General features: G+C 60.6%; 94 protein-coding genes and 2 pseudogenes (1 of these 96 running past the window's edge). 36 read left to right on the top strand and 60 right to left on the bottom strand.

The genetic code is table 11. The features are described from left to right. Positions 1 to 1611, top strand: the 3' portion of a protein-coding gene (locus tag ACYVGU_RS10860) for a TonB-dependent receptor (RefSeq protein ID WP_460622099.1). 1248 nt of this gene lie to the left of the window's left edge; only the last 1611 of its 2859 coding nucleotides appear in the window; the start codon falls outside the window, past its left edge; the stop codon is at positions 1609 to 1611. A 558-nt stretch (positions 1612 to 2169) separates the two neighbouring features. Next, the gene (locus tag ACYVGU_RS10855) at positions 2170 to 3603 is read left to right on the top strand and encodes an NAD-dependent epimerase/dehydratase family protein (RefSeq protein ID WP_460622098.1); all 1434 of its coding nucleotides are present in this window, start codon (positions 2170 to 2172) and stop codon (positions 3601 to 3603) included. A 59-nt stretch (positions 3604 to 3662) separates the two neighbouring features. Here the strand turns inward: ACYVGU_RS10855 and ACYVGU_RS10850 are convergent, their stop codons facing one another. From ACYVGU_RS10850 to ACYVGU_RS10825, 6 genes are all read right to left on the bottom strand, one after another. Beyond that, positions 3663 to 4229 (bottom strand): LutC/YkgG family protein, encoded by a 567-nt coding sequence (locus tag ACYVGU_RS10850; protein ID WP_460622097.1) that lies wholly within the window; start codon positions 4227 to 4229, stop codon positions 3663 to 3665. Then, complete coding sequence (locus ACYVGU_RS10845; protein ID WP_460622096.1) at positions 4226 to 5608, bottom strand: lactate utilization protein B; 1383 nt, start codon at positions 5606 to 5608, stop codon at positions 4226 to 4228. The genes ACYVGU_RS10850 and ACYVGU_RS10845 overlap by 4 nt, the downstream gene beginning before the upstream one ends. A 2-nt stretch (positions 5609 to 5610) precedes the next feature. Further along, positions 5611 to 6351 (bottom strand): (Fe-S)-binding protein, encoded by a 741-nt coding sequence (locus ACYVGU_RS10840; protein ID WP_460622095.1) that lies wholly within the window; start codon positions 6349 to 6351, stop codon positions 5611 to 5613. Positions 6352 to 6412: 61 nt separating this feature from the next. Next, the gene (locus ACYVGU_RS10835) at positions 6413 to 7756 is read right to left on the bottom strand and encodes an FGGY-family carbohydrate kinase (RefSeq protein ID WP_460622094.1); all 1344 of its coding nucleotides are present in this window, start codon (positions 7754 to 7756) and stop codon (positions 6413 to 6415) included. Next, positions 7753 to 9033 (bottom strand): TIM barrel protein, encoded by a 1281-nt coding sequence (locus ACYVGU_RS10830; protein ID WP_460622093.1) that lies wholly within the window; start codon positions 9031 to 9033, stop codon positions 7753 to 7755. The genes ACYVGU_RS10835 and ACYVGU_RS10830 overlap by 4 nt, the downstream gene beginning before the upstream one ends. A gap of 136 nt (positions 9034 to 9169) precedes the next feature. After that, positions 9170 to 10180, bottom strand: a complete 1011-nt coding sequence (locus ACYVGU_RS10825; RefSeq protein ID WP_460622092.1) for a GntR family transcriptional regulator — start codon at positions 10178 to 10180, stop codon at positions 9170 to 9172. 221 nt (positions 10181 to 10401) lie between these two features. On the opposite strand from ACYVGU_RS10825, the gene ACYVGU_RS10820 reads away from it, so the two are divergent. Further along, positions 10402 to 10899, top strand: coding sequence for a hypothetical protein (locus ACYVGU_RS10820; protein ID WP_460622091.1), 498 nt, complete (start codon positions 10402 to 10404; stop codon positions 10897 to 10899). Positions 10900 to 11940: 1041 nt separating this feature from the next. Here the strand turns inward: ACYVGU_RS10820 and ACYVGU_RS10815 are convergent. The 23 genes from ACYVGU_RS10815 to ACYVGU_RS10705 all read right to left on the bottom strand — a co-directional run bounded on the left by ACYVGU_RS10815 (position 11941) and on the right by ACYVGU_RS10705 (position 46187). After that, positions 11941 to 12255: a cyclic-phosphate processing receiver domain-containing protein gene (locus ACYVGU_RS10815; RefSeq protein ID WP_460622090.1), complete on the bottom strand. Its 315-nt coding sequence runs from the start codon at positions 12253 to 12255 to the stop codon at positions 11941 to 11943. A gap of 635 nt (positions 12256 to 12890) precedes the next feature. Further along, on the bottom strand, positions 12891 to 15530 hold the full coding sequence (locus ACYVGU_RS10810; RefSeq protein WP_460622089.1) for a GDSL-type esterase/lipase family protein: 2640 nt from the start codon (positions 15528 to 15530) through the stop codon (positions 12891 to 12893). 88 nt (positions 15531 to 15618) lie between these two features. Then, positions 15619 to 16836: a glycoside hydrolase family 76 protein gene (locus ACYVGU_RS10805; RefSeq protein ID WP_460622088.1), complete on the bottom strand. Its 1218-nt coding sequence runs from the start codon at positions 16834 to 16836 to the stop codon at positions 15619 to 15621. Between the two features lie 24 nt (positions 16837 to 16860). Then, a complete protein-coding gene (locus ACYVGU_RS10800; protein WP_460622087.1) occupies positions 16861 to 19290 on the bottom strand; it encodes a GH92 family glycosyl hydrolase in 2430 nt (809 codons plus the stop codon). A 19-nt stretch (positions 19291 to 19309) separates the two neighbouring features. Then, on the bottom strand, positions 19310 to 20467 hold the full coding sequence (locus ACYVGU_RS10795) for a glycoside hydrolase family 76 protein (RefSeq protein WP_460622086.1): 1158 nt from the start codon (positions 20465 to 20467) through the stop codon (positions 19310 to 19312). A 302-nt stretch (positions 20468 to 20769) separates the two neighbouring features. Next, positions 20770 to 22170, bottom strand: coding sequence for an MFS transporter (locus ACYVGU_RS10790; RefSeq protein ID WP_460622085.1), 1401 nt, complete (start codon positions 22168 to 22170; stop codon positions 20770 to 20772). A gap of 134 nt (positions 22171 to 22304) precedes the next feature. Continuing rightward, positions 22305 to 23105, bottom strand: a complete 801-nt coding sequence (locus ACYVGU_RS10785) for a DeoR/GlpR family DNA-binding transcription regulator (RefSeq protein WP_460622084.1) — start codon at positions 23103 to 23105, stop codon at positions 22305 to 22307. Between the two features lie 45 nt (positions 23106 to 23150). Next, positions 23151 to 24929 carry a class I mannose-6-phosphate isomerase gene (locus tag ACYVGU_RS10780; protein WP_460622083.1) on the bottom strand — a complete coding sequence of 593 codons (1779 nt, stop codon included), beginning with the start codon at positions 24927 to 24929 and terminating at the stop codon, positions 23151 to 23153. 391 nt (positions 24930 to 25320) lie between these two features. Continuing rightward, a complete protein-coding gene (locus ACYVGU_RS10775; RefSeq protein ID WP_460622082.1) occupies positions 25321 to 25827 on the bottom strand; it encodes a cupin domain-containing protein in 507 nt (168 codons plus the stop codon). A 74-nt stretch (positions 25828 to 25901) separates the two neighbouring features. Continuing rightward, entirely contained in the window at positions 25902 to 28415 is a 2514-nt protein-coding gene (locus tag ACYVGU_RS10770; protein ID WP_460622081.1) for a glutaminase family protein, read from the bottom strand. A 22-nt stretch (positions 28416 to 28437) separates the two neighbouring features. After that, positions 28438 to 29307: an N-acetylglucosamine kinase gene (locus ACYVGU_RS10765; protein WP_460622080.1), complete on the bottom strand. Its 870-nt coding sequence runs from the start codon at positions 29305 to 29307 to the stop codon at positions 28438 to 28440. Positions 29308 to 29413: 106 nt separating this feature from the next. Continuing rightward, entirely contained in the window at positions 29414 to 30670 is a 1257-nt protein-coding gene (gene fucP, locus ACYVGU_RS10760; RefSeq protein WP_460622079.1) for an L-fucose:H+ symporter permease, read from the bottom strand. Positions 30671 to 30746: 76 nt separating this feature from the next. Next, positions 30747 to 31958 (bottom strand): glycoside hydrolase family 76 protein, encoded by a 1212-nt coding sequence (locus tag ACYVGU_RS10755; RefSeq protein ID WP_460622078.1) that lies wholly within the window; start codon positions 31956 to 31958, stop codon positions 30747 to 30749. Between the two features lie 147 nt (positions 31959 to 32105). Then, positions 32106 to 33524 carry a glycoside hydrolase family 125 protein gene (locus ACYVGU_RS10750; RefSeq protein WP_460622077.1) on the bottom strand — a complete coding sequence of 473 codons (1419 nt, stop codon included), beginning with the start codon at positions 33522 to 33524 and terminating at the stop codon, positions 32106 to 32108. A 224-nt stretch (positions 33525 to 33748) separates the two neighbouring features. After that, complete coding sequence (locus ACYVGU_RS10745) at positions 33749 to 34909, bottom strand: glycoside hydrolase family 76 protein (protein WP_460622076.1); 1161 nt, start codon at positions 34907 to 34909, stop codon at positions 33749 to 33751. A 117-nt stretch (positions 34910 to 35026) separates the two neighbouring features. After that, entirely contained in the window at positions 35027 to 36172 is a 1146-nt protein-coding gene (locus ACYVGU_RS10740) for a SusE domain-containing protein (protein WP_460622075.1), read from the bottom strand. Positions 36173 to 36217: 45 nt separating this feature from the next. Continuing rightward, the gene (locus ACYVGU_RS10735) at positions 36218 to 37828 is read right to left on the bottom strand and encodes a RagB/SusD family nutrient uptake outer membrane protein (protein ID WP_460622074.1); all 1611 of its coding nucleotides are present in this window, start codon (positions 37826 to 37828) and stop codon (positions 36218 to 36220) included. A gap of 24 nt (positions 37829 to 37852) precedes the next feature. Then, the gene (locus ACYVGU_RS10730; protein ID WP_460622073.1) at positions 37853 to 41284 is read right to left on the bottom strand and encodes a SusC/RagA family TonB-linked outer membrane protein; all 3432 of its coding nucleotides are present in this window, start codon (positions 41282 to 41284) and stop codon (positions 37853 to 37855) included. A 49-nt stretch (positions 41285 to 41333) separates the two neighbouring features. After that, complete coding sequence (locus ACYVGU_RS10725; protein WP_460622072.1) at positions 41334 to 42392, bottom strand: FecR family protein; 1059 nt, start codon at positions 42390 to 42392, stop codon at positions 41334 to 41336. 102 nt (positions 42393 to 42494) lie between these two features. Continuing rightward, on the bottom strand, positions 42495 to 43112 hold the full coding sequence (locus ACYVGU_RS10720) for an RNA polymerase sigma factor (RefSeq protein ID WP_460622071.1): 618 nt from the start codon (positions 43110 to 43112) through the stop codon (positions 42495 to 42497). Between the two features lie 64 nt (positions 43113 to 43176). Then, entirely contained in the window at positions 43177 to 44253 is a 1077-nt protein-coding gene (locus tag ACYVGU_RS10715) for a LacI family DNA-binding transcriptional regulator (RefSeq protein WP_460622070.1), read from the bottom strand. 466 nt (positions 44254 to 44719) lie between these two features. Further along, positions 44720 to 45112: a RidA family protein gene (locus tag ACYVGU_RS10710; RefSeq protein WP_460622069.1), complete on the bottom strand. Its 393-nt coding sequence runs from the start codon at positions 45110 to 45112 to the stop codon at positions 44720 to 44722. Between the two features lie 115 nt (positions 45113 to 45227). Next, entirely contained in the window at positions 45228 to 46187 is a 960-nt protein-coding gene (locus tag ACYVGU_RS10705) for a helix-turn-helix transcriptional regulator (protein ID WP_460622068.1), read from the bottom strand. A 502-nt stretch (positions 46188 to 46689) separates the two neighbouring features. Here ACYVGU_RS10705 and ACYVGU_RS10700 point away from each other — a divergent pair. From ACYVGU_RS10700 to ACYVGU_RS10680, 5 genes are all read left to right on the top strand, one after another. Continuing rightward, on the top strand, positions 46690 to 47364 hold the full coding sequence (locus tag ACYVGU_RS10700; protein ID WP_460622067.1) for a CatB-related O-acetyltransferase: 675 nt from the start codon (positions 46690 to 46692) through the stop codon (positions 47362 to 47364). Between the two features lie 175 nt (positions 47365 to 47539). Next, complete coding sequence (locus tag ACYVGU_RS10695) at positions 47540 to 47683, top strand: hypothetical protein (RefSeq protein WP_460622066.1); 144 nt, start codon at positions 47540 to 47542, stop codon at positions 47681 to 47683. Between the two features lie 55 nt (positions 47684 to 47738). Then, positions 47739 to 48497 (top strand): DUF72 domain-containing protein, encoded by a 759-nt coding sequence (locus ACYVGU_RS10690; RefSeq protein ID WP_460622065.1) that lies wholly within the window; start codon positions 47739 to 47741, stop codon positions 48495 to 48497. 423 nt (positions 48498 to 48920) lie between these two features. After that, positions 48921 to 49199, top strand: a complete 279-nt coding sequence (locus tag ACYVGU_RS10685; protein ID WP_460622064.1) for a DUF1294 domain-containing protein — start codon at positions 48921 to 48923, stop codon at positions 49197 to 49199. Positions 49200 to 49755: 556 nt separating this feature from the next. Beyond that, entirely contained in the window at positions 49756 to 50895 is a 1140-nt protein-coding gene (locus ACYVGU_RS10680; RefSeq protein ID WP_460622063.1) for a ligand-binding sensor domain-containing protein, read from the top strand. Positions 50896 to 51323: 428 nt separating this feature from the next. On the opposite strand, the gene ACYVGU_RS10675 is transcribed toward ACYVGU_RS10680, so the two are convergent. The 7 genes from ACYVGU_RS10675 to ACYVGU_RS10645 form a co-directional block, all read right to left on the bottom strand. Continuing rightward, on the bottom strand, positions 51324 to 51623 hold the full coding sequence (locus ACYVGU_RS10675) for a hypothetical protein (RefSeq protein WP_460622062.1): 300 nt from the start codon (positions 51621 to 51623) through the stop codon (positions 51324 to 51326). A gap of 660 nt (positions 51624 to 52283) precedes the next feature. Further along, complete coding sequence (locus ACYVGU_RS10670) at positions 52284 to 52706, bottom strand: ester cyclase (protein ID WP_460622061.1); 423 nt, start codon at positions 52704 to 52706, stop codon at positions 52284 to 52286. 31 nt (positions 52707 to 52737) lie between these two features. Next, on the bottom strand, positions 52738 to 53505 hold the full coding sequence (locus tag ACYVGU_RS10665; RefSeq protein ID WP_460622060.1) for an MBL fold metallo-hydrolase: 768 nt from the start codon (positions 53503 to 53505) through the stop codon (positions 52738 to 52740). A 78-nt stretch (positions 53506 to 53583) separates the two neighbouring features. Then, positions 53584 to 54165, bottom strand: coding sequence for a TetR/AcrR family transcriptional regulator (locus ACYVGU_RS10660; RefSeq protein WP_460622059.1), 582 nt, complete (start codon positions 54163 to 54165; stop codon positions 53584 to 53586). Between the two features lie 657 nt (positions 54166 to 54822). Further along, complete coding sequence (locus tag ACYVGU_RS10655; RefSeq protein ID WP_460622058.1) at positions 54823 to 55269, bottom strand: hypothetical protein; 447 nt, start codon at positions 55267 to 55269, stop codon at positions 54823 to 54825. 39 nt (positions 55270 to 55308) lie between these two features. Beyond that, a complete protein-coding gene (locus tag ACYVGU_RS10650) occupies positions 55309 to 55728 on the bottom strand; it encodes a hypothetical protein (protein WP_460622057.1) in 420 nt (139 codons plus the stop codon). 378 nt (positions 55729 to 56106) lie between these two features. After that, positions 56107 to 56988 (bottom strand): DUF2911 domain-containing protein, encoded by an 882-nt coding sequence (locus tag ACYVGU_RS10645; RefSeq protein ID WP_460622056.1) that lies wholly within the window; start codon positions 56986 to 56988, stop codon positions 56107 to 56109. Positions 56989 to 57223: 235 nt separating this feature from the next. Here ACYVGU_RS10645 and ACYVGU_RS10640 point away from each other — a divergent pair, with 235 nt between their 5' ends. The 9 genes from ACYVGU_RS10640 to ACYVGU_RS10600 all read left to right on the top strand — a co-directional run bounded on the left by ACYVGU_RS10640 (position 57224) and on the right by ACYVGU_RS10600 (position 66179). Further along, positions 57224 to 57574 (top strand): hypothetical protein, encoded by a 351-nt coding sequence (locus tag ACYVGU_RS10640; protein WP_460622055.1) that lies wholly within the window; start codon positions 57224 to 57226, stop codon positions 57572 to 57574. A 314-nt stretch (positions 57575 to 57888) separates the two neighbouring features. Beyond that, complete coding sequence (locus tag ACYVGU_RS10635) at positions 57889 to 60318, top strand: TonB-dependent siderophore receptor (RefSeq protein ID WP_460622054.1); 2430 nt, start codon at positions 57889 to 57891, stop codon at positions 60316 to 60318. Positions 60319 to 60351: 33 nt separating this feature from the next. Then, the gene (locus ACYVGU_RS10630) at positions 60352 to 61059 is read left to right on the top strand and encodes an ABC transporter ATP-binding protein (RefSeq protein WP_460622053.1); all 708 of its coding nucleotides are present in this window, start codon (positions 60352 to 60354) and stop codon (positions 61057 to 61059) included. A 4-nt stretch (positions 61060 to 61063) separates the two neighbouring features. Beyond that, the gene (locus ACYVGU_RS10625) at positions 61064 to 62482 is read left to right on the top strand and encodes an ABC transporter permease (RefSeq protein WP_460622052.1); all 1419 of its coding nucleotides are present in this window, start codon (positions 61064 to 61066) and stop codon (positions 62480 to 62482) included. A gap of 4 nt (positions 62483 to 62486) precedes the next feature. Next, the gene (locus tag ACYVGU_RS10620; RefSeq protein WP_460622051.1) at positions 62487 to 63869 is read left to right on the top strand and encodes an ABC transporter permease; all 1383 of its coding nucleotides are present in this window, start codon (positions 62487 to 62489) and stop codon (positions 63867 to 63869) included. Between the two features lie 32 nt (positions 63870 to 63901). Beyond that, positions 63902 to 64957 carry a M14 family metallopeptidase gene (locus ACYVGU_RS10615; protein WP_460622050.1) on the top strand — a complete coding sequence of 352 codons (1056 nt, stop codon included), beginning with the start codon at positions 63902 to 63904 and terminating at the stop codon, positions 64955 to 64957. 194 nt (positions 64958 to 65151) lie between these two features. Continuing rightward, the gene (locus tag ACYVGU_RS10610) at positions 65152 to 65475 is read left to right on the top strand and encodes a hypothetical protein (protein WP_460622049.1); all 324 of its coding nucleotides are present in this window, start codon (positions 65152 to 65154) and stop codon (positions 65473 to 65475) included. A gap of 6 nt (positions 65476 to 65481) precedes the next feature. Continuing rightward, positions 65482 to 65799, top strand: coding sequence for a hypothetical protein (locus ACYVGU_RS10605; RefSeq protein ID WP_460622048.1), 318 nt, complete (start codon positions 65482 to 65484; stop codon positions 65797 to 65799). A gap of 5 nt (positions 65800 to 65804) precedes the next feature. After that, complete coding sequence (locus ACYVGU_RS10600; RefSeq protein WP_460622047.1) at positions 65805 to 66179, top strand: hypothetical protein; 375 nt, start codon at positions 65805 to 65807, stop codon at positions 66177 to 66179. 205 nt (positions 66180 to 66384) lie between these two features. On the opposite strand, the gene ACYVGU_RS10595 is transcribed toward ACYVGU_RS10600, so the two are convergent. The 4 genes from ACYVGU_RS10595 to ACYVGU_RS10580 all read right to left on the bottom strand — a co-directional run bounded on the left by ACYVGU_RS10595 (position 66385) and on the right by ACYVGU_RS10580 (position 69285). Further along, positions 66385 to 67032, bottom strand: a complete 648-nt coding sequence (locus ACYVGU_RS10595) for a hypothetical protein (RefSeq protein WP_460622046.1) — start codon at positions 67030 to 67032, stop codon at positions 66385 to 66387. Positions 67033 to 67073: 41 nt separating this feature from the next. Continuing rightward, positions 67074 to 67847, bottom strand: coding sequence for an LVIVD repeat-containing protein (locus ACYVGU_RS10590; RefSeq protein ID WP_460622045.1), 774 nt, complete (start codon positions 67845 to 67847; stop codon positions 67074 to 67076). Between the two features lie 19 nt (positions 67848 to 67866). Then, complete coding sequence (locus tag ACYVGU_RS10585) at positions 67867 to 68382, bottom strand: LVIVD repeat-containing protein (protein WP_460622044.1); 516 nt, start codon at positions 68380 to 68382, stop codon at positions 67867 to 67869. A 297-nt stretch (positions 68383 to 68679) separates the two neighbouring features. Next, entirely contained in the window at positions 68680 to 69285 is a 606-nt protein-coding gene (locus ACYVGU_RS10580; RefSeq protein WP_460622043.1) for a GrpB family protein, read from the bottom strand. A 197-nt stretch (positions 69286 to 69482) separates the two neighbouring features. Here ACYVGU_RS10580 and ACYVGU_RS10575 point away from each other — a divergent pair, with 197 nt between their 5' ends. The 6 genes from ACYVGU_RS10575 (at position 69483) to ACYVGU_RS10550 (ending at position 76892) form a co-directional block, all read left to right on the top strand. After that, on the top strand, positions 69483 to 70607 hold the full coding sequence (locus tag ACYVGU_RS10575) for a M50 family metallopeptidase (RefSeq protein ID WP_460622042.1): 1125 nt from the start codon (positions 69483 to 69485) through the stop codon (positions 70605 to 70607). Positions 70608 to 71131: 524 nt separating this feature from the next. Beyond that, the gene (locus tag ACYVGU_RS10570; RefSeq protein ID WP_460622041.1) at positions 71132 to 71770 is read left to right on the top strand and encodes a vWA domain-containing protein; all 639 of its coding nucleotides are present in this window, start codon (positions 71132 to 71134) and stop codon (positions 71768 to 71770) included. 220 nt (positions 71771 to 71990) lie between these two features. Further along, positions 71991 to 73376: a PP2C family serine/threonine-protein phosphatase gene (locus ACYVGU_RS10565; protein ID WP_460622040.1), complete on the top strand. Its 1386-nt coding sequence runs from the start codon at positions 71991 to 71993 to the stop codon at positions 73374 to 73376. Between the two features lie 126 nt (positions 73377 to 73502). Beyond that, on the top strand, positions 73503 to 74999 hold the full coding sequence (locus tag ACYVGU_RS10560) for a helix-hairpin-helix domain-containing protein (RefSeq protein ID WP_460622039.1): 1497 nt from the start codon (positions 73503 to 73505) through the stop codon (positions 74997 to 74999). Between the two features lie 82 nt (positions 75000 to 75081). Next, positions 75082 to 76116: a hypothetical protein gene (locus ACYVGU_RS10555; RefSeq protein WP_460622038.1), complete on the top strand. Its 1035-nt coding sequence runs from the start codon at positions 75082 to 75084 to the stop codon at positions 76114 to 76116. 11 nt (positions 76117 to 76127) lie between these two features. Beyond that, positions 76128 to 76892 carry a hypothetical protein gene (locus tag ACYVGU_RS10550; protein ID WP_460622037.1) on the top strand — a complete coding sequence of 255 codons (765 nt, stop codon included), beginning with the start codon at positions 76128 to 76130 and terminating at the stop codon, positions 76890 to 76892. Positions 76893 to 77200: 308 nt separating this feature from the next. Here the strand turns inward: ACYVGU_RS10550 and ACYVGU_RS10545 are convergent, their stop codons facing one another. Next, a complete protein-coding gene (locus ACYVGU_RS10545; protein ID WP_460622036.1) occupies positions 77201 to 77671 on the bottom strand; it encodes a DinB family protein in 471 nt (156 codons plus the stop codon). A gap of 1283 nt (positions 77672 to 78954) precedes the next feature. On the opposite strand from ACYVGU_RS10545, the gene ACYVGU_RS10540 reads away from it, so the two are divergent. Then, a complete protein-coding gene (locus tag ACYVGU_RS10540; protein WP_460622035.1) occupies positions 78955 to 79530 on the top strand; it encodes a hypothetical protein in 576 nt (191 codons plus the stop codon). A 178-nt stretch (positions 79531 to 79708) separates the two neighbouring features. Here ACYVGU_RS10540 and ACYVGU_RS10535 read toward each other — a convergent pair. Together ACYVGU_RS10535 and ACYVGU_RS10530 are read right to left on the bottom strand one after the other, a co-directional pair. After that, a pseudogene (locus ACYVGU_RS10535) lies at positions 79709 to 80112 on the bottom strand (glycoside hydrolase family 125 protein). Further along, a pseudogene (locus ACYVGU_RS10530) lies at positions 80112 to 80939 on the bottom strand (glycoside hydrolase family 125 protein). Before ACYVGU_RS10530 ends, ACYVGU_RS10535 begins: the two co-directional pseudogenes overlap by 1 nt. 419 nt (positions 80940 to 81358) lie before the next feature. Between ACYVGU_RS10530 and ACYVGU_RS10525 the strand changes: the two are divergent. From ACYVGU_RS10525 to ACYVGU_RS10515, 3 genes are all read left to right on the top strand, one after another. Further along, positions 81359 to 82387: a N(4)-(beta-N-acetylglucosaminyl)-L-asparaginase gene (locus tag ACYVGU_RS10525; protein ID WP_460622034.1), complete on the top strand. Its 1029-nt coding sequence runs from the start codon at positions 81359 to 81361 to the stop codon at positions 82385 to 82387. Continuing rightward, the gene (locus tag ACYVGU_RS10520) at positions 82384 to 83109 is read left to right on the top strand and encodes a copper homeostasis protein CutC (protein WP_460622033.1); all 726 of its coding nucleotides are present in this window, start codon (positions 82384 to 82386) and stop codon (positions 83107 to 83109) included. The genes ACYVGU_RS10525 and ACYVGU_RS10520 overlap by 4 nt, the downstream gene beginning before the upstream one ends. 172 nt (positions 83110 to 83281) lie before the next feature. Continuing rightward, entirely contained in the window at positions 83282 to 85627 is a 2346-nt protein-coding gene (locus ACYVGU_RS10515; RefSeq protein ID WP_460622032.1) for a glycoside hydrolase family 20 protein, read from the top strand. A 299-nt stretch (positions 85628 to 85926) separates the two neighbouring features. Here ACYVGU_RS10515 and ACYVGU_RS10510 read toward each other — a convergent pair whose 3' ends face one another. Next, positions 85927 to 86742 (bottom strand): hypothetical protein, encoded by an 816-nt coding sequence (locus ACYVGU_RS10510; protein WP_460622031.1) that lies wholly within the window; start codon positions 86740 to 86742, stop codon positions 85927 to 85929. 418 nt (positions 86743 to 87160) lie between these two features. Here ACYVGU_RS10510 and ACYVGU_RS10505 point away from each other — a divergent pair, with 418 nt between their 5' ends. From ACYVGU_RS10505 to ACYVGU_RS10490, 4 genes are all read left to right on the top strand, one after another. Further along, complete coding sequence (locus tag ACYVGU_RS10505; RefSeq protein ID WP_460622030.1) at positions 87161 to 88660, top strand: S41 family peptidase; 1500 nt, start codon at positions 87161 to 87163, stop codon at positions 88658 to 88660. A gap of 269 nt (positions 88661 to 88929) precedes the next feature. Continuing rightward, positions 88930 to 89127: a hypothetical protein gene (locus ACYVGU_RS10500; RefSeq protein WP_460622029.1), complete on the top strand. Its 198-nt coding sequence runs from the start codon at positions 88930 to 88932 to the stop codon at positions 89125 to 89127. Then, positions 89118 to 89936: an alpha/beta hydrolase family protein gene (locus tag ACYVGU_RS10495; RefSeq protein WP_460622028.1), complete on the top strand. Its 819-nt coding sequence runs from the start codon at positions 89118 to 89120 to the stop codon at positions 89934 to 89936. Before ACYVGU_RS10500 ends, ACYVGU_RS10495 begins: the two co-directional genes overlap by 10 nt. Before the next feature lie 84 nt (positions 89937 to 90020). Further along, a complete protein-coding gene (locus ACYVGU_RS10490) occupies positions 90021 to 91109 on the top strand; it encodes a ligand-binding sensor domain-containing protein (RefSeq protein WP_460622027.1) in 1089 nt (362 codons plus the stop codon). A gap of 622 nt (positions 91110 to 91731) precedes the next feature. Here ACYVGU_RS10490 and ACYVGU_RS10485 read toward each other — a convergent pair. From ACYVGU_RS10485 to ACYVGU_RS10430, 12 genes are all read right to left on the bottom strand, one after another. Further along, positions 91732 to 92850 carry an ABC transporter permease gene (locus ACYVGU_RS10485; protein ID WP_460622026.1) on the bottom strand — a complete coding sequence of 373 codons (1119 nt, stop codon included), beginning with the start codon at positions 92848 to 92850 and terminating at the stop codon, positions 91732 to 91734. Positions 92851 to 92925: 75 nt separating this feature from the next. Further along, complete coding sequence (locus ACYVGU_RS10480) at positions 92926 to 94035, bottom strand: ABC transporter permease (RefSeq protein WP_460622025.1); 1110 nt, start codon at positions 94033 to 94035, stop codon at positions 92926 to 92928. 6 nt (positions 94036 to 94041) lie between these two features. Next, on the bottom strand, positions 94042 to 94803 hold the full coding sequence (locus ACYVGU_RS10475) for an ABC transporter ATP-binding protein (RefSeq protein ID WP_460622024.1): 762 nt from the start codon (positions 94801 to 94803) through the stop codon (positions 94042 to 94044). Further along, positions 94800 to 95735 carry an ABC transporter ATP-binding protein gene (locus ACYVGU_RS10470; RefSeq protein WP_460622023.1) on the bottom strand — a complete coding sequence of 312 codons (936 nt, stop codon included), beginning with the start codon at positions 95733 to 95735 and terminating at the stop codon, positions 94800 to 94802. The genes ACYVGU_RS10475 and ACYVGU_RS10470 overlap by 4 nt, the downstream gene beginning before the upstream one ends. Before the next feature lie 22 nt (positions 95736 to 95757). Beyond that, complete coding sequence (locus ACYVGU_RS10465; RefSeq protein ID WP_460622022.1) at positions 95758 to 96672, bottom strand: HlyD family secretion protein; 915 nt, start codon at positions 96670 to 96672, stop codon at positions 95758 to 95760. Then, positions 96669 to 96884 carry a hypothetical protein gene (locus ACYVGU_RS10460; RefSeq protein ID WP_460622021.1) on the bottom strand — a complete coding sequence of 72 codons (216 nt, stop codon included), beginning with the start codon at positions 96882 to 96884 and terminating at the stop codon, positions 96669 to 96671. The genes ACYVGU_RS10465 and ACYVGU_RS10460 overlap by 4 nt, the downstream gene beginning before the upstream one ends. A 10-nt stretch (positions 96885 to 96894) precedes the next feature. Then, positions 96895 to 98190, bottom strand: coding sequence for a TolC family protein (locus tag ACYVGU_RS10455; protein ID WP_460622020.1), 1296 nt, complete (start codon positions 98188 to 98190; stop codon positions 96895 to 96897). Between the two features lie 39 nt (positions 98191 to 98229). Continuing rightward, entirely contained in the window at positions 98230 to 98838 is a 609-nt protein-coding gene (locus ACYVGU_RS10450; protein WP_460622019.1) for a TetR/AcrR family transcriptional regulator, read from the bottom strand. A gap of 480 nt (positions 98839 to 99318) precedes the next feature. After that, positions 99319 to 100287 carry a site-specific integrase gene (locus ACYVGU_RS10445; RefSeq protein WP_460622018.1) on the bottom strand — a complete coding sequence of 323 codons (969 nt, stop codon included), beginning with the start codon at positions 100285 to 100287 and terminating at the stop codon, positions 99319 to 99321. 234 nt (positions 100288 to 100521) lie between these two features. Continuing rightward, the gene (locus ACYVGU_RS10440) at positions 100522 to 101604 is read right to left on the bottom strand and encodes a PAS domain-containing sensor histidine kinase (RefSeq protein WP_460622017.1); all 1083 of its coding nucleotides are present in this window, start codon (positions 101602 to 101604) and stop codon (positions 100522 to 100524) included. 383 nt (positions 101605 to 101987) lie between these two features. Then, entirely contained in the window at positions 101988 to 102419 is a 432-nt protein-coding gene (locus ACYVGU_RS10435) for a hypothetical protein (protein WP_460622016.1), read from the bottom strand. A gap of 36 nt (positions 102420 to 102455) precedes the next feature. Further along, positions 102456 to 102869, bottom strand: a complete 414-nt coding sequence (locus ACYVGU_RS10430) for a lipocalin-like domain-containing protein (protein ID WP_460622015.1) — start codon at positions 102867 to 102869, stop codon at positions 102456 to 102458. 266 nt (positions 102870 to 103135) lie between these two features. On the opposite strand from ACYVGU_RS10430, the gene ACYVGU_RS10425 reads away from it, so the two are divergent. From ACYVGU_RS10425 to ACYVGU_RS10415, 3 genes are all read left to right on the top strand, one after another. Then, on the top strand, positions 103136 to 104710 hold the full coding sequence (locus ACYVGU_RS10425) for a DUF6377 domain-containing protein (RefSeq protein WP_460622014.1): 1575 nt from the start codon (positions 103136 to 103138) through the stop codon (positions 104708 to 104710). Between the two features lie 526 nt (positions 104711 to 105236). After that, a complete protein-coding gene (locus ACYVGU_RS10420; protein ID WP_460622013.1) occupies positions 105237 to 107348 on the top strand; it encodes a glycoside hydrolase family 97 protein in 2112 nt (703 codons plus the stop codon). A 90-nt stretch (positions 107349 to 107438) separates the two neighbouring features. Continuing rightward, positions 107439 to 108836 (top strand): alpha-amylase family protein, encoded by a 1398-nt coding sequence (locus ACYVGU_RS10415; RefSeq protein WP_460622012.1) that lies wholly within the window; start codon positions 107439 to 107441, stop codon positions 108834 to 108836. A 365-nt stretch (positions 108837 to 109201) separates the two neighbouring features. Here ACYVGU_RS10415 and ACYVGU_RS10410 read toward each other — a convergent pair whose 3' ends face one another. The 3 genes from ACYVGU_RS10410 to ACYVGU_RS10400 all read right to left on the bottom strand — a co-directional run bounded on the left by ACYVGU_RS10410 (position 109202) and on the right by ACYVGU_RS10400 (position 110218). Further along, the gene (locus tag ACYVGU_RS10410) at positions 109202 to 109366 is read right to left on the bottom strand and encodes a hypothetical protein (RefSeq protein ID WP_460622011.1); all 165 of its coding nucleotides are present in this window, start codon (positions 109364 to 109366) and stop codon (positions 109202 to 109204) included. Positions 109367 to 109417: 51 nt separating this feature from the next. After that, positions 109418 to 109639: a hypothetical protein gene (locus tag ACYVGU_RS10405; protein WP_460622010.1), complete on the bottom strand. Its 222-nt coding sequence runs from the start codon at positions 109637 to 109639 to the stop codon at positions 109418 to 109420. Between the two features lie 318 nt (positions 109640 to 109957). Beyond that, on the bottom strand, positions 109958 to 110218 hold the full coding sequence (locus tag ACYVGU_RS10400) for a hypothetical protein (RefSeq protein WP_460622009.1): 261 nt from the start codon (positions 110216 to 110218) through the stop codon (positions 109958 to 109960). A gap of 797 nt (positions 110219 to 111015) precedes the next feature. Here ACYVGU_RS10400 and ACYVGU_RS10395 point away from each other — a divergent pair. Together ACYVGU_RS10395 and ACYVGU_RS10390 are read left to right on the top strand one after the other, a co-directional pair. Continuing rightward, complete coding sequence (locus ACYVGU_RS10395) at positions 111016 to 111372, top strand: hypothetical protein (RefSeq protein WP_460622008.1); 357 nt, start codon at positions 111016 to 111018, stop codon at positions 111370 to 111372. A 514-nt stretch (positions 111373 to 111886) separates the two neighbouring features. Next, positions 111887 to 114202, top strand: a complete 2316-nt coding sequence (locus ACYVGU_RS10390) for a PAS domain-containing sensor histidine kinase (RefSeq protein WP_460622007.1) — start codon at positions 111887 to 111889, stop codon at positions 114200 to 114202. Between the two features lie 82 nt (positions 114203 to 114284). Here ACYVGU_RS10390 and ACYVGU_RS10385 read toward each other — a convergent pair whose 3' ends face one another. Next, entirely contained in the window at positions 114285 to 115280 is a 996-nt protein-coding gene (locus ACYVGU_RS10385) for a S41 family peptidase (RefSeq protein WP_460622006.1), read from the bottom strand. Positions 115281 to 115343: the final 63 nt, after the last annotated feature.

Genomic DNA, 115343 nt, shown 5'->3' with positions numbered 1-115343 from the left:
GGCGGCTTGATTTCAGCCGTGGCCCTGGATAACTTTTACCCCTATTTCTTCGTGGGCGGGATAAGCACGTTTGGCACCTTTACCTTCACGGACCTTACGACTGGGCGGAAGGTGGCAACCTATAGCCAAGTTCCTAATATCGACCCAAATACTGGTCAGTTTCTGGGCTTCAACTATATTCCTGGCAGCGATAACAACATTCCCGGGCAGGGAGTGCAAGCCAACTCGGTGCTGTTTACTGACCTACTGGTGAACACCACCAAAGTGCAGGAGGTGATGGACCAGGGTTCAGTATCCAAGAAATTCGGCGAAAATGTGACTGTTACAGCCGGCGCCTACATCGGCGTATCGCACCTTTCCTACGAGAGCGGCTCGGCCGGGATAGGCTTGTCGACCATCGAAAACAACCCACACCCCTTGGGCGTGTCGGCCACTGATTTCAATGGCGATACCTATCAGTTCACCAACCCGCAGGGAGCGGCCTCGCTGGGCACGTTCTTGGCGGGCTTTACCCTCAACGATTACCGCCAGACGCAGATTGCGGGCTTCAGCGGGCTGACGTGGAAGATTACGCCTATGCTCACCTTTGATGGCGGCCTGCGCGTCGACAACGTGCGCGTGAAAGGCTTCAACCGCTTGGCTTCGCCTTCCACTAACACCGACCCCAACTTTGGAGGCGTGGATGGGAATCGATTCACCGTGTATGACAACCTCTACGGAGCACCGTCGACGACCTATAACATTGATAAAACGCTGCAAACGGTGGCTTACTCGGCCGCGCTTAACTACCGCTTGTCGCCGAGCATGGCTTTCTACGGGCGTTATTCCGACGGACGCAAAGCTCCCGATCTGGCTTTCTATTTCGGCATCAACAGCCCCATCACGTTTGAGCAGTTCGACCCACAGGCCCAGCGCGTGCAACAAGCGGAACTTGGCCTGAAATATCAGGGCGAAAAGTATAGTGTGTTTGCCACTCCCTTCTACAGCCTGCTCAGCAACGTGATCAACAAAACGGTGGGCCAGAATGTGGATGGCACCCTCTACGGCACTCCCTCCACGTTCAACTCCATTCGGACGCTGGGCTTGGAGCTGGAAAGCACCTATAATTTCACCGACCATTTCTCGGTCCGTGGTGTCGCGACCTTGCAGCGGGCTACCGCGAACGTGTGGAACAACTGGAACCTGGGCGCCAACGGCCAAGATGATGACAAGCTGGTGTCCTACTCCGGCAACCGGGCCGATAACGTGCCCAACGTGATGCTGAATGTTGCGCCCACGTACTCGGGGGAGAAATTCACCCTTTTTGGCAACTACCGCTACCTGGGCAGCCGGGCCGCCAACGTAGCGCAGACCTTCGACTTGCCCGGCTTCAGCCAAGTGGACTTGGGTGCCGGCTATAATGTGACCAAGGCGCTGAGCCTGCAGGCCAACGTCAACAACGTGCTGGGCGGCGAAGGCGTGATGGGCTTTCAAGCGCCGGGCGGCTTCCCAGCTTCACTTGACCGTCAGGGCTTTACTCCGGACAAGCTGGCGGCGAATCCTGACGCCGTGTTCTCTATCCTAACCATTCAGCCTCGCTCGTACTACCTGTCGCTGTCTTATAAATTCTAGCAGGGCTCGTTTACCCTATACGTGAGTCCCCGCCCCGGGGCCGTGGTCGCCAATTAGGCGTGCTGCGGCCCCGGTTGCTGTTTCCCCTTATCAGCTGCCTGTCGAAATCAGCTTTTCGTTTTGGTGCCGCAGATGAGCTGGCTAACGAATACATTCTGGCCATGGGCAGGAAGGTTCAGGATGCACCGCTCATGATGGCGGGCCATTTTTGCAGCAGTGGGATATTCTTGACGGACGTGTGCCAGGACGGATGACGGGGATGGTGGGAACTCCTGGTCAACCAACTCTTGGTGCACGTCTCGTCATTATAACAGCCACCTGTGCCGGCTAGGTGCATAACGATATTGGATAGAAAGAAACGCTAACCAATTCAATCCACTATCTGACTTGCGAAACCAGCCTGAATCCATGATAAAGCAGCTGCTGTTCCTGTCGCGGCTTATACGTTCTATCCCACAGCGAACGCTGTTTCTGTTCAATTAAAAGCGGTGTCGCTCGCGCCCCGGAACCACTCCGGTGGCAGGGGCGGACCAGACCGCTTTGCGAAAGGCCAATACGATGAAAACCAAGAAAACCATTTTTCTCACCGGAGCCTCCGGTAACATGGGACACGAGGGTTTGAAGCAGTTGCTGGAACGACGGGATCGGTTTGACATCGTGGCCCTAGCGCTACCGACCAAAAAGGACCGGAAAATCATGTCGCCCTACGAACGCCTGCCCGGGGTTAAAATCGTGTGGGGTGACCTCACCGTTTACGAAGATGTCCTGCGGTGCGTGGCCGGATCCGACTTCGTGCTGCACGTCGGCGGGATGGTGTCGCCGGCCGCGGACTACCTGCCCGCGCTCACTACCAAAGTCAATATTGGAGCGGCCCGCAACATTGTGAAAGCAATACAGGCGCAGCCGAACAGGGAGGAAATCAAGCTGGTATACATTGGCACGGTGGCCCAAACGGGCGACCGGAATCCCCCTCTGCATTGGGGGCGCACCGGTGACCCCATAAAAATCAGTGCCTATGATAATTACGCCCTGACCAAAACCATTGCGGAGCGGGAAGTAATCGAATCCGGCTTGAAATACTGGGTTTCGTTGCGGCAAACCGGTATGCTGTATCACGGCATCAACAAAGGATTGGACCCCATTATGTTTCACGTACCAGTCAATGGCGTGTTTGAGTGGGCTACGGCTCAGGATTCGGGGCGTATGCTGGCCAATGCGTGCGAAGAAACCGTGCCGGAGGAATTCTGGCGGCGCATCTACAACATTGGCGGTGGAGAGAAATACCGGACCCACAATTACGACTTTCTGCAGCGCAGTGGCAGTGCCGCCGGCATAGACGTCAAGCAGGTGTTTGATTTAAACTGGTTTGCCACGCAGAACTTTCACGGACAATGGTACGAGGACAGTGATGTGCTGGAGAATTACCTGCACTACCGCAGTGGCTCAATAGATGATTACCTGGCAGAAGTAAGGCAGAAATCATCCTTATCAGGGTTTATGGCCAAACTGATTCCGGCTTCCATCCTCCGAAAATATGTCATGAAGCCCGTTGCCTATAAGAAGGAGTATGGCACGATGTATTGGCTGGAAAACAACGAGACGGAGAAAGTAAAGGCCTACTTTGGCTCGCAGGAGCAGTGGGAAAGCATTCCGTCCTGGGAGAATTTTACGCCGAAAAAGCCTTCATACATTCCACGAAGGCTTCAGCACGGCTACGATGAGACCAAGCCTAAGCAGGAGCTGGACCTGCCAGACATGGTTGCTGCGGCCACCTTCCGGGGCGGGGCCTGCCTTTCCACCACCATGCAAAGAGGTGAGTTAAACCGCAAGCTGCAGTGGAAGTGCGCCGTGGGCCACGAATTTGAAGCCAGCCCCACGCTGGTATTACTGGCCGGACATTGGTGCCCCACCTGCCTTGCTGCCCCGATTGATGAGCAAGCGGAAGCGGCGCGCAACCCCTTCTTTGCGCAAGTCGTGAGCCCTGGTATTTAGCGCAGTTCCCAAGGTGCTGTAGGGGCTAGGGTGCAGCACCCTGGGAACCGGCTAAAATGTTAATGCAGCATGACCGTGAGACTGCGCGCACCGTGCGCTCCAATCACCAGGGACTGCTCGATGTCAGCCGTTTTAGAGGGCCCCGCTAAAAATACGCCGTAGCCACCCACATCCGTTATTTGCGCGTAGGCCTGATGCATGGTGGCTACGATGTGGCGCTGGTCCAGCACCAGTACCAGATGCTGCGTGATAGTGGGCAGCGCCCGGTGCAGCATGTTGGCTTCGGGCAGCCACACCGTCCCGTTTTCTGCTACCCCCAGCTCTCCGCGCAATATGGCCAGGTCAATAGGAGCCAGGCAGTCTATCGACGTCTCGCCCACCACGTCCACCGTGGCCGGCAGAATGGTTGAGGCCACGTGGCGTTCCGCAGGGTAAAGCTGACCTATCACCTCAGAGAGCTGGTGCAGTCCATCGAGCATGATTACCCGGCCACCGATGGCGGTGAGCAGCGCCGAGAATTTTTCTATGGTTGCGTCGCCCTTGAATTGGGGAACCGCCGGCAAGGGCCGGGCATCAGGCTGGCTGGCGCGCACCGCCGTCAAAATCTTATCGCGGGAACTGCTCATACGTGGTTGGGCTGCTGGGCGTGCCATTCTCGAAAACTTTGTTTAGGCGGCTCCGGCAGCTCCCGGGCAATGGCCCACGGGTTATAGCCGGGCGCGTGCGTCAGGGAGTGGGGCACCAAGCGCAGGCCGAGGCGCGCAAAGGAGCCCCCCGCCTTGAACAATGCCGGCCGAGCCAAAACTTGGCTCAGCAGCTTCATGCTCCACTTCTTGCTGACCGGAATGTGGCCTTCCGCCGCCAATACCTGCCGCCATTTATAGAGCTGAGTGTGGATGTCAATTTTCACCGGGCACACGTCCGTGCAGGAGCCGCAGAGCGTGCTGGCGAAGGGCAGCGAGGCATGCTGCTTCATGTCGATGTTAGGGGAGAGAATCGCCCCAATTGGGCCTGGGATGGTGAAGTCATAGCTGTGGCCCCCGCTGCGCCGGTACACCGGGCAGGTGTTCATGCAGGCCCCGCACCGAATACACTTGAGCGAAGCCCGGAAGTCGGGGCGCCCCAGCTGCTGGCTGCGCCCGTTGTCAACGATAACAATGTGCAGCTCGCGACCGGGCAGGGGTCGGGTGAAGTGGGAGGTGTAGGTGGTGATGGGCTGGCCGGTGGCGCTGCGCGTAAGCAGGCGCGTGAACACGGCCAGATCCGACAGCCGTGGAATCAGTTTTTCCATGCCCATGCAGGCAATATGCACCCGCGCCAGGCCGATGGCCAGATCGGCGTTGCCTTCGTTGGTGCACACGACTACGGAACCGGTCTCGGCCACGGCGAAGTTGACGCCGGAGATAGCAACCTCCGCGGCCAGAAACTTCTCGCGCAAATGCTGGCGGGCGGCCTCCGTCAGCTGCTGCGGGTCGGTGAGCCCCTTTTCGGTGCCTAAGTGCTGCCAGAACGTTTCGCCCACGTCCTCCTTTTTGAGGTGGATGGCGGGCAGCACGACATGGCTCGGGGCCTCGTCGCGCAGCTGAATGATGCGCTCGCCCAGGTCGCTGTCAATCACCTCCACACCGTGTTGCAGCAGGTGGGGATTGAGGTGGCACTCCTCGGTGAGCATGGACTTGCTCTTGACTACGCGGGTAGCGCCGGCCCGGCGCACGATGTCCAGTACAATCCGGTTGTGCTCGGCTGCATCAGCTGCCCAGTGCACCTGCACCCCGTTGATTTGGGCGGCCGCTTCAAACTGCACCAGGTACTGCGAGAGCTGACTGAGCGTGTGGTCCTTGATGTCGGAGGCCAGCTGGCGCAGCTGCTGAAACTCGGGCGTGGCATACACGGCCTTATCGCGCTTCTCTCGCACAAACCACAGGGTTTCGTCGTGCCAGGTGGTGCGCTCGGCATCGAGCAGAAACAGTTCGGAGCGGTCAGCGTGGTTTGAGGATTGGCTCATGTTCAGGCGAGGGCTCCGTTAAAGATTTCGGCGGCATGCAGTACCTGAATCGGCAGCTGCCGTCGGCGCACAATGCCTTCTAGATGCATCAGGCACGACATATCACCACCAGTCAACACCTGAGTGCCGTTGCGCACGTGGTCAGCTAAGCGGTCCTGGCCCATGCGGGCGGAGATGGCCGCTTCGGACACGCAAAACGTGCCCCCAAAGCCGCAGCACTCATCGTTGCGGTCCAGCTCCGTCAGCTCCAGATCAGCAAGCCCCGCTAGCAAACGCCGGAGCTGACCATCCCGCACCGGCGTCATTTCCGACTCGTTGGCTTGGTGCAAGCCCCGCTGGCCGTGGCAGCTTAAGTGTAATCCCACTTTGTGCGGGTACGTACCCGGCAGTTCGGTTACCCCGAGCACCTGGGTAATGAAATCAAACAACTCAACTGTCGCTTTGCGCACGTGCTGCACGGCGGGCGTCTGCTCGATAATATCGAAATGCTTACGCACGTGATACACGCAGCTGCCGGCGGGGCCCACCACGTAGTCGTAGCCCTGGAAGGTATCCACGAAATGCGAATAGACGGGCTTGGCCTCCTGCTCGCAGCCGCTGTTGGCCATGGGCTGGCCGCAGCACGTTTGCTGGGTGGGAAACTCTGCGTTTACCCCCAGCTTGGCCAGCAGCTGCAGGGAGGCAATACCTACCTGCGGGTAAAACTGGTCGACGTAACAGGGAATGAATAAGGCAACTTTCATGAGCAGTATCTAACTAGTTCCGGCTTGCAAGGGGCGACGGAAGCGATGGGGCTGGTAGGCATCACACCGGTAACCTACTGGCTGCCGTAGATTTTGCCAGCCCCTGCTTTAAATGCATCAGCGCACCCAGCGCCGTCGCCTGGGGTACTTCCAGGGTCCGAATAGTTGCCTCCGGAAATGCCTCGCCTAACAACTGCATAAAGAGGTTGTTACGGGCAAACCCCCCGTCCACAAACAGTAGTCGCTCCTCTTGCTTTATCAAGCGAATAGATACTGCCAGAATAGCAACGAGCCCCCGTACCAGATGCTGATACGCATCGCCTGCGGTGCGGAAACTCGACAGGTCCCACAACTCCGCGGGGTTTTCAGGAAAGGGTCCGGTGCCATGCATACACCACGGCCGGAAGGGCGCGGCCGCAGGGTTCGCGGGTTGCAACCGAACCTGCGATTTATAGTAATCGTGGCGGAACTGCTCTCGTATGTGAAAGTGATTAGCAATCCGTGTGACTTGATAATCATGCTCCCGACCCATGAATACGCGAGCTGCTGGCAAGGGCTGACCGGAGGGAGCGAGGTAACTCAGGCAATCGCGTCGCAGCAGTTCGGGGGAAAGGGCCTGCTGGCTGAATGGGTTAAACGTTACGGCCCACGTCCCGGTAGAAATCAGCAGAAATGGCTGTTGTTCCTGGTTCAGATAGGGCAGCACCGCCGCTGATGAATCGTGCAAGCCCGCCCCTATGAGCACTCCGTCAACCACCGCCGCAATCGGGTCCCGCAACAGTGGGGCCAGCTTTTTGTCGAGGCCTTCGCGATACACCCAGGCGTGATACTCCTGGCGGGTGAAATTCCAGAGGGCCGTGTGACAGCCTACGGAAGTAAAGTCACTGTATTTCTCGCCTGTAATCAGGTAGGATAGGTACTGGGGTAAGTGCAGGGACGTGTGGACGCGGGCGTAGATCTCCGGCTTGGCATATTTCAGCCAATACAGCTGCAGGCCCGAGTTGAGCATGCCCAATCGGGGAGAGCAGGTAGTGGCCGCAAACTCTGCTTCCGTAGTCTCTAAACTGGCGTAAAACCGCTCGGCAATACTTTCAGGCAGGGGCTTGAGGTAGTTGTAGAGAGGTGCCACTGGTTGCCCATCCTGGCCAAGGTGCACGAAACTGGCCCCGTATGCGGTGAAGTTCAGGCCAAGCAGTTGGTAGCGGGAACTGCTACGCAGCGCTTGCCAGTTGCTGAGCACCCAATGGCTCAGGCGTTCCAGCGTTTCGCACGGAAACCCATCATCGTCAATGGTTTCAGTGCAGATGTGTTGCTGTTCTTCCAGCAACTGCCGGTTCTGGTCGAAAATAAGAACCTTCTTGTTGGTCTTGCCAACGTCGAAAATAGCGTAGATGGGCTGTTTCATAGTCCGGTCGAAAGGCTACGGTGGCCACGCTGCTGCACTAGTTGCTGACGCATACCAAGCGCGCGGTAAGCAGCGACTGGACGAAGAGCCCCTCCACTCTGCTGATAGGCCTGGGCCACGAGTGGGCGCACATCCGTCAGAAAGGCGTCGCGCAGAATCTCTTCGGCTTGCACTACATCATTGGTTTCCTGGGCTGCCTGCAAGGCAACCCGGTCCACGAGCAGCGCTTTGGCATAGGCCCCCATGATGTTGTCGACCGACTGCAGCAGGTCTTCCAGCGGATCCTTGGTGTTGTGACTGGCGTCAATCATGTAGGCAACCGAGGCCGCGGTCAGGCTGGCATCCTGGTTGGCATCTACTAGCTCATTGAAAATGAGGAATAGTTGAAAGGGCTTCGTGCTGCCGGTAGTCAGGTCATCATCGCCGTACATCGAGCCATTGAAGTGGAATCCGCCCAGCCGGCCTAAGTGCCGGAGGCGACCCACGATCTGCTCGATGTTGGTGTTGGGTAAGTGGTGGCCCAAGTCAACCAGCACCTGCGCCTGCCGGCCCAGGCTCTGACTTAAGGTATAGGAGGTGCCCCAGTCGGGGATGACCATGGAATAGAAGTTGGGTTCGTAGGGTTTGTACTCAATGAGCATGGTCCAATCGGAGGGCAATGCTTCATAGATGGTCGTCAGACTTTCCTGCACGCGCTGGTAGGCCCGCCGAAAATGCTGCTGGCCAGGAAAGTTGGAGCCATCGGCCAGCCAGACCGTGTGCACTTTTGCTCCCAGTTGCTTTCCGTACGCGATGCATTCAATGTTGTGCTGCACCGCCTGCTCGCGCACCGCCTGATCAGTAGCGCTCAGCGAGCCAAACTTATAGGTGTTCGCCTGGCCGGGCTGATCCTGAAACGTGTTGGAATTAACCGAGTCGATCGTCAGCCCCTTCTCCTGCAACAAGTGCTGCAGACCGGTTACATCCGTAGGGATATCCCAGGGGATATGCAGCGAAATAGCATTCGAAGAACCATTGAGCTGATGAAGCAGCCCCACATCCGCAATTTTCTCTTCCAAGGAGCGGGGCTCACCGCCGGCGGGGAAACGGCCGAACCGAGTCCCTCCTGTGCCCAGAGCCCAACTCGGAATAGCCACCTGAAAGTCAATCAGCTGCTGAATAAGGTGGGAAGCATCGTGTCCCCGGCGCGCTAACAGGTCAGCTAAGTAGTCAAATTGGCGCTGGTGCGTGGCCAGCTCAGGCTGGTTTAAGTCGCGGAGTTGGTCGGCGGTAAGCATGGTGGATGGGGATGAGACAGGAACTACGAACTGGTAGCAAATTACCTGATCCCTAAAATCGCAAGTGACCTGAACCTACCTGCACGGCGAAAAATAGCTGAAGGTGTTCATGGCCGCATCCGCCCACTCGTAAACCTTACAGCGAGCCGCGTTGGATGGTATAGAAAGGGTTACTTACCGTGGTTATTTGCTGCTGAAGCAGCAAGGTAGCTGCCGTGCGGCCCATAGCAGCAAAGTCAGTGGATATCACCGTTATGCCTAATAGCTCTTTAAGCGAGGTGTCATTGAAGGAGAGAATTCCAACATCATGGCCCAGCTGCAGACCAGTCAGGCGAGTTTTTTTCACTAGTTCCACCAAGTCCGTTTCCCGGATGACTACATAGGCCCGACCCTTTACCGGCTCCTCCTGAGTGGCGCTGTCAATAATAGAAAACTCTAGGTGGTGAAGCTCACAATACCGGCGAAAGCCCCATGATAACTCTTCGGGCTGGTTGGCGTCCGAGGGCAGCAAGAGCACCAGTTGGGAGTAGTTGGCCAGCTTCTCACGTAGCTTCTCCAAGGCTTGAAAAATGTCTTCGTTGAAGTCCTGAAAGACGCGCAGGCACTTGTGCGGCAGGTCGGGCAAATCTTTGTCGAGCAGAACCAGTTGTTGTGCCGGTATTTTATGAAGCACACTGTAGTAAGCCTCTTGGCTGGTGCCTAAGGCAAAATGCGGCATCACGACGTAGTACTGGTACTTGCCCAAGTTCTGGTCAATGATTTCCTGAAATACCTGCGCATCGTAATGATGGATTTGCAGATCCACGGCCGCAGCATCCCCTACGGCCTCAAGGAAGGCATAATATATGGCTTTCTTATAGGAGCTTAACTTGTTGAAAATCAACAGTATTTTAATTTTCTGCGGGCCATTAGGTTGCGCGTAGTACCCTTTCCCCTGCACTGAAGTGATGAACCCACGTTCGCGCAGTTCACGGTAGGCCTTTTCCACGGTATCGCGAGCTACGTCGAGACCCATGGATACTTCGCTGATGGAGGGTAGTTGCTCGCCGCTTTTTAGGACGCCTTGCTCAATATCCAGAATGACGGCTTGGACTAACTGCTTGTATTTAGGAGTCTTGTCTTGTGGCTGGAGTCGGATTTTGTACATGCAAGCTACTCAGAGTTCTAGTGTAACAACTGACTGGGCGCTATCTAATGCCTGTATTGGAGAAGAAAAGCGTGACATAAGACGACCAGCTAGCAGGGATACGTATTCCGTTTGCTCTTTTACTACTAAGAAAGTACTCCCGCTCTAGTTAACCTAATTCCACTTATCAGGCACTTCAAACTATGTTTAGACGATCTTCTTTCGCTATTGTACTGAGCAGCATGGTCGTACTTTCTTGCGAGACGAAGCACACGCCAACCCAGCCCGCTCCTAGCTTTTCTACTCCCTCGAAGGAGGTGTACCACGTGGTGCAGCAGTTTCTGGCCGCCGACACGCTACCAGATGGGCCGAAGTTTTACGTGGCCTACCTTCAGCAAGATTCTCTGGCGGGCGATCTGTCACTGTACTTAATGAGCGAGTACAACTCGAATGGCGAGGTGAAGCCATTGCCGCTGACCACCTGGCGGGTAGACCAAAAAATCGTTTTCGTCTTTACCGGGCTAGAGGCCGTCACTTCTGGAGGGGATACCACCTACCGGCATGTTATCCGGGAAACTCAAGCGGCGAATTCGGGCAAAATCTGGTCTCCACCTTTTCGGTGTTGGCGGGTGAAGATAGAAGACCAGAAAGTGACCCGTATTGACAAGCATGTCTCCTACTTTGATTTCTATCCATTCCTCCGTTTGGCCGCTCCACCCCCTCCGCCAAAACGTAACTAGCCGGCTCTGCGAGGGACGAGGAGTAGACACCTACGTTTGCATGATTCGTATTTACCGCTTCGCTTATTAGGTAATAGACCTCTGGTTTTAGTCCCATAACGTAATGTATGTTATAAGCGCCGCCTCGGAATCAGTGCGGTTTTGGTCTTGCTGAACGGCACTCAGCCACGTGGTACTTTGGCGGGGGATCGGGCTACTACGGTCGCGTTTACGAAACCCATCCCCTCGGCGCGTTTCGTAAACTCCCTGAGCACTGCAGCATCTGGTGAGGCACCTGGCTTCGGGCCGCTAAGAGTAGTTTAGCAAAGGCAGCGTTAATGGCTAGGTTTGATTTCAGGAAAAATGGTTCATCAACCGTTTTGCTCCGCTCTCGGCCTCGCATACCCCAGCCCCTTCCAAGCCATCGCAGTGCGCGGGAGGCCGTTTAAGAAATGCCCCCAGCCATGCCCCTTATGAACCGGTCCGGCAAGAACACAAAAAAAGCCCCAACCGTGAAGGGCCGGGGCTGACACAGGGGGAACCCAAAGAGTGCGCGCTTACGGTAAGCTCTACGCTTAATTTACCACTCCCAAGTACTTAATCATGTCTGAAAAGGCCCTCTTTGCACTTGCCTCGTCAGGGTAAGTAACTGTTGTTGCCCCTGAGTAGGTGTGTGCGATGACCACGACATGCTCGTACCCATCACGCGTCTGTTGGTGTACTTCTCGCTTGATGCTCACCACATTGTCAAGATTAATGATGTGTTGGTTTTGGGGGTTTTGCGGGTCTTCGATGGAAATAAAAGCCATTGGATAAGGGGGGTATGTGGAATAAGTCAGCAAAGAAAGGATGGTCCAAACAAGGTAGGGCTTTACTTGCTGACCCCACCAGTGCGGCTATGCTGCTGCCCGGCCTGACGCACGCCCTGCTGGGCCACTAGGCGCTGGGCCTCCTGCTCCAGCGGCGGGTTGAACTCCTTCACCAGCCCATAGAAGCGCTTTACCTTCTGGTGCTGGGCCTGGCTGCCTTCTACTCCGCGGTGCAGTTACTGGCTACTGGTAGTCAGCTATTGCGGAACCGCGCATAATTCTCCAGCAGGGCCCGAATATTGGCCGCCCCTACCGGATTGGCCGAATGCACGTTGATGCGGGGTACCAGCAGCTGCTGCTCTACCAGCCACTTCGCACAGTCGTAACCGTTTTTCCGCTCGCAGTTGGGTGCCTCGTCCCACCCCAGGTCATGGTCAAAGGATATCTCCTCGGGTGCTCCCAGCTGCTCAATAGTAGCCACAAACTCGTCGTAGCTGCGCACCACGATCCAGCCACTGCTCCGAGGCGTGCGCAGGTCGTCGAGGTAGAGCTTGTAGAAAGCAGTCATACAAGTAGCAAGGGTAAGATGTTAAATGCTCTCATGGTGAACCTAAGTGTTCATAAGGACTGATAAGCCAGTTCTAAAAAGCCTAATCGTTTTTCCTTCCAATTCATGCTAAGGCCTTGGCCTTCGATGCTTATAACAGCCTGCTACCGCCGCTGCTACGGTGCTAAGGCGTACGAGGGCGAGTAGAAGCGGCAGGCTCGTGCTGACGGCTCGTAGGGACTGGAGGTAGAGCACGCCACTGAAGGTAGCGAGCCATGCCAGGCAAGCAAATAGTAGTGGCCCCACCAGCCCAATATGGTAGGAAGGATACCCAGCTGTCATAAACCACCGCGTGAAAAGTTCAATGCCAAGCGGTAGGTGCAGTCCTATGCCGGCCAGCCACGTACCCATGCTCTCGCAGCCGGCCCAAGTAGCCGCTTTCATCAGCGGAGCTGCCAGCAAGACACCCGCTAAATAAACACAAACATACTGCCCGGAGGGCAACCCTTTTATCCCCGTATCTGGTGCTACCCCTGTCGCATTGCACCGCTGGCGCTAGAGCCGCCTGTGCGTTAAGCCGTATGCTGACCGAGTCTGCCTGCTGCGATTTGTGCACGAAAGGTCCGCCTAACGCCCCCCTCAGACCCTAACAGGAGTTACTGCACAACCAGGCGTTTGGTAAGTATGCCCTCCGCTGAGGGTAACTGCAGGAAATAGACTCCGGACGGCAGCTGGCCTACCTGGATAATGCCCCGCACCAGACGGGTAGCCAGCACCCGCGTGCCCAGTACGTTAAAGAGCTGAACCTCCACATTCTCCAGGTTCCAAGGTGCTGCCAGGCGCACGAGCCCGGTGGTAGGGTTGGGGTACAGGATTACCTGGGCGGTCTGGGTGTTGGAGCGAGCATTCAGGGCTACCGGTCCGGAGGCTTTAACCAGCGTGTTCAGGCTTTGGGCCAAGTTTTGCAGGGAATCGGTTGCCGTGCCGCCATCCAGCGGAGCGTACAACTCCAGGCTGGACTTGAGCAGCGAGTCGGCGGCCATGGCCCGGACCTCGTCCTGGTTCATGCCCGCCCGGTAGAAGAGCCAGTCCCGCAGCTGTACCCGGGCGGGGGCGGCACCGCCGCCCAGCTCGAAGCGGGTCGGGCGCAAGCGCTCGGCGGCGCTGCCTTCCAACACGCTATCCACGTACAGGTGGGTCCGGCCGCGGGCGTAGAAGTGGGTCAGCACCAGCTTGTGCCAGCGGTTGTTGTCGACCTTAACGGTGCCCGCGATGCTGCGGCCCTTGGCGGAGGTGTAAAGCAGCTTGCCATTGCTGGCGATGCTGATGGTGCCGGCCGCTATGCCGGCGCTGTCGCGGATTTCGATCAGCCGCCCCGGGCTACTGGTTTTAAAGCGGATGGCCTGCGTGAATGGGTGCACTGCTTCCTCCGGCTCCAACCGCAGCAGCGTGGTGGGCTGTCCGGTAGTTTTGGCCAGGGTTATTCCTTTGTTGGTGGCAGTAGGGCGGCGGCTCGGCAGGGGCTTGCCCGCTTTCAGGGCATCGAACAAGGAGGGCACCAGCGTGTAGGCCAGTTCCTGGTGGCCGCGGTCGTTGGGGTGGAGGGCATCCGACCAGTAGCCCGGGGCCCAGTGCCCCAGCCCGCTTACATCATCAACGGCCCCGAGCAGGTTTACGCTAGGCACGTTCCAGCCGTGAATCAGCAGGTTTATGTGCTTGACGAAGGCGTACTCGGTGGCCGTATAGTCGTTGCGGGTGTACGTGTTGGTAACTACCGGCACCATGCCATCGGCCCTAGCCCGCCGGATAAGGGCTGTCATGTTGGTGCGGAACTGGTCGAAGATAGGCTGGCCGCCGCCCAAAATGCCTTCGTTGCCGAGGGCCAGCGCAAACACCACGTACTTGGCCTGCTGGGGCAGCAAGTCACGCTCGTAGCGGTCCAGCACGTTCAGCGTATTGTTGCCCGGCACACTGATGTTGGCAGTTACCCAGGGCTGGCCCGTCCCGGCCGCCGCGCGCTGCGCGAGCAGGCTGGAGTAGATAGAGGTGTAACCGTTGTTGTTGGTAGCGCCCGTGCCCGTGGGCACTGACGAGCCCATATACACCAGCTTCAGCGGGTTCAGGACCAGCGGCGGCTGGTAGGGCGCCAGCATCAGGTCATCGAACAGTACGCTGCCGGCCGGGCCGGCGGGGTTGCGCCACACCGCGGCGGCCTGCACGAAGGCCGTGCCGGCCGGAATGGTGGCCGTAGCCTCCACTTTCAGCCAGGTGCCCGGGGGTGAGCTGGCCGTTAGGGAGTCGGAGCGGAAGGTGCCCAGCAGGGCGTTGGTGCTGCTGAGGTAGCGCAGTTCCAGGTGGGCGCTCTGCCCACTCTGCAGGGCCGCCGGGGCGTAGAAATAGCCGCTGAGCTGGTGGGCCAGGGTCCCGATGATATTGACGTAGGAAACCTGCTGGGATAGCTGCAGCGGGCCGCCGGAGAGTTGGGCGGCGTAGGTGCCCGTATGTGGGGTAGTGGTGCTGATGGTTGCCGCGTTAACGGGCGTCATCATCCAACTGGTGAAGTTGCCTTGCTCAAAGCCCAGGTTCTGAAAGGCCGTGTTGAGTGGCGCTCCCCGGCCGGGCACTTCGTCAATGCGCATCAGGTTAAGGTAGCCAAACGAGCCCGTCGTCTTGCTCAGCTCGAGCACAATAACCCCCTTGCCATCCGCCATCAGGGTGTCGGAGGTGGTGATGGTGTTGTTGTTGCCCGGATAGGAGTTGGCGCCGACATTGGCTCCGGAGGTAGTCTGGGTGATGCTGCTTTCGTTGGCGCCGGTGAATTTATAGCGCGACACCCGGGTTTCGGCCGCGGTCTGGCGACTGCCGAACACGTGAAAGACGTAGCGCTTGCCCCGGTCGAAGCCGTTCATGGTCAGGGTGGCCACGGCGCTGGCCCCCGTGCCTTCCACGTAAAAATAGTCCTGAGTAGCCGTGGCCACGGCGTACTGGCCCAGCAGCTCCGGGCTGGGCGAAAGCAGGCCGCCGTTCAGAATGCCGTTGGTCCGGAAGTTAGCTCCCACCTTCACCTTGATGCCCGTCGCGGCGTTGGCCTTGTCCACCAGCCGGAAGGTGTCCGTCACACCAGTCTGGTTGAGCACGTTGTTCCAGTGGTTGCCATTGGCATCGGGGCTGGCGGTGATCACGCCATTGGTGCGGTCGTTCGGGCCGAAATCGACCAGGAGGGAGCGCCCGGTTTGGGCTTGGGTAGTCCCTAGTGGGAGGGTGCTCAGGGCCAGAAAGAGTAAGGATTTTTTCATAGGATGGGATAGAGATAAGCGGGCTGGGGTAGCGACAGTTCAGCTATGGCAGCGGGCTACGAGCCGGAGCTAAGCCGGGGGGGTAGCGTTATCTGGATGATAGTTTTTTCTTGTGCTGCTGCAGCACACTTAGCCGGGCGTACAGCTCGGCAACGCATCCTTCATCCAGCAGTCGTTTGGGCTTGCTTAGCTCGGCGGGGTTGCCGGTCCAGCTGGCAGTAAGCAGCCCCTGGGAGTCACGGGCGTGCTCCCAGGCGTAGTTCAGGTCCTGCTCAATCGCGCCCACGTACTGGTAGTTTCCATCCTGCCGGTACAGCGCCTCGTAGCCGCGGAACAGCACGGTCACAAACCAGGGCAAGTCAATGTGCAGGGCCAGTGGCGCGGGGTGGGGTGCCCGGCTGAAGTGACGATAGGCCGCCCGGGCCAGCTCCTGCGCCTCCGTGAGGTAGTGCTGTTCCCCCGTGAGCTGATAAAGCAGGACGCCTGCTTCCAGCATGGAGCCCGAGTTGTAGGTCCAGAACGTGCGGTTGAGCGTGCCGTCAAGCTTTTTATCGTTGCAGTACACCCCGGTGGAGTCCCGCAGGTTTTGGTACATCCAGCCGTAGAGTTTGCGGCCCCAGTCGAGGTAGTACCGGTCGGCGCTGCCCTGGTAGATTTTCAGGGCCGCCAGCGTCGCCATGCCGTTGGTGCAGGCCGGTTTCTGGTCGTTGTGGCCCTCCAGCCACGGCACGCCCCCGCCCGCGTCCTCGTTCCAGCCGCTGGCAATAAATGTAAACACGCCCTGGGCCCGGCGCAGGTAGGTCGGGTTCCGGGTGTTGAAGTAGGCCTCCATGTAGTCAATAGCTACCAGGCCATTGTCATCGTAATAGCGGTCCGATTTCTCCAGCTGCACCGGATAGGCCTGGTAGCCCGCCGGCGTGCGCAAGGTGTCACGGTACTGCTCCACGCCCTTGACCAGCGTAGCCAGATAGGGCCGGTATTTGCGCTTGCCCTGAGGAGTACTACCTAGGGCGTTGGTGGCTGAAAACACGCCCGAAAAGGGCCACAGGTAGCTTACCGCTTTCTGCGGGGCGCCCCCGCCCTGCAGGTAGGTGAGCGTATCAGCTGGCCGGGCGGGATAGGTTTCCGTAAACAGCCCCGGGTAGGCGGGCGCCTGGTAGTGCTGCCAGATGAGGGCATACATGGTTTCGGCGCGTCGCCGGTACTCCGCGGCCCGGTCCTGCCCCGAGGCCCGGGACCAGAGGCCAGGCAACAGCAAAAGGCAGCTTAGCACGGCTAGCCGGAAATGACGCGGGTGGAAGGGCATGGCGGGAAAAGAAACGGGAAGCGCTTACTGGGCCGAGGGTGGCGGCACCTGCGTGCCCCAGGCTTTATTGGGCTGGCTGCCCATCACATACACCAGCTTACCGCCCTGCATCAACTCGTCGCGGTACAGCCAGCAGTTGGCCAGGGGCTTGCCGTTAAACTGGGCCGACTGGATGTAGCAGTTGGTTTTGGACGCCGCGGGCGCTTCAATCACCAGCTGCTTGCGGTTGCCCAAGGAGATGGTAGCGCGCCGGAAGATGGGGCTGCTCAGCTGCACAATGGGCCGGGCATCAGTAAAGCCTTTCACGTCAAACAAACCCAGCGCCGTGATAACGTACCAGGAGCCAAGCTGGCCCTGGTCTTCGTCCTGGCCGTAGCCGTAGCCGTGAATGGGCTCGGTGCCGTAGAACTCATCACAAATCCGCCGGGTCCACTTCTGCGTCAGCCAGGGCTGGCCCGAGAAGTTGAACAGCCAGCTGATGTGCAGGTTGGGCTGGTTGCCGTGGTTGTAAATCGACTTAATGCCGGCAAAAGCGTCGATTTCCTTGCCCCCCCCGAACCCGTTTTTCTCGGAGACGGTGAAGATGCTGTCCAGGCGGCTGTTGAACCGGTCCCGGCCCAGCGCCGCCACCAACCCCGCGGGGTTTTGCGGCACAAAAAACGTGTACTGCACGGCGTTGCCCTCCTGAAAGCCGCGCCAGGGCTCGTAGGGGTCAAACTTGGGGGCAAAGGAGCCGTCCGCCAGCTTGGGCTGCATAAGCTTGGTCTGGGGGTTGTAAATCAGCTTCCAGCCGTTGGAAAGCTTGAGCAGTTGGGCGTAGTCGGCGGGTTTATTCAGCGCTTTGGCCATTTGGGCGGCGGCAAAGGCACTGAAGCTGTATTCCAGGGTGTGGGAATTAGCAAAGTAAGCGGCGGTGGAGTCGGTTTTAAACCACTCGCCCTGGTATTGCTTGTACTCGTCGCGGAAGGGCACGTAGCCCCGCTCCACAAACGCCTTGGTGTCCATTTTGCCGGAACCAAAGGCGCGGTTGCGCCAGCCCAGCTCATTGGCGCGCACCGCCTCGTAGGCCAAATTCACGTCGTAGTTGCGGATGCCGGTCTGGTAGGCCGCGGCCACGGCCAAACCCACGAAGTTGGTACCGACCCCGGACACGTACTCGCTGTTGGCCAGCCCGTCGCCAAACCAGCCCTTGTCCTTATAGACTTGGAGCTGGGTGTTCACGAAGTTGCCGTACCACTCGGGGTAGGACAAGGCCCAAAGCTGGGTCAGGTTCCAGTACCCGCCCCAGATGGCGTCGGTGTTGATGAATTCCGCGCGGGGCTGGCCGGGGGCGGGGGTGGGCAGCTGGCCCACGTTGCCGCCGTGGCGGGGGTAGGCGCCGCTTACGTCGCTGGCAATGCCGCGGCCGAGCAAGGCGTGAAACAGACCGGTATAGAACTTGGTTTTGCTGGCTTCATCGGGGCTTTCTACGGTTAGTTTGCTTAGCTCCCGGCGCCAGGTGGCCTGGGCCTGGGCCCGGGCCTTGTCGAAGGTAAGAGTGGCCGCCTCGGCCTGCAGGTTGGCGCGGGCATTGGCTGTAGAGGTGTAGGATAGGCCGACCTTGAGCTCAATCTTTTCGCCCGCGGCAGTCTTATAGTTTAGTACCAGGCCCGCGCCCTTGCCCTGGGCCGTGCGGGAGTCCGCCTGCACGCCGGCGGCCGTGAAGGCGCTGACACCGACCGGGGCGCGGCTGATTTCCCCCGCGAAGTACATGTTGACCTTGCCGGTGGGGTCGTAGTTCTGCACGTACTTGGGATAGGTGCTCACGAAACCCTCGAAGTGGGTGGCGTCCACCATCCGGACGCTGGCGTCCGTCACGTCGCTGCTCTCGCCCTGCTTGTTGCCGATGTCAAGCAGAATATGGGCCTGCTCACTCTGGGGAAAGGTGTAGCGGTGAAACCCAACCCGCTTGGTAGCCGTGAGCTCGGCCGTGATGCGGTAGTCGTCCAGCAGCACCTTGTAGTAGCCGGCCTCGGCCACCTGGTTTTGGCGCTCGAAGCGGGAGCGGTAGCCCTTGGTGGACCCGTCGAGGTCGCCGGGCTTTACCCGCAGCTCCCCGGTGGTGGGCATAAAGCTCACGCCCCCCACCTGCCACTCGTGAAAATGCACAAAGCCCTCAATGGAATTCTGGCGGGTGTCGTAGCCCACGGCCTCCCAGCCCGAGGGGTTGCCGTAGTGCCCGTTGGTTGAAGGCGCCAGCTTGGCCATGCCGTAGGGCACCGCCGCGGGCGTATAGAAAAACCAGCGGCTGTGGGCCGTGCCAATGTTGGGATTAACGTAGCGGAGCACATCGGCGGCCGGGGCTGCCGCGGCGGTTTTGGTGGGCGCGGCTTGCCGCTGGCCCTGGGCTTGCCCAGGAGTGCCGGCTAGCAGCGCCGCCAGCGCGACCAGGCTCGCCGTGAAGGTTGGGGTCATAGGTCTGTCTATGGATTGATTACAAAAGCTTGCGGGCCTGTAAGTCGGCCAGTACCTCCAGCATCATCACGCCACTCATCTGGGTGGAGCCGTCCACGGTCGGGCCGGGCGGGCTAGTCCAGCTCGTGTTGAACAGGTACTGGGAGCGGTTGGTCCCCCGCCGATACAGGCTCTCGCCGTTAAACTTCAGAAAGGCGACGTAGCTGGCGCGGGTAGCGGCACTTACCGCGGGCTCGGTGGCAAGTAAGCTGAGGTAGCGCACCAGAATGCCCTTGAACAGTCCGCCGTCGCCCCCGCCCTCGTTGCCAACCACCCCGCCCGGGGAAAGCTGGCTGTCGTTGAGCACGTAGCTGGCCGTGCGGTTGGCGTCGTCGAGGTAGCTGGTCTGCCCGGTGGCGCGGTACAGCTCCAGGCCGGCCCCGATGAATACGCCCTGGGAGTAGCTGAAATGATACTTCTTGTTGTTGGTGCCTTCGTCGTTGATGCCGTCCCAGACCATGCCATTGGCTTCCACCAGCGTCTTCTTCTGCCACTCGTACATTTTGCGCGCCCAGGCTAAATCGTCGGGATTCTGGTCGAGCAGGTAGAGGCGGGCGGCCAGAATAATGGAGGGAGCCGTGGAGGGCGTGGTTTTATAGTCCAGCTGATCTTTCTTCCAGGCAATGCCGCCCCCCTGCTGCTCGTTCCAGCCGGTCTTGATATCTTCCCAGAGCAGCAAGGCAATTTCCTTGTAGGCCGGGTCGCGCGTGAGCTGGAAGGCACGCAGGTTGGCTACGGCGTGCCAGGCCATGTCGTCGTACCAGTTGTTGAGCCAGGTGTTGCCGTTCTTGGCCTTGGTGCCCTGCTGCAGCTCCTTGATGCGGGTCAGAAAGTCGCTTCGCTGGGTGCGCTGGTAGCCGTCCAGCAGAATATCCAGGCCGTGGGCCTGCCACCAGTAGTTGAAGTCGGGCTTGCCCAGGTTGTTCTGCCAGTAGTATTGGCCCGTCGGGGCCCAGTAGAACTGCTGCAGGGCGGCCTGCGCCGAGTCGGCCCGAGCTGCCCAGTTGGCTACCGCTACCACGGGTGGGGTCGGCTTGGGAGGTATTATCGCGTCGTCACTAGGCTCCTGGCAGGCGGAAAGCAGCACGCTGCTCAGCAAGGCCGAGGCGGCAATCCGGGAAATGAGAACGGAGAACATAGCAGCTTGAAGTTAGAACCAGGAGGAAGTGGCGTAGCCGACTGTCAGCTAATGGGCTAGGCCATCGGCTAGGGTATCATCTTTACCATGGCTGATCGGCAAAATTGTACTTGCCTTATTCAGTTCTTCTTTTCCCAGTAGGTTGTAATTGATTGACAGTCAGGGGTAATAATTTATCTCCCTAGGCCTCGCTTCTGGGCAAACCGTAACGGAGCCTGTTCCTGCTTGGAGCATGCAAAAGCTACCCCTGAGGCTTTGCGTCCGGAGTAAGGGTAGTAAACCTGCTTGGTTAGCGGGGGCGGCTACTGCCAGGCTCGCTCAATCTCCTCCAGGGTGCGCTCTTTGGTTTCGGGCACTAACCGCCACACAAACACGAAGGTGAGGGCCGATAAAAAGGAGTAGAGCCCAAAGGCCCCCGCCAAACCGGCTGCCTTCACCAGCGACAGAAACGTAAACGAGATAAGCGTGCACGCCACCCACAAAGCCACCGTGGCCAGGGAAGCGGCCCGGCCCCGCACGGCATTGGGAAATATCTCGGTGATGACCACCCACACGCCCGGGCCCAGCCCCACGGCAAAGCAGGCCACGTACAGCATAATCAGGGCCAGCAGCCAGGGGCCGGGGGCCTGCAGCTGCAGGGCCACCACCAGCGCGGCCAAGGACAGGGCCATCCCGCCCGAAGCCAGCAGCAGCAGGGGTTTGCGGCCTATCCTATCAATTACAAACAAGGCCACCACCGTGCCGGCGAAGTTTATGCCCCCAATCAGGGCATTGGCCCCAATAGCGGACGACGCGCTCTGCCCGCTGTGCTCGGTAAAGATGATGGACCCGTAGTAGAGAATGGTGTTGATGCCCGTTATCTGCTGTAAGACCGCCAGTACCACCGCAATCCGTAAGGGCCGGCGCAGGCGCGGCTGACGCAGGCTGGCTTCCTCCCCGCGCTCCGCTTCCAGGGCACTCTGTATTTCCCGGGCCTCAGTGGCCGCCGCCAGGGGGCCGTTGAGGAGAGTAAGGGTGTGGAAGGCTTCGGTCTCTTGCCCCCGGCCTAACTGCCAGCGCGGGCTTTCCGGCACCAGCAGCAGGGCCAGCATAAACAGCAGGGAGGGTAGGGCGGCCGAGGCAAACATCCAGCGCCAGGAGTCCAGCCCCTGGCCCGCCAGGTAGTAGCTGGCCACGTACGCCAGCAGAATGCCCGTTACAATGGCGAGCTGATTTAGCGTTACCAGGCGGCCGCGAATACGAGCGGGGGCAATTTCAGCGATGTAGAGCGGCACCAGGAGCGAGGCCAGGCCAATGGCCAGGCCCCCGGCCAGCCGGGCCAGCACAAACTCCGTGAGCGTGCGCGGCACGGCGGCCGCCAGGGCCGAGAGCGTAAACAGGGCCGCCGCCGCAAACAGCAGACGCCGCCGGCCGTAGCGGTCGGTCAGCCCGCCGGCCAGGGCCGCTCCAATCACGGCCCCAAACAAAATGCTGCTGGCCGCCCACTCGGTTTCGGCGTCCGTGAGATTAAAGTCTTGCTTAAGGAAGATCAGGGCCCCGTTGATAATGGCCGTATCAAAACCAAACAGCAGTCCTCCCAGCGCCGCCACCGTGGCAATCAGGTACACGTAACTCGGGTTGCCGGCCGGGGCAGACACCGTAGCGGCGGCCGGCGAGCCGGCGGATTCGCGAAACAGCGGACCAGGGGCACGGAAGAAAGTCATGGCGGGGGCGGGTTTAAAGTGGGAAAGGCGACGGTACTTGCAGAAAGCTCGAGGCGAAGCCCCCTGTTGGTTGGTTTATCGGCCCCTTCTGCCTGGGGCAATCGGGGGCTACAAGAAGTTCAGAATCAGATGCCCTACACCACCACCACGTCCAGGCCGAGCTGGCGGAAAGGAGCCAGCTGCGCCTCCGTAGCGCCCGTGTCGGTGATGAGCTGGTGCACCTCCGTGGCCGGGCAGATAAGCGAAGTGGCCACCACCCCCAGCTTGCTGTGGTCGGCTACCACGATGCGCCGCTTGGCCTGGCGCAGCATCACCTGAATCACGGCGGCCTCCTCAGGATGCAGGGAAGTCAATCCCCGCTGGGCATCCAGGCCGTTGACGCCGATAAACACCTTGTCCACAAAAAACTGGCTCAGGGCCTGGGCCGCGGCCGGGCCTACCAGCGAAAACCAGCCGCCAGTGAGCAGCCCGCCCGTTACAAACACGCGCACATCCTGACGATGGCTGAGCTCCATGGCCACGTTCACCGTGTTGGTGACGACGGTCACGTTGGCCCCCGGCCGCAAGCTGCGCGTGACCTGCGTGGTGGTGGTGCCCGCGGTCAGCGAAATGGTTTCCCCGGGCTGAATGAGGGCGGCGGCGGCCAGGCCGATGCGGCGCTTTTCGGCCAGGTGACGGTCTATCTGCTCGTGAAAGCTGGAATCGTAGCGGAAGGGCTCGTAGAGCAGGGGTTCCACGGGCACGGCCCCGCCGTGGGTGCGGCGTAGCCGTCCGCGCTGTTCCAGCTCTATGAGGTCGCGCCGCACCGTGGCGGCCGTGACGCTAAACTGGGTGGCCAACTCATCCACGCTCACGCTTCCGGCGTGCAGGAGTTTCTCCAGGATGGTGTGGGCGCGAAGGGTTGCCGCGTTGTCGGGGGGGAGTAGATCAGTCATGGGGGCGGGTGCTAAGTGAAGTGGAAGCCACCGATAAAGGTACTGCTAGGCCTGCGTGCGCACGAAAGCCTTCAGGGTGGCGCACTCCGTGCCCACGGCCGCGCCGTGCGGGCGGATAGTGTAGGGCCCCACCGCGGCGGGCACAATAAAGGTTTCGGCGTAGTGCACCACAAAGGGCTCGAAGGCTCCTGTGGGGCTTTCCACCACGGCCTCGGTGCCCTGCACCAAGTTCAGCACCTGCACGCCGCCCTGGGTGTGGTGGGGCACCAGCTCGGTAAACCAGTGGCGGCGCGTTTCAATAAACTCCCGCTCGTGCAGGCCGGTGCGCTCCTCCCGCCAGCCGGGGCCGCTGGTCACGGGCGTAACTTGGTTGATGAGGTGCTGGGTTACCCAGGAGGTGGTGCGCTCCGGCTGGATGTTGGCCGCCCCGTGCGCCAAGTGGATGGGGCGCGGCAACCCGTCGAGGCCCAGGCGGTTCCAGTCCCAGAGCTTGAAGGTGAAAATGTAGGGCGTAGCCGAGATTTCCAGCACCATGCTGCCCGCCCCGGAGCAGTGGATTGTGCCCGCCGGAATCAGGAAGTGGTCGTGGGCCCGGGCCGGAAAGGCATTGACGTACTCGTTAGCCGGAAAGGGGGTAGCGGGGTCGTCCTGCGCCCGCTGCAGATCGGCTAGCATCGCGGGCAGCTCCACCCCCTCTTTCAGGCCCAGGTACACCACCGCCTCCGGCTCGGCGGCCAGCAGGTAATAGCTTTCGTCCTGGGTGTAAGCCAGGCCAAATTTGTCCTGGGCGTACTCCGTGAGCGGGTGCACCTGCAGGGAAAGGTTGCCCCCGCCCATGGTGTCCAGAAAGTCGAACCGGATGGGAAACTCCGTGCCAAAGCGCCCGTGCACGGCGTCGCCGAGCAGCTCCCGGGGGTGCGAAAACACGAGGTTTAGGCTCGGTATTTCCACCCGCGCGCTGCCGAAGCCCAGCAGCAGGCTGTTTTCTTCCGGCACGCAGTCAAAGCACCAGGCGTAGTTGGGCGGGCTAGCGGGCAGGTCACATACTTCTCGCATCCACTGCCCGCCCCAGGGCCCGGGGTCGAAGAAGGGAACCACCCGAAACGGCCTGCGTACGGCCGCCGCCAGCCCCGCCCGCAGATCTGCGCCGCTGATGAGCTTGGGCGCGCTGGGGTCGTTGGTATCAAGCAAAAAGTCGGCTTGGGGCAGCATCTGCTTTTTGAGCCGGTCGGCCGCGCGCCAATCCACAAAAAACGCGCGCTTGTACTTCAGGCTGGCTTTTTCGCTGAAGTTCTGGCTACCCAAATTGGCCAGGTCGCCGCGCCGCTGCCGCCCCTGAATTTCCCAGCGCGCGAGGTCAGCATAGAGGATGAGGGAGGGAGTAGGGCAGACGAGCGTGGCGCCGGTGCCGATAATCACAGTTACCTGCCCCGCCGGTGCCGCCGCCAGGGTTTGCTGGGCTGGGCGCAATAATTCGGGGTTGAAAAAATCAGCTACGGTCAGCCCGTTAAGCCGGCCAAAGACGGGGTCATCGGTAAGCGGACCCGCTACCAGCTGGTCGATTTCAGCGGGTGAATAATACAGCGAGTCAGCTACGAGGCACTGGGCTGCCGCCAAGGCGGGTACCAACTCGCCTTGCAGCTGTGCCAAATCAATTCCCGGATAACACTCTATTGCCAGCACGATGGGTTGACCGGCGGCCGGCGGCCGGTCGGTAAGGGCCGCGCGAACTGCGTCGGCAATGGCGGCCCACCCCAGGTGGCAAGCATCAGCCTCCGGCGCAACCGGCACGAAGGGAAACTTGTCATAGTTGGCGTGTCGCATATAGGCAGTTGCTGATGGGATAAAATGCGTTTATGAGGCTAGGTCTGCTACTAAGTAGTCACTAAGGGACAAGGCCATACCCTTGTCTTCGGGTTATGCTTTTACCACCAGGATGCCTCTATCAGCATTGTACAGCCAGGTTTGCAGCATGCGAGGTATGGCTGAATACCTAGCTGATACAAATATGCGCAATAAAAATGTTCATTTGATATACAAATGAACATTTTTATTGCGCTTTATAGAGTATATCAACGTTTATCGTTCTTGTTGCTAGGTTTCTGTTCTATAGCGGATAGCGTAAAATTGAGTAGTGGCTTGATGTAGCATGGGACCTAGGAACGAGAGTTTATGTGCTCTGCATCAAGCCTTTGGGTAGCTGTCGCGACGATTTCTACCGGCCGAAATCGTCTTCTACTCGCACAATGTCCTCTTCATCGGAAGCCCGGACCGGGTCGGTGTGCTGCCAGATTTCGGCCACAATGCCCCACTCGTTCAGGCCCACCAGCCGGTGCCGCTCGCCCTGGCGCAGTACGATTTGCTTTCCCACTTCATAGGTTTTCACTTCCCCTTGGGCGTCAGTGTCGCTGGTGGCTACCCCCACCGGGCCCTGCACCACCTGCCAGATTTCCGCCCGGCGGTGGTGGTACTGCCACGACAGGCGGGCCTGCGGGGCCACTACCAGCACTTTGGGGCTGAGCTTACCGGCAATGCGCAACTCCTCCACGGGGAGCCCATTGAAATACCGGTCGGCAAAAAGCTGGGCCTGATGTTCGGCAATAACGAAAAACCCGCCCCAGGGCCGCGTCTGGTCCTGCTGGTCTATCTGAAAGCCTTGTTGCTGCAGCTCAGTGGCCACCTGCTCAAATACAGCTTGCTTGGAAGAATCACTTGAAATCATAGGAAAGCAAAAACGTTAGGGGGTGAGGGCACGGAAAGGGGGTAGCTGCTCAAGCCGGCCCTGGTGGCCGGCATTTATTTGGAAGCCTGCTTGGGTTGAGGCGGGGTAGTGAATTGCTGCTGCAGCATTTTAATGAAGTAGCCCCCCACCACGGAGCGGGCCTGAAAGCCTACTTGCCGGGCGTCGGTGGTTTCGTGCCAGTCGCCGAGCGGCACGCGGCTAGGGGTCTCATGGGCGTACAGCCAGATCGGATGCACCAGGGCTTGAAAATCGGCGTCGCGCTCGGCCAGCGTCGCCGTCCAGATAATCCAGTCTGACTTGGTGTAAGTCTTGCGGCTGTCCAGGGGCAGGCCGTAGCGCTGCTGGCGCGTGAGGTAATAGGCAAGCTCTTTTTGGGCGACCTCCGCCGGGAAGATGTTTAAGTCCAGCAGCTTGTCCCACACCAAGTTGTACTTCTGGCTCCAGGAGCCGGGCGCTTTGTCAAACGTCAGGGCGTAGTGATTGCCATCCTGGGCCGTCTGCATCCAGCGGCGGGCGTAGTCGCGGGCCAGGGTGGTGTAGGTCGTGGCCGTAGCCTCGTCCCCCAGCTGCCGCGCCAGGTAGCCGTAGCAGGCTATGCCCATGATGGCCTTTACCGAAAGGTTGGCGTTGCGGGCCAGGTGGCCGGCGAAATCATCGGTGCACAGCTGGTTGGCAGGGTCGAAGCCGTCTCGCTTCAGGAACTCCACCCACTTGGTGAGCGTGGACCAGTGGGCGCGGGCAAAATCAGCTTTGCCATCCCGCTTCACCACCGCGGCCGTGAGAATCAGCATGTTGCCGGCTTCCTCTACCGGCATGTCCTCCCCGTACTTTTGGCCGTTGGCCAGCGGGTACACGCCGAGGTCATGCGCGGGAAAATCCTTCTGCCACTTCCCGGATTCGCTGTAGTCGAAAATAAAGCGCAGCAGTCCCTTGGCCAGCTCGTTGTTGTAGAGCAAAAACAGCGGGGCGGAGGGATAGGTCACGTCCACGGTGCCGATAAAGCCCCCCGAAAAGTTTTCCTTGGACAGAAACAGCAACTCGCCCTTGGGGCTGACAACAATGGAATGCGCCGCCACGGCCTGGCGATAGGCCAGCTGACACAGGTCGGCGTACTCCCGGCCCCCGGCAGCCTGGGCATCGGCGTACAGCTTTTTATCGAAGGCCGCGCACTGCTCTCGCACGCGGGTATACTCGGCTTCGGCGGCCTGCAGGGCCTTGGGCATGGTCATGGCCGGGTCGCGGCGCCACCAGGGGCGCAGGTTCTGGCCGAAATACTGCACGGCGTACGGCGCGTCGTAGCCCAGCAGCAGGTGCCGCTCCGTGGGCTGGCGCACGGCTCCCAGGTCCAGCACCGCCGCCAAGGCCGTCCGCTGCGCCGCCGCCTCAGAGGTGGAAGTACTGGACTTGGCCGCGGGCAGGGCTCCGGTTTTGGTGAAAGCCGACGTAAGCGCCTGGGGCGTTCCGGCTCCCACCTGGGCCTCCGAGCCGGGCACCGCCAGGTACGCCTGCCCCCAGTCGATGCGCACGTTGTCACCAGCCTGGCCGAGCACGTTCTGCGTGGTAGTGCCCACGGCCCGCCACCCGAGCCGGCCCGCCTGACCGGCGCTGGTAAGCACGCGCTGATAGGGGGTATTGGTGGCTAGCGCGCCGCTGGCGGTCAGCAGCACCTGCACGCTATGCGGTTGGCCGTCGGTGCTCTCGGCCCGGAAGGTAACGTAGCTGACGGGCCGCGCCAGGGTTTCCAGCTTGTCCAGCAGCAAGGGCGAGAGAAACTGGGCCGTCAGCTTAACCGGACCAGCCGCAAAGGAATAGGTGGTTTGGGTGGCGCTGAGCGCAACATCCGTCTGCCGGGCCCGGGGCAGGGGTGCCGGCGCCGCCTCCTCGGCGTAAATTCCGGCATCGAGGTGAGCCCCGCCCTGGGGGTTGGCGCAGTGCATAGCCAGCACGTTGTCGCCGGTACGAAAAGTTGAGCGGGCAGCAGCGGGCAGCTCAAATCGCTCATAGCTGCCGTTAGCCCCATCTTTCTTGAGCAGGAGCACGCCGTTGAGATACACTTCCGCGTCGTCGTCGTGCAGCAGTAGCAGCACGAGCTTACCAGCGGGCAGAGGTCCGCTGAGCTTCAGGCTCCGGCGCACCCACACGTCGCGGCTTATCCACTGGGTGCCGGCCTGAGTGCTGTTGTTGGTGAAGGGAGCCGGACCCGTCTGCCAGGCAGTTGACGGGCCGAATTCTGGCCTCTCCCAGCCGGCGGCCGGGGCCTGAAACGTGTAGCGGGCCGAGTACGGCGCTTCCGCCGCAATGGGAATGATGGCCTGCAGCGGCGCGGCGGTCTGCCCCAGGAGCTGGTAGGAGCGGCCATCCACGCGCACTACGCCTTCCAGCGGCTGGGCTTCCCCGGTCCAGTGCCGGGTGGGGCCCGCGCTGAGCGTATCCTGAAACGACCAGAGGCTAAAATAGGGGTCGTGGGTAAGGAGGGGGTAGGCCGGGGGGCGCAGGGTCTGGGCCCAGCCCGTCCCCAGGCTTAACCACCCCAAACTCAGGGAAAACAGGATAGGTAGTAACTTCATGAAGCGGCAGGAAAAGGTTAGGCTAGCGCGCCGGCTCAGCCGTGGCCGGAACGGGCGTCAGGTGGTAGCTCACTAAATCATCAATGGGCGAGCGGATAATCCGGCCTACCGGCATGCCGCGGGTGGAGGCCACCTGAGCCAGGAGGTCGCGGAAGTTGTAGCCCACCGAGCCCACGCAGTTCAGGGGATACCGCTGGAAGTCAGGATAGCCCGCCACAATGTGGTCGAAAAAGTCCTCGAAGGCCTCCACCACAATCTCGCGGCAGTAGTCGGCGTGGCGGTGGTCAAAGGCAAACCTGGCGAACGAGGCCAGGAAGCGGTTGGGCAGGGGCTGGTGGTAGAGGTGGTCCAGGATCTGCTCGCGGCCCAGGCCGTAGGTGGCGGTAAAGGCCGACCGGAGCGGCTCGGGCATCCGCTGGCGCAACAGGTCGCGCAGCAGCCGGCGGCCTAGGTAGGCCCCGCTGCCCTCGTCGCCCAGAAAATAGCCCAGCGAGTCCACGTTAGCCGTAATCTGGTTCCCGTCATAGAGGCAGGAGTTGGTGCCGGTGCCCAGGATAGCGGCAAAGCCGGCCCCGTGGCCCAGCAGGGCCCGGGCCGCGGCCAGCAGATCGTGCTCCACCCACAGGGTGGCCTGCGGAAAAACGGAGCCCAGGGCATCGGCCACAATAGCCACTTTGGCGGGCGAAGAAATGCTGGCCCCGTAGAAATGCAGCTCCGTTACCTGCTCCCGGGCCAGTGTATCGGGCAGGCTGCGTAGCAGGGAGGCAATGATCCCCGGTGTATCAATAAACTCGGGGTTGTAGCCCTCGGTAGTAAAATAGTGGCGGGTTTGCTCGGCATCCACCAGGCACCAGCTGGCTTTCGTAGAGCCGCCATCAGCAATGAGAAGCATACGCGTTACATCAACAGGAAAGGATTAGGACAGGTAATTCAAGGCTGGTTGCGCTGTAAAGGCACCCTAGCCCACGCGTAGGCGGCCGCGCCCGCGGGAAGCGGGGTTAGCGCGGCTGCACCCGGTAATACTTGGCGCCGAAGAGCAGAATCACGACGTAGCAGATGATGGGCAGGTAGTAAGCCGCGGCAATGTTGTAGTTGGCCACCTGGCCCATCAGATACGGGAACACGGCGGCCCCCACTACCCCCGTAATGATGAAAGAGGAACCCTGCTGGGTGCGCGGCCCCAGATCCTTCAGCCCGAGGCTGAAAATGGTGGGGAACATGATGCTGAAAAAGAAGTTGAGCAGCAGCAGGGCCCCGAAGGAGACTAGGCCCCAGCCCTGGGCGATAATCAGGCAGAGGACGATGTTGGCCGCCGCCGCCAGGGCCAGCAGCCGGGCCGGAGCAATCACGCGCATCAGGGCGGTGCCAATAAAGCGGCCCACCATCATCAGCACCATGCTGAAGGCAAAGAAGTAGGCGGCCCGCTCGGCGCTAAAACTCATTTTCTCCACGCCGTAGTTGATAAAGAAGGCCCACGTTCCCCCCTGCGCCGCCGCGTTGAAAAACTGCGCCGCCACGGCCCAGCGAAAGTGGCGCCGGCTAAAGAGGGAAGGAGTGTCGGCGGCTTTCTCCGGCTGTTCTGCGGAAGCTACTTCGGCGTGCGGATCCGTGGACAAGGCGGGTACTCGAACGAGGGCAAAGCCCACGGCCACCGCCAGAATAACGGCCCCGATAACCAGGTAAAGCATTTTCACGGCTTGCAGCCCTTCCGTGGTGCTGGCCTGGCCGGCCCGCAAAATAAAATAGCCGCCAAGTACCGGCCCGATCACCGCGCCCAGGCCGTTAAACGACTGGGCAAAGTTGATGCGCTGGTCGCTGCTGCGCTGGTCGCCGAGGGCCGCAATAAAGGGGTGCGCCACCGTTTCCAGGGTTGCCAGGCCGCAGGCCAAAACAAAGAGCGCTCCCCGGAAAAACAGAAAGGAGCCCGCATTGGCCGCCGGAATAAAGAGAAAGGCCCCGGCCGCGTACAACGCCAGCCCCAGCAGCACCCCGTTCTTGTACCCAAACCGCTGCATAAACAGCCCCGCCGGAATCCCCATCAGCGCATACGCCCCGAAAATGGAAAACTGCACCAGCCCGGAATCGGCCTTGCTCACGTGCAGCACGCTCTGAAAGTGACGGTTGAGCACGTCGCCCATGGTAATGGCCACTCCCCAGAGCAGAAACAGGGAGGTTACAAATACAAACGTGAGCAGATAACGCCGCTCGGTAAAGGCAGCGCGGGGCGCGGAGACGGTAGGAGCAGTAGCTGGCATGCCAATCAAATGAAGCGAAACGTGGAAAGAAGGTACCTGAGGCTAGCTCAGCAGAGGGTTTGAGGCCGCCGCTCCCCTAGCGGAAGCGGTACAGGTTGAGCATCATTGAAACGCCCCCGTTCGTGCGCCAGGAGTTGAGGTTTTCAGTGTCTGAGGTCCGGGTGCCCCACAGATTCCACATGATGCCGTTGGAGTTGCGGATGGACCAGGCCTGGGCGGCATTGGCATCCAGCCAGGGGCCATAGTTGGCGGCCGTACCCGTGTCCTTGACAAACATGCAGGCCCACCGGGCGAAGATGGACTTGCCGCCCTGGGTATCCAGGGTGCCGTCTTCATCCTGCAGAATGCCCCCCGGAGTTTTAGACAGGGTGTTGCGGGCGTAGTCCAAGGCTTTCAGCCCCATTCCCAGGTAGTCGGTGGTAGGGTAGTAGGGGCGCAGCTCATTGGCTGCCCCGATAAACGTACCCTGGGTGTAGAGCAGGGCGCCCTCGTAAATCTGGCCGGACGTATTCATGGCGCCCTTTACTTCCCCGGTGGAGGCCACGTAAAACCGGGGCACCAGCCAGTCCATAATCATCTTGGCCTTATTGCGGTAGTTGACATCGCCGGTAGCCTTGTAGAGCCGCATGGCGCAAATCACGGCCGGGGCATTGACGCAGGTGTTTTTGGATAGCTTATCCGTTTTCCACCACAGGCCGCCGCCCAGAGTCGTGTCCCAGCCCCGGGCCCACACCAGGTCAAAGTTTTGCCGGGCCATGGTCAGCATGCCGCCGTCGTTCCAGATTTCGTAGGCGCGCAGGCACATCAAGGAGCCCCAGATGACGTCGTCGTTAAACTCGTTATTGCTCCAGGTCAGGCCGTAGGCGTCGCGCATGCCGTGGTAGAGGTACTGGATTTTGTTTTTGTAGTCAACGGACGGATTCACGTTGTAGGCGTCGATAACCGTTTCGATGGCTTCAGCCTGGGTCCAGAAATCCATCCGCTTGGTTTTCGCCAGGTCAAACCAGTAGTTGGCCTTGTAGGAAGGCCCGTAGGTACCGTACTGGTTGTAGTACTTGTTGTCGTAGCTGGTCAGGGCGAGCAGGGCCTCGCTTTTACTAGCCACTGCCAGGCTGCTAACCTGCGCGGTGGGCAGTGCAGCGGAATTTTTCGGCATGGCCTCTTTCTGGCAGCCGCTTAGCAAGCTCAGCAGCAAGGCCGGCACCACCAGCCGGCCTACTGGTCGGGTTAGCCAGCCCGGAGTAGTACGGGTAAAGAAGGAAGGACACGCGTGGTAAGTCTGGTTCATAGCTAGGGTAGTTAAAGAGGGCATGTTAAATTCTTAGCCTCGAAGGCTGCTGCGGTATGGACACAGGAAGCCCACACCACTAAAGGCAATACTTGCGTGGCCTGGCTTAGCCAGGTGCTAATACATTAAGAGCCAGATGTCAGCGGCCTAGGCCAGCAGCTGCGGAGTTTCCTGGTAGGTCTTCCACAGAAACTCGCCGAACAGCGTGTTGGCCCAGGCAAACCAGGGGCGGCTGAACTTGCTGAAATCGTCTTTGTGGAAGGCCTCGTGCATGTAGCCGGTGCCGGCGTGGCTGCGGCGCAGGGTCTGCACGCACTCGCGGATTTCTTCGGGATTCTGGCTGGTCAGTCCCCGAATCGTGATGCCTAGGGGCCAGATCATGTTTAACCCGGCGTGGGGGCCCCCAATGCCCTCGGCGGCGGAACCCTTAAAGAAAAATGGGTTGTCGAGCGAAAGCAAAAACTTGCGCGTGTTCTGGTACACCGGGTCCGTAAGGGGTACGCCGCCCAGGTAGGGTAGGGATAGCAAGCTGGGCACGTTCGCGTCATCCATGAGGTTGACCGAACCCATTCCATTGACCTCAAAGGCGTAGATGCGGCCGTAGGTGGGGTGCTCCACGGTGGCGTGAGCTTTCAGTGCGCCCTCCACCTCGGTGGCCAAGGCCTGCATGTCGGCGGCCATTTCGCGCTGCTGCGGCTGCAGGGCCGCCAGCATTTCGGCGGCCTGCCGCAGGCTCGTAACGGCAAAGAAGTTGCTTGGAATCAGAAACGAGAATACCGTGGCGTCGTCGCTAGGCCGGAAGCTGGAGCAAATCAACCCCACGGGCTTCACGGGGTAGCCGTAGCCATTCAGGGGCACACCATCCGTGGCAAAGGCGGTAGTGCGCTGGAAGTGGTAGGGGCCGGGGCCGGTCTTGCGCTGCTGCTCCCGCAGCGTGCGCAGCGTGGCTTGCAGGGCCTGCACCCAGGTAGCATCAAAGGGCGAGGTGTCGCCGGTAGCCCTCCAGTAGCCATGAGCCAGCCGAATGGGGTAGCAGAGCGAGTCAATCTCCCATTTGCGCTCGTGCAGGCCCGGCTTCATATCGGTCAGGTCGTCTTTCCACTCCCCGGTTTTCGTGTCGTCGCCGTAAAACGCGTTGGCGTACGGGTCCTTGTTAATGCAGCGGGCCTGGCGCCGGATCACGCCGGCCACCAGCTTGCGCAGCGGCGCATCCTGCTTGCAGAAGGGCAAGTACGGCCACACCTGGGCCGAGGAGTCGCGCAGCCACATGGCGTCGATGTCGCCGGTAATCACGTAGGTGTCGGGCTGGCCGCCGGCCTCGGAGTAGGTAACGGTGGTGTCGAGCGTATTCGGAAAGCAGTTCTCGAACAGCCAGCCCAGCTCCGGGTCTTTTACCTTTTTCTTGAACTCCGTAATGGCCTTTTCTACGGAGGCGGAGCTGAAGCGGCGGGTGGCCCGGGCGGGGCGCACCGTTTTAAAAGACGGCGGGGCGAAGGCCTCCGCCCCCGTAGCGAAAAGAGTCGCGCCCAAAAAGGCTGAGTGGTGGATAAACGTGCGACGATTCATGCGGTAGATCAGAGAGAAGTAAAGCACCGACGCGGGTGGGGCCGCGGGGGCGCGTAAGGGAGGTGGGGGTAGGGCAGCTTTGGGAAAGCTAGCGCCCCAGGAAACTGGCGGGTTAGGAAATGGTGCCCCGGCCCCTAATCCGGGGCACCATAAACGGACTAGTCCCACCCTGTCCGCTCCCTACCGGTAGGCCTAGGCCCGTCGGTCCTTGCCTTGCTGCCGGCTTACAGCAGCTTACGAGCCTGTAAATCGGCCAGCACTTCCAGCAGCATTACCCCACTCATTTGGGTAGAGCTTTCCACCGGACCCTGGGGCTGGCTGGTCCAGTTGGTGTTAAACAACCCCGGGGGGCGGCGGGCACCTCGTTTCCAGGCGGTTTCGCCATTAAACTTCAGGAAGTTGAGGTAGCTGGCGCGGTTGGTCGCACTCACGCCGGGCTCCACGGCCAGCAAAGCCAGGTAGCGCACCAGGATGCCCTTAAACAGACCGCCGTCGCCGGCATTCTCGTTTTTAAGAATGCCCCCGGGCGCCATATCCGCGTCCCCGAGCACGAAGTTGGCCGTGCGCGTGGCATCGGCCAGGTATTCCGGCCGGTTGGTGGCCTGGTATAGGGCCAAACCCGCCCCAATGTACACCCCCTGGCAGTAGGTGAAACGCCAGTTTTTGTCAATCTGCCCGTCGCCCAGACGGTTGAGGCCGTCCCACACCAGGCCGGTGCTCGGATCCACCAGCTTGGCTTTCTGCCACTGGTAGATCTTTTCGGCCCAGGCCAGATCATCGGGGTTTTTGTCGAGCAGGTAGAGGCGGGCGGCCAGGATAGCGGCCGGAGCATTCGCGGGCGTGTTCTTGTAGTCGCGCTGCGTTTTCTTCCAGGCAATGCCGCCCCCCTGCTGCTCGTTCCAGCCGGTTTTGATGTCGGTCCAGAGCTCCAGCGCCGTGGCTTTGAACGCCGGGTCGCGGGTCAGCTCGAAGGCCCGCAAACAAGCCAGCGCCTGCCACTCCATGTCGTCGTAAAACTCGTTGAGGTAAGTGTTGCCGTTTTTGGCTTTGGCGCCCACCTGGAGTTGCTGGGCCTGGGTTAGGTAGTCGGCATTCTTCGTGCGCTGGTAGCCATCCATCAGCACATCCAGGCCGTGGGCCTGCCACCAGTAGTTGAAACCGGTGTCGCCGGCGTTGTTTTTCGCGTAGTACTGACCGGCCGTGAAGAATCCCTGGCGCAGGGCTGCTTGCGCGGAGTCGGCGCGGGCCGCCCAGTTAGCGGGCGCCACCACCACGGGCGGGGTCGGCGGCTTGGTGATCAGATCGTCCACGGGCTCCTTGCAGGAGCACAGCAGCAGCAGGCTCAGCAGAGCCCCCGCGCAGCGCGAAGCGGTGTGGTTATTCATATTGGAAACTAAAGGGAGCCGAAAACGGCCAGTAGTACATTGTTTGACGGCCAAGCAGGCGTTGGTCCCCCTGGCCGGCCGGGTACGGGTAGCCAGCAACCCAGGGGGGCCAGATCCTTAGCGGATCGTTACCTGATGGGTGTAGGGGCCGTCGGGCTGGAGCTTGACGGTGATGTCCGCATTCTTGCCATCGGCTTCCGACTGAAACTTGAAGGTGTAGTCGTACTGATTGTCGGGACCGGGGGCCAGGAAGAAATACTCGGCCGGGCTGGTGGCCGTGGCGCGCTGGTTGTCGCGGTTGGTGCTGCCCAGGTAGCGCTTGCTGCTAACGCCCGCGGCGTTTTTCTCCTGCAGCAAAAACTTGTAGCGCTCATCCCGGCCCCAGCTTTCCTGGAAAAACTCGATGGGCGTGTTCTCGATTTTCCAGACTCCCTTCCCAACGTAAGGCAGCTCTACCTTCACCTTGTTTTCGGCCGAGACCCACAAGCCCACCGACACAATCTCGGTTAGGGTAGCGGCGGAGTTGTTGAAGTCGAGCAGCAGGTGGTACACCGTGGGCGCCGTGGCCGGGCTGGTAGCCTGGGCCCCTTCCCGCAGCTTGTTGCCGTCCATAAAGTAGGCGGTGGGCGTGCCGGTGGTCTGGTCCACTAGCTTTACCTCGCCGGGAGCAAGGCGGGTATAGAGCTCAAATACGCCCGCGGAAATGCGCTTGAAGGGCAGGGCCTGGCCGAGGTCGGCGCCGGCCTCCGTGCCCGAACCGGTCAGGTAGAGGTTGGCGGGAATGGTAGCAAAGCCGGCGGGGCGCTCGAGCTCAATGATGCGCGAAGACGTGGCAGGTAGCACGTTCACGCCCTTGGAGGCATTTACGGTCCACTTCAGCTTGCCTTTTTCCTGGGACTTGATGCCCGCCAGGTTGGCAATGCGGTTTAAGTCGCCGTGGGTGAGCACCAGCTTGGTGTCCTGGCCGTTGGTGCCCGACACGCTGGTGTAGACGGGCTTGGAAAAGTCGCCGCCTTCCTTATCGAATACCACTTCGTAGAGAACCAGCGTGCCATCGGCGGCGCGTGCCTGGCTCCATTCAAACGTAACGGCCGCGTTGGAAGCGGGGTCCAGGCGCACAAAGTTGTTGTCGCCGGGCGAGATAAAGTTTGATACGGGCGTGATGGTGCCGTCGAGGGCATCGTCGTTATCGTCCTTACAGCTGGAAAGCAGGCTGCTGGCCAGCAGCAAGAGGAGCAGCAAAGGGTGGGAAAGCCTTTTCATCGTCTAGAAAGCAGAGTAAAAAAAGAGAAAAGAAGTAGGGGCGGGCTACCAGCCCGGATTCTGAGTTAGGTTGGGGTTGATGTCCCGCTCGCGCTGGGGCACGGGCCACAGGTAGTGCCGGGCCGGGTCGAAGGTGCGCTGATCCACCCGCAGGTAGCCGTTGTCCACCCCCGGGTTGCCCGCCTTGATGCCGTGCACAAAGCCGTTGAGCACGGTCTCGGCCAGGCGCCAGCGGCGGATGTCGAAGATGCGCAGGCCTTCCATCGCCAGCTCAGTGCGCCGCTCCCGACGAAGGATGGCCCGCAGGCTTTCCGGGGTGCCCCCGGGAAACGCGAGGGCCTGGGCGTTGGTAAAGCCCGCCCGCCGCCGCAGCGCGCCAATGGTGCGGTCCCAGTCGGCCGCGGTAAACTGGTTTTGCTCGTTTTTAGCCTCGGCGTGCATGAGCAGCACATCGGCGTAGCGAATCAAAATCAGGTTTAAGCCCGAGTTGAGGTTGGCGTCGGCGGTAGGGTCAAAGTACTTGGCCGAGTAGTAGCCGGTGGGGCTGGCATCGGCGCGGTCCACGGAGTTGTCGCCGGTGCCGGGCACCGTACGAATCGTAATCGTGGAGCCATCGGGCCGCCGCCACACGGAGCCATCGTGCACGATGGTGGCTTCGAAGCGGGGGTCCCGACCGGTGTAGGGGGTGTCCTCGCTGTAGCCGGAACCGGCTTCGTTGATGGGCTGACCCGTCGTGGTCACGTAGTCGTTGACCAGCTCCTGAGTGGGGGCAATGGCGGTTATGAGCTTGCCCTCGGTGCGCGGAATAAACAAGCGCTGCTCGCTGTGGGTGCGGGTCGGCACCAGGTACTGCAGGTCCAGCAACACTTCGCTGTTGCCCTCGTTGGCCGGCGCAAACACGCCCGCGTAGCTCGGGAACAGGCTGTAGGAGCCCACGGTGCCCCCCATGATCTGCTCGGTTACGGCCGTCACCTCGGCCCAGCGGCCTTCGTAGAGCAGCACCCGGGCCTTCAGGGCTAGGGCAGCGCCCTTGGTAAACCGACCCCGGTCCGCGACGTCGTAGGCCGTGTTCACGGGCAGGGCCGCGGCGGCCTCGTCCAGCTCCTTAAGCACGAAGTCCAGCACCTGGGCGCGGGGCGCGCGGCTTACCTGCTGGGCCTCGTTTACCCCGATTTCGGTGGTTACCAGCGGCACGTCGCCGTACCAGGTCAACAGCTGAAAGTAGTGGAAGGCGCGCAGGGCGCGGGCCTCCCCGATGTAGCGGGACTTTAGCCCGGCGTCGAGGCTGGCAATCTGGTCGATGTGGGCCAGCAGCACGTTGGACTTGCGGATGCCGGTGTAGTGGTAGCCCCACTCGTTGGTTACGCGCTGTTGGTTGGTGCCGTAGGCGCCCTGGGCGATGTTGCGGGAGTTAGAGCCGTTCACGTCACTGACGTTAAAGGCGTTGTCAGACAGTACTTCGTTAAAGAAGAAGTACTCACTGTTGTAGAGGTTCTCGTAGGCCGTGGCCAGCACGTTGGCCGCGTCGGCCGGCTGGGTCCAGAAAGTGGCATCGGTGGGCCGGTCCGTAGGAGCTATATCCAGCTCCTGGCAGGACGCAAAGCCTAGGCTCAGCCCCAATCCCAGCAGCAGCGAGAGACGGAAATTGCGGTTCATATCGGGAAGTGGTGGGAGTGGGAATTAGAAGGAAACGTCGAGGCCCAGGGAAACTACCCGCACGGCCGGATACACCCGGCCGCTGCTGCTGCCGCCGCCGCCGCCGAAGCCAATGCTCTCACTGAACTCCGAGACTTCGGGGTCAAACCCGATTTTCTTCAGCTTGGTGATGGTGAACAGGTCCTGGCCCGAGGCAAAAATCCGCAGCCGCTTGATACCAACTTTCCCCGTCAGGTCAGCGGGCAGGGAGTAGCCCAGCTGCACGTTTTTAAGGCGGGCATAGGCCGCGTCGCGCAGCCAGTAGTCGGAGCCCTGAATGTTGTTGGTCGAGGCCGTGCCGATGGTCAGCCGGGGGTAGGAAGCGTCGGCGTTGGTGGGGGTCCAGCGGTCCAGGTGCTGGGTGTACACGTTTTCCCAGTTGTTGTGGAAGGCTTCTACCCCCTCGCCGCGGATGTAGAGGCTGCGCTTGCCCACCCCCTGCACAAACACCAGCAAGTCAAATCCTTTGTAATCGGCCGTGTACGTGGCCCCAAAGGTGTAGCGGGGGAACGGGTTGCCTAAAATGAAGCGGTCATCCTGGTTGATGCGGCCATCCCCGTTGCGGTCCACGTAGCGGATGTCGCCGGGCCGCACCGAGCCGGGAGCCACGAAGTCGGGCTGGGGGCCGGCCGCTACTTCCTCGGGAGTCTGGTAGAGGCCATCCGAGCGCAATCCAAAGTAGGAGTTAATCGGGAAGCCCTCGCGGATGATGTTGGTGGCGTCCCCGCCGCGGATGGTTTCCACGCCCCGGGTGTTGGTAACGGTATTACGGCTGTCAGCCGCGTTTACGCTCAGGCTGTGGTTGTAGCCCCGGTCCGTACGCTGCCGGTAGGTCAGGGAAACTTCCCAGCCCTGGTTGCGCACGCTGGCGGCGTTCTGGGTGGGTGCCCCGGCGCCGAACACACCCGCTACGGGCAGATCGATGAGGATGTCGCTGGTGCGCTTGTCGAAAACATCCACGCTAGCCGTCAACGCGTTCTGCAGAAAGCTGGCGTCTACGCCGACGTTGCCCATCGTGGAGGTTTCCCAGGTGATGTCGCGGTTGGCCGTATTGAAGAAGTTGCCGGGCACCGGCCGGCCGCCGAAGGAGTAAATCCCCGGGGCGAGGCTGATGGTGCTCAGGTAGCGGTAGAGCCCGATGTTCTGGTTGCCCAGCTGCCCGAGGGAGGCGCGCACCTTTAAGTCCGACATGGCGGGCTGGAGGAAGGCCATAAAGTCTTCCTCCAGGGGACGCCAGCCCACCGATACGGAGGGGAAAAAGCCCCAGCGGCTTTCGCTGGCAAAGCGGGAGGAGCCGTCGTAGCGGAAGCTGCCTTCCAGCAGGTATTTGTTGGCAAAGGAGTAGTTCAGGCGTCCGAAAACCGAGTTCAGGGCCCACTCCTCGTTGTTGCCGTACACCCCGTTGCCAGCGAAGGCCGTGCCGTTGCTCACCACGCCAAAGTTGTTGCCGGGCACGTTCAGCACGCTAATGCCCGACCGGGCCACGGTAAAGTCCTCGGTGGAGTAGCCCACCAGGGCCTGGGCCGAGTGCTTTTCGCCCACGTTCAGCTCGTAGTTAAGCGTAGCCTGGTAGTTGGTGAGCAGGGTGCGCTCGTGGTTGTTGCGCACGGCATTGTTGCCGTCGCCACCCGCCGTGGGTGAGCCGTCCAGGGTAACGTACTCCAGGCTGCGGCGGAACTCGTCCATCTGATAGTTCCACAGATCCCCGCCTACCAAACCGCGCAGCTTCAAGCCTTTCACTATCTCCAGCTCGGCGTTCAGGTTGGCGTAGCCGTTGTCGTTGGAGTTGGTGCGCAAGCCACCATTAATCAAGCGGTTAGCCGAGTTGCTGGTGGAGGTGGCGGGCGTTACGTAGTTGCCGTTTTCATCCTGGACGGGGTAGATGCGCGGGATACGAGCCGCATCACTGATAATCCACTGCGAGTCAAACGCGTGCTCCCGGGTTCCTACGTGGGCGTAGGTGAAGATGCCGCCCACCTTGAGGCGGTCCGATACCTGGGTGGTGAGATTTAAGCGGGTATTGATTCGCTTAAAGCCGTAGTCGTCACCGTAGAACAGGCTGTTCTGATCCACGTAGCCGAGCGAAAGCAGGTAACGGGTCTGGCCCGCGCTGCCGCTCAAGCTCAGGTTGTGATTTTGCTGCAGGGCCTGATCGCGGATTACGCGGTCCAGGTGCCACTCGTAGTCCCCGCGGGTGGCGAAATCGCGCATGGTCTGGGGGGAGAACTGCGGGGCCTGTCCGGAGTTGACCAGGGCCTCATTCTTGAGCTGCATAAACTCCAGGCCACTAACCGGCTGGCGCTGGAAGTTCGGGGTTTGAAGGCCTATTAGCGTATTATAGCTAACGATGGGCTTGGTATTCAGCGCACCCTGCTTGGTGGTTACCAGCAGCACCCCATTGGCCCCGCGGGAGCCGTAGATGGCCGCCGAGGCGGCATCCTTCAGCACCGTGACGCTCTCAATGTCGTTGGGGTTAAGCGAGTTGAGGGAGCCAGCAATGCCATCCACGATAACCAGCGGAGAGGCATTGCCCAGCGTACCTACGCCCCGGATGTTAATGTTCAGCCCGGCACCCGGCTCGGCACTGCTCTGCTGAATGGTCAGGTTCGGCGCCGAGCCCTGGAGGGCCTGCGCTACGGTGGTTACCGGCCGGTTTTCCAGGGTGGCTTTCGACACGGTGTTTAAGGCACCCGTTACGTTGGCTTTCTGCTGCGTGCCGTACGCTACCACTACTACCTCGCCCAGGGCTTTGCTGTTGGACTCCAGGCGGATAAGTAAGTCGGCTACCGGCCCGGTAACGGTTACCTCCCGGCTGATCATGCCCACGGAGGAGAATACCAGGACGCTGCCCTCCGCTACGGTCAGCGAAAAGCTGCCGTCGACATTAGAAGCTTGGCCCTGGGTGGTGCCTTTCACGACAATGGTTACCCCCGGTAGTCCTTCGCCCGCACTGTTGGTGACCTTCCCGGCGACGGTGACGTCGGCTCGGGCTGCGGAATCGTTTGCGCGCATCCGCGGCGAAAGCGGCCCCCCCGTAATGGCTGGCAAGGCGGGCGTTGCGTGGGCCGCACTACTCGGCACGATAACGTAAATGGCCTCATTAAGCGGCTCAAACCGCAATCCGCTGTACTGGGCGGCGTGCCGCAACGCCTGGGGCAGCGTAGTGCCGGTCAGGTCGTAGCGGGGCAGGGACTTGCCCGCAGTAAGCTGGCTGCGGTAGAAGAAGGTCACCTTGTAGGTGGCTTTCAGTTCCTGCAGAAAGCCCTCCAGGGTTTCCAGGTTGTCACGCCCGTCGGCCTGAGCAGGACGTACCGGGCCGGGCGAAGCTAAGGCCAGGACCCCTTGGGCCCGGCTAGCACCGCTGGTTACGATGCCCAGCAGCAGCGCCTGGCATACATAACGAGTAAAGTTTGCCATAAAGGAAGTGGTGGGAATTGGTAGGAGAAGGCCGGCAAACGGCCTGGGACTAGTGTACTGTGGGATAAAAGCGCACCTTGTTTCCGGTCCGCGTTACTTGGATATCCAAGGCTTTGGCCAGGGCGGGCAAAAGCACGTCGAGCGAATTAGCGGGCACGTCGCCCGTGATTTCCTGATTCAGTATGGCGTCGTCGCTGACCTCTACCTGCAGGTTGTAGGAGCTGCGCAGCAACTGCACGATTTCACGAACCGGGGTAGCCCGGAATCGCAGCCAGTCCTGGGTCCAGGCCGAGTACAGCTCCGGCTGCACCCGGCGCCGGGACAGGCGTGGCCGCGCCGCAGAAGTTTCAACCAGGTCGCCGGGTTGCATCGCCAGTTTTTCGCGGAGCAACCCGGCTTGCCGGTCGACCAGTACTTTGCCCGACCGTAGTACTACTTTGGTCTCGCCGCCTCGACTTTTCACGTCAAACTCGGTGCCCACCACCGAAATCGCGAGCTTGCCGGCGTGCACCACAAATTTGACGTTGGCTGGGGCGGCCTGAATGTTCGGGACGGGCTGCGAGGTGCGGTGGGTTACCTGAAAAAACCCTTCGCCGGTCAGCCACACCTCCCGGGGGGAGCTTGCAGTCCACTGGCGGGCCGTAGTCAGCGTGGAGTTGGCGTTGAGCGTCACAACCGAGCCATCGGGTAGGGTTATCGTGCGGCGCTGCTGGGAAGCCGTGGCGTACCGAATCCGGGAGCTGGAACCGGGTCGGGACCACTGCCACCATCCTGCCGCCACTAGCACCAAAAGCGCCAAGGAGCTTACCCAAAGCACCCTGGCCCGCCGCTGGCTGCGCAGTCGGGGCGGCGGCACCAGCGGTGCCTGCAGCCGCTGGCGCAAGCGAAGCAGCTCCTGGTGTTTCAGGCCGGCCGGAACCGGAAAGGGTTGGGCGGGGCTTAGACCGCGCACCAGGTTATAGGCTTCCTGGGCCGCCGCCTGCTGCTGGGGGTGCTCGCTTAGCCAGGATTGCCAGAAAAGTCCTGCCTCGGAATGGGGGTTGGCCACGAATTCCTGAAACGACTCATCGAGCACGAAATCTTCGACTGAGTAGCGTGTAAAATCCATAGCGGGAAAGAAAATTGACGTATTTACTTAACCCACGGGCGCCCGCCTTTTTTGTACTTGCTTTAGGTTACAGATTTTTTCATAAAATTTATAAAATGTTGATTATGAGATGAATAAATTTAAAATTTCATACGAATTGGGTAGTGGTATCGGCTGGGTAAGCCCTAACAGGCATAGACCAGGCAGCGCTTGACGCAACCGGGTAATAGCCTGGTGCACCAGGTTTCTTACGGACTGCTGGTTGAGAATCATAATGTCCGCAATCCGCTCGTAGGCAAAGCCATCGAAGAACTTGAGGTAGATGGCCTCGCGCTGGCGGTTGTTGAGCTGGCTGATGGCCACTGCCAGTTGCGCGTGCTGCTCAGCTGTGAGCTGCTGCGCAATCAGAAAGTCCTCGGGCGAATACTCAACCTTAGCTTCGGGCTCGTAGCTTCCCGCCAACTGCCGTTGACGCTGCGCGATTCCCTTCTCGTCGGCCAACTGATGGCGCATAGCCTTAAATAAATACGGCTTGACGACGGCTACGGGCCCGAGCTGCGCCCGCCGTTGCCACAAGCGTTGAAACAGGTTCTGAATCGCATCCTTCACCAGCTCTTCGTCTTGGCTTAGGCGGAGGCCGTAGCGGTAAAGATCATCATACTGGGCCAGGAAAATACGCTCAAACGCTTGCTCGCTGCCGGCTCGGAAATCATCCCATAACGAAGCATCAAGCGAAGACATAGAGCAGGTTAAGCTGAAAGGATACGCGCGAAAAACAGAAACTATACTATCCCCGAATAGGACGCTATTCCGGTAAACGGCCCCTACGCCCGGCGCCGGATTTTTTCACTGGCTCTGGCCGTGGCGGCCCCTGGGATGAGGCGCGCACCAGCAGATGAGGGGTTAGTTGTACCTGGGTCGGAAGAGCCGGCTGGCCGGAGTGAATCAAATCGGCCAGCAGCGTGCGAATGACGCTTTCCGTCAAATCTTCCAGGGGCTGCTCGATTACCGTGATCGGCGGCGAATACAAGCGAAACAGGTCATTGTCATCAAAGCACACCACGGCCATCTCTTGCGGAATCCGACGGTTCAGGTCGCGCAGGACTTCGAGGCCGTGGACGCCCAGGTAGTTGGTGGTGAATAGCACGGCGTCGGCGCCGGATGCTTCCTGGAAAAAGCTTCGTAGCGCGGCCTTGATCACCGTCGCTGACTGCGCATAGTCTATTTCCAGCACCCGCTGCGGCAGGTCCTGTTCGCTTAGGGCCCGCGCGTATCCTTGCCGCCGGGCCACCATATGCTCCTGGCTGGTATCAAGCGTGACCAGGGCCACCCGCCGGAATCCCTGGGCCAGCAGGTGCTGGGTGGCAGCATACGTGCCCGCTGCCCCGTCAACGGTTACCGTGTGGGCCTGAACTCCGGGCAGGGAGCGGTCAAACAGCACCAAGGGTTTGCCGCGCCGAACCAGATCTTGAATTTCCGTTTCCACTCCTGCTGGTAAGGCCAGGATGTAGCCGTCGACATGCTGCTCCTCGAATAAGGCTAGTTGATCGCGGGTTTTGGCCGGATCGTTGTTGGTGCTACAGTATAGAATCCGGTACCCCTTGGCTTGAATTTTACGCTCGATCAGCCCCGCCACGGCCGCGAAGAAAGGGTTAGTAATGTCCTCAACCACTAAGCCTACGGTATGGGTCTTGCCCGTGCGCAGACTTTTAGCGAGCTGGTTGGGCTTGTACCCTACCTCTTCCACGTAACTCAGCACCCGTTGGGTTAGGGCCGCACTGATGCGGCTTTCCTTGGCTTTGCCATTAAGAACCAGGGACACAGTCGCGATGGACACGTCCAGGTGCCGGGCTATGTCGTGAATTAAAACTCTTTTTTTCAAGGTCACCGACGGGTACGTACTAGCCGCTATCAAGTGCGATTGAAACCGGCAATTGAACTAGGTAGGCAGCTGCAGCAAAGCCGCCGCTGGGCCCGTAAAAGGCCTTTTACAAATATGGCTAAAATGTTTAAGCTTTGTGCTAAAATGTTTAAGCTAAAAAAAGGTGCTAACAAATCAGAAAGAATTCCCGGGTCATCTTACAAGCGCGCCAGCTGTGGCTAGGGGATCCGGCGGAGCATTGTTATTTCAACAGCAAGTGAAAACGATAGTAGCGGACGGCCCCAACCACTTCTTGATCCTTGCGCACGGGTAATGGGCCAGGGACCCACCTAGATTCATCGCGTGCGGGGCGTAACAGAATACGACCGTTTCCACGCGACGCCAACTCCCAGTAGGAAGGCCGGATAAATGGCCGAGAAAAATGTCTCATGCACGGGTCTCCGGAACCTAGGGGGCCGTCTGGGGACTATTTCACCACGGTAGCTTCCAGCTCCACCGTCAAGGTGGCAAACAGGCCCTTCACTTCCAGCAGGGTTGTCGCTTGCTTGATGCCGTGCTGGGCCAGCCAGGGGGCATATAGGTCCATGCAGGTGGTAAAGAACTCCTGCACCGAGGTCGTGTACACGTTCAGGCGCACGATGCCCGAACACGCATAGCCGGCCTCGCTAATGAGCTGTTCTAGATTCTGGATGGTCTGTTGCAGCTGGCTACGCATGTCGGCGGTGCTGGGCTGACCGTCGGCATCTAAGGCTACCTGCCCGGAGCAGTAGAGAGTGCCGGCTGGCTGTTTTACTTCAACGGCTTGTACCGAATGGGTATACTGACCCCATTTCCAGGGGTCTACAGTGCGCTTTTCCATATTATGGAGCTTGAAAGTTAGTTATGCGCATGTGTTTCTCACTTGCACACTACAAAGGTTCAGCCCCGTACTGACAGCCGTATGTCAGGATGTTTTTAGCCTGTTAAAAGAATTACTAGCAACCCCCAAAAAAGTGCTGTGCCCGTTGCGCGAGCTCGCGCAACGGGTCCGCCAGCGCGGCTGGCTGCACAATGGTCAGCGAGCCGGCATAGGGCAGCAGCCAGGTAGCCAGGTAAGATAGCTCCCCAATAAAGAGGGTCATTTCAACCTGCCCATCGGGTAGGCGCTGCTCGTGGGCCCAGCCGTACTGGTGCTTGGTGTCATGCAAATGCTGCACTAAGGCGGGCAGCATGGCTGCTGGCTGAAACCGAAGCACCACTTGCTCACGCTGCCGCCGGCGGGCTTCAGCGGCCCAATGCTCCTGCAACAAGTCGGGGCGGGCTTTGAATACCTCTGTCCGCAGGTCCAGGTCCTGGATGCGGTCCAAGCGGAAGTTGCGGATGGTCTGGCGCAGCCGGCAGTAGGCTACCAGGTGCCATTGCCGGCTCAGAAACAAGCTGATGGGCTCCACGTCGCGGGTGGTCGGAGCTTCGTTCTCGGCGGTTTGGTAGCGCAAGTGCACGACGCGGTGCAGGGAAATAGCCGCCACCAACTGCTGATAGGCGGGCGGGCGGCTGGACTGATCGCGGGGGCCGAGCACCTGAATGTGCGGGGCTAAAAGGTCGAGGTGGTCCCGGTCGGCACGGCGCAGCACCGCGCGTACCTTGTCCATGGCCGCCGTGCTGAGTTGGGCCGTGGGCGCATCCGTCAGGCGGGCCGCTAGCTTTTCGGCCGTGAGCAAAGCGGTAGCCTCCTCGCGGGAAAACATGACAGGCGGCAGCCGGTAGCCCTCCGCTAGCGAATAGCCAATACCCGGCTCCCCGAGCAGCGGGACGCCGGCTTCTTCCAACGTTCGCAGGTCGCGGTAGATGGTGCGCACACTCACGCCAAACTGCTCGGCCAGCGCAGCTCCGCTTACTTTACGCTTGGCTTGCAGCTGAATAAGAATGGCCGTGACGCGGTCAAATCGGTTCATGGGGGACAGTAGCAAAGGTCGGTACAAGGCACAGACGCAGAGTAAGCGCCCACGTCGTGGGTTTTATGAGGATAATGGCTCCAGCAAAGCGCAAGATTTTATTGGGCGCATAGTACACTAGCTGCCGGCCGGCTCGTGAGCAAACACCAGCTGAGCAACAGAGCCGGTAGTAGAAGCGTGTTACGACGATACACGAGGCATCACCAACATAGGATGATATGAGGCTGGAGTTGGCGAAGGGAACAGTCGGATTTAGCTGCAAGATAAGGCCTGATAAGCCCCCGCTTATCAGGTCTTATACTGTAGGTGCAAGAAGGAAGTGTAGCGCCAGGTGGCCTAACAGCGCATCCACCAGGTCGGGAAGCAACACTGCCGGGATGGGAGAAGAGGGAGCGGGCCTTTAGCGTGTAAAAGGCCCGTCTCTGTACTCAAAATTTCGTTCTGGCAGGTAATTTTAGCCCAGCATCTAAACTTCCTTCCCCTCGCTACTCCTCTACCTGCTATGGCCGTTGTTGCCCCTTCCACTGTTTTTCCGCTCCTTAACTATGACCGGCTATGCTTCCTGAAAAATGTGGTCACGCATCCCCAAATAACCGTCGGCGAGTACACCTACTACGATGATTTTGAGAACGTGGAGAATTTCCAGAAAAACGTTCGGTATCTGTTCGACTTCACGGGCGACCGCTTGACCATTGGGAAGTTTTGCATGATTGCCTCGGGTGTGGAGTTTCTGATGAATGGGGCCAATCACCTAACGGATGCCGTTAGCGCGTACCCGTTCGCCATCTTCGGCGGGGAGTGGGGCGGGGCGATGGAAGGCAAAGCGTACCCCACCAAGGGCGATACCACGGTGGGCAACGACGTCTGGATTGGCTACCGGGCGACCATTTTGCCCGGCGTTACCATTGGCCATGGGGCCGTGATTGGCGCCTACGCGGTCGTGACCCGCGACGTGGCGCCCTACACCATTGTCGGCGGCAATCCAGCCCACTGTATCCGGCCGCGATTCGATGCGACTACCACCGCGCAGTTACTAGCCGTGGCGTGGTGGGATTGGCCCATCGACAAGATTACGCGGTATGCGTCCTTGCTCACCGGAGAACCTGCCAACTTCTTAGCGCAAGTAGCCCGAGAGCCCGCAGGGGAAGGAGGAGAAACAGTTGGCCCAACCAGGTAAAATGCCACTAACCCTGCCTTCCCAAGCAAACCCAAAGTAAGATGACTTTTTCAGGTCGGTCCGAGAGCCGCCATTATATCAAGGGACGAAAACAAGAAGAGGAAGGGGAATTTGTGAAAGCGCTCAGCACAGGAAAAGTCTACTTTACTTCCGTAGAAGTTACTAGTCATTCTGGATGTATTCCCGCGTAGAAGCGCAACTCGTTGGCTTCGGCAGCAGGCAGGTAATTCGGCCGGCAGCCCGCTGTCTGGCCTGCCAAGAGCGCTACGATGACCAGCAGATGATACTTGGGGACCCCGTGACGATGCGCCGGGGGTAAAACGCCGGGGCCGCGTGGCCCGTTATACCCCGAAACTCCCGTATACCTCCTTCCTATGCCGGCCCTCCTTGGCACCCTGCGCACTGGCACCAGCGGCATCGTCGTGCCCGGCCCGAAGGCCACCTTTCCGGCAGCCTACCAGGCCACGAGCCGCCTCACCTACTATGCCACCCTGTTTAACTCGGTGGAGATTAACAGCACCTTCTACCGCATCCCCCAGCCCAAAACGTTTGCGGCCTGGGCCGCGGAAACCGGCCCGGCGTTTGACTTTACCCTCAAGCTGTGGCGTGATATAACCCACACCAGCGCGCTGGCCGAGGACCTCTCCGGCCTGGCCCGCTTTCTAGAGGCCGCCCGGGAGCTGGGCCCCAAAAAGGGCTGCCTGCTCCTGCAGTTTCCCCCCAGCAACACCATTCGTCAGCTACCCGCGGTCAGGGCCCTATTGGATGCTATTGCCGCGGCAGACCCCGCCCACGAGTGGCGCCAAGCGGTGGAGTTTCGCCACCCCAGCTGGTATGCCGAGGCTACGTTTGAGCTGCTGGACCACCACGGCGCCAGCCTGGTGCTGCACGACAAAGGCCCCGGCCGAAACGCTCAACTCAACGAGGGGGCCGACTTTGTGTATCTGCGCTTCCACGGCCCGCAGGGTAACTACCGAGAGTCCTACGAGCGCGACTTTCTGCACGACCAGGCCGAGCAGATCCACGACTACCTCCACGAGGGGAAAGACGTGTATGCGTACTTCAACAATACCATGGGCGCCGCTTTTGACAATGCCCAAGACCTGCAGCGGCTGGTAGCGGAGCGGGCGTGAGCCGTAGGAATCGCGTCCGGGGGCAGGGTGGCGCTGGTTTCCCGGGTCAGCTCGTGGTAAACCACGGCGGGGGTCTGTGTGGGTAAACCCTGCCTTTTTGAATACAACTCAGGTCCAAAAACGGTGCTATTCTTGTCCCCGCCGAACTAACTTTGGGAGTCATGCTCTTCTTGGTGATAGGGCCGACCGCACGGTTCCACTCAAGGAACAGGCGTTTCCGCGGGCGTGTCAGGCCCGGAAGTAAGACTATCTCTTTGAACGCAGTTGCCTACCTTGTGGCCCCGCTGCTGCATTTTTCGGTTGTCACCACACTGGTATCGCGTCGGGCTGACCTCTGAAAACCGCCTAACGTGTTCAGCTCCGTGCCGCGACCACCCAGGCTGAAACCCCGCTCAGACGAATCAACCTCCTGCCTCCCGCCTCATGACCATCCTTTTGGCTTGCCTGCTGTTTTTCAATGGGCTGTGTTTTCTGCTCTTCGCCTGGGATAAACACAAAGCCCAACGCAAGCAGCGGCGCATAACCGAAAAAACGCTACACCTCGCCACGCTGCCCGGCGCGGCGCCCGGCGCGTGGGCGGCGATGTGGCTGCTCCATCATAAAAACCGCAAAGCCAGTTTCTGGGGCGTTACCCTGGGGCTGACGCTGCTGCAAGGGACGGTGCTCTATTTCGCGTGGCCTTACCTGCAAGCACCGTTTTAACCGGGTTAAACGGAAGTAGAAGGCAAGCTAGGGGTGTTGCTGAGCTGAAGCGCAGATGCGGTGATTCTGTATGGTGCACCTAGAGAACTGTTTCGCTGACTTGAAGTCGGTGAACAGTTAACACTAGAATTAAACAGCACATCATACAGGGCCAAGCAAACTGGAGGTCGGCGTAGTTAAACACCTCGCTGACGAGAGTGACTTTTGCCCCGTTCCAGCCGCGTCGTGCTGAGAGCAGCACTGGCCTGCTACGCTATTTGCCTTCATTACCAAGTGTTTAGAAAGAACGAACAGGGGCCCGGGCATACCCGGTAGGGCTTGGCTGCGCCGAGTTCTGGTTGCCCCCGCCGTTAAGCGAGCTTGTGCTGACGATGAACTCAATCCGCCCCTCCAGTGGCCACTGGTCTAGTTGCCCAAACAAGTCTGCTTATTTTTTATGCACCTATATTGTTGCTTAGGGCAGTGCCATGGAGGCGCGACATTTCAGAAGTCGCCGGTCAGTGCTGCGCGACAACAGGCCGACCAATGGATATCAGCCGCCGTGACAATTTGCACCATGAAAAAATATTGCTCGCCAACTCGGGTGCTTACTTTTCTGGCAATCCTGTCTTGGGGTTCTGCCTGCAACGGGCCAGCTGAAAAAGAGGTACCGAAAGAAAAAGGTAGTGCCTCACATACACTAGCTGACGGGCACCCCAAGCTGATAAAAACCATCGGCTCGCCTCGGTATGGCAATGTCCAATGCAGTCTGCAGGATAAAGCCGGTAATATTTGGTTCGGAACCACAGAGAATGGGCTTTATAAATATGACGGAAAATCGTTTCGCCGGTTTTTAGTGGCCGATGGGCTGAACAGCAATAATATCTATTCCCTTTTGGAAGATAAAGACGGGAACATCTGGATAGGCACTAAAGCTGGTCTTTGCCTTTACGATGGTAAAACCTTGAGCAAAATCCAGATTCCTTTACCAAAAAACCTGCCGCCCAACCAGAATCCCTACTATAGCAACTCGCACGGGGTATCCAGCATGCTGCAGGCAAAAAGCGGAAAGCTCTGGTTTGTAACTATAGATGGGGTGTATGTCTACGATGGCAAGTTTTTTACGCCGTTTATAATTGATGAGGCCGCCAGTGGGATGTTGACCAGTAACGATAAAGTGGAACGGATTTTTGAAGATAAAGCCGGTAACGTGTGGTTTGGAGGACGAACCAACCAAGGGGTGTATCGGTACGATGGTACAGCTGTCACTAACCTTACGTTAAAGGAATTGTATCAAAATGGGCCACAGCCAAAAGCCCATAGTTGGGGCTGGCCTCAAGTGCAAGACCAGAAGGGGAATATCTGGTTCAGCAATTGGGGAGGAGCCTACCGGTTCGATGGCAAATCAATTACTAGTTTTACCAAAAAAGATGGCCTGCCCGGCGAAGTTACCCGGATTATAGAGGACAAAAAGGGGAACCTCTGGTTTGGTGGTGCTGATGGACTTAGCCGTTACGATGGTAAAACGTTTACCCGTTTTGCAACCAAAGATGGACTAGCCAATCCTTGGGTGTGGTCAATTTTGGAGGATATAAGGGGTAATCTTTGGGTGGGTACAAGAGAAACCGGCCTTTACCTTTTCGATGGAAAAGCATTTAGTACCTATTCGGAATATAAACAGCAGCCGGTAGCAGACCAACAAACAAAATTGCATTAACAGGCCATAATGGTCTAACCCAACCCGCCGCTAACCTGGAGCTTGCACCAGACGAGTAGCCATGACCTTGAGGAGGTGTTGCAGGTTTTTTAGGTGTCAGTTCACCGGCTAGCGTGGTCACCTGCGCGTCTGGTCGCCTTTGGTACGAACGCAAAGCACCACGAAATCCGGCCCCCGGGACAACGCACCTTCCTGGTCCTACTCGTCTTGAGCTTGACGTGGCTGGTCGTAGTAGTTAAGTAGACCTTTAGGGGCGTTGTAATTAGTTACCGCAGCATCCATTAAAGCGTCTTTTTACGATAAAAAGAGGGGCCATCTGGCCCCAGACGGTCAGCTTAATGGCCCTACTCGGCGGCTGATAACAGGCTGCCAAGGGCGGATTCTACTGGGCAAAACTACTAACTGTATCAGGCCCGTGCCGGCTCCTTTCAAGCGAGTGCCTGGAGGCGGGCCAGGTGCTGGGCTGTCTGCCGCCGAATGAGAGCAGCGTACAACACAAAGGCCACGTGGCAGGGGAGCAGGGCGGGCGAATGCGGCGGTAAAAGGGTGATGCCCAGCAGGAGGGCGAACAGGCCAAGTGCCCAGCGCCTAGTGGCATAGCGCAAGGTATTCCGCCAGACGGTCGCCGTAAACGGCGTTGCGGTAACGGGCAAGCTGGCCCACCACGCCAGGCGCGGATGCGGACGCTGCGCAAAAAAGACATTCAGTACCCCTAGCCAGAGGAGCATACCCAGAACTAACAGAAGGGAAAACGATAGGGCCATAGGGGAAGCAGGGATAAGGGATAGCGATGGCCTCCGCTAAGTGCTAAGAGGTGGTAGGCCAAATATAGAATAAAAAAGAGGTGCCGTATAGACTTATTCATCACGGCACAGGGCGTGCTAGACGGCACCCAGAAAAGCCTCCTACCGGGCGCGGGTTGGGGCGATGCTACAACCTGTTGATATTGCAGAAGGGGCCCGGAACCACAGAGTACGTTCCGCAGTCAAAGGGAAAGGATGCCCGGCCAGGAAGCCCGGTATCTTTTCCCTTTAAGTTACTGGTTACTTTCCCTGTCCCAAGTCTATTTCCGCAGCTTAGGCCGCGTGGCCATTCGCCGTGTCTTCCTTAGCTCTAAGCTAAACGCGATCAAGAAAATGGTTATGTAAGTCAGATTACGTTAACTGGGCTTGCATTTCAAGTTGAAATCTTACTACTGAAGACTACGTCGTTTTAGTACTAGGCCTTTTGATAGCAGCCAGGGGACAAGGTTACACTAAGGGACCAATTCAAGAAACGGAGCACCGCTCCTAAAACGGCAATGACCGATGCCTTGCCCCTGGATGAAAGGGCAGGCACCGGTCATGGTGGTGATAGCCGGCTCCTGCTGCGGCAGGAAAGCCGCGGCGCTAGGACCGTTCGTTTTCGTTGCCGAGTTGCTGGAAGATATCAAGGCGATCAAAGTGGGCCCGCTTCTCGCTGATTTTGCCGTCGGCAATGGTCAGCAGCATCATCAGGGAAAAGCGCACCCGTTTACCCGCGGGGGCCCCGTGAGGCCGCCCGTTGAACAGCAGGTAGGCCGCAACCTGATTGCCTTCAGCCAGCAGGTGCTGAATGCGAAACGTGAACTCCTCGAACTGGTCAAAGTTCTTCTTCTCGGAGTTGATAAACCCCTGGGCCCCTGCAATGGGGCTGTCTACTTGAAAGTAAAATACGAAATCGGGGTGGCAGAGCTGGGTAACCGTGGCATAGTCTCCCCGTTCAATGGCGGCGTAAAACTGCCGTACGAGCGCTTTGTTGGCTTCCCGCGCGGCTTGGGTTTCCTCAAACATACAAGGCAGTGGGTGGGTTGAGAATGATCGATTACAGGGTGTACGATTCGCCATCCTGCGGCACGAGCAACTGGCTAGCCATGCCTTGCTCCTGCGCGAACGCTAGTAGTTGCTGCCGGGTTAACACGGCGTGGTTAACGGCTTCCAGGTGCGTGGCGATGAGTGTGGCCCGCGGAACAGCCTGATGCACGGCGTACACATCTTCCTGGTTCATGATGATCGAGCCCAAGCCCGTAATTTGGGCATCGCCGGCATTCAAAACCACGACGTCCGGCTGGTACTGGTGCAGCGACTCCTGCACGTAGTGGTTCCACACGGTGTCACCCGCGATATAGAGCGTTTTCTCCGTCGCGTGCTGGAACACCACGCCGCACACTTGCCCCATGAGCTCACCCACCGCCGCCATCACCGTATCGCTGCCGTGCTGGCCCGGCGTCTGGGCCAGGGCAACGCCGTGGAAGGTAGCTCCCTGCAGCAGGCGCACGTCGGTAAAGCCCTGCGACTGAATGAGGGCCTGGTCCTGGGCATGCTGGGTGAAAATGGGGAGGTGTTTGGGGAGCGCCGCCTGCGCCGCGTCGTCCCAGTGGTCGAAGTGGGTGTGGGTAACCACCACGGCGTCCACCTGCGTGAGTTCCGCTACGGGAAAAGGTAAGCCCACGGTGGGGTTGCGCAGGTGCTGGTTGGGGGTGCCTGGCAAAGCCGGCGCGATGCCCTGCTCGGCCAAAAACGGGTCAATTAAAAACGTAACACCGGCATAGTCGAGCCGAAGCGTGGCATTGCGAACGAGTTGAAGGTTCATGCGTGAGGTAGTAAAGGGTGAAGGTGAATAAAGGACTAAACGGTCCAGAATGAAACAAAAAAAGGGCGCCGTCCGGCGCTACGCATCCAAGTGGGAGAGCAGCAGGTGCAGGGCAGCATCAAGGTGCGGCCGGGAATAGCCCGCGCGGGCCATCATTTGCAAGCCGGGAAATGCCAGCACGAGCAGTTGGGCCAGCTCCCGGGCCGGACGCGGGCTGGTGACCGTGCCATCCTGCTGGCCGCGTTCAACGGCGCGGGTCAGCGCTTCCTCGATGAACTGCAAATCCTGCACCACGCGCTGGCGCACCTCGGCATCGTGCGGGGCCAGCTCCACGGCTTGGTTGATGCTCATGCAGCCCAACGCGGGCTCCTCCGTATTTACGTCGGCAAAGAGCGAGTGGAAAAAGGCCTTGATCGCCGGGCGGGCCGGTTGCTGCAGCAGCAGCCGGTGTCCGTCACGGGCTCGGGCCTGGCGATAGGCATCGAATGCGGCCAGGAATAAGTCCCGCTTACTTCCAAATGTGGCGTAGAGGCTGCTCTTGCTCAGGCCCGTCGCAGCCAGCAAATCGGTTAAGGAAGTGGCTTCGTAGCCCTTGCGCCAGAATACTCCCATCGCCTGCTGGAGGGCTTCCGACGTATCAAACTCCTGGGGACGGGACATAAGGGTAAGGAAAGAAATCAGCTACCTATGCTAGGTGTGGGAGCAATCCGGCAGCAAATATACAATTAAAAACCGATCGGTCCAAAACGTGGTTCTTTAAACCTAATGCGTTTAGGCCGATAAAGAGTACTACTACTCCGGCGGTGACCCATGCCGCTAGCCGCCCCCTTGACGGTGAAATCAGCCCCGCGGAGCCCAGGGGGCGATCAAGCCGGGGAGGCCAGCAGGGGTGAAAGCGGGAGCAAAGCAAAGATGGCCTTTCCACAATAGCGGTGATAAGACTATCTTTATCACCGCTCCGGCTTGCAGCAGGTATTCTAGCAACCCCGATACGGGCACATGCGCCTGTAAGTAATACGTAAAGGCCTAACGGATTGACGGCCTACTTAGGGCCGGTGGGCGCAACCGCGGGCTGGGTAAAGCAAGTTCCATTACTGGGCAGTACGCGCCCACGACCCGGTTCCACCGAGTATATTTTGCGGCTGCACCCTTATCATCTCCTTTCGGGTTGCTTCTACCGGCCGAGCTGAATGGGGCTCAGGCTATTCCCGGGAGCCGAAGGGGGGCAGGAGCGTCAGGCCCCGCAGGGCCTGGGGTAGGCTAATAAGCAGCAGAAGGCAGCAGCAGTTAAGGGGAGATAGGTAACCCTGACCGATATTACCGCGAGTAATAATACACGACATCATAGCGCGTGACGGGATCCGTGATCGGGCCATTGCTGGCCACAAATGTAGGCGTGCGAACCCGCAGGGTGTGCGCCGTCAGTTCCTCTACCCGGCTGATGATGCCATCCTGGGCGAGAAGCGTGTTCTGCGCGGGGTCGTAGGTGTAGAAGGGTGCAACGATCGAGGAGCTGGCCCAGGAGTGCCGACTGACTTTGGTGCCCTGGGCCACCAGGTAGTGGGATTCGGGCCTGATCCCGGGAACCGGCTGAGGCAGCAGCGTGCCCTGGGCGCTGTAGGTCTCGCTGCGTTCATAGTCCCAGCGACCTTCCAGGGTGGGCGCGGCCGCTTCTTTATCACAGGCGGTGGCCAGCAGCGCCAGGCTCAGCGTCAGGAGGGATAAGCTTTTGGTCATGGGTGGAAAGTTAAAGTGATGCGGCAAGTGGAAATAGGAATAGGGCCTGGGCCTTGCCAGGCCGGACTACCGGGTATAGTAAATAGTGTACTCCTCGCGCTGGCGCGCGGTGGAGCCCACGATAAAGCGGTAGTCCGTGCGCTGGTGTAAGGTGAGGCGGGAGGACGTCAGCTGCTGAATTGTCCAGCGCTCGGGTCCGGCCCAGAGCGTATCCGCCCGGCGGCGGTAGGGCATCCAGCTGCGCAGACCCGAAAACTTATGGTAGAGGGTATCGGCGGTAAAGGTCAAGGATTGCCCACTGAAGGGACCGGGGCTTCGAAGAAGGGTCAGGCGCTCGAGCAGGTGATTCTGTTCGTCGTAGGTAGCCCGTTCCTTGTGCTCATATTCCCAGCGGCCCAGCAGCGAGCTTTCCGGTTCAGGAGTCTGGGCATCCTTGCCACAAGCGGTGGTGAGCAACAGAAGTAGCAGGGGGTAAAGGCGGGGCATAATCTAATGGCAAACGGTAGTATCACTTCTTCACTGAGCTCGCTGTCAACGAAATGAGTTGCGCAGCAAGAGTCGCGCAAGCTACCACAATACAGGTTGCCTCCATATGCCTTAGCCCGGCCAGCAACCTTGTTTATTGCCCACCCTAGGCCCGCCCGTATGCCCGGTGGCGTTGACCCGTCGGGGCAGAAAGTAGCGACTAAATCATGCCGCAGGTAGAAGCTACCTACGCTTCAAGAACTCGGCGCCACGGAGGGTGCCTAGCTTAACGGCGAAGAAGGGCTTCTGGTCCCGGTACCCCTTCTTTATGAAGGCGCCCGCTTTGCGGCAGCGCGCCTCGGCAGACGCCTTCTTCCAGGGCCCGGCAAGAAAGCACCCTTATTTCATAGCTTCCAGCTCGGTTAGCAACTGCTGGTTAAGCAGGGTATACTCGGCTTTGACTACTTCGTCCTTATCGGCTTTAATCCATTTCAGGGATTGCCGGACCGCCGCGGTTGCTTCTTTCTTTTTACCCTGTTTCTGCAGCAGCCGGGCTTTCCAATAATAGCCTTCGTACTGGTCGCTGGGGCTGGCCAGGTGCGCTTTCAGGAACTCATCCAGCCAGCCGACGGCGGGGGCCAGGTCAGGCTGGTTGGAATTGTAGTAGTAGAGCGCCGCCGTGAAATAGGGTTTTTGCTTACCCTGCATCGCTTCCTGAATCTGGCGTAAAATCAGTTGCTCCGAGGTTGCGCGCAAGGGAATGCGGACCTGCGTTCGCTCCCAGCTCAGGGTGAGGTCTGCGGTAGCAAGGCCCAGGTTTTCCAGCATAAGCAGCAGGCTTTCCTGGGATTCGGCCAGCGGGGTGGCGGGGGCAGTAAAGCGCACGACGTCCAGCTGCGGTTGGTATTCATACGCCCCCCACTGGGCCGTGTCGCGGTTGAGAATAATGGTCCAGTCGGCCTTGTTGGGGATGGTGAACAGCGAGTAGGTGCCGGCGGGCACGGCCTGACCACCCAGCAGCACTGCTTCCCCGAAGCGAATTTTGGTGGCTCGGTTGGCGCCCGTGCGCCAGACCTGGCCGTAGGGAACCAGTCCCCCAAAAGCGGTGCGCCCCTTAAGCGAGGGCCGGCCGTAGCTTAACTCCACAAAGGAGGTGGAAAAAGCGTGGCGCATCGTAACTGCCGGGCTCGCCGGCGGCACCGTAAGCTTGGTTTGGGCGGGGGCGCTCCCGGCAGCCAAGAGGAACAGGGCGGCCAGCAGCCCGGGCAAGAGTTGTCTCATGGCCCTAAATATAGGCGGCAGGGGCGGGCCCCTGCTGCCCCTGCGCCCAACGGATGATGGGGGCGGGGCAGGCTCCCGGCAAAGCCGCGGGCGTATTGCTGTATTTTGGATACGCCCGGGAAAGGCCACCCGCTGCGGACAAGGCGGCAGAGCCCGCGCTCAATTTCGAGATGCAGCAATGATGCATCTCGAAATATAATCTATCTTCGCGCTTCATTATTTGGGTACAGAGGGCGTGCAGAATTGGCATAGAACCGTTGCTTGGGGACTTATCGTCCTGCTGATTCGGGTGTTTACCCCGGAAGCAGCCGTGCTGCGCCTGCACCTGCACGACCATACGGCCGATCAGCCAGCCCTGGCCCTGGCCTCAAAAACGGGCCACAAGGCCGTGCTGTCAACGGAGCACCAGCATTGCCACGTTGAGCAGTTTTACGATGCGCCGTTCCAGCCCGCCCTGCCCGTTTGCTGGAGCGCGCCCGAGCGCCTACGTGCCTTTGCCACCTACCGGCCGCAGGCTCCCATCTGCCGGGCCTCCCACTTGCTGGATGGGGCCAGCCTGCGCGGCCCCCCGACCGGCCGCGCGTAAGCTTTTTCCTGGCCGTCCGGGCGGCGGGACAACTCCCCAGTACGCGCTGCCTTCGCATGCCCGTTGGCTGGCCACGGCTGCCCACGCGCTCCGCCGCGCCGGGGCAGCGGCGGCTACCTGCGCCCGGGGGCGGCCGCTTCCGGCTGCGGGGCGGGAAGCCGGCGCTGGCGCGGCAAGTCACGCCTTTTTCAGGTCAACCGTAGCGGCCCCGTGATACCGGCCCGGCCGCCTTAGCCGGCCGCCATCCCTTTTGTTTTTTGGACTTCAACCCGCCCCAGTGCTTTGCTGCCCGGGGCCGGGCATGCCTGCTTTTCATGCACCGACTTCTTCTGTTTCTGCTGCTGCTCCAGCCCGTGCTGGGAGCGGGGCAATCCCTTACGGGGCACATTGAGGGCCACGTAAAAAGCCTAAACGGCTCCGGCCTGGATGGCATTTCCATTCTGGAATCCACCGGCCGCTTTTCCGCTCTTAGCGGGGCCGACGGACACTTTTTCCTGGCCCTGCCCCCGGGCGAATACACCCTGATCACCCGCAGCCTTAGCCACCAGGAAGCCCGCCGCGCCGTAGTGCTGAGCGCGGAAAGCCCCACGGTAACCGTGGATTTTGTTTTGTCGCCCACCACCACGGCCCTGCAGGAAGTAGAGGTGCTCGGCCGCAAGGAAACCACTTACAAAAGCGAGTACAGCTTGGTGGGCACCAAAACGGCTACCCGCCCACTTGACGTGCCGCAATCTATCTCGACCGTGACCAAGGAGCTGATGGAGGACCGCCAGGCCCTGCGCTTACCCGAAGTCGTGAAAAACGTGACGGGCGTCACGCAGTATTCGCATTACGACGACCTTACCATCCGGGGCTTCCGCAACGGCTACGAGAGCGGCTTCCGGCTGCTGAATGGCCTGCGCTCGGGCTTCAGCTACGGCAACTCGTTTACCCAGGCCCCGCTCACGGTAAACCTGGAGCGGGTGGAAATCCTCAAGGGCCCCGGGGCGGCCCTCTACGGCGATATCAACCCCGGCGGGACGGTGAACATGGTCACCAAAAAGCCGCTGGACGTGGCCCGGCAGGCCGTCTCCTTCTCCACCGGCAGCTATAACACCATGCGGGCCACGGCCGACCTGACGGGCCCGCTTACCGAGCAGAAAAACGTGCTCTTCCGCTTCAACACGGGGTTTGAGAAGTCCAATACGTTTCGCCGCGTGAATGACACGCGCTCGCTGATGGTAGCGCCCACCGTCACGTTTCGGCCCACCGACAAAACCACGCTTAACGCCGAGCTGGTGTACACCCACATCGACGGCTACCTTGACCGGGGCCTGCCCATCCGCGGCGGGGACCTGTACGCCCTGCCCCGCTCGTTTACGCTCAGCCAGCCCAGCGACTATTTCCGCACCAGCACCTACTACCTGAACGCCTCCCTAAACCACCGCTTTACCAACTGGCTCTCGTTTAACGCCTCCTACCTCGACTTCACTTACCGGGAGGACCTAAGTGAGCACCGCACCCTGAACTCCTACGCCGACGCGCCGGCCAACACGGTGATGAACCTGCGCTACTTTGACCGCCGGGCCGAGGAGTACACCAAGAACCTGGCGTCCTACTTTGTGCTGACCGCGGCCACCGGTCCGGTGCAGCACAAGGTGGTAACGGGCGTGGACTATATCCGCTTTACCACCGACCCGCAGAGCACCATGTTCGAGGCCCGGCGCAAGCTGGTGGATGGCGTGGCAACGCCCCTGACCTTCGATCTGAAAAATCCCCGGTACGAAATTCAGGACCCCACCACGTATGTGCGCCGGCCCCTGCCGCAGTTTTTCGTTGATTACCTGAACGCGGTCTACCATACCACCGGCCTCTACGTGCAGGACCAGCTGGCGGTGACGCCGCGCCTGAGCCTACTGCTGGGCGCGCGCTACGAGCTGTTTGCCGATGAGCGCGACTACGGCAACGGCGCGCAAACCATTCCGCAGCGCCGCCTGCTGCCCCGGGCCGGCCTGACCTACGTGCTCCGGGATAATCTCAACTATTTTGCCTCCTACAGCGCCGGCTTCCGGCCGCTCAAGCCGGAGTTTCTGCGCTCCCCGGAGCGCTACGGCCGCAGCACCCCCTTCGCTACGGAAACCAGCTACCAGGTGGAAACCGGCCTGAAGGGTGAGTTTTTCAACAGGGGTTTGCTGGCTACGGTGGCCGCCTACCAGATTGTAAAGCGCAACCAGCTGGTGCCCACCAATGACCTGATGCCCGACGGCACGACGGTGTACCGCCAGAACGACCTGGTCCGCTCGCGCGGGGCCGAGCTGGAGCTGACCGGCAACCTGCTCTCCACCCTGAACCTGAACGCCACCTATGCCTTCAACCACTCCCAGGTGCTGGATGCGGCCCTGCCGGTGGAGGAAGGCCAGCCCCTGGCAAATTCGCCCCGCCACTCGGCCGGCCTCTGGACCAAGTACACCTTCGTGACGCCCACGCTGCGCGGGGTGGGCCTGGCCCTGGGCGGCAACTACGTGGACCGGCGTCGCACTGAAAACCAGGTGCAGAACACCACCACCGGTGAAAGCTACTGGGCCCACTGGCCGAGCTACACGACGCTGGATGCGGCCCTGTTCTACACCACCGGCAAGTTCAGCTGCCACCTGAACGTGAACAACCTGCTGGATACCTACTACTTCGTCGGCGGCTACGATTTTTTCCGGGCCAGCCCCGGCGCCCCCCGCCACTTCATGGCCACGCTGGGCTACTCGTTTTAATGGTTTGCCTTCCTATTCCGCTTTCCCAACCACATGACTTACCTACTTGAAGCCCGGGAGCTGCGCAAGCAGTACGCCGGCAAGCTGGCCCTGCGCGGGCTAAACCTGCAGATTGCCCCGGGCGAAATCTTCTGCCTGCTGGGCCAGAACGGGGCGGGCAAATCCACCACCATCAACCTGTTTCTGGGGTTTGTGCAGCCCACCTCGGGCGCGGCCTTCGTGAACGGGCTGGAAGTGGCCGCCCAGCCGCTGGCAATCAAAAAGCACCTGGCTTACATCCCGGAAAATGTGATGCTCTACCCCCACCTGACGGGCCTGGAAAACCTGGCTTTGTTTAGCAGTCTGGCCGGCTATAAGTATCCGGAACGGGAGCTGCGCACCTACCTGCTCGACGCCGGCCTGCCGGCCGAGGCTGCGGCGCGCCGGGTGGGCACTTACTCCAAGGGCATGCGCCAGAAGGTGGGTATTGCCATTGCTGTGGCCAAACGTGCCCAGGTGCTGCTGCTCGACGAGCCCACCTCCGGCCTGGACCCCAAGGCCAGCAACGAGTTTTCGGAGCTGCTGCGCCGGCTCAGCGGCGAGGGCACGGCCGTGCTCATGGCCACCCACGACATTTTCCGGGCCAAGCAGGTGGGCACCCGCGTGGGCATCATGCGCGAGGGCGAGCTGGTGGACGTGCGCCCCACCACCGCCCTGAACGCCCAGGAGCTGGAGCAGCTCTACCTCACCTACATGCACTAAAAAGATGATACGAAGCATTGCTCAAAAAGAATTCGTGAGTGTCCGGCGCGACCGGCGCTTTGCGGTGCTCAGTGCGCTGGTGCTTGTACTGCTGCTGACTGCCACCCTGGTGGGGCGCGCCAGTTTCCGCGCCTTGCAGCAGGAGCGGCAAACGGCCCAAGGCACGGTAAACGAGCAGTTTCGCAACCAGCCGGCCCGGCACCCGCACCGGGTGGCCCACTACGGCTCGTTTGCCTTCCGGCCCAAATCGGGACTGAGTTTGCTCGATGGCGGGGTAGACTCCTTCACGGGCAGCGCCGTCTACCTGGAGGCCCACCAGCAGAACAGCGTTAACTTCAGCCAGGCCCAGCAGTCGGGCTCCCTGATTCGGTTCGGGGAGATGACCGTGGCCTTTGTGCTGCAGCTGCTGGTGCCGCTGCTCATCATTTTCCTGTGCTTCGGGGCCTTTACCCAGGAGCGCGAAACCGGCACGCTGCGCCTGCTGCTGAGCCAGGGCATAAGTTTGCGGCAGGTTGCCTGGGGCAAGATTGTGGGCTACAGTCAGGCCGTGGCGCTGGTGGTGGCCCCGGCCCTGGGGCTGGCGGCAGTGCTGCTGTTTACGGGCGAGGAGTTTGCCTCCAATGCCGATCTGGGGGCCCGCCTGGCCCTGTTCGGGCTCAGCTACGCGGTCTACTTTTTCCTGGTGGTGGTGGGCTCGGTGGTGGTGTCGGCCGTGCAAAGCAGCTCCCGCTCGGCCCTGGTTACCCTGCTCGGCCTCTGGATCCTGGGCGGCATTATTCTGCCTAAAGCCACGGCCAACCTGGGGGCTACGCTTTACCCCACCATCAGCAAGGCCCAGCTTGATGCCGACGTGCACGAGCAGGCCCAGCACGGCATTGACGGCCACGACCCGCACGACCAGCGCGCGGCGGCCCTGAAAGCCGCCCTGCTGCAACAGTACGGGGTTGACTCCGAGGACAAGCTGCCCGTGAGTGTAGCCGGGGTACAGCTGGCAGCCGGGGAAGAGTATTCGGCCAAGGTGTACCAGCAGCACTTCGCCGCTCTGAACGCCACCTTTGAGCGCCAGAACCGCCTCTCGGAATGGGCCGGCCTGCTCAACCCCTACCAGGCCATCCGGCCCCTGTCAATGGGGTTGGCGGGCTCTGATTTTGCCCACTCCGTGCACTTCCAGCAGGCCGCCGAAGCCTACCGCTACGCCCTGGTGCAGCGCCTCAACGGCCTGCAGGCCGGGATGGGCTACGGCGACAAGGAGCGCCGCCTCGACGCCCACACCTGGCGGAAGCTGCCGGTTTTCAGCTACCAAGCCCCGCCGCTGGGCTGGGCGCTGCCGCGCCTGCTGCTGCCAGGGGCGGCCCTGCTGCTCTGGGCCGGGGGCTTGTGCGGGCTGGGACTGGGCCTGATTTCCAATTCCACTGACTTATAGACTGATGCGCATATTCTGGATTTTGTTTGCGGCCGAGGGGCGGCATTTTCGCGCCGCCCGCGGCCTGGTGCTGCTGTGCGGGCTGCTGCTGGCCTCCGGCCTCTACGGTATTTACTACGGCACCACCGAAATAAACCGGCAGCGCCAGCAGCTGGCGGCCCTGCCCGAGCTCACCCGCCGCAACGTGGCCGAGCTGCAGGAAAAATTTCCCGGCTCCGCCGACGCCGGCGATATCGGCTACTACCACGCCACCTTCGCCGTCCACCACCCCGATCCGTGGGCGGCCCTTTCGCTGGGCCTGCGCGACGTGAACCCGAGCTACGTGAAGCTGCGCCTGCTGGGGCTGCACAACCAGCTCTACGCCACCGACAATGCCAACCCCCTGAAGCTGCTCAGCGGTAACTTTGACCTGGCCTTTGTGCTGGTGTATCTGCTGCCGTTGCTCATCATTGCCCTGGGCTTCAACCTGCTCTCGGCCGAGCGGGAGGAAGGCATCCTGCCGCTGCTGCTGGCCCAGCCCATTGGGGCGGCTGCGGTGGTGGGAGCCAAGCTGGCCTTTCGCCTCGCCCTGGTGCTGGGGCTGGCGGGGCTGCTTTCTGTGGTTGGCATGCTGTGGGCCGGCGTGCCCTTGGACTCCCGGGTGGCTACCTGGCTGACTCTCACGCTGCTGTATTGTCTGTTCTGGTTTGGCGTGGTGCTGGTTGTCACGGCCTGGCAGCGTACCTCGGCGGTGAATGCCGTGGCTCTGCTGGGCGGGTGGCTGCTGGTAGTAGTGCTGGTGCCCAGCCTGCTAAACCTGGGTGTGGCTGCCGCCCGCCCCGTGCCCCAGGGCCTGGAGCTGACCATCAAGCAGCGCGAGCAGATTCATGCCGGCTGGGACCAGCCCAAAACCCAGACCATGAACCGTTTTTTTGCCCTCTACCCGCAGTGGCGCGACACAACTACCATCCGGGAGCGGTTTGCGTGGCGCTGGTACTACGCCTTCCAGCACCTGGGCGACCAGGCCGTGGCCCCGCAGGCCGCCGCCTACGCCCGCGGCCTGCAGGCGCGCTACGATTTAGTGGAGCAGCTCAACCTGCTTTCCCCGGCCATCAACGTCCAAAGCTCCTTTAACGCCCTGGCCGGCTCCGACTTACCCACCCACCTGGCCTTTCAGCGCAGCGCCACCCGCTACCACGACTCGCTGCGGGCCTTTTACTATCCCTTTCTGTTTCGGAAGGTAGAGTTCACCCACGCCGACTACGCCCGCGAGCCGACGCACACGTTTACCGGCCAGCCCGAACTCGCCACTGCCGTCCGCGGCCTGAGCAAGCTGCTGCTGAGCGTAGGGGCCCTCTACGTGCTCGGCGCCGGCCTGCTGCGGGTGCGCGGCATTTCGCCGCGCTGAGCGGGTTTTTTCTTCTTCCTTTCCTACTGCGTATGGTATTTCGGTTCTGGCTGCTGGCCGCACTGCTCGCCGTTGCCCCCCTGCTGGCCGCGGCTGCGCGCCCGCCTTTTCAGTTTAATGGGATGCGTATTGCCCCCGGCCAGCGGCTTTCAACGTTGCTGCGGGTTGCGGCGGGCAGCGACAGCACCGTCATACCCGTCACGGTGTTTCATGGTCGGCAGCCCGGGCCGGTGCTGGGCATTATTGCCGGCGTGCATGGCTACGAGTATCCCCCCATCCTGGCGGCTCAACAACTGGCCCGGGAACTAAACCCGGCCCAGCTACGGGGAACGGTGCTGCTGGTGCACCTGGCCAACGTACCCGGCTTTCTGGGCCGGCGCATCCAAGTCAACCCCCAGGACAACAAAAACCTGAACCGCGTTTTTCCGGGCCACCCCGGCGGCACCATCACCGAACGGCTCGCCTGGCGGCTCAGCACTGATGTCATCGGCCGCTGCACCCACGTGATTGACGTGCATGCCGGTGACGCCCACGACGACTTGCGGCCCTACGCCGGGTATTACCATTACTTCGACACCCCTGAGCTTTCGGAAAAGGGGCGGCAGATGGCCCTGGCGCTGGGCTTTCCCTACGTCGTGCAGTTCGGCAACGAGGCCAGCCTGGAGAACCAGCCCGTCCTCTACTGCTCCCGCGAAGCCATCAAGCGCGGCATCCCCGCCGTCGATATTGAGTGCGGCCGCTACGGCCTGCCGGAGCAGGAAATGGTGCGCACCATCAAGCAGGCCCTCTACCGCCTGCTCGGCCACTTGGCCATGGCGGGCGAGGCATCCCCCGCCCCCGCGTCGCTGCTGATTGCCCGGCGGACCACCATCACCAGTGAGCACACGGGCTTTTTCTTTCCGCTGGTAAAGGCCGGGGAGCTGGTTTACAAGGGCCGCAAGCTGGGCTACGTTACGGACCTGTTTGGCACCCCCCTGGCCGAGGTGATTTCCCCCGTCCCGGGGGTGGTCCTCTACATGACGGCCACGCCGCCCATCAGCCGGGGAGAAAGCTTGTTCAGCATCGGGCAGGTGCTTTTGCCGGACTAGCACCCAATGTAGGGACGGGCGCTGGTGGCTGGGTGCCAGGTGCCAGTACTGTTTGGGGGCAGAGTAGCCGCGGGGAGGGCTTCTAAAGCGGGGCCGGCAAACTGCTAAGGCAAAAAGTCTGGGCCCGTTCAGGCATACCTCAACAATGCGGCACAGAATTGGCTGCATATGGTTTTCACCATATTCGCTACCCTATGAAAAAGCTTATCTGTCTGCTCGGGTTCTTCGTGTTAAGTAGCTGCCCGGTATGGGCGCAAGCCGACCAGCCCAGTGTTATCGTGGTGCGCACTATTGAGGTGGGCAATAAGCTGTTCGTGTATACTGCTCGGGGCGGCCAAAAAGCCGAGGTCCAGGAACTTAAATTTAAGCCGGGCAACTCCTTTGAGGAGGCCACGGCGCAGTACCAGCGCCTGATTGCCTTGTACATCGAGCAAGGCTATGCGCTGCAAAGCACCATGACCCTGGATAAAACCTATCCCAACAACACCTACATTTTTGTTAAAACCCCAAAGTCGTAACCCGCTATGAAAAAGCTTTTCTATGTTCTGGGCTTCCTGCTGCTGTGGAGTACCTGCCCGGTGCTGGCGCAGACCGAGCCCGATATTATCGTGGTGCATATCAATACTGCCGCGCGCAAGGTGGCCATTACCCGCGGGGAGGGCAAAACTGAAATTACGGAATTCCGGACGCGTTTTGGGACGGAGAAGTACTTGTCGGACGTGAACGAGGCCTATTACACCACCATCAAAAAGCTGCTCGGGGAGGGCTATGTCTTGCAGGAGCGCCTGGACTCGGTCCCCACTGCCTCCACTCTGCTGTTCGTCCGCCCCCCCAAGCCCTAACCACTATGAGAAAGCTGGTTTATCTGGTCAGCAGCCTGCTGCTGCTGACCAGTTCACCCGGGCGGGCGGCCGGAGAGGATCCGGCGGTCGTGGTGGTGCGGGTGTTTGAGCACAGCGGCACCGTGCGAGTAGTGATGATGCGGGGGCCGGATAAACCCGAGGTGGTTGAGTTTGAAGGGGGCACCGATGACGTGGCCGCCATTCTATCCGTGCGCGGCTACTATGCCATTTTTTCCCGGCTTCACCAGCAGGGATACGTGCTGCAATCCACTATTCCCGGAGCCTCGAGCGGGGCCGCCGCCATCAGCACGATGATCTTTGTCAAGGCCCCCAAGCCCGGACCAGGCGCCAAGCTTGACCCCGGCCAGGTAGGGGAGTAAAAAGATCCTCTGGTGCGCGTACTAATGACGCGGGCCCGCGGTAACTAAAGACCTAGGACGCTAGCTTTTCTATCAGGTAGGGCCGCCTGGTAGCTGGGTCGGGCCCGGGCCGAAGCGTGGCCCAGCCTAGGTATATGAGTGGGAAGCGTTGGCTCCTGGGTAGCCGTCGTACCGGAAGCCGGGTAGCGGGAGCCTCCCTCCGGCCTTACCACGCGACGCCCACCCGAAAGCCGACCGGCCAGTAAAAGCCACTGGCCCCGTAGTCACTCATGCCCCTATCGAAGTGGTTGCCGGGGAGCGTGGCCCGGGTGTGGGAGGTGCGCAGGCCCAGACCAAGGTACAGATCCAGAAACACCGGCAGGTCGGGCAGAAAAAACTGGTTGCCCACGACGGCGTTTAGGCCATACCGGTCTACGGTTTGCTGCTGGGGCCGCACCCGGTATTCGTAGTAGGCTAAGCCATTCGTGGCCACTTCGGCCTGCCAGCTGGGCGCCTGAAATTCCAGCTGGAAGTGCTGATACTGGGGGCCGTACCCCAGGTACAACCCTTCCAGGGCTGGCGTCATCTCCGGCAGGTACATACGGTGCTGCAGGGCCAGGCCATAGCCCCGCACCTGCGGGCGGCCCTCGCTTACAGCCGAGCTGATTTCCTGCACGGTGCCGTAGTAGAGCTGAGGGGTAAGGACGAGGGCCTGCCGCCGCGCCGGGCCCCACCGCTTTTCGACGCTTACCTGGTAGCCGCTCGCCAGCATCGGTACCAGATCAACCATCACCGTATGGGGCCGCGCGGCAGTAGGGCGCCCGGGCGGCCCCGGAGGCTGGGCCTGAGCCTCGGCCAGGCCGGCGCAAGCCACGCCCCACCCAAGGAGCCCGCAAGTAACTACACCCGGGCGCATCACTTGCTTGGCGTAATCGGCAGTTTGCTCAGGGGCGTGAGCACCCCCTTGCGGTACCGGTACTGGTAGAGCCCTCCGGGTCCGATTGCCAGCAGCTGGCCGCGGTGCGGGATAACGTCCGATACGTTCACGTCGAAGGTTTGCAGGGGCTTCAGCTCCGGAGTGTTCTGGGTGTCGAAGACTTTGAGCTGGTCTTTGTCGCAGACAAACAGCAGGGTGCTGTCGACTCCCAGCCCCAGCGGGTGCTGCATGGGGTAGGTGCGGGCCAGGCGCGGCTGGCTGAGGGTAGTCAGGTCAATGACTTGCAGCTGGTTGGGCCCGCCCCCGCAGGAGCGGCCGTCACGCAGGGTCACGTAGGCATACCGCTCGTCCACCACGACCGGGTCGCAACTCATCACGTGCTCATAAAAAGCCACCTGCTGGGGCTGGGCGGGCACGGAAGCATCAAAAATATACATGCCGCGCTGGGTACCCAGAAACAGGTAGGGCGGGCGCGGGTAGATGGTTTCAATGCCCAACCCGAGGGGTACCACCACCCCGCGGGCCGGGGCGGCGGGCGTGCTTAAGTTAAACAGACGCAGGCTCTGGTTATCAACCACGTAGAGGGTCTGGTTCAGCACCGTAAAGCGGGCCAGGGACCCGCCTTTCCCATCCGCGGCGGCCAGGTCGGCGCTGGCGGGCCTGGCGTCGCCATTGGCACTGCAGGCGCCCAGGCCGAGGGCCAGCAGGGCGGCGGCTACCGCCCGGGCAAGAAACGTTGAAAGTAAAGGCATAGGGCCAAGCGGCTAGAGGCTATAGTTTCTGCCAGCCTACCACGACGGCGTCGGCCGGGCGGTTTTGGGGCTGGTACTCCACCGGAATGTCGCCGTTTTCGGGCATGGCCAGCTCCGGAATGGCCTCTCTGAGCCGGTACAGTAGGCGAGCGGCCGGTGGGTTGGACAAATCAAACGTAAGCAAGTCGGAGCCACTGTCGGCGTACAGCAGCGCGCCCTTCATGGCCACATCCACGTTGCCCGGAATCCGCAAAAAGGCCACCGGCTGGGGGTGAGCCGGGTTTTCGTTGTTGATGATATGGATGCCCTCGTAGCGCTCGTTAATAAAGAGGTAGGGGTCGTGGAGGTAGATTTTGCCCGTATTGTGCAGGGGCTGCGGGGGCAGCACGGCCACGGCCTGCTCCAGCTGCGGGCGGGCCATGAGCAGGGGTTTGTAGCGGGGCAGGGGTATTCGCTCAACCGGGTCTATAATGGGGCAGGCCGAGAGGCTCAGCAGCAGGGTAGCCAGCAGCAGGGTAGCGTAGAATTTATGCATAGCAGCAGGGAAGCAGAGGCGCTATGGTCAGGAGCCCTGGCCACCGCGGAAAGGTTGCATAGCGATGCAGAGCTTTTCCTAATCCCACTCATCTAATATGCCGGGTTTGCAACTGCCCTGCTCGCCCTGGCTGGCGGGCTATCAGCGGCTGAGGGCAGGGGCCCGCAGTCCCAGTCGATGGCGCCGGAGAAACTCCCGCTGGGAGCTTTTCTTCCTGGGAGCTCCCCAGGCAAAAGCGAGGTGAGCCGGGGTGCTGTGCCACTGCTCGCGCGGACCGCGAAAGTTCTTCGGCAGGGGTTAGGTAATCTCCTCAGGGAGCTGCCAGTTCGTTTGCTCGGCCCAAGCCGTAGCGGCCTGGTAGAGCAAGTAAAAAACCGGTTCTTTCAGGTAGAGGTAGCCCGCGATGCTGCGGGGAAACACCGCGGCTGCCCGCTGCTTCAGCAGCCCGTACGCCTGGCGGGCGGCGGGCTGGGCCCGCAAATAGTCCCGCAGCAGCAGGGCAAAGCGGGTGTTAAACCGTCCGGCCTCACGCAGGTGCAGGTGCATGCGCCGCTCCCCCGGTGGTTCGCGCAGGTATTGCTTGCGCAGCTGGGGGGAGCCCTCGGGCAGATCGGCAAACTCGTCGTAGACGTACCCGGGCCGGAGCTGAAACCCCGCCTGGGTAAGCTGGTGGGTTAAAGCCTGGGTTTGCGAGAGGTCGGCCACGGTAAGCTGCACGTCCAGCACATCCTTGGCCGCCAGGCCCGGCACCGCCGTGGAGCCGATGTGATCCAGGCGCAGCAGCCAATTCCCGGCCAGCGCCGTGAGCTGCTGGGCCAGAATGGTATACTCCGCGGCCCAGCGGGGTTGGTAGGGCAGCAGGACTACCGGCCGGGATAAGGCAAAAGGGGGAGACTTTGACATGCCAGAAACACCTGCTAGGCTCTGGCGCGAAGATACGTATGGCCTGGCTGCGCGCAAGCAGAACTCCGGCCCTCTGGAAGACCCCTCAACTTTCCCACAGCCTGATGGGGCGGGTGGCTTGAGGGGCCCCTTGTTCGGTTTTGTAGCATTCTTGCCGTATGTTTTAACCAGCGGTAGTTCGACCGTTCAAGCACTGCATGAGAAAATTAGTTACCATTGGAGCAGGAGGGCTGCTCAGCCTGCTGGGCGTGTGGCTGGGCCGGCAGCTGCACTCACTTACAGCAGTACCCGCCCCGGCAGCCGCCGGGTCTGGGGGGGCGCTGGCAGGTAGCCTGGTGTTACTGCTGCTATGCGCCCTGCTGGCCATCGGTATTCACGAGCTGGGCCACGCCCTGCTGGGGCGCTGGCAGGGCTTTCAGCTGCAGTGGCTTACCGCGGGGCCGTTTCGCTGGCAGCGAGAGGGAACGCAGATTCGGTTGCGCTGGAATCCCAGCCTCTACGCCGCGGGGGGGCTGGTCGTGAGTGTCCCCACCGGTGACCACGACCTGCGCCGCCGCTACCTGTACTTTGTGGCGGGAGGCCCCTTGGCCAGCGTGCTGGGGGCCGGGCTGGGGCTAGGAAGCTACGCCCTGCTGCCACCCAGCGAGTCCGGCAGCCTGCTCGGCCTCAGCTTGGCCATGACCGGCGCCGTTTCCGGAGCCATGGCGCTGATGACCCTGCTGCCCCTGCGCCTGGGGGGAGCTCCCAGTGATGGGGCCCGCCTTCTGACCCTGCTGCAAGGAGGGGCGGCCAGCCACCTTGAACTGACCGTGCTGGCCGTCACCAGCCGCTCCGTGGCCGGCACCAGGCCCCGGGAACTGCCTTTAGCCGCGTTGCACTCGGCTCTTCCGCTGCCGGATGTCCTGGCCGGCAAGCCCTTTCTCTACCATTACCTATACCTGGCCGCCCTGGACGGGGGGCAGCTCGCTCTGGCGGAAGAGTACCTGCTGGCCTACCAGTCTCGGGTGCACCAGCTGCCGGCTGCCCTGCGGGAAACGGTCTGGCTGGAAGCTGCCTTTTTTGCCGCCGCCTTTTCCCATGATCTGGCCGCATCCCAAACGTTTCAGGGGCAGGCCGCTTCCTCCGCCTTAACGGCCCCGGATGCCGCCCTGCGCGTGTCCGCCGCCCAAGCGCGTCTGGGGGGAGATGCCCCCCAGGCCCGTGCGCAAGCCCAAGCTTGCCTGCGGGCTCTGGCCGGCAATACCGACCGGGGCAGCAGCGTATTTTACACCGAATGGCTGCACGACACCCTGGCCTGGGCTGCCCGGAAGGAAGCAAACTGAGCCAAAGTAGTGAGCCAGGGTACCAGGCTGGAAGCCGGGTGGTCCGGCTTCTAGCGTTCCTTTGCCATATTCGTTTTACCCGCGAAGTAGCCTTCGAGAGCCCAGGAGCGCACCACCCCGGGTCAGGCAGCTCGAATCACGGCGACCAGCTCGTCGGATCCGCCCCCTCCTGGCCGGCGGGGGCGGCCAGCGCCCAGCGCTACGAATCGCCTGGTTGGGTTAGGCCAGTGGCCGTACGGGCAGTCCCTGACTCCGTCAACTTTCTTGCTGCCGGAGAAAAGAGCGATTATCCCGGCGCTGGGTCAGTCGGGACGGCTCCCCAACCTTGCCCCCAGGCCTGCGTTAAACCTGTCAGCTCTGACTATCTGAGAATAGAGTTGAAAAGCTGTTTTCACCCGTGAGTTTATTGTAAAGCCTAGGTAAAAGCCATTTTCTCCCGGAGAAAGAGCAGCTGATTGAAGCTGGCGCCCGCCCTCAACAAGTACAGCGTTTATTACCCACAAAACTTTCCAAAGCCTAAAACGATGAGGAGACTACCCGTCTATTTGTTATTGGACACCTCTGGTTCCATGACCGGCGAACCCATTGAAGCAGTTAAAAATGGTGTTCAGGTTATGATCAGTTCGCTGCGGCAGAATCCGCAGGCGATTGAGACTGCCTTCATCAGCATCATCACTTTTGATAGTGAGGCCAAGCAAGTGGTGCCGTTAACCGATTTGGCCTCGTTTCAGATGGTGGACATCAGAGCCACCGGCACTACCAGCTTGGGCGAGGCCCTGAAGTTGGTTTCCACCTGCATGGACAATGAGGTTACCAAAACCACGGCTGAGCAGAAGGGCGACTGGAAACCCCTGGTGTTTATTATGACGGATGGAATTCCCACCGATGACTGGCAGCTGGGCCTGGAAGAATTCCGAAAGCGGAAAACTGCCTTTACCGTGGCCTGCGCCGCCGGCAGCGCCGCCGACTCGGCGTTACTAAAGCAAATCACGGAAAATGTCGTCAGCCTTGACACGGCCGACAGCCAGAGCATCGCCAAGTTCTTTACCTGGGTGAGTGCCTCCATTGGCGTTTCCTCAACCAAAGTGGAAGATGGGGGCCAGGAAGTAAGCGGGATGGGAGAGCTGCCGCCGCCGCCGGCTGAACTGAATATAGTTACGTAAACAAGGGGCATCTCCCTGGGCAAAGAAGAGGCTGGAGGAATTCTTCATCAGCCTCTTCCTTGTTTTCGCCAGTAGCAGGCCCTGCCCCGCAAGGCCATCCGGCACCATTAAGCTGCCGGATGGCCGGAAGCAGCATCCCGGGAGACGAGCAGGGAGCAGCCTTAAAAACGAGTTTAACACAGTAAGCCCAACAGCAGGAATGGCCGATGCAAAACAACTGGTGACTGATCTTTTCAAAAGCAACGGCATTCTCATTCCCGAGCACCGGATGAAGTTGTTCGACCGCTTTTTACAGCAGGAGCAGAGCCTTGCCATTCTTCACCAACTCAGAAAAAATCAGGATCAACTCATGGCCAACTGGAAAACCGAGGAAAGAATAGCTGAAATCGTGCAGCAGCCCATTCGCATTCCAAACGCCACCGTGGGTAAACCTTATGCCGCTCCCTTTGACTTCGAGCAGTATGGCTGGACTGACTTGATCGCCTTCCGCATCGAAGGCCTGGAAGCCCTGGGACTAACGTATAGCGCCGAAAACAACCAGATTACCGGGGTCCCTACCCAAAGCGGGGACCTGAAGTTTGCGGTTTTCTTTAAAGTGGAAGGGCAGGCGGAGGACGCTTCCTTCCACCAAAAAGACATTCCGCTTATCATCAACCCGGATCCGAAAGGCCTCTGGAAAAACCTGGAAAGCGACCGGAATGATCCCTACTGGAAGGAAGACGATGTCACCTTGTTTGCACCCCTGGGCGACCGGCACCTGCTGGTGTCCTCCAAACGCGGGCGCTCCCACGCCAACGTGGGTTCCTTCCGGGAAGATGACTTCGCCTTCAAGGAGCTGCCCAACGGCTGGAACGTGGTCGTGGTGTCGGATGGGGCCGGCAGTGCGAAACTGGCCCGGAAAGGGTCGGCGCTGGCCTGCGCCGGCGTGGTCAACTATTTTCTGGATTCCGCGTCCGTGGAAAGCATGGCCGAGTTTGACGTCTTGGTGGAGCAGCACGCCAGCCAAACCGGGGAGGACACCCTGAAAAATCTGAACCGTTGCGTGTACAACAACCTGGGCAAAGCGGCTTTTCAGGTGCACAAGCAACTGGAAAGCTTCGCCAAGGCCCAGGAGCTCACCTTGAAAGATTTGAGCAGTACGCTCATCTTCACCCTGTTTAAAAAGTATGACGTGGGCTACGCCTTGCTGTCCTTTGGGGTCGGCGATTGCCCCATTGCCGTGCTTAGCTCAGACGTGTCCGAGGTGACGCTCATGAACTGGATCGACGTGGGTGAATTCGGGGGCGGCACCCGGTTTATCACCATGCCCGAGATTTTCCAGAATGAAAAGTTCGCTACTCGGTTTGGGTTTAAACTGATCGACGACTTTTCGTACCTGATCATGATGTCGGACGGCATTTATGACCCCAAGTTCGTGGTAGAGGCCAGCCTGCCTGATATAGCCAAGTGGCAGGAGTTTCTGGCGGATTTACAGGGCCAGAATGAAGACAAGGCTGCGGTAGAACTGAGCACCACCAACCCCGACATTGCAGCGCAACTCTCCCACTGGATGGATTTCTGGAGCCCCGGCAACCACGACGACCGAACCCTGGCCATCGTGTTCTAGCTCGTGGCGTGACCCTGCCCCGCCCTCGCCCCGGAAACAGAGCCCTTCCTTTACTATAGACCTGAACCTGTGAGCCAAAGCACTAGCAGTAACTTTCTTAATACACCGGCCCGAACCGTGAGGTCGGTGCCGTCCCTTACCACGCCGGGTAAAATTTACCAGTACGTGGATAACGGTGAGCCCATGCGGGGTGGCATGAAGGACGTGTATTTCGGGCCCGACCGATCGTACGTGGTCGCTTTTTACCGTGACAAGCAGGATTACAATTCCCGCGAACGGCTGCGCAAGCTTGTAACCCAGTATTACGATAGCTTCTTCAACCGGGAAGGTGGCCAGTACTACCAGGAGCTGTACTGCTGGCCGACCGACCTGGTGGAAACCACCGACGGGAAAGTAGGCTTGATTGTGCCTACTTATAACAAAAACTTCTTTTTCGAGAAAGGCTACGCCACCAGCGACGGCATTAAAGGCAAAGAGAAACAAGGCTTGTGGTTTGCCTCGGCCAAGTTTCGTAACCCTCAGTTTGCCTTGCGCCTGGATGAAAGCGAGTTAGGCACCTGGCTGAGCTATTTCCAGATCTGCGTCAAAATTGCCCGGGGTGTAAAACGCCTGCACGCCGCCGGGCTGTCCCATTCCGACTTATCTTACAAAAACGTTTTAATTGACCCGGTCAGCAAATCCGCCACCATCATTGACATTGACGGGCTGGTAGTACCGGGGCTATACCCCCCGGATGTTATCGGCACGGCCGATTTTATTGCCCCGGAAGTCCTGGCCACCAAGCACCTGGAGCTGCGCGACCCGAACCGCAAGCACGCCAACCGTACCACCGACCTGCATGCCCTGCCGGTCATGATTTACCTGTACCTGCTCTACCGGCATCCGCTGAAGGGCGGGAAGGTTAACTCCCTGGATACGGAACAGGACGACCTGCTGTCCATGGGGGAAAAGGCCTTGTTTATTGAGCACCCGACCGACCACTCCAACCGGCCTAAACTGGATCAGGTCTCGAAGTGGACGTTGCCCTGGGCGGATGTTGCCAAGCTGCCCTACACCATTACCGGCCCCTACCTAAAGGCCCTATTTGATCAGGCCTTTGTTGCCGGCCTCCACGATCCTAACCAGCGGCCGAACGCCGACCAGTGGGAGCAGGCCCTGCTCAAAACCACTGATCTGATGCAGCCCTGCAGCAACCCCAGGTGCCAGCAGAAGTGGTTTGTGTTTGACAATACCACGTCGCCCAAGTGCCCGTTTTGCGGCACGCCGGTAAAAGGCACCCTGCCCGTGCTGGACCTGTACTTTGAGTTTAAGCCCACGGTCTGGCGCCCGGAAAACCACCGCCTCATGGTTTACCACAACCAGTACCTGTTCCAGTGGCACGTAAACCGGCACGTAATCCGAAATGAAAAACTGACGGCCGAGCAAAAGACCCCGGTGGGGTATTTCACTTTCCACCACAACAAGTGGGTATTGGTCAATCAAACGCTCACCTCCCTGAAAGACCTGACCGAAGACAAAGACATACCCGTGAACACCATGGTCGATCTGACCGACGGCAAGAAGCTTTTGCTCTCCAAGGAAGAGGGCGGCCGGGTGGTGGTGATCACCATGGCCAATACGTAGCGCCCCGCCGGCCCCCGCCAGCCAGAATGAGCCGAGCAGTTGAGAGGAACACTACCCTTAAAACTTACTAACCCTTACCCCGATGAGAATCAAGCCGCTAGGAATTATTGTTGTTTTATTGATCATGGGGGTGCTGGGCTACTTCGCCCTCCGTCCTCATTTGTCAGGCGGGCCCAGTGACAGCGCTGCCTCCGCTACTACCTCGCCCACCATACCCGGCAGCAACCGGCCCCGGGAGGCTACCGCGGAAGTGCCGGCTGCCGCAACGACCCCCCCTACGGCCCCAGCGGCCGGCACTACCGAGGAAGCCCGGGAGTTTAGCTACGCGCCCGAGAAACCGGAAAATGGCACGCTGCGGGGGGTAGTGGAAGTGGGGGCCACGGGCTTTAACTCCTTTGTTATCAACATGGACCGCCAGAAACGCTGGGAGATTGTGTCCAAGGATTTTGGCGAGTCCCTGGCCTACGAAGGCCTGGCCACCACCGAAGACATTCGAGCCGGGCTTAAAAAGTACCTGTCCGCCATGTTTGACAAAGGCGTGGCCAACAGAAACATGCACTTCGTGATTTCCTCGGGCGCCCAGAAAGAACCTAAAACCGCCATTATCAGCAACGAGCTGAAGAAGATGGGGTATGTGGTCAACAACGTAACCGCCGAGCAGGAAGGCAAGCTGGGCTTTAGTGCCACCGTGCCGGCCGCCTTCGCCGATAACTCTTTCCTGGTGGATATTGGATCCGGCAACACCAAGATCTCCTGGCAGGAGAATGGGCGCCTGCAATCCGTTGAGCTGCCGGGCGCCAAATACTACGAAAAAGGAACCGCCGATGAGCAGGTCTACAACCAGGTGAAAGCGTTGGCGGCTAAAATACCGGCCAACAAGCGCAACGTAGGTTTCATCCTGGGGGGAGTGCCCTTCACCCTGGCCAAGCAGCACCGCAGAGGAGAAGAAAGATACACCGTCTTGAAGGAGCCCGCCAGCTACAAAGCCGCCGACAAGAAAATGGCCTCGGGCTTAACCATCTACAAGGGCTTGGCCGAGGGGACCGGCACGGACACCTTTGTGTTTGACTGGGATGCCAACTTTACCATCGGGTTTTTGCTTAGCCTCAACCAATAAGTTTTCTTGCCATGAGTTTCTTAAAGCAGTTGTTGACGCCGTTCGTGGAGTTTGAGGACGATTCCACGCAAAAACCGGCGCCACCAAGTCCCCCCGCGGTGGCGCCACCCGTTACGGCGCCCCCCGCGGCGGCGCCGGTCACGCCTTCCTTTTTGCCCCCGGCAGCACCCGCGCCCCCCGAGAACGCCCAGCATCCGCTGATCAATGGCCCGGCCACCCCCATCCCGATTCCGGATCAGGTGCCCACTTACTCGGCCGGAGGCACCATCACGGAACCCCTGCCCGAGCACGAACAGTATTTTGAACGGCTGATTGATGAGGCGAATGCCCGCAATCCCTTGTTCCACGGGCCTGACTACAAGGAATTTGTGGACAGCAAACTCGACATTGACGACATCCAGGACGAAGCCATTAAGTACCAGACCGCTTACAACGTGCTAAAAAGTACCGGCCTCACCAAGGAAAAGCTGCTTTCCACTGGCCAGGAATACCTTAACCTGATTGGGCGGGATCTAAATGCTTTTCAGAGCGCCCACGCCCAGCAGTACCAGCAACAGGTGCGGCCCAAGGAGGATCTGATTCAGCAGAAGGCCCAGGAACTGCAAGCGCTTACCCAGCGCTTAACCGTCCTAAAAGCTGAAATCAACCAGATTACCCAGGAGATTACCCTTACCAAGGATAAAATGAACACCACGAAGAACTCCTTTCTATTAGCTGGCGAAAAAAAGCAAAAGGAAATTCAAACCGAGCTCCAGAAAATAGCGCAACACTTCTAACTCTTTAAGTAGCCAGTACCTTACCGGAAGAAGGCGACGAAGCGGGGTACTACTGCAGGCGAAGGTGAAATATTAGGAGAGAGCAACTTCTGCAATTTGCAGCCTTGGCCCAGCGCAACCTGGTTTTAAGCTTTTAAGCAGTGATCGGGTTGCCTGCTCGGCGAAGCAACCCTGGTCCCAGTGATCGCAGAGCAGCTGGCATTCCAGGGCGGCCGGATCCTAAGGTAGGTAGCAGTAAGCCAGGGGAAATGGCTTGTGGTAGTGGTTGTAATCTTCACCAGCAGGTACCGCGCACCCTGCGGCAGCGGTTAGATGCGGTTTACTAATTTTTTTATGAGCACGATCTGGCCAAGGTGGTAATAGCTGTGTTCAATCATGGCCTCTATGTTTCGTTGGTAGGTTCCGTATTTTTCCTCCCCAAACACTTCCTGCAGCCGGGCTTCGGGCAGGTTGCTGACTCCCGATGAAAATTTCTCGGCTTCCTGGAAAAAGGTTGCCAGCACCTGTTCCCAGTGCTCCTGGGAGCGAATTGGCGAAAAATCAAAGCTAAACTGATCTTTAATGGTAAGGCTGCCCCCAGTGAGGACGGGCGTCACGCCCGTAAGGTAGTAGTGCAGGTGCTGCACCAGCGCGGCAATAGTGTTCACCCTAGGGAGGGGGGTAGTAGCCGTCTCCCAGGACAGGCCCGTTAGTTCCTGGCGATAATTGGTGTTGGCTACCCAGGTGCCGGAGAAAATGACCTCCTGGAAACGATTGGCTAGTTCCTCACTGCTTTTCATGGTTATTCCTTTATGTACCTACGCAGGTCACCTACGTGGCGGCTTAAGCAGACAAGATAAGCCGCCCAGCTTATCTATAAAACAGCTTACTGGACACAGCCTGCCGCCGCACAGAGCTAGTAGTCAGCACCGATAGCTTTTCGGTTGGCAGCGCACTAGTAGGCTTGTCCGTACCGCCTACCGTATGCAGGGCCACCTACATGCCGTTGGCTTATCCTGCCGGCTTCCCGTTTCCAACCCGCGCAATTTGCACCTGGTGTTGGCCTGGTTTGTTCGCCTGACCCCGCCGTTCCACCCAACTGGAATACGGCTGCGCGTGCCTGGACTACGCCGGGGGTGGGGCAGCTAGGGGGAGCGCCTGCTTTCTAACCTACGTAGTGGGGCTGGTCGGAGTACCGGGGACATTAACCGCCGGACGGACATCGGGCGCCGTGGTTTTAGTGGCCACGGCGGGACACGTGGCGCTACTACTTGCGCCACCCTGGACGGGAGACTCTTCTTAGTCAGCGGGTGTCGGTTGGGAACCCACCCCTGCTATTATTCGCTGGTTTTCGTCTCTTGTTTTACCCGGTAATTAACCCAGCTCGATAAAGTAAGTGGTTCCAACCTGAATTGCGCTGGGACAAGACCGTGCTGTCAACAGGCTGCTGAATGAACGCCTGCAAGGGGGACAGCCCCTGAATCGAACTAGGCCGGGCAGCGCTCAGCAAGCCAAGGGAAAAAGTAAAGTCAGCAGTAATCCAACTAGAAACGGAAACGCGTCATCCAACACAAAACGAGCCGATACGGCCCCGAATGTTTTGGCAATACGGGTTCGAGATGGTAGAATGCAAAATGTGACTTTTCCGGCAAACAGACAGCGCAGGCTAAGTTTGCAGACTTCGGTTTATTTTATTTTATGTTGCTGGCTCGGGTACAGCGAACTCCCGAGTTTCATCTACTGCTTTGTTTATCTGTGGCGTGCTGTTTCGTGCCCCAAGCAAGTTAGGAATGCCTTGACCCGTGCAATCATGCAGTAGGTGCAGCAGCTGTATATATCCAGCACGAGTTTGTATGCACGCCCAAGAGGGGCGACCACGTGTAAGACACTGGGCTTCGGCCGTATTACCCGGCGCAAAAGATCCCTGGGCCAACCGTATCCATTGGTAAAGTGACATTGTGCCCCACTGCTTTCAGTCGGAAAATTGTTCCCCGGCGGCTTGCGTACGGAGGGCAGCTTCCTCTATGTTTGCGCTACCATTACCTGCCATTTTTTGCCTCTTGTGTTCGCCCCTGGTATTCCCATGAAAAAAGTAATTTTAGTTTTTCTGCTGAGCATTTTTCTGCTTTCAACCAACGCATTTTCGCAAGCCGTGGAATCGCCCTTGCAAGCTAAATTTCTGGTGGAAGGCGGAATTGAATACGGGGGCGATGAGATTCTTAAAGTATTTTTTACGAACGGCGGCGATCAAACAATACGAGCGGGGCAGGGTGGTTTCGTGGCTGTTGGGGGGCAATTAGAATTTTCGAAAATCAAAAATTTAATGCTCCGCACATCCATTGGAATTAAATACAACACAACCGCCGCCGACAATGCCAATATCCGGCTGACCAGAATACCAATTAACGTAATGCCCTACCTGAAAATAAAGGAGGATTTCCGATTAGGGCTGGGCATCACCTCGCATCAAAACGTAAAATTCAAGGGGGACGGATTTGTCTCCGACCTAGATTTTAAAAGCTCAATCGGCCCCCGAGTGGAGCTGGGCTACAAATGGATAGCCGTCACGTACACGGCCCTAAACTACCAAGCAGAAACCGGCGAAGACGTATCCGCGGGCTCCTTGGGGCTGGCCGTTTCGCTGGTGTTTCCCAAATAAGAAAATTCAACCCTGGGGCGGGTGGTGCGGCGCGTGACCCCTGCCAGGCTAGAGCAACCGGCCTGCTGCCTTGCGGCCCGGCGGTGCCCGGCGAGCTTTTTGCTTTTTCACCCAAGGGCACTGCTTTCGCAGCGAGGATTTGGGAGCGGGCCCGCGCTGCGGGCGGTCGCGGCCATACTCAGGCCAGGAGCTGCGGTTTCTGCTGGTACACCTGCCATAGAAACTCGCCGAAGATGGTATTGGCCCAGGCAAACCAGGACCGGGAAAAGTAACTGGCATCGTCCTTATGGAAGGATTCGTGCAGGTAGCCGGTTCCTGCGGGTGTGGCCTTTAAACTCGGAAGGCAGGCGCGGATTTCTGCGTCGCTAGTGCTGGTCAGGCCGCGCATGACGATGGCCAGGGCCATATCATATCCTGGCCCACGTGCGGGCCGCCGATTCCTTCCGCCGCTTTGCCCCGATAAAAAGACGGGTTATCGGAGGAAAGCAGAAACCGGCGGGTATTCTGGTAGACCGGGTCGGCAAGGGGCACGGCCCCCAGGTAGGGCAGGGATAGCAGGCTCGGGATGGTGGCATCGTCCATCAGCACCTAGCCATCGACTTCGTAGGCGTAGATGCGCCCGTGCCGGGGGGCACTATGGCGTGCTGGTGTAGGGCGGCTTCTACTTCGTTTGCCAGGGCGGTTAGCTCCTGCGCGGTATGGGGATCCTGGGCCAGGGCGGTCATCATTTCGCTGGCCTGGCCCAGGCTCACCACCGCAAAAAAGTTGCTGGGAATAAGAAACGAGTACAGGGCCGCATCGTCGCTGGGCCGGAACGCCGAGCAGATCAGGCCCACCGGCAGCACCGGGTAGCCGTAGCCCTGCATCGGCTGGGTATCCGTGGCAGTGGCGGTAGTGCGCTAGAACTGGTAGGGGCCGGGGCTGGTCTTGCGCTGCTGCTCCCGAAAGGTTTGCCGGGTCGTGCGGATGGCCTGCTGCCACTGCGCGTCGAAGGGGTGCGCGTCCTGGGTTTTCTGCCAGTAGAAGTACGCCAGGCGAATAGGGTAGCACAGCGAGTCGATCTCCCACTTCCGCTCGTGCACGCCGCCCTGCATCCTGGTCAGGTCCGATTTCCATTCCCCCACCTTGGTATCGTCGTCGTAAAAGGCGTTGGCGGAGGGGGCCTTGAGAATGCAGCGGGTCTGGCGGTTAATTACCCCCGCTAGCAGCTGGCGCAGGGCCGGGTCCTGGCCGACAAAATTGAGCTAGGGCCACACCTGCGCCGAGGAGTCACGCAGCCACATGGCATCAATGTCGCCGGTGATAAGGTAGGTATCGGGCCGGCCCTGGTGCAGGGTGTGCGTGACGGTGGTATCCAGGGTGCTCGGTAAGCAGTTCTCGAACAGCCAGCCCAGCTCCGGATCTTTCACCTTCTTCCTGAACTCGGCAATGGCCGCCTCCACTGACCGGCTGCGAAAGCGCCGCTTAGCGGCGGCGGGCCGCACCACGGGCAAGGCCGGCCCCGCTTCCGCAAAGCAATAGGGCGGGAGCAATACGCTGGCGGTCAGCAGGGAAAAATTTTAAGCGAAAGCTCGGCGATGCATGCGGGAAGGGTAGGGAAGCCCCTGGTAAAAAAGTGCCCGCAGCTGAGAGGCTAGTTTGCCCTTACGACCGAAAAAGCCGTCGCCGCCGGCAGCAGCACGCGGCCAGCACGGCGCCGCGCCCAATATCCAGGGACGGGGCCCCGGGCCTTGTCGCCCCCGCCCGCGGCAAGTCCTCGTTGCTGCCCGATGCGGAGGGCATTCGGAAAATCAGTTTCTTTGGGAGCATACACCCTGGCTTTCTTTTCATGACTACTCGCCGAAAGTTTCTGACTTCCTCTTCCGCCGGGCTGGCCCTGCTCACCGCGGGCCGCTCCCTCGAAGCCGCCCGCCTGGCCCCGCTGGCCGTCAAGGGCCAGCCGCTGGTAATTTCAACCTGGGATACCGGCCTGGAAGCCAATCTGGGTGCCTGGAAGGTGCTCCGCCAGGGGGGGCGCGCCCTGGATGCGGTGGAAGCCGGCGTGATGGTGACCGAAAGCTCCCAGAACTGCTGCGTAGGGCTGGGGGGTAACCCCGACCGGGAAGGAATCGTGACCCTGGATGCGTGCATCATGGACGATAAGTTTAACTGCGGCAGCGTGGCGGCGCTGGAGCGCATCAAGCACCCCATCAGCGTGGCCCGGCGCATCATGGAGCACACGCCGCATGTGATGCTGGTGGGGGAGGGGGCCCAGCAGTTTGCCCTGGCCCAGGGTTTTCCGCTGGAACCCCAGCAGCTTAGCCCCGACGCCGAGAAAGCCTATCGGGAATGGCTTAAAACCAGCCATTACCAGCCGGTGGTCAACATTGAAAACTCCGGCCGGCCGAAGAAACCCACGGGTCCGGTGGGAGGGGCCAACAACCACGATACCATCGCCATGCTGGCCCAGGATGCGCAGGGCAACCTGAGCGGCAGCTGCACTACCAGCGGCATGGGCTTCAAGATGCGCGGCCGGCTTGGGGACTCGCCTTTGATCGGGTCGGGTTTGTACGTGGATAATGCCGTGGGCGCGGCCGCCGCTACCGGCCAGGGCGAGGACGTTATTCGGATTGCCGGCTCGCACACCGTGGTGGAGCTGATGCGCCAGGGGCTTTCCCCCCAAGCCGCCTGCAAAGCCGCCGTGGAACGCATTGCCAAAATCAAAGGGGCCAAAGCCCGCGACATTCAGGTCTGCTTTATCGCGGTCAACAACCAGGGCCAGCACGGCGCCTTTGCCCTGCAGAAAGGCTTCAGCTACGCCGTGTGCGACGCCCGGAACCAGCAGCAGCTTATTCAGAGCGCCTACCTGCTGCAATGAGGACGCGGGTTCTGGAAATCTGCGCGGGGTCCGTGCAGTCGGCCCTAGCCGCGCAGGCCGGCGGGGCGGACCGCATTGAGTTATGTCAGAACCTGGCGCAGGGCGGCACGACGCCCTCGCACGGCTCCCTGCAGCAGGTGCTGGCGCAACTTACCCTTCCCGTGTTCGCGTTGATTCGGCCGCGGCCCGGACATTTCCGTTACGACGCCACGGAACTGGCCATCATGGCGTCCGACATCCGGCACTGCCGGGAGCTGGGTTGCGCGGGCGTGGTCCTCGGGGTCCTCACTGCGGCGGGCCACCCGGATCTAACCGCCTGCCGCCCCCTGCTGGCGGCCGCCGGCCCCCTGCCGGTCACCTTTCACCGCGCCTTTGATGCGTGTCCGGATCCGGCCCGGGCCCTGGAAGAAATTATCAGCCTGGGTTGCCAGCGCATCCTTACCTCCGGCGGTCAGCCGACTGCGCCGGTCGGACAGCAGCAGCTGTCCGCCCTGGTGCAGCAGGCCGCCGGGCGCATCCGCATCATGCCGGGCGCGGGCATCACGCCCGACACTATTCAGGCCTTGGCCCGGCAGACGGGCGCCCAGGAGTTTCATGCCAGCGCCAAAACCCAACGGGTGGAGCGGCCGGCGGGCGGCGCCGGGGAATTTGATGCGCCCCGCTGGGAAACCGATGTGACAATGGTACAGGAATTGGTGGCGGCCCTGAATTCCCTAGAATGAGCGGGGGCCTGCGTTGACCCGCCGATAAGGGCGTGCGCGACGAGTCTGTTTCGGGCGGCTGGCGATATCTTGCCTGATCGAAACGGCGCCCTTGCCGGCTACCCCAGCCCGGAAGCCAATACCGCCCGATAATGCCCGAACTACTTTCCACGCTTCCTACTGTGCCTTTCCTGTGAGCAAGAAAATCTGGATGTTGTTTGCCGTTCTGCTGCTAGGCCGGGCGGGGGGGCTGGGCGGTTCCCCGGCGGCGGCCCAGTCCGCCGCCCTAAGCCCCAGTGCTTTATCCCTCATTCCTCAGCCGGTGCAGCTTACGCCCGGGAGCGGAAGCTTTGCTCTTACGCCAGCAACTAAAATTTACGTGGACCCCGGCAACGAGGAGCTACGCCGCATCGGGCAGGCCCTAAGTCAGGACCTACAGCAAGCCGGGGGCGCCGCGCCGCCGGTGCTGGCGGCGCGGCCGGGCACGCAAAGCCCGGGGGGCATCTACCTGACCTTGCGCACCTTCCCCGATACGCTGGGGGCTGAAGGCTACACGCTCAGCGTGCAGCCTACCCAGGTGATACTGGCCGCTACCCAAGCCCAGGGCGTTTTCCGGGGCCTGCAAACCATCCGGCAGCTGCTGCCCACCCAGCGCCCGGCGACGGCCCTCCGCCTGCCGGCAGTGGTCATAACGGACCAGCCCCGGTACCGGTGGCGCGGCATGCACTTGGATGTAAGTCGCCACTTCTTTAAAGTCGAGTTTGTCAAGAAGTACATCGACTACCTGGCCCGGCACAAGATGAACACCTTCCACTGGCACCTCACCGACGACCAGGGCTGGCGCATCGAAATCAAGAAATACCCCCGGCTGACTTCCGTGGGCGGCTGGCGCGCAGGCACGCTTATCGGCCACTTCAGCGACCAGCCCCACCAGTTTGATACCCTCCGTTACGGCGGCTTCTACACCCAGGAGCAGATCAAGGAGGTTGTGCAGTATGCCCGGGACCGCTACATCACGGTGGTGCCGGAAATTGAGATGCCCGGCCACGCCGTCGCCGCCCTGGCGGCGTATCCGGAGTTCTCGTGCACGGGCGGTCCGTTTAAGGTAGAGCGGCTCTGGGGCGTGTTTGATGATATTTTCTGCGCCGGCAACGAGCAGACGTTTACTTTCCTGCAGGACGTGCTGACGGAGGTGCTGCCCCTGTTTCCGGGCCCAATCGTGCACATCGGCGGCGATGAAGCCCCCAAAACCCGCTGGCACAGCTGCCCCAAGTGCCAGGCCCGCATGCAGGCCGAAGGGCTGAAGGACGAGCACGAGCTGCAAAGCTATTTCGTGCAGCGCATGGAGAAATTCGTTAACTCCCGGGGCAAGCGCATCATTGGCTGGGACGAAATTCTGGAGGGTGGCCTGGCCCCCAACGCGGCGGTGATGTCCTGGCGCGGGCAGGCCGGGGGCATTACCGCCGCCCGCCAGCAGCATAACGTGGTCATGGCCCCCGGCTCCCACGCCTACTTCGACCACGCCCAGGGCGAGGCCAGCCTGGAGCCGTTGTCGTTCGGCGGCTACCTGCCCCTGTCCAAAGTCTACACCTTCGAGCCCACGCCCCGGGAGCTGACCCCCGCCGAGCAGCAGTACATCCTGGGCGGGCAGGCTAACATCTGGACCGAGTATATTCCCTCGGAGCAGCAGGTGGAGTACATGGCGTTTCCGCGCCTGGCGGCGCTGGCCGAAGTGCTCTGGACGCCCGCCCGTCAGCGCAACTGGCCCGATTTCCAGCAGCGCATGCAGCAGCAGTACCGCCGCTACGAAGCCTGGGGGGCCACCTACTCCCGCTCTGCCTTCAACGTCCGTTCCCAGCTGACCCTCGACCCCGCCCGGCGCACCACCACCGTGACCCTGCACATGGACGCGGCCGGTCCCAAAATTGTCTACACCCTCGATGGGTCGGCGCCCACGGCCAGCTCGCCGGTCTACACCCAGCCATTCACCGTAGCCACCTCGGCCCTTATCAAAGCCGCCTCGTTTGAAGCTGGCCAGCGGATAGGCAAAGTCACGACCCGGGAGCTGCTCCGGCACCAGGCCTTTGCCAACCCCGTAACGCTGGCTTCCGAGCCCCACCAGAGCTACCGCGGCGCCGGACCCCTTACGCTGGTGGACGGGCAGCGGGGATCCGTTAACCACGCCGACGGGCAGTGGCTGGGCTACTACGGCACCGACCTGGTGGCAACCCTGGATCTGCGGCAGGCCACCGACATTCGCACCGTAAAAACCACCTTCCTGCGGGCCGTGGGCTCCGGGATTCAGTTGCCCGCCCGCGTGGAGATTGCGGTGTCGAAAAATGGGAAAAAGTACCAAACGGTGTACGCGGCCCCGGTAACGGCCCCACCGGCCCCGAATAAGCCCAGCATCAGCGAAGTGCAGGCCGATCTAAAGAAAATCAAGGCTCGGTTTGTCCGGGTGACGGCCAAAAATGCCCAGGCTCCCGGCGCCGCCACGCCCGATACCTGGCTGTTTACCGACGAAATTGTGGTTCAGTAGCGTGGCTCGGGGAGTCTGGCTGAACTCTATGGGCTGAAACAACGGCTACTGGTTTTGCTGGGGAGTGGGCTGGCCGCTTATCCTCTGATGGCCCCGTCCCCTACAAGGTAAATGCGGGCGGGCCCAGCCCGTTGCCGGACAACCTTCCCCGTGATCGGCCCTCGTTCCCAGTTGCCGCCCCCTGTCTTTACCCGTCCTGTTCCGCCGCTCCATCAGTGGGTAGGTGATGTTTCAGCTGCGGATCGCGTGCCTGGCCTTTTCCCCAGGGCGTCAGCCGCCGGATTTAATCGCCGGGTAACTTACAGGTGAAGGTGGGCACTCGGCTGATAGTACAACCGGGCGCGGCCTGGATGGTAAATCTGCCAGCCGGCCACGCTCAGGTGTACCAGTAGCAGTCCGGTGGCCAGGTACTCGTACCAATACTGCGCGTAGGATAAGGGACCGACCAGCCAATCCAGGGCCGAGAACAGCAGCGACACGACCACGGCCAGTAGCAGGGCCCGCAAAGCATTGCGCAGCCAGTTGAATCGCACCCACTCCGTGCTGGAGAAATGACTGTTCAAGTAGTGGTGATACTGGCGGAAAGCCTGCAGGGTGGCGTAGCCATAGCCGAAAAGCAGTAGGTAGCCCAGGGCCCGCGCGGCCTGGTGGGGCCACGCCAGGCTGATAAGTGGGCCCTGAGTTCCGAAGTGGCCGGGCAGGGGGTGGCCCCGCAGCCAGTGCCGCAGCCCTACGTCGGCTCCAAAGCAGACCAAGTGCCAGGCTACGTAAGCCAGCAGGGGAGCAAAGTGTCCCCACCGCCGCCCCCGCACCCGGTAGTCTTGATTTGTCATGCTGCGGAAGTATATATAGAACAGGGGGCCCAGGCCGATCTGCAGCTCGAAGGGAAAATAAAACATAAACATCGAGTGCCCGTCGTGGGTGCTGTACCAGCCGGCAAATCCCAGCATCCAGTGTGCCACCTTGAGCGTGCAAAGCAGCACCAGTAAGGCCAGCCACCGGTCCGACACTTCGCTTAGCCGCCAGCTGCGCATGAGCAGCAGGGCCGTGAACACGAGGCCGTGCACGCAGAAGGGCAGCAGCAGGGCGCTGTAGGCATTGAACTCAAAGATCATCCCCCGGCATAGTGAAAGTAAGGGCCCAGTGCAGGTACTGGCAAGGGCCGCGACTAGGGAGCTGCGCAAGAAGGCTTGATTACTGCTCCCCCAGACAGCTACCCGCAACCTACTGCCGCAAAGGGTTGTCAGGCAAGGCCACCGTGCCCACTTTATAAATTGGGACGTCTCAGCTTCGCTTTTGGCACCACCAGGGGCAGGCAACAGAGTCAAGGAAGGGGGCGAGCCCCTACTTTTGACTTACTGCCTGCCCCTTATGCTAACCCTTGCCCGGCCAAGGCGCAAGGCAGCGGCCACGGGTTTTGCCGAGCGTGCCACCGCCAGGGGAGGAGTGCCCCTTCGCCAGTACCTGCGCGTAGCAGCCCTTGCGGCGCTTTCCTCCTCTGCCTCTTACTTTTTTTCTGCCCTTTCTTCCCTTATGCCGCACCGATACTTTCTTGGCCTGGCCTGTGCCCTGCTGGGCTGGCTCCTGCCCCTCCCGGCACTGTGGGCGCAGCCCGCTGCGCTTTCGGTAACCCAGCAGGAGCAGGACTTCCGCATTTTTCGCCAGGGCCTGCAGGAAGGCCACGGCGGCCTGAATTACTTTATCGACAAAAAGCGCTTTGACCAGCAGTGCGACAGCGTGGGCCGCACCTTCCGTCGCCACGCCTCGCCGGGCGACTTCTACCTGAAGCTGCGCTACCTGCTGGCTTTGCTGGGCCACGGCCACAGCCGCTTGAATCTGCCCGTGCGCAACCCGGACTACAAGTTGGGCCTGCTCCAGCCCGATCGGCGCTACCTGCCGCTGGAGCTGCGCATTCTCCGCGGTCGCCTCTATGTCCTTACCGACTGCAGCGCCGAGCAAACGGTTACCGCAGGTGCTGAAATCCGAGCCATTAATGGGGTGCCAGCGGCTACGCTTATCGCTCAGATGGTGAAATACATCCCGGCCGATGGACGTAATGTCACCTTCAAGCATTACAACCTAACCACGTACTACGCCTTTCATTTCCTTTACCACCTACTTTACCCGCAGACCTCCGACTTTGCCTTAACCCTGACCGGGACCCGGCGGCCGGTGCGGGTGCAAGGTCAGCTGCCGGCCATCCTTGCCCACACCTACCAGGCCCGCACCGGGCGCAGCATCAGCTACTACGGCGAGCAACTAGCCTACCAGCCCACCCGGGCCCCCGGGGTGGCTTACTTACGGGTAAGCAGCTTCTACAAGGGCCTGCTGGAGCGCAACGGCCGCCGCTTTGAGCCCTTTATCGACAGTGTGTTTCAGGACGTGAAAACCCGGGGTACTCACACCGTGGTGCTGGATTTGCGCGGCAACGAGGGCGGCGGCGACGGCTACGCCGAGTACCTGTTTGCCCACCTTACCGACCAGCCCTTTGCCAGCGCCGTGCTCGACCGGGTTGCCAGCCGGCGGCTGAGCACGCTGGCGTACGCCCATAACCTGAGCGAGGACGTGCGGGCGTTTGCCGCCGACCCCAACCAGTTTCTGGCCGACGACACCACCCTGGTGCTCAAGCCCCAGTTTCGGGAGGACCTCGCCCCCAAACCGGATCCAGCCCGGCCCTCCTACCTGGGACCGCTGTACGTGCTGACCAACGGCGGCACGTTCTCAGCGGGCAACAGCCTGGTAAGCTACCTCTACCGGCAGCGGCAGACCACGGGCCGGGTTGTCTGGTTTGTGGGCGAGGAAAACGGCGGCGACATCTACAGCAATGTGCTCTGCGCCGGGCAGGGCTACAGCATCAAACTGCCGAACTCCCTGATTGAGGTAGACATGCCCTTTCTCTGCGGCGGGCAGCTTAACCGCACGCCCCCGCCCAAGCGCCTGCCCGACCATGACGTGCAGCCCACCATTAAGCAAGTGCTGAAGGGCCAGGACGCGGAAGTTGAATTTGTGTTGCGGCGGATCAGAAAGCGCTAGTGCCGCGCCCGCCTGGCAACGCGTTAACTATTTCCCTTGCCCGCAGGCCCCTGCGCTCAACCTAATGGCTCGCTATAAAAGCCCGCGGAGTGAAACGGCACCCCGTGCCCGACTAGGAAAAGCCAAGGGGCAGGGAGTGGGGTGCGGCAATCCCAAGGGGGAATTACTTTATTAGCAGGGCCGAACAAGGGATGGCCGTCCGGGGCCAGGCTGCGGCAGCCCCGGCCCAGCCTTTGCAACTCTCACCACCTATTGGGTATCCTCACTTCATGTACCGATCCTACGTAGCCCTGTGCCTGCTGTGGTTCGCCTTGTGCGCCTGCAAAAAGAACCCTTACCTGCGCGGTATCGATCAAGAGGCCCTCTTTGCCCCGCCAACTCCGGCCGAACTGGCGGCCGTGGAAGCCCACTGGGCCTCCCGTCCGCTCTCCCCCAGGGCTACCGCCTGGAACAAACCGTGCCGTTGACGGGCGGCGCTGAGTTACGGCTTATCTCCTTTCTGACCGGCTCCTACCGCACCCAAGCGGCCGTGCTGGTGCCCGGTACGGCCGGGGCCCACCCAGTTCAGCTCCAGCTAAGCGGGTTCGCCCGCCATGACCCCGTGCAAACGGTGGCGCTGCAAACTGCCCCCGGCGGCCGCGTAGCCCCGGTTGTGGTGGGGTGGGTGGCGTTCCGAGGTCAGATCCTGCGGGTGACCGTTGACGGGCAAACCTACGAACGACCCGCCTCGGAGGGGCCCGTGGGCGACGCCTTTGACGGGGCAACCGACGACGCGCAAGCCTTTTTGAGCGTGCTGCTGCGTACCGTTACCACGGCGGACGCCGGCCGCGTGGCTGTGCGCGGCGGCAGCCGGGGCGGTACCGTGGCCCTGCTGCTGGCTGAGCGCGACGCCCGCGTACGCCGGGTTATTGACGTGGTCGGCCCCACCGACTTGCTTGGCCTGACCCAAGGCAACCAGCAGGACCCAACCTACCAGCTGCAGTTTTTGCAGGAGTTGAAGGAGGGGCGCCAGACCCTGGCCCAGGCGCGGCAGCGGCTGCTGGCCAGCTCCCCCCTCTACTTTGCCCAGCGTCTGCCGCTAACCCAACTGCACCTGGGCAGTCAGGACCGCATAGTGCCCCCGGCCCAGGGCGAGCGGCTGCGCAGCCAGTTGCAGGCGCTGAATCGGGCAGCGCAGCTTGAACTCCACCTGTACGAAGGCCGCGACCATCAATCCGTGTTCACTCACCCGGATTTTGCTGGCCGCGTGGAGGCCTTTCTGGCGCCGCTCCGGTGAGCCCCCCGGGGCACGGTCTAGCCAAACCAGAAACCAGCCTTCAACCCTAGGCGGCCGCATTCACAACGATTTTAAAACGGACCCATGCTACAACGGTGGATTAAGAAAACTCTATTTTTAACTTTAGCACTGGGGTGCGTCGCCTGCAATGGAGGGGTAAACAACGACTTGCCCGAACAGCAGGGAAAAGAAAAAACCTTATCGGTCGGACAAGCCCAGCTTGTCACAGCCCAGGGTTCCCAACAGAGCGGCCCCGCGGGTCGACTTATGCAGGACAAGGCGGGAAATATTTGGTTTGGCACCTTTAATGCCGGGCTCTTTAAATATGACGGCCACTCATTTACCCGCTTCACTACCGCCAATGGCCTGAACAGCAATAGCGTTTTGTGCGTTCTGGAGGATAGAGACGGTGAAATTTGGGTTGGCACTGAAGCAGGACTGTGTCGGTACGATGGTAAAACATTTACTCCGGTTTCCATCCCTCTCCGGAAAAACTTGCACCCCAATACGTACCCCAACACGCACACTGTATTCAGTATTATGCAGGACCATAGCGGCAAGCTTTGGTTTGCCACCGTGGATGGCGTGTATATCTATGATGGCAGCTCCTTTACCCCGTTTATAGTCAAAGCAAGCGGGGGGGGCTATAGGAGTAGCAATCCTAATGTAGAATACATCTTAGAAGATAGAGCCGGTACTATCTGGTTGGGAGGACGGGGTAACCAGGGGGTTTTTCGCTATGATGGTAAAACCATAGCCAACCTTCAAGTAAATGAACTGCAAGCTTTCAACTGGGCCTGGCCGAATATGCAGGACCGGCAAGGAAATATCTGGTTTAGCAACTGGACCGGGGCCTACCGCTACGATGGCAAGTCCTTCGTTAAAATGGATGGCCTGTATGCCGGCCCTGTTAATCCCATTACCTGCATAATACAAGACAGCAAGGGTACTATCTGGATCGGGGGTAGCCGCGGCATCTGCCGCTACGAGGGACTGTATTTAACCTGCTTAACTGAAAAAGAGGGCTTACTTGATAACGATGTCTGGTCTATTTTAGAAGATAGAGCGGGCACGCTTTGGATCGGCAACCGCAACACTGGGGTATCCCGGTACGATGGAAAAACTTTCACTTCTTACAAGCTAAACCAATCGCTTACCGCAGTTACTCCATAAAATGCGCGGGCCGGATCAGGGGCCTTAAGTAAAAGTTTGATTTTTAAATGAGGTAGGGTGTACAACGGGTTCGTTGAGCTGGAACTGGGGGGGTGATCGGGGCTGGGTAGCTTACCCTCTGCCGGCAAAGACCGCATCGGCCGGCAATAGCCGGTGCCCCGGATTTACCGCGCCCGTGCGGTCTACCTGTGGCCCCACTCAGAACCCGTGCGCCCCTGCTATACGGGGTTAGCGAGATCAGCCTGGGGCAGCATCCATTGCGCGGGGATGGCCGCTTTTATGGGTGAGCCGACAAGGTAACCAGTAAGCAAATTCACCAGCGGCACGGCCTACGCTAGGAGTAGGGGCACTCTGAAACTCGCTTTATCCTCTCACGGAAAGCATGGGCAAGCGCTAGAACTGGTACCCACGACAGCTGTCCGCAGGTATCCCACCCGTTGCGCAGCGCGCTTACTGGCGGATAATGCCACGGGAGCTGCCGGAAGGCTCCTGGGGGGGCGCTTGCCCGGGCGAATGCTGCGTCGGGAACGAGGGCGGGCAGTAGGCAGCTGCAAACTGGCTGGTGAGCAGCTGCTTGCCGGGCTTCTTACCGCGGGCTCATACTACCTTATTGGCCGGCTGGTTAGCTGGAGGTTTTACGGTAGCGCCACACGGCCAGCAGGTTCACGGCGAGGGCCATGCCCCCTAGCGTCAGGACCGGGCCGAGCACCTCACCCAGGGTGCTGCCCTTGAGCAGGATGCGCCGGGCGATGTCGATAATGTACACCAGCGGGTTGAGGCGGTTAAAGGCGCGGGCCCAGGCCGGCATGTACTCGACGGGCGTGAACAGCCCGCACAGCAGAATGAAGATGATGAGAAAGAAAAAAGCGATGAACAAGGCCTGCTGCTGCGTCTGGCTCACCGAGGAAATGAGCAGCCCCAGCCCCAGCGGCACCAGTAGAAATACGGCCATGATGCCGTAGAGCAGCGGCACGCTCCCCACCATGGGCACGTGAAACAGCAGCCGCGCCAGCAGCAGCCCGATGGTAAACTGGTAGAGGCCCGCCCCCCAGAACGGCAGCAGCTTGCCCAGGATAAACTGCCACTTGCGGATGGGCGTCACGTTCAGCTGCTCGATGGTGCCGATTTCCTTTTCGCGCACGATGTTGAGCGTAGCCACCATCATCACAATCAAGCTGATGATTTCCACCAGGATGCCCGGCACCATAAACGTTTTGTAGTTGAGCAGCGGGTTGTACCAGTAAGCCGGCACTACTTCCACGCCCCGCACCTCGCCCAGGGCGGCCGCCACCGTGGCGGGCCGCCCTTCCCCCTCGTAGGCCTGCACGATGCTGCTGGCGTAGGAGCTGGCCAGCCCGGCCTTCACGTTGTCGAGGGCATTGACCAGGAGCTGCACCTGCGCCCGGCCGCCGCGCACCAGGTCGCGCTCAAAATGCGGGGGGATGACTAGCACCAGGTCGGCCCGCCTTGCCAGCAGGTCCTGCTCGGCGGCTTGACTGGTGGGACGCGTCTGCACCAGCCGGAAGTAGGGCGTGTACTGAAACCGGTTGAGCAGGCGGCGGGCCGCAGGGCTGTGGTCCTGGTCCACCACGGCCAGGTTCAGGTTCTTGACTTCGTAGTTGGCCGCCAGCGAGAGCAAGACCAGCTGCATGATGGGCGCTACCAACAGGAGCGCCAGCAGCGTGCGGTTGCGGCTCAGCTGCCGGACCTCTTTTTCAAGTAAAAACCAGACGGTGCGCACGGGCGGTAGGATGCTAAATGAGGAGGTGTCGTTTACGCAAGCTGGGGCCACGCCCCAGCCGGCCGCACTGGGCGGCTACGCCAGTCGGTTCTTCAGCGAGCCCAGGGCCAGCAGCAGCAGGCCCCCGGCCATGCCCGCGAGCACGGCCGTTTCGCGCCACAGCTCGCGCAGGCCCAGGCCCTTGATCATGATGCCCTTGAGAATGACGATGTAGTAGCGCGCCGGGATCAGCCGCGAAACTGTTTGCAGGGGCAGCGGCATGCTCTCAATCGGAAACAGAAAGCCGCTCAGAATAAGCGTGGGCAGCAGCAGGCTCAGCATGGACGTGAGCATGGCCGTTTGCTGGGAGGCCGCGCGGGTTGAAATCAGTACGCCCAGCGTAAGGGCCACCAGAATGTAGAGCAGGGTTTCGGCCAGCAGCAGGGGCAGGCTGCCCCGCAGGGGAATGTCGAGCGCCCCCACCCCCAGCGCCAGGATAACGAGCCCGTTGATAAACGAAAGCAGGAAGTAGGGCAAAATCTTGCCGACGATGATGGGCAGCTGCCGCATGGGCGAGACGAGCAGCACTTCCATGGTGCCCGTCTCCTTCTCGCGGGCAATGGTGATGCTCGTGAGCATGGCCGAGACGAGCAGCAGAATCAGGGCCATCGTTCCCGGCACGAAGGTGTAGGCGGCCTTCAGGCCGGGGTTGAAGTAAAGCCGGGCGACGGCTTCCACGCGCGGGCCCGCGCCGGCCCGCTGCGGGATGTGCTGCTGCTCGTAGGTTTTAATGATGGCCGTGGCGTAGCTGACCAGGCTAACCGCCGTGTTCTGGTCCGTGGCATCGGCCACGAGCTGCACCTGGGCGTGGCCCAGGTGGTCGAGGTCCCGGGAAAAGCCGGCCGGGAATACCACGGCCAGCTTTACGTGGCCCCGCCGGAAGGCGGCCGCCACGCCGGGGTAGCCGGTGGCGTGTTCCCGCCGGCCGAAGTAGCCCGACGAAAACAGCCGGTCCTGCACCTGCCGGGCGTGCGCGCCCTGGTCAAAATCCAGCACCGCCACGTCGGCGTTCTTGATTTCGTTGGTCAGCGCGAAGCCAAACAGGGTGACCAGGGCCACGGGCATGCCGAAGAGAATGAGCAGGGTGCGCGGGTCGCGGAAGATGTGGTAAAACTCTTTGCGCACGAACATCAGAAATGCTTTCATGGCCGCTTAGTCCTGGTTTTTGGCGCCCCGTGCCAGGTGCAGAAAGGCCTCGTCCATCGTTTCCACGCCCAACTGCCGCTTGAGGCTGGCGGGCGTATCCAGGGCGTCGATTTTACCATCGACCATAATGCTGACCCGGTCGCAGTACTCGGCTTCGTCCAGGTAGTGGGTGGTAATGAAAACGGTGGTGCCCCGGGCGGCGGCCTCGTACAGCAGGTCCCAGAACTGGCGCCGGGTGATGGGGTCCACCCCGCCGGTGGGCTCGTCGAGAAACACCACGGCCGGCTCGTGGAGCAGGGCCACCGAAAAAGCCAGCTTCTGCTTCCAGCCCAGGGGCAGGCGGCCCACCAGCGTGTCGCGCTCGGCGGTAAGGCCCAGGCGCAGCAGCAGGGCGTCGGTTTTCCGGCGAATAATGCTGGTTTTCAAGCCGTACACGCCCCCGTAGAACCGAATGTTTTCGCCTACGGTCAGGTCTTCGTAGAGCGAGAACTTCTGGCTCATGTAGCCGATGCGCTGCTTGATTTGCTCGGGCTGCTGCAACACATCGAAGCCCGCCACCGTGGCCGCCCCTTCGGTGGGTGCGAGCAGGCCGCAGAGCATGCGCATGGCCGTGGTCTTGCCGGCGCCGTTGGCCCCGAGAAAACCAAAAATCTCGCCCGGCGCCACCGCGAAGCTGATGGCATCCACGGCCGTGAACGGGCCGAAGCGCTTGGTCAGCCCCTCGCAGCGGATGACGGGGCTGGCAGTCGAAACGGGGACGGTGCTCATGAGGTGGGGGTGGTAGGGTGGGCGTGCAGTAGGTCCATGAAGGTGTCTTCGATGGTGGCCGCCACCGGCGCCACGGCCACCTCGCGGTGGCCTTTGGCGGTCAGGTAGGCGGTGAGGTGGGCGGCGGCCTCGGCCTCGGGCCGCTTCAGGCTTAGGTGGGCCATGTCCCCGAAGGCGTAGCAGCTGTGCGTGGCCGGGTAGGCCCGCAAATCCTGCAGTAGCGGGTGCATGCGCGCGGCCCGCACGGCGTAGAGCGGCCAGGGGTAAGCGGCCCGCAGCGCGGCGGGGGTGTCCACGCGCAGCACCCGGCCTTCTTGCAACAGGGCCACCCGCTCGCAGCGGGCGGCCTCGTCCATGTAGGGCGTGGACACGACGATGGTGATGCCCCGGGCTTTGAGCGCGGCGAGCATGTGCCAGAACTCCTGCCGCGACACGGCGTCCACCCCCGTGGTAGGCTCGTCGAGCAGCAGCACTTCGGGCCGGTGAATAAGGGCGCAGCACAAGGCCAGCTTCTGCTTCATGCCGCCGGACAGGGCGCCCGCGCGCCGGTTTTTGAACGGGGCCAGCTGCTCGTAGATGTCGGCCACCAGCTCGTAGTTGGCTTGCACCGTGGTGCGAAACACGGCGGCAAAAAACGCCAGGTTTTCCGCTACCGTCAGGTCGGGGTAGAGCGAGAACTTGCCCGGCATGTAGCCCACCAGGTTGCGGATAGCGCGGAAGTCGCGCACCACGTCGTACCCGGCTACGGTGGCCGTGCCGGCATCAGCCAGGAGCAGGGTGGCCAGGATGCGGAAGAGCGTGGTTTTGCCCGCCCCGTCCGGCCCGATGAGGCCAAACAGCTCACCGGCCCCGACGGCCAGGCTCACGTCGCCCACGGCCGGGGTGGGGCCGTAGGCTTTGCTCACGTGGTGGAGTTCGACGGCGCTGGTCATACGCTAAGGGATGAGAGGACCTTTAGAACAAGACATCGGCCGGCATCCCGATTTTAAGGCTGCCATCGTTGGGCACGGCGATTTTCAGGGCGTACACCAGGTTCACGCGGTCTTCCTTGGTTTGAATAACCTTGGGCGTAAACTCCGCCTTGGCGGAAATCCACTGCACCCGGCCGGGGTAGGCGCGCTGCTGGTTATTGGGCGCGTCCACCAGCACCTTCACCGGCTGGCGTAGCTTGACCCGGGTAAGCTGGCCTGCGGCTACGTAGGCGCGCAGAATCAGGGTTTTCGTGTTGCCGATTTTATAGAGCGGCTGGCCGTAGCTGACGACCTCGCTGGGCTCGACGTACACCGTGAGCACGGTGCCGGCCACGGGGTTCACCACCCGGCTTTGGCGCAGCTGGTCGCTCACCTGCCGCACCTGCTCCCGGAGCGGGGCCGCCTGCGCGGCCGTGCCGCTGGCCTGCGTACCCAGGGCCGAGCGCTGGGCGGCCAGCTGCTGGCGGGCCATGGCCAGCTGGTAGTCGAGGTCGTCGAGCTGCTTGGCGGGCACGGCGTCGGCGCGCACCAGGCTGACCACGCGCCGGCGCTCGCGCAGCAGGTTGGCTACCTGCTGCTGCAAGGCGCCGAGCTGGGCCCCGACGTTGGGCGTTTGCTGTTGCACGGCGCGGGCGCTGGCCTGCAGCTGGCGCTTGCGCAGATAAAGCTGCGTGGTGTCAATAAGGCCCACCTCCCGGCCGGCGGGCAGCTCTTCGCCTTCAACCACGGCCAGGCGCAGCAGCTGCCCCTGGGCCTGGGCGGCCACGACGGTTTCGATGGTTTCAAAATTGCCGGAGGCGTCGAAGCGCGGGGCTTCGGCTTGGCAGCCAGCCAGCAGAGCTAGCGCCAGCAGCAAACCGGGATAGTTACCGCCGGCAGAGCAAAGGGGAGCCTTCATGGCAAATCGGGGTTGGAGGTATCGGATTGGTTGAGGCGGGCCCGCCGCTGGTCGCGGTACACCACGAAGGTGATGAGCGGGAGAGAGAAGTAGGGCAGCACGCAGCCAATGCCAAACCAGCGCCAAAAGGAGCGGCCGTGGCTGGTAGCCATGTACCCCGTGATGGTGGGCATAAATAATACGGGCGACAGCAGGCCGATGAGTATTTCCATGAGGGGGGCGTTACCGGGAGGATGCCGGGGGGCTCCCGGTGGTTTGATAATCAACCTGGGCTTGGAGCAGCTGCAGGCGATGGAGCTGCTCGTTGAGCCGGGCCAGGGTGAGGTTGTTGGCTTCGGTGAAGTAGTCGCTGAAGCCGATGATGCCGTGGTCGAGCTGCACGGCGGCCGTGGCCTGGATTTTCTCGCGCAGGTCAATCAGCTGCTTATCGGTTTCAAGCAGGGCCTGGTAGCGGTCAATTGCGGTTTGCTGGCCGGCCAGGGTTACGCGCTGGGTTTGCTCGAACGTTTCCTGCTGCACGGCCACGGCTTCCTGCCCGAGGCGGAGGGCCTCGCGGTCCTGGCGGCGGGTGTAGTAGGCGCTTAGATTCCAGTTCAGGCGCACCCCGGCAATGCCGTAGCCGTGAAAATCATTGCGCAGAAAATCCAGCGTGGGCCGGCCGTAGCCCACTTGCCCGAACAAACTCAGGCGCGGAGCCAGCCGGGCGTCGGTAAGTTTCTGCTGACCCGTGAGCAAGGCTTTTTGGTGGGCGTAGAGCAGCAGCTCCGGCCGGGCGCTGGCGGTCGGCAGCGCCGCCGGGCGTTCTAGTGGGGTGTCAGGGGGCAGGGGCTGGCCCAGCAACTCCCCCAGCTGACGCAGCAGGCCCGCCCGCGTGGTGGCCAGCTCGCGCAACAGCTGGTCGAGGTTCAGCACTTCAGCGTCGAGGCGGGCCACGTCCTGGCCGGTGGCTACGCCGCTCGCCCGGCGGGCCAGCAGGGTTTTGCGGCGCTGCAGCAAGTCGGCGCGCAGCCCCTGGCGCAAGCGGGTGTTCTCGTCGGTGAGCAGGGCGCCGAAATAGAGGCCGTTTACCTGCTCGCGCAGCCGGTACAAACCCACGGCCACCTGTTGGTTGCTAACCCGGCTACTCAAGGTTTCTATCTCCTGCTGGCGGCGGGTGACGCCGCCGTCGAACAGGATCTGGGCGGCCTCCAGCGTGAGGCGATACTGGTCTTTGGAAAGAACAGGAAGGTTGATGCCCGGCACTTCCAGCGGGATGCGCGTTACCTCGCTTTGATAGGAGGCCTGGCCATTAACGGCCAGCTGCGGCCGGTACCCCTGGGCGGCCAGCCGGGCCTGGTTGTTGGCGGCCTGGGCCTCATTCAAAGCCACCTGGCGCCGCAACGGGGCGTGGGCTTCGGCCCGGTCATAGCATTGATTCAGCGTTAGAACGGCACCCGCCGGGGGCGCCACCGCGGGTTGTCCGAGCGCGGCCCGGCTGAGCAGTCCAAGCAGCAGCAACAGCTTTTTTCTCTTATCCATGTGATTTAACTACTTGGTTAACGAGTGGACAAAAAAATATCAGGCCCGGATTGCCCGGATCACGAATTCGGCTACCTCAGTGCGGCGGTTTTCCATTTCCCGTTTAAACTCTTCCTCGCTCAGCCCCAGTCCTACCTGAATGATGGGCTTGCCCAGAAAGGGGAAGATGACCAGCGACATGACATTCATAAACAGCTGCGCGGGGCTGATGGGATGAATGCGACCCTGGGCCACGGCTTCTTCTACCTGCCGGCGGAATTTGTCGAGGTGCGTGCGTTCCTTTTCCACCACGGCCCGGAAGAAGAACTGGGGGTTCCGGTTCACCTCGTTCACGATAAACAGCGGCAGAAAGCTGTTCCGGCTGACGAAGGTCAGGTAGTGGTCCACGACGAGACGGATTTTGTCAAACAGCTCAATGTCGGTATCGAGCACGGCCATTACGCGCGGCAGAATGACGCTGATGGCCCGGTCAATGATCAGGGCCGAGAGCTTTTCCTTGCTGCGGAAGTAGTAGTGCAGCAGGGCTTTGTTGATGCCGGCCCGGTCGGCAATTTCCTGCATCCGGGCTCCGGCCAGGCCTTTTTCAAGGAACACGGCGTGCGCCGCTTCCAGAATCAGTTCCTCGGTTGAGCGTTTCGGCGAATCCACTGGCAGGATAGTTTAACTAGTTGGTTAAATCTGCGCAAAGATGCATCGCAATTCTCAAAACTCATCTGCTAAACTAAAATAATCCTGCTGTTTAGGGGATGGGTTTCCCAAAACCAACGCAACTTTAGAAAGCCGTCTCCTAGCTGACCCAGGGGACAGGGAGCTACCCAAAACAAGGAAGCAAAAAGTCAGGCCAAAAAGTAACAATAGTTTCCTGCCAGTTGCACCCTTAGTAAATTAAGGGGGGTTACGCCAGCTAAATAACGTGTGGTAATTCGTTACGGTATTTCGTAGAGTGGTTATACATCAGTATACATGTTTGTAATTAATTTTAATTAATAATAAAACCTAGGGGTAATAATTAAAGCTTACTAAAAGTATACGCTGCAGCAGCCCCGGCTTCCTACTAGCGAGATTAATTAATGATAGCTGTTTTGTGACATCAGTTTCATGCTACCGTAATGGGTGATGAGGCACAGATTACAGGCCCAGCTCCTTGGCGGAATTATGCTGCCGCACATTGTCCAGGCGGGTATAGCGCCGGATCATGGCGCTCGTCTTGTGCTTGGTTTGGTTCATGACCTTGGAGTCGTCCGCCCCGTTGAGCTTGGACACGGTGACAAAGGAGGCCCGCAGGGAGTGGGCGGTAAACTGCGAACCCAGGTACTGCTGCACAATCAGGTTGGTGTACTTGGTGGTCATGCGCCGGGTCGTGAGCTGGTTATTCTTGCGCAAAGACACAAACACCGGGCCTTCGTTTCGTCCTAACAGTTTCAACCAGGCCTGCAGGGAGCGAATAGGACATAAGGCAGAATCCGGGGAGTAGAAGATGGCTTTCTCCTCGGCCTGGCCCAGCTGGTTGGTTTTGCTGTGCGGCAGGGTCACGACCAGCCCGTCCTCATCAAAGGCCAGGTCCTCGATGTTGAGCGCTTCGAGCTCCGAGCGCCGGAACGCTCCGGTAAAGCCCAGCAAGAGCAAGGCCCGGTTGCGCAGCCCGGCGGGCACGGTCACGTCAATGCTTTTAATGGTGCGCTTAAACCAGTCCAGGGAAAACGCGGGCGCCTGCTTCTGGCGGGTCTTGATCTCGCGGGCAATACCCTTGAGCAGGACCTTGAGTTTCTTGTCCGTCGTGGGCGACTCCACGCCCGCCAGCTCGTGGGCCTTGGCGATGGCGGCGGCGTGCCGCTCGATGGTCGCAAACTTTTTGCCCGTATCGGCCAGCTCGGTCAGAAATCCCACCAGCGCTTCCACCGAAGCGGGCAGCGCGGGCATCTCGTGCAAGGTGCACCAAGTCGTAAAGCGCTTCCAGTCCCCGGCGTAGGCGCGCACCGTGTTGGCCGCCCCGCGCAGGCCCGAGGCGATGTAGCGGTGGGTGGATTCCACCAGGTGGGCCGGCACCTGAGCAGTGGGCTGAGTGGAAACGACGGGTAGCTGATTTTCGGTAGCCATATATATAAGGAGTAGCGAGGCGAAAAGTAGAGATTTTGCTCGCTCTAAGATAAGGAACGATAAGTAAACATTATCAGTCCTTATCAAAAAAGGCGAGTCCGGGAAAAATGCCTCCACAGTTTGCTGAGTTGCGACCGCCCCGGCCCTGAAGTGATCCGGGTCGTTGCTCTGCCGCCCGCAGATACTATCCATCTCCCCGCCACGACGGGAGCGGCCCGCTCGACCGCCGGCCCGCTAGCCCTGCTCGCCGTGCTCGCCGGGGCTGGCCGGGTCCGGAACGCGCAGGGTAACACGGGTGCCCCGGCCTGGGGCGGACGTCAGGCTAAACTGCCCGCCCAGCAATTGCACCCGATCCTGCACGCTGCGCAGGCCCAGCCCTCGGGGGGCGGAAGCAGGATCAAACCCCTGGCCGTTGTCCTGCACCCGCAGCTCCAGCCACGCCTTCCGGGCGGTGAGCGTGATCAGGGCCTGCGTGGCCCCAGCGTGCCGGGCTACGTTGGCAATCAGCTCCTGGCTCATGCGGTAAAACGGCAGGGCCAGCTCCCCCGGTACGACCAGGGCCGGGGACGCGACTGCCTCCAGCTGCAGGTCGGGTGTGCCGCACTGCTGGCAAAGCTGACGCAGGGCTTCTGCCAAACCGAAGTCCGTCAAAACCAGTGGCACCAGCTGGTGGGAAAGCTCCCGGGTCTGGACGATGGCGCTGCTTAGCAGCTGGGCTACGCGCCGCTGGGTTTGGGCCACAATGGGGGACGTATTTTCCCGGGACAGCTGCTCCAGGTGCAGCTTGGCGGCGTACAGCAGTTGCCCTACCCCGTTGTGCAGGTCCTCGGCCATACGCCGCCGCTCCGCCTCCTGGGCCTCCAGCACGGCGTTGGCCTGTTGGCGATGCTGATCCAGCTGCACCTGGAGCAGGGCGGCCTGCGCCTGCTTGCGGGGCGAAATATTTTCCACGCTGATGACGGCCCCGTCGCCGTAGGGCACGGCCGTCCAGCGGTACCAGTTCCGCACGCCTTCCCCCTCGTAGTACTGCTCCAGGTCCATGGGCTGGTGGGTCTGCACGGCCTTGACCACGCCCTCAAACAAACCCACGGTCACGGAGGTGGGCCAGTGCTGGCACATGCGCATGCCGGTAAGGGGATAGCCAACCATGCGTTCCGCCGCCTCATTGGCCAGGACCACCTCAAAGTCAGTGATGGCACCGGCCTCGTCGCGCACGCTGCGCATCACGTGCAAAGCCAGGGGCGAAGAGTCAAAGACAGCTTCTAACAGCGCCTGCTGGTGGGGGTACCGGGAAGGGGGCGATTCGGGAAGGGACATAAGCCGAAATATACGAGTTTGGCCAGTGCCGTTGAGCTTATATTTGGCTCTTTTCCCTCGCGCCGGCAGAAAGAAAGATCCAGAGTTACGGGGTAGGGTCGTAGACTTCCGGATCAGCGTACAAACCGCGCCGCCCCCGCAAATCGTGGCCAGATCCTGTTGCAGGGGGGCGGGTAGGTTTTCAAGCGCCCTGCCACGTCTTCCGCCCGAACGGAACCGGGGTAGCCTGCTTTCACTTCCTTATTGTGGGCGAAGGATATCGGGCGGTTGCGGAGGCTGCCACCCGTCCGTAGCCGGGCCCACCGCCCGGTCCACTGGCGTAGGCGTTTGATAGGGGCAAGTAAGATCCAGGCGGCGGGTGGTAACCCACATAAGCCCCTGCCTTAGTGCTTAACCAGGGTCGTTACCTGGACAATACTTCTTCTGCCCGCTTCCTTCTTCCCATTCACAAGGGTCAGGTGGGTCGGGGTGAACAGGGTGATTTCCTCGGTGTGGGCGCCCTGGGCCGTGGTAATGCTCAGGCTCGTATTGGAATAGCTATAGGTGCCCACTAGCGACACCCACGCATTCAGCGTGGAGGTGAAAGTTTTGTCCGCCGCAAAGGTATAATAGTCGTTGGCGGTGCCCAGCGTATGATTTTCATAGTCGATGGCACCCTTGTCCGTGTACACGGTGGAGTGCGTGGATTCGATATCCCACCGGCCGGTGATGTCCTTCACGGGTTCGCTGGATTCCTTGGCGCAGCCGCCCAGCAGTACGATGCCAAGCAGAAAAGAAAGTAAGCGGTCGCGCATAATAAGTGGGGAGGGGGTCATGGATCAAGAAATAAAGCCGGGCCTGGAGCAAGTAGCTCAGTGCTTTGCGTACCGGCTAATCGTTATTCCGCCTTCCTTACCCACTCGTCGATCACTCAATAATACAAGGGAAGTAGCCGAGAGAGTCGTAATGGTGAATGTTTGCGAGCCCTGAATGGGGTTGACCATCGTCAGGGAGTTATCTTTTCTGGCATACGTACCACTCCAGCTGAGCACATCCCCGGAATAGGAGTCATAGGTGTTATCGCGGGCAAAGAGCAGATAGGCGTTGGCATGGGTGTCTTTTAGCTGGTAGGTTGTGTCGCCGGCCGCATTAAACAAGATCAGATGCACCCCGCGCGAATCCCAGCGGCCGGTTAACTCCGGGGCCGGGGGGGCCGGCTCATCGTCCTTGGTACAGCTGCCCAGAAATAGGATACTTAATAGTAAGAAAAGTAAGTGGGCGCGCATATAGGCTGGATGGTATGAATGTAGCTGGGTAAAAATACCGCTCAGGAACTAAGTAAAAAAGCGGTCGGCTCGGGACAGCTTCGGGGTAATAGGCACCACACTTAATTCGCTGGAGCCGGCAGCAGGTTGCTGGCCAGTTAGTGCAGCCAAACCACTAGCCTAACTATTCATTACTTTTGGCGCCTGCTTTAGGAAAAAGAATAGTCTGTCCCCTAGTGAAATTCCTGCTATCCCTCTGCGTTTTAATACTGGTTACCGGGCGGGGGGTGGCGGCAGTCAGCAGGGTGGATCAGCTGCTGGCGGAGCTCAGACAGGTACTCGCTCACAAGCAGCAGTTTGATGCGCAGCGGTGGCAGCGGGTATCGGTGTTAACGGCCGCTTATGCCGCAAACAAAAAGAACGACGACGCAAAGTTTGAGCTGGGCCTGCGGATTTACGACGAGTACAAGGCGTTTAAGTATGACTCGGCCTTTGCTTACAGTCAAAGGATAATCCGGGTCGCCCAGCACCTGGGGGATCCCGAAAAAGTGGAGGTGGCCCAACTTAAGCTCGCCTTTATTTTGCTTTCCTCGGGCATGTTTAAAGAAACCTTCGAGACCCTGCACCGGATAAAGCCCGCCTTGCTGTCGAAGGCCGACCAGCACGACTTTTACTTTCTGCAGGCCCGCGCTAACAGCGACCTGGGTGATTTCAACCAGGACCAGGTGTATCGTCCGGCCTACCACTCCGCGGCCCTGGCCTACGCCGACACCGCCTTGCGCTATAGCAGGCCGGGCTCGTACGAAAGCCTTTCCGTGCAGCAGTTTCAGGCGGTAAAAACCCGCAACCTGCCGGAAGGCCTGCGCTTGTATGAGCAGTTACGGCAGCTGCCCACGCTCACGCAGCACCAGCTGGCCGTAAGTGCGAGCACCAGTGCTTTCATTCACACCTTGCTGGGGCAGCAAGACAAGGCCTTTGAGCTGCTGCTTATTTCCGCCATTGCCGACGTAAAGTCGGCAACCAAGGAGACCGTCGCCATTTTTCAGCTGTCCAATTTGTGCTACCAGCGCGGAGACCTGGAAAACGCCTACGCCTTTATTAAAGAGGCTCGGCAGCAGGCGGCCTTTTACAAGGCCCGGCAGCGGCAGATTGAAATGAGCCACGTTTCCTCCTTGATTGAGGAAGAGAAAATCAACATCATCGAGCAGCAGCGCAAGTCCCTGCGGACGTATTCCATCGCCGTAACCCTGCTGGCCCTGTTCGTGGTGGGGTTTATTCTGATTATTTTCCGGCAGCTACGCAAGCTGCAAAAGGCCGGCCGGCTGATTGCCGCCACCAACCGGGAAGTGCAGGCGCGCAATGGGGAGCTCAGGCTGCTGATCAGCGGCCTGAACGAGGCCAACCAAATCAAGGAAGAGTATATCGGGTACTATTTTCATCACAGCTCCCAGCTGATCGATAAGCTGGAAGCGCTGAAAAAGTCCCTTAGCACCCAGCTGGAGCTCAAGCAGTACGGGGCCGTGCAAAAAATTGTGGACGGTATTGCGGTCAAGCAGCAGCGCAGTGAGCTCTTTAAGGGGTTCGATACGGTGTTTCTGCGCTTGTTTCCGAATTTCATTGAGCAGTTTAATGCCTTATTCCGGGAAGAGGATCGGATTCACCTGGCGGAAGATCAGTTATTTACCACGGAGTTGCGGATTTTCGCCTTGATTCGGCTGGGTATCACCGATAGCGAGCAAATAAGCCGGATGCTGGGGTATTCCATCAATACCATCTACACCTACAAAACGCGCGTTAAAAACCGCTCCCTGGTTGCCAACGACGAGTTTGAGGCGCGAATCCAGGCCCTGTCAGCCATCTAGCGGTAGCAGCTGGCCTTACCCTGGTCTGTCCGCACGGTTACTGGCAAGTTGGCCCCTGGCCGGTGGCTGGGTTTACCCCGGCTTGCTTTGGGGGATGGCCTTGCCCTGCTGAAATCCACTGGCCGCCTCTTGCCGGCATGCTCGGAACGGGGCAAGGGCCGCCGGCTACTCCGTCACGTCCGGTAGCTAGGCTACCTACGGCTGCTTTGTGACCCTGGGTTACTCGGCCCGGCCGGTCCTACCCGCTCCTTATTCCGCCCACTTTTTTACGGTGGGTGATCCATACCTAGAGGCTTGGTTTTACTGCCCGTAGTTGGGCGCCCTAGTTTGAGTACCCCGCCCCGGAACAGGCCCTGAGTTAGGGCGCTGGACTAATTTCAGCTTATATTCAGTTCATATTTTACCGGCTTAGGTAAGGTATAACTATCAGTAGGTAAGTTGATTAAATCATGATATGCTTTATATTTTCTTGATTGGGATTTGACAAGTTTTAGTTGGGGCCGGGGGTAGGTTTCTTTGTCTGGTAATGAAGACAAATTTACTCTCGCTGCTGCTTTTGCTGCTGGGCTTCGGCGCGGCGGCCCAGCCCACTGCCCCCCTGCTGGCCCGCCTGGACAAGGTCAGCCTGACCTTTGCCCTGGATGCCCGGGGGCAGCCCACTTATGCGGTGCACTTTGCCCAGCGACCGGTTATCACGCCCTCCCGCCTGGGCTTGGCTTTAGCCGATGGCGCCGGCTTCGAGGGGCCCCTGCTGGTTACGGGCAGCGAGGTCAAGCAGGTGGACACAACCTGGCAGCCGGTGTGGGGTGAGGTTAAAGATATCCGCAACCTCTACCAGCAGCTCACGGTCCATCTGCGGCAGGCGGCCGCCCCGGGGCGGCTGCTGGACGTTGTATTCCGGGTGTTTGCCGACGGAGTGGGCTTTCGCTACGAGTTTCCCCGGCAGCCCAACCTGACCTACTTCGTGGTGCAGGAAGAGAAAACGGAGTTCAACCTGCCGGCCAACCATAAGGCCTTCTGGATTCCAGGCGACTACGATTCCAACGAGTACACCTACAGCACCACCCGCCTGAGCGAGGTCAATACCACGCCCATCGAGGCCATTCAGCTCAAGGCCGCGCCCAACCGGATTCAGACGCCCCTGATGCTCAAGTCGGATGATGGGCTGTACGTGAACATCCACGAGGCGGCCCTGGTCAACTACCCGGCCCTGATGCTGAACGTAGATACCAAGCGCTTCAGCCTGAGCAGCCAGCTGGTGCCCTCCGCTACCGGGGCAGCCGCCTACCTGCAAGCGCCCGAGCACACGCCCTGGCGCACCATCGTGGTCAGCGACAAGGCCCCCGAGGTGCTGGCCAGCAAGCTCATCCTCAATCTGAACGAGCCCACGGCCCTGGCCAGCACCGAATGGATTAAGCCGCAAAAGTTCGTGGGCGTGTGGTGGGAGATGCACGTGAACAAAGCCAGCTGGAACTACGCCGACACCAGCAACCTCAAGCTGGCCGGCACCGACTGGAGTAAGCTCAAGCCCAACGGCCACCACGGCGCCAATACCGCCAACGTGAAGCGCTACATCGACTTTGCTGCCAAGCATGGCCTGGCCAGCGTGCTAGTGGAAGGCTGGAACGTGGGCTGGGAAGACTGGGCCAATAACTGGAAGGAAGAAGTGTTCGACTTCGTGACGCCCTACCCCGACTTCAACGTGCCCGAGCTCCAGGCCTACGCCGCCGGCAAGGGCGTGAAGCTGATGATGCACCACGAAACCAGCTCCTCCGTCACCAACTACGAGCGTCGCCAGGAGGCGGCCTACCGCTTCATGAAGCAGTACGGCTACGAGGCCGTGAAAACCGGCTACGTGGGCCGCATCATCCCGCGCGGCGAGCACCACGACGGGCAGTGGATGGTAAACCACTACAACCGCACGGCCCAGAAAACCGGCGAACACCAGCTGATGGTGGACATGCACGAGTCGGTGCGCCCCACGGGCCTGCACCGCACCTACCCCAACTGGCTGGCTAGTGAGGCCGCCCGCGGCAACGAGTTCAACGCCTGGAGCAGCGGCAACCCCCCTGAGCACGAGACGATCCTGCCCTTCACCCGCCTCATGGGCGGCCCCATGGACTACACGCCCGGCATCTTCCAGATTAAGCTGGAAGGCTGGAATTCGCAGCGCAACCAGGGCAAGCAGGTGCACACCACGCTGGCCAAGCAGCTGGCCCTTTACGTGACGATGTACAGCCCCCTGCAAATGGCTGCCGACCTGCCCGAGGCCTACGAGCAGCACCTGGACGCTTTCCAGTTCATCAAGGACGTCGCCGTAGACTGGGACGACACGCGCATTCTGCTCGCGGAGCCCGGCGACTATATCACCACGGCCCGCAAAGCCAAGGGCAAGGAAGAGTGGTATCTTGGCAGTATTACGGACGAAAACGCCCGCACCCAAACCGTCAAGCTTGATTTCCTCACGCCCGGTATCACCTACCAGGCCATTCTCTACACCGACGGCAAAGGCGCCAGCTGGGACAAGAACCCCCAGGCCTACCACATCCGCCAGCAGAAAGTAACCAGCAAAACCACGCTTAAGCTGCCGCTAGCCCCCGGGGGTGGGGCGGCCGTGAGTTTCAAGCCCCTACAATAACCAATCCCAAGCGCGGCCGGCCCGGCCCGCAATTTAACTGGCGTTCGTTTCCGCCCTACCTCCTACTTCTCATCCCTTCTACTACGCCTCATGTCCTGGTATAAACTTTCGTTTGCCTATCACCTAAGCCTGCTGGCCATCAGCACGGTGCTGGCCGGCTGCAAGCCCGAAGCGGTTGCGCCTACCCCGGTGCCCCCGGTCCCCACCCCGCCAGCGCCCACCCAATACGGCACCCCGTTTACCGGCGTTCCCGACCGGCGGGATGCGGTCATGTACCAGGTGAACATGCGGGCCTTCAGCCAACGCGGCAACTTTGCCGGTGTAACGGCCCGCCTGGATTCTATTAAGGATCTGGGGGTAAATGTGCTCTACCTGATGCCGATCTATCCGGTGGGTCAGGTGAAAGCCGTGAATTCCCCGTACGCCGTCAAGGACTACCGGGCCGTAAACCCGGAGTTTGGTACCCTGGATGACCTGCGCACCCTGGTAGATGGGGCCCACCGCCGGGGCATGAGCGTGATGCTGGACTGGGTGGCCAACCACACTTCCTGGGATCATGCCTGGATTAGCCAGCACCCGAACTGGTACCTGCAGAACGGGGCCGGGGTTATTCAAAGCCCGCCCAACACCAACTACCTGGATGTGGCCCAGCTCAACTTTTCCAGTGCGCCCATGCGCCTGGAAATGATTTCGGCCATGAAGTCCTGGGTGTACACGGCCAACATCGATGGGTTCCGCTTTGACTACGCCGACTATCAACCCGATGATTTCTGGAAGCAGGCGGTGGATACCCTGCGCAACATCAAAACCCATAAGCTGCTGCTGCTGGCCGAAGGCACCCGCGGCAGCAACTTCGCCTCGGGCTTTGATTACACCTTTGGCTTTAACTTCTACGGGGGCCTGTGGGATGTCTACCGCCGGGGAAAGGCGGCAACTACCTTTGACGGGCTAAACACCAGCGAATTTGCCGGCGCCGCCAGTGGGCAGCAGGTGGTGCGCTACATCACCAATCACGATGTGAACGGCTCCGACGGCTCCCCAGTCACCCTGTTTGGGGGCCAGGAAGGCGCCATGTCCGCCTTTGTAATCACCTCCCTGCTCAAGGGTGTACCCATGATCTACAACGGGCAGGAAGCGGGGATGACGGCCAGCATACCGTTTCCCTTTACCTCAGTGAAAGTAAACTGGGGCGAAGCCCCGGACGTAACGAAAGCCTACAAACGGTTGCTGGCCGCCCGGGCCGGCAGCGCAGCCCTGCGGCGCGGAACGCCCACCTCCTACAGCAGCGCGGATGTCTGTGCTTTCACCAAAACGGAGGGCAATGACCAAGCCCTGGTACTGGTCAACGTGCGCAATACTGCCTCAACCTACCAGCTGCCCCCGGCACTAGCTGCCTCCACCTGGAGTGATGCGCTGCAGGGAGGCTCCGTAAATCTGGGCAGTCAGGTGACCCTGCCCGCTTATGGCTACCTGGTGCTAAAAAAGTAGTGTCAATCCCTGTAGCTGATCAGCGTCAACGTCGTGGCCTCTCCAATTTCGCCCCCGAGAGCGGAGAAAAATCCGGATCCTGCCCGAGCAGTACTTAGCTGGGGCAGGATCTTAACGGAAAAAGGGTTCGGCTAATCGGGTAGCCGGGAGAACCTGCTGGCACTGCCCGCCACCAAAGGGCTAGTCGTGGTAGGCTGCTGTACGCTGCCAGAAGACCAGCGGGAGCTCAGAGGATCCAACCTAGCCCGGGAGGAACAGGACACTCTAGTACCACCCCGAGCATCCCCTGGTATACTTGGCTGCTCTCTAGATTTTCTCAGGCTGCCGCCAATGTCAGGCAACAGGTAGTTTTTGGGACATGTTTATTAGGCTGACTCCCCCTCGCCCTGCTGCTCCCGCTGCCGAGCCAGCCAGCTAAGGGCTTCCTGCTCCTGCGTAAACCAGCCCATGCGCACCCCGTGGACAAACGTATCCGAGGGCTGTTCGTAGCCTTGCGTGGGCAGCCCTTCCCAGACAAAGGGGGGAACCATAAACGCGATGCAGGGTTGGCCCTTCAGTTCGGTGCGTACCCGGGGGAAGTACTACTCCTCCTGCATCCACTCCTGCAGGGCCTGGGGCTGCGCTTGCTGATGGGACCGGCCATCGAGCAGCCAGTACCGACACTGGTGGAGCCGGGCGGTAGCCAGCAGAAGTTCGCAGGTTTCGGTGACCTCCTCCGCGCTCAGCGGGCGCAGGTCCCGGCCCTGCAGCAGCGGAGGGTCACTCTGATACGTTACGGCGTAGTAGCTAAGCGAAATAGGCAACGTATAATCGATAAAGTGTCAGGCAAAGGTAAGCTGCTGATGTGATACCCCGAAGACCCTGAACCACCACCTGTACATTAAGCTTGGTGATTCAGCTCATACTGCCCCTTCCTTACGGGTGGGTGCGTTACGATCAGCTACCCCTGAGCCGGCAAGTAGTCGGGGCATACCCGGCGTATTTCCCGGGCCCCAGCGATTGGCCGGCTACGTTAAAGGACCCGAGTAAGAGAGGGGAGCTACGCTCGGCCGTGGAAACAGCTTTTAGTCGAGTTCTTGTCGCTATACCAGGTGATTTACAGAGGTTCTTCCCGCTGGCGCTTACTGCATGGCTCCCCGGACAAAGCGCAACAGCTCGTCCACATCCTGGACGGGTCCCTGGTAGTGCACCTGCGGGGCAAACAAATCGCCCGTGGCAACCTCGACGAGATTGGAGGCATCCGGCAGGTACACCCGGACGGTTTTCTCCTGCGTGAGCAGCACGTAGAGTTCCCCCGCCTGATAACGGGTCCCCATGGGCAGGTAGTCGGCGTACACAAAACCGAGGGCTTCCAGTTCCGGGCGGGTCATGGGAGAAAGCAAGCCGGGGTGACGCCCGGGCGGTAATACTCTAAGGTAGAATATTTTCTGGTACTACCCGCGGGAATGCGGCGGCCCTGGCATCAGAAATTTGGTACGTACCGAAAGGCCCCGCCGGGCTAGCACTTAATCCCAAGACTACGCATCAACGGCACACCTTTTAGTATGGTAACGGGTAAAAGCCTGTCCCCTGACAGTTAAGTCAGGTTAGGTCTTAGTGCACTGCGCTCCGTCGTCCGTATTGGTTTCTTTCTTGGTGGGTATCCTACCCCAAGGGCATTTGGCCGATGTACGAATAATCCTTTGCCGCAGCGGGCCACTATCACACCACAAAACAGCCAGGAAGAAGATCGCCTAGAAACTTTTTGTCTTAACATACGGGCTCCTCGAGGATGGGACGTCCGGCGGACATGAGCGGACGCTGGAACAAGCCCCTCACCGCACCACACGCAACGCCAAAACGGCCATCTAGATCGTTCGCAGCGTGCTTATGGTCCTCGTCAGCTGCGGACGGTGGTAGTGCCATCAGGAAACCAAAACCGGCCACTAACTCCTGAATGCCTCACGTATCCATACTCTCTAAGAATATAGATGCCCGGTCTTGCCGGGCATCTGTTGACTACATCTGCCTAATAGGATAGGCCCGCTGGTTATGCTCAGCAATTTGCAATGCAGGAATTGGGATTAAGTAAGTATATTTCAACTTTAATCACCAGGGTCGGGCCTTACCAAGACTTTCGTATCGTAAAGTTCCTGTTTTGTATCAGCTAGTCTCAGCACCCCTTTTAGCACTTCTACCAATGAAATTCCTCAACATGCGGCTGGCTATACTCCCGGCAAGTTTGTTTGCCCTGGCCTTGAGCAGCTGCAACAAGTGCGAAGAGGAAGCTCCCCGGGTGCGCATTGCCAACAATGGTACCCAGCGGGCAAGTGTGCAGGTTCAGACGACGGGTGGCAATACCGTTAATCTCAACAATGTAGACCCTGGTACCTCATCCGACTACGCCAGCTATGCCCCGGGCCAGGCCACGTTTACCCTCAAGGTAAACAACGTGGACTACGCCAAAACCCTTGCCGTGGAGGAGTGCCACGAGTACACCATTGCCATTGACCGCTCCAACGTCATCAGCGTCACGGACAGTGACCGCAACGACTAGGAGTTAGCACCATTACCCCTCGAAAGCAGGCATCCACCTGTACTGTCGGCTGGCGAAACACGGGCGGGTGGTCTTTCTCTACCTGGCCGAGAAAGACCACCCGCCCGTTGCTGCAGGAACTGCTCGCTGCCCCTGGCCCTGGGGGCCACGTTTTTTTTTGGCCGGCCGGCGGAGTACCTTGGACCCCACGATGAAAATGATCCTGTTTGCGACCCTGGTATCCCTTCTCTTAAACGGCTGTAGCTCCGCTCCCTCCGAGCCGGCCGCCCACGAAGCCCAGGCTCCGAATAGCGGAGACAGCACACTGCTGGATAGCAAGGACCCCACGATGCAACTCGCGGATTCCGTAGAACATCTGGATTAGGCTAGGACCACCTCCCCGGCTTCTACCCGCCTGTAGAAAGTGGTAACGCGTCGGGGGCGGCGCCCGCCCCAAATGCCAGCGGCGGCACGGCCGGGTTTTCTACTGACGCGTTCGTGCGTACCTTGGACGGGTATCCGCCGCCGAGCTGCTTTGACTGATTCTTCTTCTTTTCTTCCGCCCGCTGCCCCGGCTTTTCCGGAGCCTGCTTTGTATCAGGTGTTCGAGCAGAGCCCGGCGGCCATGTGCCTGCTCCGGGGGGCGGAACACCACCTGGTTTACTACAACCCGGCGTATCAGGCCCTGTTTCCGGGCCGCGACATGCGCGGGCAAACCGTAGCCCAGGTGCAGCCCGAGGCCCTGACCAGCGGCTTTGTAGCTTTGCTGGACCGGGTGTACCAGACCGGTGAGCCCTACGAGGGGGTGGAAATGCCCCTGGCCATTGATCCCCGCGACGGACGACCGCCCCAGCTCCAGTACTTTAACTTTACCTACAATGCCTTTCGGGAGCAGGGGCGCATTACCGGGGTGACCGTGTTTGCCTACGTGGTGACCGAGCAGGTTCTGGCCCGGCGCGCGGCCGAGCAGCAGCGCCAGCTGCTGCACCAGCTGTACCTGGAAGCCCCCGTCCCGATCGCCGTGCTCGACGGCCCTACGTGGGTATACCAGCTGATCAACCCGGCCTACCAGCGCGTGTTTCCCGGCCGGGACTTATTGGGTAAACCCGTGCTCGAGGCCTTGCCCGAAGTAAAAGACTCCCCCCTGCCCGCCATCCTGGCTGAGGTCTACCGCACCGGGCGCGCCTACTCCAGTCAGGAAATGCCGCTAAGCCTGGCCCGCCGTGATGGCCAGGAGCCGGAAATCATCTATGGCACCTTTACCTGCCAGGCCCGCCGTAATCCCCAGGGCGAAGTGGACGGACTGGTCTTCTTTGCCACGGACGTAACGGAACAGGTGCGGATGCGTCAGCAGATTGAGCAAAGCGAAACCCGCTTTCGCCGCCTGGCCGAGACCAGCCCTTTCATAGTATGGGAGGCCGATGCGGCCGGCAACACCACCTACTTAAGCCCGAACTGGGCCCAGTTTGGCCACGCGGGTCCCGACGCGGGCTCCGACCTGGGTGCCGGCTGGCTGCAGGCCGTCCATCCCGAGGACCGGCTGCCGACCCTGCAGGCCTGGCAGGAAGCGGTCCGCCACACCCACCCGTTTCAGGCCGAGCTGCGCCTGCGCGTGGCTGCGACCGGGGAGTACCGCTGGCATCTGGACCGGGCGGTGCCCGTGCGGGATGGGACCGGGCAGGTGGTGCAGTGGGTGGGTGCGGCCAGCGACATTCACGAGCTCAAGCATCTGCAGCAAACCCTGCTGGAAAGTGAGCAGTACTTCCGCAGCATGGCGGACCACGTGCCCGCCATTCTGTGGGTGACCGATCCCAGCGGTGCCTGTACCTACCTGAACCGGCCCTGGTACGACTTTACCGGTCAAAATGAAGCCGAAGCCCTGGGTTTTGGCTGGCTGGACGCGGTTCACCCCCTGGATTCGCCCGCCGCGGGGGCGGCCTTCCGCGCGGCCAACGACCGGCAAGAGCCCTTCCGGGTGGTGTACCGGCTCCGCAACACCGCCGGGCACTACCGCTGGGCTATTGACGCGGCGACGCCCCGCTTTGACCCGGCGGGCAAGTACGCGGGCCTAGTGGGCGTGGTGCTGGACGTGCACGAGCAGCAGGTGGCCGAGCTGGCCCTGCAGCAGCTCACCCACCAGCTGCAGGCCACCAACCAGCAGCTGGTGCGCACTAACCTGGACTTGGACAACTTCGTGTACGCCGCTTCCCACGACTTAAAGCAGCCCGTGCACAACCTGGACGGCCTGCTTGAGGAGCTGCTGCGCAGCGTGCAAGTGGTGGACTCCTCCGAGGAGCAGATCCTCCTGCCCCTGATCCGGCAGGCCCTGCGCCAGCTGCACGGCACGATCGACGAGCTGGCCGCGCTCGGCCACGACCAGCAGGTGGGCACCGGACCCGCGGAAATTGTAGCGCTGGCCGAGGTAACGGCCGAGGTGCTGGGCTCCCTGGAGCCCCAGGCCCAGGTGGCCCGGGCCCGGATCACGACCGATTTTGCGGCCTGCCCCGCCGTGTCCTTTCCCCGCGCCAACCTGCGGACCGTGCTCTACAACCTGGTGAGCAATGCCCTCAAGTACGCCGACCCCACCCGCCCGGCCCGCATTCATCTGGCCGGGGAGGTGGCTGACGGCCAGCCCGTGCTGGTGGTGCAAGACAACGGCCTGGGCTTTAATGCCCAGAAGTACGGGCAGGAGCTGTTTCAGCTGTTTCGTCGCCTACACGCGCACACGCCCGGCTCCGGAGTGGGCTTGTACCTGGTAAACCGCATTGTGCAAGCTAGTGGGGGACGCATCGAGGTAGAAAGCCAGGAAGGCCAGGGCGCCACCTTTCGCGTGTGGTTAGGCCGCAGCTAGCCTTACCGTAGTTCAGCAGCGGACGTGGCAATTCGCTTATCCGGACCGACCTTGCGTGAGTTCCCGGGCAAGGCCAGGAATCCTACTCTGTTTTAAGTAACCACCGGCTGGCTGCTTCCACCGTCTTGTCCGGGGCATCGGCCGGCGAGTAGTCCACGATCACCTCCGGGACGATGCCAGTCGGATACGTGTTCCGGTTTCGATCCGCCATGTAGGCGGTGGCCAGTAACAGCAACGCCCCATCCGGAAGCCTAAAGGTCTGGTTGGAGGTGGTATACCCGGCCGACCGCTGGCCAAAGAACCTGGTGTTGGGCAGCCCCCTTAGGGCTAGGGCTACCATCTCGCCGCTGCTCGCGGTCAGCGAGTCAATCAACACCGCTACCCGGTGCTGCGGGCGATCCGCTTCCCCAACTCGGGGTTCCTTTGCCTTACCGCTGCGGCTTAGCAGCGGCGTTTCCTTTTTACGGCGGGGGTAGAGCAGGTAGCCGTAAATCCCATCGCCCAGCAGGGGCTGAAGGCCACTAATCATGGGGTGCATATTGCCCCCCGTATTATGGCGCAGGTCGACTACCCACCCCGTTATGGTATGTTGCGCTTCCAGCGCCTGCAGCTGGCTCCGGATGCTCTGGGAAAAGGTTAGCCCGACGGCAGGGTTCATGGATACGAATTCCGGCACCTTTAGGTAGGCAATGCCATTGCCTAAGTACCGGCTTTGGGCTTGCTGATCCTTATAGCCGGAGGACACCCGGTCCATGGCTTTGCCCGGCGGTAGAAAAAAAGAATGCTGGTCGCCCGCCTGGCGCAGCGTGCCGAGCATATAATCCAGGACGGGCCGGCAGTCCTCGACGGTTGTCAGGCCCCGGGCCTTTTCCTCTATCTCCCGGCTTAACTGCTCCCAATTAATGGAATCAGCATACAGGGCGTTCTGGCGGATAAGGCGCTGAAAATGATCCAGGTACTGCACCACCTGCTTGGTGGGCGGGGCGGCGGGCGGGCGGGTTTGGGCCGTCCCGCTGCTGGCTGCCAGCAGGAACGCTAGCGCCATTACGTTCAGCAGGCGCAGTAGTGGGTTTAACAAGAACTGTGTTAAAAGTCAAGCATTAAGCACCAATTTGGAGGTAAAATCTGCCTGGTAGGGTAC

Source organism: Hymenobacter tenuis (assembly GCF_054780495.1).
Note: the sequence above shows the minus strand (reverse complement) of the source record. Positions and strands in the feature narration are given on the sequence as shown.

Excerpts from the sequence above, each read along its gene's own strand:
- ACYVGU_RS10755 (WP_460622078.1), bottom strand. The coding sequence starts at position 31,958 with ATGAACCAGACTTACCACGCGTGTCCTTCCTTCTTTACCCGTACTACT.
- ACYVGU_RS10810 (WP_460622089.1), bottom strand. The coding sequence starts at position 15,530 with ATGAAAAAATCCTTACTCTTTCTGGCCCTGAGCACCCTCCCACTAGGG.
- ACYVGU_RS10550 (WP_460622037.1), top strand. The coding sequence starts at position 76,128 with ATGAGTTTCTTAAAGCAGTTGTTGACGCCGTTCGTGGAGTTTGAGGAC.
- ACYVGU_RS10740 (WP_460622075.1), bottom strand. The coding sequence starts at position 36,172 with ATGAAAAGGCTTTCCCACCCTTTGCTGCTCCTCTTGCTGCTGGCCAGC.
- ACYVGU_RS10630 (WP_460622053.1), top strand. The coding sequence starts at position 60,352 with ATGACTTACCTACTTGAAGCCCGGGAGCTGCGCAAGCAGTACGCCGGC.
- ACYVGU_RS10570 (WP_460622041.1), top strand. The coding sequence starts at position 71,132 with ATGAGGAGACTACCCGTCTATTTGTTATTGGACACCTCTGGTTCCATG.
- ACYVGU_RS10725 (WP_460622072.1), bottom strand. The coding sequence starts at position 42,392 with ATGGATTTTACACGCTACTCAGTCGAAGATTTCGTGCTCGATGAGTCG.
- fucP (WP_460622079.1), bottom strand. The coding sequence starts at position 30,670 with ATGCCAGCTACTGCTCCTACCGTCTCCGCGCCCCGCGCTGCCTTTACC.
- ACYVGU_RS10440 (WP_460622017.1), bottom strand. The coding sequence starts at position 101,604 with ATGTCCCTTCCCGAATCGCCCCCTTCCCGGTACCCCCACCAGCAGGCG.
- ACYVGU_RS10650 (WP_460622057.1), bottom strand. The coding sequence starts at position 55,728 with ATGCCCCGCCTTTACCCCCTGCTACTTCTGTTGCTCACCACCGCTTGT.
- ACYVGU_RS10820 (WP_460622091.1), top strand. The coding sequence starts at position 10,402 with ATGGTCGTACTTTCTTGCGAGACGAAGCACACGCCAACCCAGCCCGCT.
- ACYVGU_RS10480 (WP_460622025.1), bottom strand. The coding sequence starts at position 94,035 with ATGAAAGCATTTCTGATGTTCGTGCGCAAAGAGTTTTACCACATCTTC.
- ACYVGU_RS10430 (WP_460622015.1), bottom strand. The coding sequence starts at position 102,869 with ATGCGCGCCCACTTACTTTTCTTACTATTAAGTATCCTATTTCTGGGC.
- ACYVGU_RS10445 (WP_460622018.1), bottom strand. The coding sequence starts at position 100,287 with ATGGCTACCGAAAATCAGCTACCCGTCGTTTCCACTCAGCCCACTGCT.
- ACYVGU_RS10410 (WP_460622011.1), bottom strand. The coding sequence starts at position 109,366 with ATGGTTCCCCCCTTTGTCTGGGAAGGGCTGCCCACGCAAGGCTACGAA.
- ACYVGU_RS10680 (WP_460622063.1), top strand. The coding sequence starts at position 49,756 with ATGAAAAAATATTGCTCGCCAACTCGGGTGCTTACTTTTCTGGCAATC.
- ACYVGU_RS10635 (WP_460622054.1), top strand. The coding sequence starts at position 57,889 with ATGCACCGACTTCTTCTGTTTCTGCTGCTGCTCCAGCCCGTGCTGGGA.
- ACYVGU_RS10845 (WP_460622096.1), bottom strand. The coding sequence starts at position 5,608 with ATGAGCCAATCCTCAAACCACGCTGACCGCTCCGAACTGTTTCTGCTC.
- ACYVGU_RS10620 (WP_460622051.1), top strand. The coding sequence starts at position 62,487 with ATGCGCATATTCTGGATTTTGTTTGCGGCCGAGGGGCGGCATTTTCGC.
- ACYVGU_RS10465 (WP_460622022.1), bottom strand. The coding sequence starts at position 96,672 with ATGAAGGCTCCCCTTTGCTCTGCCGGCGGTAACTATCCCGGTTTGCTG.
- ACYVGU_RS10555 (WP_460622038.1), top strand. The coding sequence starts at position 75,082 with ATGAGAATCAAGCCGCTAGGAATTATTGTTGTTTTATTGATCATGGGG.
- ACYVGU_RS10475 (WP_460622024.1), bottom strand. The coding sequence starts at position 94,803 with ATGAGCACCGTCCCCGTTTCGACTGCCAGCCCCGTCATCCGCTGCGAG.
- ACYVGU_RS10770 (WP_460622081.1), bottom strand. The coding sequence starts at position 28,415 with ATGAAGTTACTACCTATCCTGTTTTCCCTGAGTTTGGGGTGGTTAAGC.
- ACYVGU_RS10625 (WP_460622052.1), top strand. The coding sequence starts at position 61,064 with ATGATACGAAGCATTGCTCAAAAAGAATTCGTGAGTGTCCGGCGCGAC.
- ACYVGU_RS10505 (WP_460622030.1), top strand. The coding sequence starts at position 87,161 with ATGCCGCACCGATACTTTCTTGGCCTGGCCTGTGCCCTGCTGGGCTGG.
- ACYVGU_RS10695 (WP_460622066.1), top strand. The coding sequence starts at position 47,540 with ATGTATTCCCGCGTAGAAGCGCAACTCGTTGGCTTCGGCAGCAGGCAG.
- ACYVGU_RS10500 (WP_460622029.1), top strand. The coding sequence starts at position 88,930 with ATGTACCGATCCTACGTAGCCCTGTGCCTGCTGTGGTTCGCCTTGTGC.
- ACYVGU_RS10835 (WP_460622094.1), bottom strand. The coding sequence starts at position 7,756 with ATGAAACAGCCCATCTACGCTATTTTCGACGTTGGCAAGACCAACAAG.
- ACYVGU_RS10645 (WP_460622056.1), bottom strand. The coding sequence starts at position 56,988 with ATGAGACAACTCTTGCCCGGGCTGCTGGCCGCCCTGTTCCTCTTGGCT.
- ACYVGU_RS10785 (WP_460622084.1), bottom strand. The coding sequence starts at position 23,105 with ATGACTGATCTACTCCCCCCCGACAACGCGGCAACCCTTCGCGCCCAC.
- ACYVGU_RS10395 (WP_460622008.1), top strand. The coding sequence starts at position 111,016 with ATGAAATTCCTCAACATGCGGCTGGCTATACTCCCGGCAAGTTTGTTT.
- ACYVGU_RS10605 (WP_460622048.1), top strand. The coding sequence starts at position 65,482 with ATGAAAAAGCTTTTCTATGTTCTGGGCTTCCTGCTGCTGTGGAGTACC.
- ACYVGU_RS10545 (WP_460622036.1), bottom strand. The coding sequence starts at position 77,671 with ATGAAAAGCAGTGAGGAACTAGCCAATCGTTTCCAGGAGGTCATTTTC.
- ACYVGU_RS10795 (WP_460622086.1), bottom strand. The coding sequence starts at position 20,467 with ATGTTCTCCGTTCTCATTTCCCGGATTGCCGCCTCGGCCTTGCTGAGC.
- ACYVGU_RS10610 (WP_460622049.1), top strand. The coding sequence starts at position 65,152 with ATGAAAAAGCTTATCTGTCTGCTCGGGTTCTTCGTGTTAAGTAGCTGC.
- ACYVGU_RS10415 (WP_460622012.1), top strand. The coding sequence starts at position 107,439 with ATGTCCTGGTATAAACTTTCGTTTGCCTATCACCTAAGCCTGCTGGCC.
- ACYVGU_RS10685 (WP_460622064.1), top strand. The coding sequence starts at position 48,921 with ATGACCATCCTTTTGGCTTGCCTGCTGTTTTTCAATGGGCTGTGTTTT.
- ACYVGU_RS10815 (WP_460622090.1), bottom strand. The coding sequence starts at position 12,255 with ATGACTGCTTTCTACAAGCTCTACCTCGACGACCTGCGCACGCCTCGG.
- ACYVGU_RS10615 (WP_460622050.1), top strand. The coding sequence starts at position 63,902 with ATGGTATTTCGGTTCTGGCTGCTGGCCGCACTGCTCGCCGTTGCCCCC.
- ACYVGU_RS10710 (WP_460622069.1), bottom strand. The coding sequence starts at position 45,112 with ATGGAAAAGCGCACTGTAGACCCCTGGAAATGGGGTCAGTATACCCAT.
- ACYVGU_RS10470 (WP_460622023.1), bottom strand. The coding sequence starts at position 95,735 with ATGACCAGCGCCGTCGAACTCCACCACGTGAGCAAAGCCTACGGCCCC.
- ACYVGU_RS10600 (WP_460622047.1), top strand. The coding sequence starts at position 65,805 with ATGAGAAAGCTGGTTTATCTGGTCAGCAGCCTGCTGCTGCTGACCAGT.
- ACYVGU_RS10520 (WP_460622033.1), top strand. The coding sequence starts at position 82,384 with ATGAGGACGCGGGTTCTGGAAATCTGCGCGGGGTCCGTGCAGTCGGCC.
- ACYVGU_RS10730 (WP_460622073.1), bottom strand. The coding sequence starts at position 41,284 with ATGGCAAACTTTACTCGTTATGTATGCCAGGCGCTGCTGCTGGGCATC.
- ACYVGU_RS10580 (WP_460622043.1), bottom strand. The coding sequence starts at position 69,285 with ATGTCAAAGTCTCCCCCTTTTGCCTTATCCCGGCCGGTAGTCCTGCTG.
- ACYVGU_RS10420 (WP_460622013.1), top strand. The coding sequence starts at position 105,237 with ATGAAGACAAATTTACTCTCGCTGCTGCTTTTGCTGCTGGGCTTCGGC.
- ACYVGU_RS10690 (WP_460622065.1), top strand. The coding sequence starts at position 47,739 with ATGCCGGCCCTCCTTGGCACCCTGCGCACTGGCACCAGCGGCATCGTC.
- ACYVGU_RS10540 (WP_460622035.1), top strand. The coding sequence starts at position 78,955 with ATGAAAAAAGTAATTTTAGTTTTTCTGCTGAGCATTTTTCTGCTTTCA.
- ACYVGU_RS10840 (WP_460622095.1), bottom strand. The coding sequence starts at position 6,351 with ATGAAAGTTGCCTTATTCATTCCCTGTTACGTCGACCAGTTTTACCCG.
- ACYVGU_RS10525 (WP_460622034.1), top strand. The coding sequence starts at position 81,359 with ATGACTACTCGCCGAAAGTTTCTGACTTCCTCTTCCGCCGGGCTGGCC.
- ACYVGU_RS10850 (WP_460622097.1), bottom strand. The coding sequence starts at position 4,229 with ATGAGCAGTTCCCGCGATAAGATTTTGACGGCGGTGCGCGCCAGCCAG.
- ACYVGU_RS10660 (WP_460622059.1), bottom strand. The coding sequence starts at position 54,165 with ATGTCCCGTCCCCAGGAGTTTGATACGTCGGAAGCCCTCCAGCAGGCG.
- ACYVGU_RS10455 (WP_460622020.1), bottom strand. The coding sequence starts at position 98,190 with ATGGATAAGAGAAAAAAGCTGTTGCTGCTGCTTGGACTGCTCAGCCGG.
- ACYVGU_RS10800 (WP_460622087.1), bottom strand. The coding sequence starts at position 19,290 with ATGACCCCAACCTTCACGGCGAGCCTGGTCGCGCTGGCGGCGCTGCTA.
- ACYVGU_RS10665 (WP_460622060.1), bottom strand. The coding sequence starts at position 53,505 with ATGAACCTTCAACTCGTTCGCAATGCCACGCTTCGGCTCGACTATGCC.
- ACYVGU_RS10510 (WP_460622031.1), bottom strand. The coding sequence starts at position 86,742 with ATGATCTTTGAGTTCAATGCCTACAGCGCCCTGCTGCTGCCCTTCTGC.
- ACYVGU_RS10805 (WP_460622088.1), bottom strand. The coding sequence starts at position 16,836 with ATGCCCTTCCACCCGCGTCATTTCCGGCTAGCCGTGCTAAGCTGCCTT.
- ACYVGU_RS10490 (WP_460622027.1), top strand. The coding sequence starts at position 90,021 with ATGCTACAACGGTGGATTAAGAAAACTCTATTTTTAACTTTAGCACTG.
- ACYVGU_RS10790 (WP_460622085.1), bottom strand. The coding sequence starts at position 22,170 with ATGACTTTCTTCCGTGCCCCTGGTCCGCTGTTTCGCGAATCCGCCGGC.
- ACYVGU_RS10780 (WP_460622083.1), bottom strand. The coding sequence starts at position 24,929 with ATGCGACACGCCAACTATGACAAGTTTCCCTTCGTGCCGGTTGCGCCG.
- ACYVGU_RS10575 (WP_460622042.1), top strand. The coding sequence starts at position 69,483 with ATGAGAAAATTAGTTACCATTGGAGCAGGAGGGCTGCTCAGCCTGCTG.
- ACYVGU_RS10855 (WP_460622098.1), top strand. The coding sequence starts at position 2,170 with ATGAAAACCAAGAAAACCATTTTTCTCACCGGAGCCTCCGGTAACATG.
- ACYVGU_RS10675 (WP_460622062.1), bottom strand. The coding sequence starts at position 51,623 with ATGCTCCTCTGGCTAGGGGTACTGAATGTCTTTTTTGCGCAGCGTCCG.
- ACYVGU_RS10670 (WP_460622061.1), bottom strand. The coding sequence starts at position 52,706 with ATGTTTGAGGAAACCCAAGCCGCGCGGGAAGCCAACAAAGCGCTCGTA.
- ACYVGU_RS10775 (WP_460622082.1), bottom strand. The coding sequence starts at position 25,827 with ATGATTTCAAGTGATTCTTCCAAGCAAGCTGTATTTGAGCAGGTGGCC.
- ACYVGU_RS10765 (WP_460622080.1), bottom strand. The coding sequence starts at position 29,307 with ATGCTTCTCATTGCTGATGGCGGCTCTACGAAAGCCAGCTGGTGCCTG.
- ACYVGU_RS10750 (WP_460622077.1), bottom strand. The coding sequence starts at position 33,524 with ATGAATCGTCGCACGTTTATCCACCACTCAGCCTTTTTGGGCGCGACT.
- ACYVGU_RS10825 (WP_460622092.1), bottom strand. The coding sequence starts at position 10,180 with ATGTACAAAATCCGACTCCAGCCACAAGACAAGACTCCTAAATACAAG.
- ACYVGU_RS10435 (WP_460622016.1), bottom strand. The coding sequence starts at position 102,419 with ATGACCCCCTCCCCACTTATTATGCGCGACCGCTTACTTTCTTTTCTG.
- ACYVGU_RS10720 (WP_460622071.1), bottom strand. The coding sequence starts at position 43,112 with ATGTCTTCGCTTGATGCTTCGTTATGGGATGATTTCCGAGCCGGCAGC.
- ACYVGU_RS10700 (WP_460622067.1), top strand. The coding sequence starts at position 46,690 with ATGGCCGTTGTTGCCCCTTCCACTGTTTTTCCGCTCCTTAACTATGAC.
- ACYVGU_RS10830 (WP_460622093.1), bottom strand. The coding sequence starts at position 9,033 with ATGCTTACCGCCGACCAACTCCGCGACTTAAACCAGCCTGAGCTGGCC.
- ACYVGU_RS10590 (WP_460622045.1), bottom strand. The coding sequence starts at position 67,847 with ATGCCTTTACTTTCAACGTTTCTTGCCCGGGCGGTAGCCGCCGCCCTG.
- ACYVGU_RS10735 (WP_460622074.1), bottom strand. The coding sequence starts at position 37,828 with ATGAACCGCAATTTCCGTCTCTCGCTGCTGCTGGGATTGGGGCTGAGC.
- ACYVGU_RS10705 (WP_460622068.1), bottom strand. The coding sequence starts at position 46,187 with ATGAACCGATTTGACCGCGTCACGGCCATTCTTATTCAGCTGCAAGCC.
- ACYVGU_RS10745 (WP_460622076.1), bottom strand. The coding sequence starts at position 34,909 with ATGAATAACCACACCGCTTCGCGCTGCGCGGGGGCTCTGCTGAGCCTG.
- ACYVGU_RS10460 (WP_460622021.1), bottom strand. The coding sequence starts at position 96,884 with ATGGAAATACTCATCGGCCTGCTGTCGCCCGTATTATTTATGCCCACC.
- ACYVGU_RS10585 (WP_460622044.1), bottom strand. The coding sequence starts at position 68,382 with ATGCATAAATTCTACGCTACCCTGCTGCTGGCTACCCTGCTGCTGAGC.